At 70.4% G+C, this 115,343-nt stretch carries 98 protein-coding genes, 2 tRNA genes and 2 pseudogenes (2 of these 102 only partly in view); 53 read left to right on the top strand and 49 right to left on the bottom strand.

Going from position 1 to position 115,343, the window contains the following annotated elements:
* The 7 genes from J8403_RS22220 to J8403_RS22190 form a co-directional block, all read right to left on the bottom strand.
* Positions 1-108, bottom strand: the 5' portion of a protein-coding gene (locus tag J8403_RS22220) for an ABC transporter ATP-binding protein (RefSeq protein ID WP_211124697.1). The gene continues 819 nt to the left of window position 1, outside the view; 108 of the gene's 927 nt are visible here — the first part of the coding sequence; its start codon is at positions 106-108; its stop codon lies beyond the left edge, outside the window.
* On the bottom strand, positions 105-1,004 hold the full coding sequence (locus tag J8403_RS22215; protein WP_211124696.1) for an ABC transporter permease: 900 nt from the start codon (positions 1,002-1,004) through the stop codon (positions 105-107). Before J8403_RS22215 ends, J8403_RS22220 begins: the two co-directional genes overlap by 4 nt.
* Entirely contained in the window at positions 994-2,091 is a 1,098-nt protein-coding gene (locus tag J8403_RS22210; protein ID WP_246585936.1) for an ABC transporter ATP-binding protein, read from the bottom strand. Before J8403_RS22210 ends, J8403_RS22215 begins: the two co-directional genes overlap by 11 nt.
* Before the next feature lie 115 nt (positions 2,092-2,206).
* Positions 2,207-2,770, bottom strand: coding sequence for a hypothetical protein (locus J8403_RS22205; protein WP_059143688.1), 564 nt, complete (start codon positions 2,768-2,770; stop codon positions 2,207-2,209).
* 320 nt (positions 2,771-3,090) lie between these two features.
* Positions 3,091-3,675 (bottom strand): PspA-associated protein PspAB, encoded by a 585-nt coding sequence (pspAB, locus tag J8403_RS22200; RefSeq protein ID WP_211124694.1) that lies wholly within the window; start codon positions 3,673-3,675, stop codon positions 3,091-3,093.
* A gap of 2 nt (positions 3,676-3,677) precedes the next feature.
* Positions 3,678-4,586 (bottom strand): zinc metalloprotease HtpX, encoded by a 909-nt coding sequence (gene htpX / locus J8403_RS22195; protein WP_211124693.1) that lies wholly within the window; start codon positions 4,584-4,586, stop codon positions 3,678-3,680.
* Between the two features lie 160 nt (positions 4,587-4,746).
* Complete coding sequence (locus tag J8403_RS22190; RefSeq protein ID WP_211124692.1) at positions 4,747-5,655, bottom strand: LLM class flavin-dependent oxidoreductase; 909 nt, start codon at positions 5,653-5,655, stop codon at positions 4,747-4,749.
* 159 nt (positions 5,656-5,814) lie between these two features.
* Between J8403_RS22190 and J8403_RS22185 the strand changes: the two genes are divergently transcribed.
* Positions 5,815-6,708 carry an HAD family hydrolase gene (locus J8403_RS22185; RefSeq protein ID WP_425519821.1) on the top strand — a complete coding sequence of 298 codons (894 nt, stop codon included), beginning with the start codon at positions 5,815-5,817 and terminating at the stop codon, positions 6,706-6,708.
* 86 nt (positions 6,709-6,794) lie between these two features.
* Here the strand turns inward: J8403_RS22185 and J8403_RS22180 are convergent, their stop codons facing one another.
* From J8403_RS22180 to hisC, 6 genes are all read right to left on the bottom strand, one after another.
* Positions 6,795-7,634, bottom strand: coding sequence for a hypothetical protein (locus J8403_RS22180; protein WP_211124690.1), 840 nt, complete (start codon positions 7,632-7,634; stop codon positions 6,795-6,797).
* 749 nt (positions 7,635-8,383) lie between these two features.
* The gene (locus J8403_RS22175; protein ID WP_211124689.1) at positions 8,384-10,060 is read right to left on the bottom strand and encodes a sensor histidine kinase; all 1,677 of its coding nucleotides are present in this window, start codon (positions 10,058-10,060) and stop codon (positions 8,384-8,386) included.
* 1,192 nt (positions 10,061-11,252) lie between these two features.
* Complete coding sequence (cydD, locus tag J8403_RS22170) at positions 11,253-15,170, bottom strand: thiol reductant ABC exporter subunit CydD (protein ID WP_211124688.1); 3,918 nt, start codon at positions 15,168-15,170, stop codon at positions 11,253-11,255.
* A 21-nt stretch (positions 15,171-15,191) separates the two neighbouring features.
* Positions 15,192-16,193: a cytochrome d ubiquinol oxidase subunit II gene (gene cydB, locus J8403_RS22165; protein WP_211124687.1), complete on the bottom strand. Its 1,002-nt coding sequence runs from the start codon at positions 16,191-16,193 to the stop codon at positions 15,192-15,194.
* Between the two features lie 15 nt (positions 16,194-16,208).
* Positions 16,209-17,816: a cytochrome ubiquinol oxidase subunit I gene (locus J8403_RS22160; protein WP_211124686.1), complete on the bottom strand. Its 1,608-nt coding sequence runs from the start codon at positions 17,814-17,816 to the stop codon at positions 16,209-16,211.
* 311 nt (positions 17,817-18,127) lie between these two features.
* Positions 18,128-19,207, bottom strand: coding sequence for a histidinol-phosphate transaminase (gene hisC, locus J8403_RS22155; protein ID WP_211124685.1), 1,080 nt, complete (start codon positions 19,205-19,207; stop codon positions 18,128-18,130).
* Positions 19,208-19,612: 405 nt separating this feature from the next.
* Between hisC and J8403_RS22150 the strand changes: the two genes are divergently transcribed.
* The 4 genes from J8403_RS22150 to J8403_RS22135 all read left to right on the top strand — a co-directional run bounded on the left by J8403_RS22150 (position 19,613) and on the right by J8403_RS22135 (position 24,601).
* Positions 19,613-20,713, top strand: coding sequence for a LacI family DNA-binding transcriptional regulator (locus tag J8403_RS22150; RefSeq protein WP_093463141.1), 1,101 nt, complete (start codon positions 19,613-19,615; stop codon positions 20,711-20,713).
* 216 nt (positions 20,714-20,929) lie between these two features.
* Positions 20,930-22,252, top strand: coding sequence for a metallophosphoesterase (locus tag J8403_RS22145; RefSeq protein ID WP_246586367.1), 1,323 nt, complete (start codon positions 20,930-20,932; stop codon positions 22,250-22,252).
* A gap of 190 nt (positions 22,253-22,442) precedes the next feature.
* Positions 22,443-23,291, top strand: coding sequence for a hypothetical protein (locus J8403_RS22140; protein ID WP_211124683.1), 849 nt, complete (start codon positions 22,443-22,445; stop codon positions 23,289-23,291).
* A gap of 143 nt (positions 23,292-23,434) precedes the next feature.
* Positions 23,435-24,601 carry a serine hydrolase domain-containing protein gene (locus J8403_RS22135; protein WP_211128373.1) on the top strand — a complete coding sequence of 389 codons (1,167 nt, stop codon included), beginning with the start codon at positions 23,435-23,437 and terminating at the stop codon, positions 24,599-24,601.
* 156 nt (positions 24,602-24,757) lie between these two features.
* Here the strand turns inward: J8403_RS22135 and thiC are convergent, their stop codons facing one another.
* Positions 24,758-26,521: a phosphomethylpyrimidine synthase ThiC gene (gene thiC, locus J8403_RS22130; RefSeq protein WP_211124682.1), complete on the bottom strand. Its 1,764-nt coding sequence runs from the start codon at positions 26,519-26,521 to the stop codon at positions 24,758-24,760.
* 180 nt (positions 26,522-26,701) lie between these two features.
* Here thiC and J8403_RS22125 point away from each other — a divergent pair, with 180 nt between their 5' ends.
* Complete coding sequence (locus J8403_RS22125) at positions 26,702-28,129, top strand: YibE/F family protein (protein WP_211124681.1); 1,428 nt, start codon at positions 26,702-26,704, stop codon at positions 28,127-28,129.
* Between the two features lie 225 nt (positions 28,130-28,354).
* On the opposite strand, the gene J8403_RS22120 is transcribed toward J8403_RS22125, so the two are convergent.
* The 3 genes from J8403_RS22120 to J8403_RS22110 all read right to left on the bottom strand — a co-directional run bounded on the left by J8403_RS22120 (position 28,355) and on the right by J8403_RS22110 (position 29,954).
* Positions 28,355-28,792, bottom strand: a complete 438-nt coding sequence (locus J8403_RS22120; RefSeq protein ID WP_211124680.1) for an SsgA family sporulation/cell division regulator — start codon at positions 28,790-28,792, stop codon at positions 28,355-28,357.
* A gap of 414 nt (positions 28,793-29,206) precedes the next feature.
* Positions 29,207-29,401 carry a DUF5326 family protein gene (locus J8403_RS22115; protein ID WP_059143705.1) on the bottom strand — a complete coding sequence of 65 codons (195 nt, stop codon included), beginning with the start codon at positions 29,399-29,401 and terminating at the stop codon, positions 29,207-29,209.
* 235 nt (positions 29,402-29,636) lie between these two features.
* Positions 29,637-29,954, bottom strand: a complete 318-nt coding sequence (locus tag J8403_RS22110; RefSeq protein WP_211124679.1) for a cupin domain-containing protein — start codon at positions 29,952-29,954, stop codon at positions 29,637-29,639.
* Positions 29,955-30,020: 66 nt separating this feature from the next.
* Here J8403_RS22110 and J8403_RS22105 point away from each other — a divergent pair, with 66 nt between their 5' ends.
* From J8403_RS22105 to J8403_RS22085, 5 genes are all read left to right on the top strand, one after another.
* The gene (locus J8403_RS22105; RefSeq protein ID WP_211124678.1) at positions 30,021-30,401 is read left to right on the top strand and encodes a phage holin family protein; all 381 of its coding nucleotides are present in this window, start codon (positions 30,021-30,023) and stop codon (positions 30,399-30,401) included.
* Between the two features lie 24 nt (positions 30,402-30,425).
* Positions 30,426-31,067 (top strand): low molecular weight protein-tyrosine-phosphatase, encoded by a 642-nt coding sequence (locus J8403_RS22100; RefSeq protein WP_211124677.1) that lies wholly within the window; start codon positions 30,426-30,428, stop codon positions 31,065-31,067.
* Complete coding sequence (locus J8403_RS22095; RefSeq protein ID WP_211124676.1) at positions 31,064-32,203, top strand: cystathionine gamma-lyase; 1,140 nt, start codon at positions 31,064-31,066, stop codon at positions 32,201-32,203. The genes J8403_RS22100 and J8403_RS22095 overlap by 4 nt, the downstream gene beginning before the upstream one ends.
* 197 nt (positions 32,204-32,400) lie before the next feature.
* Complete coding sequence (locus J8403_RS22090) at positions 32,401-33,300, top strand: LysR family transcriptional regulator (RefSeq protein ID WP_211124675.1); 900 nt, start codon at positions 32,401-32,403, stop codon at positions 33,298-33,300.
* 42 nt (positions 33,301-33,342) lie between these two features.
* Positions 33,343-33,882: an NUDIX domain-containing protein gene (locus J8403_RS22085; protein ID WP_211124674.1), complete on the top strand. Its 540-nt coding sequence runs from the start codon at positions 33,343-33,345 to the stop codon at positions 33,880-33,882.
* A gap of 1,193 nt (positions 33,883-35,075) precedes the next feature.
* Here J8403_RS22085 and J8403_RS22080 read toward each other — a convergent pair.
* The 3 genes and pseudogenes from J8403_RS22080 to J8403_RS22070 all read right to left on the bottom strand — a co-directional run.
* Positions 35,076-35,709, bottom strand: a pseudogene (locus J8403_RS22080) (pyridoxamine 5'-phosphate oxidase family protein); the annotation flags it as partial.
* Between the two features lie 151 nt (positions 35,710-35,860).
* Entirely contained in the window at positions 35,861-37,417 is a 1,557-nt protein-coding gene (locus J8403_RS22075) for a globin domain-containing protein (protein ID WP_211124673.1), read from the bottom strand.
* 350 nt (positions 37,418-37,767) lie between these two features.
* Positions 37,768-38,400: an HAD family hydrolase gene (locus J8403_RS22070; RefSeq protein WP_211124672.1), complete on the bottom strand. Its 633-nt coding sequence runs from the start codon at positions 38,398-38,400 to the stop codon at positions 37,768-37,770.
* 157 nt (positions 38,401-38,557) lie between these two features.
* On the opposite strand from J8403_RS22070, the gene J8403_RS22065 reads away from it, so the two are divergent.
* The 3 genes from J8403_RS22065 (at position 38,558) to J8403_RS22055 (ending at position 40,155) form a co-directional block, all read left to right on the top strand.
* The gene (locus J8403_RS22065; protein WP_211124671.1) at positions 38,558-39,064 is read left to right on the top strand and encodes a DUF2269 domain-containing protein; all 507 of its coding nucleotides are present in this window, start codon (positions 38,558-38,560) and stop codon (positions 39,062-39,064) included.
* 67 nt (positions 39,065-39,131) lie between these two features.
* Positions 39,132-39,608: a MarR family winged helix-turn-helix transcriptional regulator gene (locus tag J8403_RS22060; protein WP_211124670.1), complete on the top strand. Its 477-nt coding sequence runs from the start codon at positions 39,132-39,134 to the stop codon at positions 39,606-39,608.
* Between the two features lie 91 nt (positions 39,609-39,699).
* Positions 39,700-40,155, top strand: a complete 456-nt coding sequence (locus J8403_RS22055) for a GNAT family N-acetyltransferase (RefSeq protein WP_211124669.1) — start codon at positions 39,700-39,702, stop codon at positions 40,153-40,155.
* Between the two features lie 97 nt (positions 40,156-40,252).
* On the opposite strand, the gene J8403_RS22050 is transcribed toward J8403_RS22055, so the two are convergent.
* Complete coding sequence (locus J8403_RS22050; RefSeq protein WP_211124668.1) at positions 40,253-41,536, bottom strand: SGNH/GDSL hydrolase family protein; 1,284 nt, start codon at positions 41,534-41,536, stop codon at positions 40,253-40,255.
* A 371-nt stretch (positions 41,537-41,907) separates the two neighbouring features.
* Positions 41,908-43,305 (bottom strand): serine hydrolase domain-containing protein, encoded by a 1,398-nt coding sequence (locus J8403_RS22045; RefSeq protein WP_211124667.1) that lies wholly within the window; start codon positions 43,303-43,305, stop codon positions 41,908-41,910.
* 130 nt (positions 43,306-43,435) lie between these two features.
* Here J8403_RS22045 and J8403_RS22040 point away from each other — a divergent pair, with 130 nt between their 5' ends.
* From J8403_RS22040 to def, 3 genes are all read left to right on the top strand, one after another.
* Entirely contained in the window at positions 43,436-43,867 is a 432-nt protein-coding gene (locus J8403_RS22040) for a MerR family transcriptional regulator (RefSeq protein ID WP_059143717.1), read from the top strand.
* Between the two features lie 65 nt (positions 43,868-43,932).
* Positions 43,933-44,271: a thioredoxin gene (gene trxA, locus J8403_RS22035; protein ID WP_272934423.1), complete on the top strand. Its 339-nt coding sequence runs from the start codon at positions 43,933-43,935 to the stop codon at positions 44,269-44,271.
* A 99-nt stretch (positions 44,272-44,370) separates the two neighbouring features.
* Positions 44,371-45,009 (top strand): peptide deformylase, encoded by a 639-nt coding sequence (def, locus tag J8403_RS22030; protein WP_211124666.1) that lies wholly within the window; start codon positions 44,371-44,373, stop codon positions 45,007-45,009.
* Positions 45,010-45,066: 57 nt separating this feature from the next.
* On the opposite strand, the pseudogene J8403_RS43720 reads toward def, so the two are convergent.
* Positions 45,067-45,225, bottom strand: a pseudogene (locus tag J8403_RS43720) (SAM-dependent methyltransferase); the annotation flags it as partial.
* 206 nt (positions 45,226-45,431) lie between these two features.
* Complete coding sequence (locus J8403_RS22025; RefSeq protein ID WP_211124665.1) at positions 45,432-46,112, bottom strand: TetR/AcrR family transcriptional regulator; 681 nt, start codon at positions 46,110-46,112, stop codon at positions 45,432-45,434.
* A gap of 72 nt (positions 46,113-46,184) precedes the next feature.
* Between J8403_RS22025 and J8403_RS22020 the strand changes: the two genes are divergently transcribed.
* Positions 46,185-47,294: an FAD-dependent oxidoreductase gene (locus tag J8403_RS22020; RefSeq protein WP_211124664.1), complete on the top strand. Its 1,110-nt coding sequence runs from the start codon at positions 46,185-46,187 to the stop codon at positions 47,292-47,294.
* Positions 47,295-47,365: 71 nt separating this feature from the next.
* Here the strand turns inward: J8403_RS22020 and dnaB are convergent, their stop codons facing one another.
* Positions 47,366-48,847: a replicative DNA helicase gene (dnaB, locus tag J8403_RS22015; protein ID WP_211124663.1), complete on the bottom strand. Its 1,482-nt coding sequence runs from the start codon at positions 48,845-48,847 to the stop codon at positions 47,366-47,368.
* Between the two features lie 460 nt (positions 48,848-49,307).
* Here dnaB and J8403_RS22010 point away from each other — a divergent pair, with 460 nt between their 5' ends.
* The gene (locus J8403_RS22010; protein WP_211124662.1) at positions 49,308-50,648 is read left to right on the top strand and encodes an MATE family efflux transporter; all 1,341 of its coding nucleotides are present in this window, start codon (positions 49,308-49,310) and stop codon (positions 50,646-50,648) included.
* A gap of 131 nt (positions 50,649-50,779) precedes the next feature.
* On the opposite strand, the gene rplI is transcribed toward J8403_RS22010, so the two are convergent.
* The 4 genes from rplI to rpsF all read right to left on the bottom strand — a co-directional run bounded on the left by rplI (position 50,780) and on the right by rpsF (position 52,549).
* Positions 50,780-51,226, bottom strand: coding sequence for a 50S ribosomal protein L9 (rplI, locus tag J8403_RS22005; RefSeq protein WP_059143726.1), 447 nt, complete (start codon positions 51,224-51,226; stop codon positions 50,780-50,782).
* Between the two features lie 18 nt (positions 51,227-51,244).
* Positions 51,245-51,481 (bottom strand): 30S ribosomal protein S18, encoded by a 237-nt coding sequence (gene rpsR / locus J8403_RS22000; RefSeq protein ID WP_003978893.1) that lies wholly within the window; start codon positions 51,479-51,481, stop codon positions 51,245-51,247.
* Positions 51,482-51,579: 98 nt separating this feature from the next.
* Entirely contained in the window at positions 51,580-52,176 is a 597-nt protein-coding gene (locus J8403_RS21995; RefSeq protein WP_059143727.1) for a single-stranded DNA-binding protein, read from the bottom strand.
* A gap of 82 nt (positions 52,177-52,258) precedes the next feature.
* Positions 52,259-52,549: a 30S ribosomal protein S6 gene (gene rpsF, locus J8403_RS21990; RefSeq protein ID WP_014061950.1), complete on the bottom strand. Its 291-nt coding sequence runs from the start codon at positions 52,547-52,549 to the stop codon at positions 52,259-52,261.
* Between the two features lie 229 nt (positions 52,550-52,778).
* Between rpsF and J8403_RS21985 the strand changes: the two genes are divergently transcribed.
* The 3 genes from J8403_RS21985 to J8403_RS21975 all read left to right on the top strand — a co-directional run bounded on the left by J8403_RS21985 (position 52,779) and on the right by J8403_RS21975 (position 55,431).
* Positions 52,779-53,096 (top strand): hypothetical protein, encoded by a 318-nt coding sequence (locus tag J8403_RS21985; protein ID WP_211124661.1) that lies wholly within the window; start codon positions 52,779-52,781, stop codon positions 53,094-53,096.
* Between the two features lie 118 nt (positions 53,097-53,214).
* Positions 53,215-54,333, top strand: coding sequence for a lipid II:glycine glycyltransferase FemX (locus tag J8403_RS21980; RefSeq protein WP_211124660.1), 1,119 nt, complete (start codon positions 53,215-53,217; stop codon positions 54,331-54,333).
* Between the two features lie 66 nt (positions 54,334-54,399).
* Positions 54,400-55,431, top strand: coding sequence for an alanine racemase (locus J8403_RS21975; RefSeq protein ID WP_211124659.1), 1,032 nt, complete (start codon positions 54,400-54,402; stop codon positions 55,429-55,431).
* Between the two features lie 34 nt (positions 55,432-55,465).
* On the opposite strand, the gene J8403_RS21970 is transcribed toward J8403_RS21975, so the two are convergent.
* Entirely contained in the window at positions 55,466-56,953 is a 1,488-nt protein-coding gene (locus tag J8403_RS21970; RefSeq protein ID WP_211124658.1) for a glycosyltransferase family 87 protein, read from the bottom strand.
* 216 nt (positions 56,954-57,169) lie between these two features.
* Positions 57,170-59,851 carry a transglycosylase domain-containing protein gene (locus J8403_RS21965; protein WP_211124657.1) on the bottom strand — a complete coding sequence of 894 codons (2,682 nt, stop codon included), beginning with the start codon at positions 59,849-59,851 and terminating at the stop codon, positions 57,170-57,172.
* Between the two features lie 357 nt (positions 59,852-60,208).
* Between J8403_RS21965 and J8403_RS21960 the strand changes: the two genes are divergently transcribed.
* The 3 genes from J8403_RS21960 (at position 60,209) to J8403_RS21950 (ending at position 63,502) form a co-directional block, all read left to right on the top strand.
* Positions 60,209-60,913 carry a PadR family transcriptional regulator gene (locus tag J8403_RS21960; protein WP_211124656.1) on the top strand — a complete coding sequence of 235 codons (705 nt, stop codon included), beginning with the start codon at positions 60,209-60,211 and terminating at the stop codon, positions 60,911-60,913.
* A 62-nt stretch (positions 60,914-60,975) separates the two neighbouring features.
* The gene (locus tag J8403_RS21955; RefSeq protein ID WP_211124655.1) at positions 60,976-62,058 is read left to right on the top strand and encodes an inositol-3-phosphate synthase; all 1,083 of its coding nucleotides are present in this window, start codon (positions 60,976-60,978) and stop codon (positions 62,056-62,058) included.
* 85 nt (positions 62,059-62,143) lie between these two features.
* Complete coding sequence (locus J8403_RS21950; protein WP_211124654.1) at positions 62,144-63,502, top strand: MFS transporter; 1,359 nt, start codon at positions 62,144-62,146, stop codon at positions 63,500-63,502.
* Here the strand turns inward: J8403_RS21950 and J8403_RS21945 are convergent.
* The gene (locus J8403_RS21945; RefSeq protein ID WP_211124653.1) at positions 63,487-64,977 is read right to left on the bottom strand and encodes a CCA tRNA nucleotidyltransferase; all 1,491 of its coding nucleotides are present in this window, start codon (positions 64,975-64,977) and stop codon (positions 63,487-63,489) included. The two genes, J8403_RS21950 and J8403_RS21945, sit on opposite strands and share 16 nt — an antisense overlap.
* A gap of 181 nt (positions 64,978-65,158) precedes the next feature.
* Between J8403_RS21945 and J8403_RS21940 the strand changes: the two genes are divergently transcribed.
* The 7 genes from J8403_RS21940 (at position 65,159) to trxA (J8403_RS21910) (ending at position 74,937) form a co-directional block, all read left to right on the top strand.
* Entirely contained in the window at positions 65,159-67,519 is a 2,361-nt protein-coding gene (locus J8403_RS21940; RefSeq protein WP_211124652.1) for a DUF6049 family protein, read from the top strand.
* Between the two features lie 48 nt (positions 67,520-67,567).
* Positions 67,568-69,943 carry a murein biosynthesis integral membrane protein MurJ gene (gene murJ / locus J8403_RS21935; RefSeq protein WP_211124651.1) on the top strand — a complete coding sequence of 792 codons (2,376 nt, stop codon included), beginning with the start codon at positions 67,568-67,570 and terminating at the stop codon, positions 69,941-69,943.
* Positions 69,944-70,053: 110 nt separating this feature from the next.
* Positions 70,054-71,769, top strand: a complete 1,716-nt coding sequence (locus tag J8403_RS21930) for a protein kinase family protein (protein WP_211124650.1) — start codon at positions 70,054-70,056, stop codon at positions 71,767-71,769.
* 36 nt (positions 71,770-71,805) lie between these two features.
* Positions 71,806-72,495, top strand: a complete 690-nt coding sequence (gene sigM, locus J8403_RS21925) for an RNA polymerase sigma factor SigM (RefSeq protein ID WP_211124649.1) — start codon at positions 71,806-71,808, stop codon at positions 72,493-72,495.
* Positions 72,492-73,460, top strand: a complete 969-nt coding sequence (locus tag J8403_RS21920; RefSeq protein WP_211124648.1) for an anti-sigma factor — start codon at positions 72,492-72,494, stop codon at positions 73,458-73,460. The genes sigM and J8403_RS21920 overlap by 4 nt, the downstream gene beginning before the upstream one ends.
* Before the next feature lie 154 nt (positions 73,461-73,614).
* A complete protein-coding gene (trxB, locus tag J8403_RS21915) occupies positions 73,615-74,565 on the top strand; it encodes a thioredoxin-disulfide reductase (protein WP_211124647.1) in 951 nt (316 codons plus the stop codon).
* A 42-nt stretch (positions 74,566-74,607) separates the two neighbouring features.
* Positions 74,608-74,937: a thioredoxin gene (gene trxA, locus J8403_RS21910; protein ID WP_014061966.1), complete on the top strand. Its 330-nt coding sequence runs from the start codon at positions 74,608-74,610 to the stop codon at positions 74,935-74,937.
* Between the two features lie 89 nt (positions 74,938-75,026).
* On the opposite strand, the gene J8403_RS21905 is transcribed toward trxA (J8403_RS21910), so the two are convergent.
* From J8403_RS21905 to rpmH, 9 genes are all read right to left on the bottom strand, one after another.
* Entirely contained in the window at positions 75,027-75,644 is a 618-nt protein-coding gene (locus J8403_RS21905; protein ID WP_037954609.1) for a GNAT family N-acetyltransferase, read from the bottom strand.
* 326 nt (positions 75,645-75,970) lie between these two features.
* Complete coding sequence (locus J8403_RS21900) at positions 75,971-77,113, bottom strand: ParB/RepB/Spo0J family partition protein (protein ID WP_211124646.1); 1,143 nt, start codon at positions 77,111-77,113, stop codon at positions 75,971-75,973.
* On the bottom strand, positions 77,110-78,195 hold the full coding sequence (locus tag J8403_RS21895) for a ParA family protein (RefSeq protein ID WP_078505641.1): 1,086 nt from the start codon (positions 78,193-78,195) through the stop codon (positions 77,110-77,112). The genes J8403_RS21900 and J8403_RS21895 overlap by 4 nt, the downstream gene beginning before the upstream one ends.
* Before the next feature lie 226 nt (positions 78,196-78,421).
* Complete coding sequence (rsmG, locus tag J8403_RS21890) at positions 78,422-79,135, bottom strand: 16S rRNA (guanine(527)-N(7))-methyltransferase RsmG (protein WP_078642436.1); 714 nt, start codon at positions 79,133-79,135, stop codon at positions 78,422-78,424.
* 111 nt (positions 79,136-79,246) lie between these two features.
* Entirely contained in the window at positions 79,247-79,756 is a 510-nt protein-coding gene (locus J8403_RS21885) for a Jag family protein (protein ID WP_059143744.1), read from the bottom strand.
* A gap of 15 nt (positions 79,757-79,771) precedes the next feature.
* Complete coding sequence (yidC, locus tag J8403_RS21880; RefSeq protein ID WP_211124645.1) at positions 79,772-80,920, bottom strand: membrane protein insertase YidC; 1,149 nt, start codon at positions 80,918-80,920, stop codon at positions 79,772-79,774.
* Positions 80,921-80,923: 3 nt separating this feature from the next.
* Entirely contained in the window at positions 80,924-81,241 is a 318-nt protein-coding gene (gene yidD, locus J8403_RS21875; protein WP_014061973.1) for a membrane protein insertion efficiency factor YidD, read from the bottom strand.
* Positions 81,238-81,621, bottom strand: coding sequence for a ribonuclease P protein component (gene rnpA / locus J8403_RS21870; protein ID WP_079059322.1), 384 nt, complete (start codon positions 81,619-81,621; stop codon positions 81,238-81,240). Before rnpA ends, yidD begins: the two co-directional genes overlap by 4 nt.
* A gap of 24 nt (positions 81,622-81,645) precedes the next feature.
* Positions 81,646-81,783, bottom strand: coding sequence for a 50S ribosomal protein L34 (gene rpmH / locus J8403_RS21865; RefSeq protein ID WP_009716483.1), 138 nt, complete (start codon positions 81,781-81,783; stop codon positions 81,646-81,648).
* A 437-nt stretch (positions 81,784-82,220) separates the two neighbouring features.
* On the opposite strand from rpmH, the gene dnaA reads away from it, so the two are divergent.
* From dnaA to J8403_RS21810, 11 genes are all read left to right on the top strand, one after another.
* Positions 82,221-84,071 carry a chromosomal replication initiator protein DnaA gene (gene dnaA / locus J8403_RS21860; protein ID WP_211124644.1) on the top strand — a complete coding sequence of 617 codons (1,851 nt, stop codon included), beginning with the start codon at positions 82,221-82,223 and terminating at the stop codon, positions 84,069-84,071.
* An 839-nt stretch (positions 84,072-84,910) separates the two neighbouring features.
* A complete protein-coding gene (gene dnaN, locus J8403_RS21855; RefSeq protein WP_059143747.1) occupies positions 84,911-86,041 on the top strand; it encodes a DNA polymerase III subunit beta in 1,131 nt (376 codons plus the stop codon).
* A 102-nt stretch (positions 86,042-86,143) separates the two neighbouring features.
* Positions 86,144-87,025: a phosphogluconate dehydrogenase (NAD(+)-dependent, decarboxylating) gene (gnd, locus tag J8403_RS21850; RefSeq protein WP_211124643.1), complete on the top strand. Its 882-nt coding sequence runs from the start codon at positions 86,144-86,146 to the stop codon at positions 87,023-87,025.
* A gap of 55 nt (positions 87,026-87,080) precedes the next feature.
* On the top strand, positions 87,081-88,223 hold the full coding sequence (gene recF, locus J8403_RS21845) for a DNA replication/repair protein RecF (protein ID WP_211124642.1): 1,143 nt from the start codon (positions 87,081-87,083) through the stop codon (positions 88,221-88,223).
* Positions 88,220-88,774 carry a DciA family protein gene (locus J8403_RS21840; protein WP_237515224.1) on the top strand — a complete coding sequence of 185 codons (555 nt, stop codon included), beginning with the start codon at positions 88,220-88,222 and terminating at the stop codon, positions 88,772-88,774. Before recF ends, J8403_RS21840 begins: the two co-directional genes overlap by 4 nt.
* A gap of 309 nt (positions 88,775-89,083) precedes the next feature.
* Complete coding sequence (gene gyrB / locus J8403_RS21835) at positions 89,084-91,114, top strand: DNA topoisomerase (ATP-hydrolyzing) subunit B (RefSeq protein WP_281427944.1); 2,031 nt, start codon at positions 89,084-89,086, stop codon at positions 91,112-91,114.
* Between the two features lie 42 nt (positions 91,115-91,156).
* Positions 91,157-93,781, top strand: coding sequence for a DNA gyrase subunit A (gyrA, locus tag J8403_RS21830; protein ID WP_211124641.1), 2,625 nt, complete (start codon positions 91,157-91,159; stop codon positions 93,779-93,781).
* A gap of 3 nt (positions 93,782-93,784) precedes the next feature.
* Positions 93,785-94,564 carry a DUF3566 domain-containing protein gene (locus tag J8403_RS21825; protein WP_211124640.1) on the top strand — a complete coding sequence of 260 codons (780 nt, stop codon included), beginning with the start codon at positions 93,785-93,787 and terminating at the stop codon, positions 94,562-94,564.
* Between the two features lie 61 nt (positions 94,565-94,625).
* Positions 94,626-94,699: transfer RNA gene (locus J8403_RS21820), tRNA-Ile, on the top strand.
* A gap of 192 nt (positions 94,700-94,891) precedes the next feature.
* Positions 94,892-95,026 (top strand): DLW-39 family protein, encoded by a 135-nt coding sequence (locus J8403_RS21815; RefSeq protein WP_003958712.1) that lies wholly within the window; start codon positions 94,892-94,894, stop codon positions 95,024-95,026.
* A gap of 211 nt (positions 95,027-95,237) precedes the next feature.
* Positions 95,238-96,593: a hypothetical protein gene (locus J8403_RS21810; RefSeq protein ID WP_211124639.1), complete on the top strand. Its 1,356-nt coding sequence runs from the start codon at positions 95,238-95,240 to the stop codon at positions 96,591-96,593.
* A gap of 184 nt (positions 96,594-96,777) precedes the next feature.
* On the opposite strand, the gene J8403_RS21805 is transcribed toward J8403_RS21810, so the two are convergent.
* Positions 96,778-98,493 carry a serine/threonine-protein kinase gene (locus J8403_RS21805; protein WP_211124638.1) on the bottom strand — a complete coding sequence of 572 codons (1,716 nt, stop codon included), beginning with the start codon at positions 98,491-98,493 and terminating at the stop codon, positions 96,778-96,780.
* A 45-nt stretch (positions 98,494-98,538) separates the two neighbouring features.
* Positions 98,539-99,087 carry a helix-turn-helix domain-containing protein gene (locus tag J8403_RS21800; protein ID WP_078642446.1) on the bottom strand — a complete coding sequence of 183 codons (549 nt, stop codon included), beginning with the start codon at positions 99,085-99,087 and terminating at the stop codon, positions 98,539-98,541.
* Between the two features lie 118 nt (positions 99,088-99,205).
* Between J8403_RS21800 and J8403_RS21795 the strand changes: the two genes are divergently transcribed.
* Both J8403_RS21795 and J8403_RS21790 read left to right on the top strand, forming a co-directional pair.
* A tRNA-Ala gene (locus J8403_RS21795) sits at positions 99,206-99,278 on the top strand.
* A gap of 187 nt (positions 99,279-99,465) precedes the next feature.
* A complete protein-coding gene (locus J8403_RS21790; RefSeq protein WP_211124637.1) occupies positions 99,466-100,617 on the top strand; it encodes a response regulator in 1,152 nt (383 codons plus the stop codon).
* Between the two features lie 132 nt (positions 100,618-100,749).
* On the opposite strand, the gene J8403_RS21785 is transcribed toward J8403_RS21790, so the two are convergent.
* Positions 100,750-101,472: a DUF5324 family protein gene (locus J8403_RS21785; protein WP_211124636.1), complete on the bottom strand. Its 723-nt coding sequence runs from the start codon at positions 101,470-101,472 to the stop codon at positions 100,750-100,752.
* A gap of 296 nt (positions 101,473-101,768) precedes the next feature.
* Here J8403_RS21785 and J8403_RS21780 point away from each other — a divergent pair, with 296 nt between their 5' ends.
* Positions 101,769-102,302 carry a peptidylprolyl isomerase gene (locus tag J8403_RS21780; protein ID WP_059143818.1) on the top strand — a complete coding sequence of 178 codons (534 nt, stop codon included), beginning with the start codon at positions 101,769-101,771 and terminating at the stop codon, positions 102,300-102,302.
* A gap of 111 nt (positions 102,303-102,413) precedes the next feature.
* Complete coding sequence (locus J8403_RS21775; protein WP_211124635.1) at positions 102,414-103,298, top strand: rhomboid family intramembrane serine protease; 885 nt, start codon at positions 102,414-102,416, stop codon at positions 103,296-103,298.
* A gap of 348 nt (positions 103,299-103,646) precedes the next feature.
* Here the strand turns inward: J8403_RS21775 and crgA are convergent, their stop codons facing one another.
* The gene (gene crgA / locus J8403_RS21770) at positions 103,647-103,904 is read right to left on the bottom strand and encodes a cell division protein CrgA (protein WP_030827826.1); all 258 of its coding nucleotides are present in this window, start codon (positions 103,902-103,904) and stop codon (positions 103,647-103,649) included.
* Positions 103,905-104,049: 145 nt separating this feature from the next.
* On the opposite strand from crgA, the gene J8403_RS21765 reads away from it, so the two are divergent.
* The 6 genes from J8403_RS21765 to J8403_RS21740 all read left to right on the top strand — a co-directional run bounded on the left by J8403_RS21765 (position 104,050) and on the right by J8403_RS21740 (position 108,741).
* Positions 104,050-104,820: a DUF881 domain-containing protein gene (locus J8403_RS21765; protein WP_211124634.1), complete on the top strand. Its 771-nt coding sequence runs from the start codon at positions 104,050-104,052 to the stop codon at positions 104,818-104,820.
* Between the two features lie 82 nt (positions 104,821-104,902).
* Positions 104,903-105,580, top strand: a complete 678-nt coding sequence (locus J8403_RS21760) for a class E sortase (protein ID WP_211124633.1) — start codon at positions 104,903-104,905, stop codon at positions 105,578-105,580.
* An 84-nt stretch (positions 105,581-105,664) separates the two neighbouring features.
* On the top strand, positions 105,665-105,841 hold the full coding sequence (locus tag J8403_RS21755) for a hypothetical protein (RefSeq protein ID WP_086710638.1): 177 nt from the start codon (positions 105,665-105,667) through the stop codon (positions 105,839-105,841).
* Complete coding sequence (locus tag J8403_RS21750) at positions 105,838-106,488, top strand: aminodeoxychorismate/anthranilate synthase component II (RefSeq protein WP_078642451.1); 651 nt, start codon at positions 105,838-105,840, stop codon at positions 106,486-106,488. The genes J8403_RS21755 and J8403_RS21750 overlap by 4 nt, the downstream gene beginning before the upstream one ends.
* A complete protein-coding gene (locus J8403_RS21745) occupies positions 106,485-107,960 on the top strand; it encodes a class E sortase (RefSeq protein ID WP_211124632.1) in 1,476 nt (491 codons plus the stop codon). Before J8403_RS21750 ends, J8403_RS21745 begins: the two co-directional genes overlap by 4 nt.
* A 40-nt stretch (positions 107,961-108,000) precedes the next feature.
* Positions 108,001-108,741, top strand: coding sequence for a class E sortase (locus tag J8403_RS21740; protein WP_211124631.1), 741 nt, complete (start codon positions 108,001-108,003; stop codon positions 108,739-108,741).
* Between the two features lie 171 nt (positions 108,742-108,912).
* Here J8403_RS21740 and pknB read toward each other — a convergent pair whose 3' ends face one another.
* The 4 genes from pknB to J8403_RS21720 form a co-directional block, all read right to left on the bottom strand.
* Entirely contained in the window at positions 108,913-110,925 is a 2,013-nt protein-coding gene (gene pknB, locus J8403_RS21735; protein ID WP_211124630.1) for a Stk1 family PASTA domain-containing Ser/Thr kinase, read from the bottom strand.
* Positions 110,926-111,092: 167 nt separating this feature from the next.
* Positions 111,093-112,565: a peptidoglycan D,D-transpeptidase FtsI family protein gene (locus J8403_RS21730; RefSeq protein WP_211124629.1), complete on the bottom strand. Its 1,473-nt coding sequence runs from the start codon at positions 112,563-112,565 to the stop codon at positions 111,093-111,095.
* Positions 112,562-113,974 (bottom strand): FtsW/RodA/SpoVE family cell cycle protein, encoded by a 1,413-nt coding sequence (locus J8403_RS21725; protein WP_211124628.1) that lies wholly within the window; start codon positions 113,972-113,974, stop codon positions 112,562-112,564. The genes J8403_RS21730 and J8403_RS21725 overlap by 4 nt, the downstream gene beginning before the upstream one ends.
* A 22-nt stretch (positions 113,975-113,996) precedes the next feature.
* Positions 113,997-115,343, bottom strand: the 3' portion of a protein-coding gene (locus tag J8403_RS21720) for a PP2C family protein-serine/threonine phosphatase (RefSeq protein WP_211124627.1). It continues 240 nt past the right edge of the window; the window shows 1,347 of its 1,587 coding nt (coding positions 241-1,587); the start codon falls outside the window, past its right edge; its stop codon occupies positions 113,997-113,999.

Raw genomic sequence — 115,343 nt, 5'->3', positions numbered from 1 at the left:
GGGGCCGAGGAGCCCGGTGACACCGGGGCCGATGTCCATGGTCACGTCGTTGACGGCCACGACGTTCCCGAACCAGCGGGAGACGTTGTCGATGGCGATCGTGGTCACAGGCCGACCTTTCGGTAGCGGCGCATCAGCAGCCCGTACGAGCCGGCGATCAGGCCGAGGAGAACGAGGACGTAGACGAGCCCGGTTCCGGTGCCGGGGCCGACCCCGCCGGGGAACGAGGAGGTGGCACCGAGGAACGCCGTCTGCACCCCGTCGATGATGGTGATCGGCGAGAACAGCCCGATCCAGCTCACCGGTCCGGTGTTGCCCTGGTCCCAGGCGATGGCCTGGACGGCGGACACCGCGCCGTAGGAGATGGTCAGCAGGGCGATGACGGCGGCGACGCCGAAGCCGCGGCGCGGGGTGAGCGCGGCGACGACCAGACTGATGCCGGCGAAGAGAAGCGAGAGCAGAGCCACGGAGATCAGTCCTTGTGCGAAGCCCTTCGTCTGATCGGCGAAGTCCAGCTTGGCGAGCAGTGCCCCGACGTAGAGGATCAGCAGGGGCGCGCCGGTGAGGATGAACAGCGACGAGGCCATGGCGGCGAACTTGGCCACCACATAGTCCATCGCTTCGATGGGCCGCGAGAAGTAGAGCGGGACCGTCTTGAAGCGGAGGTCCCGGGAGACGGCCTGCGGCGCCTGGGAGGCGGTGTACAGGCCGATCACGGCCTGCAGCATGATCGCGTAGCGGGTGTACTCGACGGGGAGCTCGTCCACCTTGGTGGCGATGGCCACCGCGACGATGATCGCGGCCGGCATGCACATCACGGCGAACAGCAGCATCGGCGCCACCTTGGATTTCGCCGAGCGGCCGAGGCCATAGGCGCCGCGCAGGCTCTGGGAGAAGAGCGAGCGGCGGGCGTAGGCGCGGCCGAGGCGCGGGCCGTCGTAGTGGCGGTAGCCGATGTTGTGAATGACGTCGGCACGCTGCTGGGTCACGGTCTCAGGCGGCATCGACGGCACCTCCGTTCCCGTGTGCGCTTGCGCCGGCCGGTCCTGCGGGCTTCGTCGTGCCGTCCGGGGCGCCCGATGCGTCCGGGGCGCCGGATCCGTCCGGGGCGTCCGCATCATCGTCGGACCGGAAGATCTCCGCGATGCGGTGGCGGCGCTGCTCCATGCGGACCAGGCCGAGGCCGAGGTCGGCGATGGCGTCGCGGACCGTGTCGTACGTCTCCTCGCTCGCGACGTCGACCAGCAGCACATGGTCGGAGCCGGGCGTCCCGTCCGCCTCCCGGCCGACGGGCTGGACGGTGAGCCCGGCCCGGTCGAGGGCGGTGCGCAGCGCCTTGGTGCCGTCGGGGTGGTCGGTGGTGTCCGTCACCTCGACGGCGAGCGAGGCCGTCGCCTGGGTGAAGTCACTGGTGGAGCTGGAGCGGAGCAGCTTGCCGCCGTCGATGACCACGACGTGGTCGCAGGTGCGCTCCAGCTCGCCGAGCAGATGCGAGGTGACCAGGACCGAGATGCCGAAGTCGGTGTGGACGCGGCGGATCAGGCCGAGCATCTCATCGCGGCCGACCGGGTCCAGGCCGTTGGTCGGCTCGTCCAGCAGGACCAGGCGGGGGTCGTGCACCAGCGCCTGGGCCAGCTTGACCCGCTGCTTCATGCCCGTGGAGTAGCCCCCCATGGGGCGATATCGCTCCTCGTACAGGCCGACGTGGCGCAGCGTGTCGGCCGTGCGCTCACGGGCGGCGGAGGGCGGCAGCCCGGACATGCGCGCCATGTGGACGACGAACTCGGTCGCCGAGACATCGGGCGGCAGACAGTCGTGCTCGGGCATATAGCCGACGCTTTCGCGGATGGCGCTGCCGTCCTTGGCCACATCGAGACCGAGCACGGAAGCGCGGCCCTCGCTGGCGGGGGACAACCCGAGCAGGATCTTGATCAGCGTGGACTTACCGGCGCCGTTCGCACCCACCAGGCCAGTTACTCCTGGTGCGATGTCGACGGAGAGCCGGTCGAGCGCGGTGACGCGGGGGAACCGCTTGCTCAGACTTTCGGTGGCGATCACAGTCACGTGTTCGACCGTAGTGGTGTGAGCCACAAGCGGCGTCACTCCAGACGGTGGGATTCCCCTCGTCCTCGGGTCTGACGCGCCCGTAGGGGAAGGACCCCGACGGGCGGGGGTTACCCCGGGTATCCACAGGCATTCCGTGGGCTTATGCCCGGTGTGCGGCCGGTGTGAGACGCGACCGTGCCCACCCTGGGTACCACGCGGTGAACAGGGCCGGAAGGACGAACCCGGCGAACTGGACCGCCAGCGCCGCCACCATGCCCAGACCGGCGGAGATCACCACGACCATGGCCGCGGCGGAGAGCGTGAAGGCGGTGGACCAGGCGCGGGTGATCACCACATTGATCCGCTTGAACACATAGGTGTCCCACACCTCGGGCGGTGCCTGGCGGCGGGCGACACCGGTGGTGAAGGGCCGTCCCACGGCGAGTGTCGTCCAGGCGGTGACGGCGAGCCAGCTCAGCGCCAGCGCCCCGATGTAGTCCTTGAGTCCACTGTCCGGCCGGGCGAAGGCCCAGATCGTCAGCGCGGTGAAGAAGGCCACCGTGCTGCACTCCAGGATGAGGGCGTCGGCCGCCATGCCCGCCTTACGGGCCCGCACCAGCATCGCGCCGCCCAGCACCAGCCCGGCCAGGGCGCCCCACTGCCAGCCCAATGTCGACACGACCGCGAGGGCGATCCATGGGATGAAGCCGCGCAAGTAGTTCATTCGACCCTCCCCCGGGCGTCAGGTCACCTTCCGGCATGCGATGTCGAAGGTAGAAGGTGCCCCGCGAGCCCATTCCTATGCCTGAGGGCCTGTCCGGTCCGTGGATTCGCCTTTGCGCGGAGGAAGGGGGGAGGGAGTTGGGCCGCCGCATCCGGAACGAGTGGGGCCGGTTCATCCGGGCGGAGAAGGACCGCTGGAGACCCGGTCGAGCCGGACCGCTGGAGACCCGGTTGAGCCGGGACCGCTGGAGACCCGGTCGAGCCAGACCGCTAGAGGCCCGGTTGAGCCAGACCGCTGGAGGCCCGGTTGAGCCGGGACCGCTAGAGACCCGGTGCGCCCCAGACCGGGAACCAGCGGCTCAGGTCCTCCTCGATCCGCAGATCGTCCCCGAGCAGCGCCCGTATCTGGAGCTCCAGCGCGTTGTCCCGCTTCTCAGCGGCGCCCGGCAGCGGCGCGAAGGGGTAGAAGGTGCCGCGCTTGTAGAGATAGACCAGCGCGAGCGAACGCCCCGCCGGGTCCTGGAAGCCGATCAGCGAGCACAGCAGCTGAGGGCCGAACCCGCCGTCCTGGAGCAGCGAATTGACCGCGTGCAGATCGTTCACCAAGGCGGGCACATCGTCCGGCGGCTGCCGCGCCAGCAGCCAGGTGTAGCCGTACGCGTCCTGGCTGAACTCCACGGGCACCCCTCCCCGGTCCGTGTCCGCGTCCAGCAGCTCCCGCACATCCCGCTGGAGCTGGGAGAAGGCGCCGCCCTCCACGCTCGCGAAACAGACCGAGCCCTGCCCGGTCGGGGTGAACCCCGCCCCCGCCTCCAGGCTGACCGCGGCCCCCGGGAGCCCGAAGAGCCGGTCGAGGTCAGGGCGCACCGGCTTGCTGCGGCCCAGGATGGCGTCCAAGAGCCTCATGCTCAGCCCCTTCCCGCCTGGCCGAGCTGGGCGGAGATGCGGGCGAGCTGGTCGAGCCGCCGCTCCAGCGGCGGATGCGAGGAGAAGAGCCGGCTGACGCTCTCCCCGGAGAGCGCGGGCGCGAAGAAGAAGGCGTTGAACGGCTCGACCTTGCGCAGATCCCGGGTCGGGATCCGGGCCATCTGACCCGTCACCTTGGTCAGCGCGGCGGCGAGCGCCGAGGGCCGCCCGGTCAGCAGCGCGCCAGCACGGTCGGCGGACAGCTCGCGATAGCGGGACAGCAGCCGGGTCAACAGAAAGCTGATCGCATAGACCACGGCGCTGATCAGGGGAATGAGCAGCACCGCGATGCCCACGTTGTTGTTGCGGCTGCCCCGGCTGAGACCGCCCCACAGCGCCGCGCGGGTCATGATGCCCGCCAGCACGCCGAGGAAGGACGCGATGGTCATGACCGCCACATCGCGGTGCGCCACATGCGAGAGCTCATGGGCGAGCACGCCCTCCAGCTCCTCCGGCTCCAGCCGCCGCAGCAGCCCCGTGGTGGCGCACACCAGCGCGTTGCGCTGATTGCGGCCGGTGGCGAAGGCGTTCGGCACATCGGTGTCGGCGATGGCCACCCGCGGCTTGGGCATGTCCGCCAGCGCGCACAGCCGGTCCACCGCACCGTGCAGCTCGGGGGCCTGCTGCGGGGTGACCTCCCGGGCGCCCATGCTGAACGCCGCGATCCGGTCGCTGAACCAGAACTGCGCCACGAACAGCCCTCCCGCGATGATCACGATCAGCAGCCAGGCGCCCTTGAACAGGGCGAGCAGCACACCGATGAAGACCACATAGAGCAGCCCGATGAAGAACATCGTCATGACCATGCGGGCGGTCAGCCCCCGGTCCGGGGGATAGCGGGTATGCGGCATGGGATGCCTCCCCAGCGACGCGACGCCAATGGCTCTATACCCGATTCTGCCGCTTATAGGGCGGTCTGCGCCCTGCCCTTTGTTCGGTTATCCGGTGGTCTGTGCCACGCCCATTATCCGGCGGCCTGTGCCACGCCCATTATCCGGCGGCCTGTGCCGCCTATCCGGCGACCTGTGCCGCGCCCTCCGTGGCGATCTTCTCGAAGGTCGCGAGGTCGGCCGCGAAGATCGAATCGAGGATCGGCCAGTGCAGCACGATCTCGTCGATGCCCAGCTCGGCATGGCATCCCGCGAAGTCCACGAAAGCGTCCACCGAGCTCAGCGGGCCTGCGGCCTCCGGGGTGAAACCGGTGAGCATGATCTTGTCGAGCTCGCCGGTGTCCCGTCCGGCCTCCGCGCACGCCCGGCCCAACCGCTCGATCTGACCGGCGATGGCGGCCAGCGAATCGGCCGGGGTGCCGGTCTCGGAGATCTTCGGATCGCCCGTGGTCACCCACGCCTGGCCGTAACGCGCCGCGAGCCGCAGCCCGCGCGGACCGGTGGCGGCCACCGCGAACGGCAGCCGCGGCCGCTGCACACAGCCGGGGATGTCGCGCACCTCGTGGGCGCTGTAGTGGGTGCCCTCGTGCGTCACCACATCGTGCGTCAGCAGCTGGTCGAGCAGCTCGACGAACTCGCCGAAGCGGTCCGCCCGCTCCCGGGGCGACCACGGCTCCTCGGCGCCCCGCAGCAGCGCCGTCGCGTCGAAGCCGGAGCCTCCCGCGCCGATGCCGAGCGTGATCCGCCCGCCGGACACGTCGTCCAGCGTGATCAGCTCCTTGGCCAGCGTCACCGGATGCCGGAAGTTCGGGGAGGTGACCAGGGTGCCCAGCCGCAGCCGGGAGGTCGCCGCCGCGGCCGCCGTCAGCGTGGGGACCGCCCCGAACCAGGGCCCGTCGCGAAAGCTGCGCCAGGACAGGTGGTCATAGGTGTACGCGGCGTGGAAACCCAGCTCCTCGGCGCGCTGCCATATCTCCCGGCCGCGCTCGGACCAGCGGTAGACGGGCAGGATCACGGTGCTCACTCGCATGGGGTGAGCCTAAGCGGTGGGTGTGACAACGCCACACCGATATCGGCGCCGTACCGAGATCAACGCCCTGCCGACATCGCACCGGCCGCACGCCCGTAACGGCGCCCATGGACCTGCACGAGCACAGCCCCGGCACCGCTGAGCGGCATATGCGGGAGGATGGTTGCCGTGACCCCTGCGACCGAGCGGCCGAACACCCCGGCCCCAGAGCCCTCCCACCCCGCCCCGGCCCGGCCCCGGCTGATCGCCACCGACCTCGACGGCACCCTGCTGCAGGACGACAAGACGGTCTCCGACCGCACCGTGGCGGCGCTCGCGGCGGCCGAGCGGGCGGGGATCGAGGTGTTCTTCGTCACCGGCCGCCCGGCCCGTTGGATGGACGTCGTCAGCGCCCATGTGCACGGCCACGGCCTGGCGATCTGCGCCAACGGCGCCGCCGTGGTCGATCTGCACCGGGACGGGCTGCCGATCGAGGTCCGCCCGCTCGCCGCCGACCAGGCCCTCGCCGTCGTCGAGGCGCTGCGCGAGGCGGCCCCCGGCACGTCCTTCGCGGTCGAGCGCAGCGGCGGGATCTTCTACGAACCGGAGTACCCGCCGTTCCACCTCGACCCGGGCGCGATCGTCGCACCCGCCGAGAAGCTGCTGCACGACGGATTCGCGCACGCCGACATGCCGGTGCTCAAGCTGCTCGCCCACCACCCCGAGCTGGCGCCCGACGCCTTCCTCGAGCTGGCCCGCTCGGTGGCCGGGACCTACGGCGACTTCACCCGCTCCAGCCCGTCCGCCCTGCTGGAGGTCAGCGGGCTCGGGGTCAGCAAGGCCAGCACGCTGGCCCGGTGCTGTGCCGAGCGCGGGATCTCCGCCGCGGAGGTCGTGGCGTTCGGCGACATGCCCAATGACCTGGAGATGCTGATGTGGGCGGGCACCTCCTACGCGATGGCCAACGCCCATCCGGAGGTGCTCGCCGCGACCACCCACCGCACGGGCGCCAACACCGAGGACGGCGTCGCCGCCGTCATCGAGCGGATCGTCGAGCGGACCCTGGCGGGCTGAAGCGCACGCGACCGCCCCCCGGCCGTGGGGCCGGGGGGCGGCGCTTCGCACAACCGCGTTTATCAGACGCGTTTACCAACCGCGTTTCACCAGAAGAAGACCAGGTAGCCGTTACCACCGGGGGTACCGGGGGCGCCCGCGCTGCCCGGGGTGTTGCCACCGGGGCCGCCGACGCCGCCGTCGCCGCCCGCGCTGGTGTTCGTCGGGGGCAGCTCGACGATGCCGTCGACCGCGTCGCCGCCCTCGCCGCCGTCGGCACCGGACGCCCCGTTCTCACCGGTGCGGTTCACCACGGAGAGGCTGTTGCAGGCGCCGGTGCCGCCGGTGCCGCCGGTACCCGGAATGCCCGGAGCGGCCGTACCGCCGGCACCGCCCGTGCCGCCCGTGCCGCCACCGGCGACGAGCTGGACGCCGCTGCTGGAGGTCAGCGTGGTCGCGGTGCCCGGCCCGCCGGCGCCGCCGTTCCCTCCCGGGTTGCCGCCCACGGTTCCACCGCTACCGGCACCACCGGCGCCGCCGGCGGTACCCAGGTCCACCGAGTAGGTGGCGAACGGCGTGACCGGGATGACACACCAGGTGAAGCCGCCGGCCCCGCCGCCACCACCGGTGCCGCCGGGGCCGGTCAGGGTGGCGCTGGCGCCGCCACCACCGCCGCCGCCACCGCCGCCCGCTCCCCACGCCTGGATGTGCACCGAGGTGACGCCCGCGGGAGGCGTGAAGGTGCCATCCGTGGTGAACTCCTGGACCCCGTGGATGATGGACGGCGGCCGGGGCGGCTTGGGACGGCCGCCACCCAGGGTGTCGTCCGCCTGAGCGGCGGGTGACATGGTCAGCACCTGGCCGGTGAGGCTCGCCGCAGCAAGGGTGGCGAAGAGGACCCGGCGGCGCGCCCGGGATCGCTTGGGAGTGGGACTCTGGCTGTTCACGTCATGACTTCCTTCCCCGCGGTCGGGCCAACATCTGCCGCGGAGGGCGGTGGGATACGAAGGTCCGAACGGCCCGCGAGCCTCATCCCACCGTCGGCCACCACGCACCGCACTCCGACGGCGCGCTAGTTGGCCCGCGTAGGTGAGGCGTTGGGCCGGGCGAGCGACAACCGGCCCCCCCCCACAGCGGCGTGTCGGGCCCACAGCGGCCCGCCGGGCACCACCCTCGCCGGGCGGTGACGCGTCGCCACCGGGCGGCAGACGTAGGCGTACGGCGGCGCCAGGCGCGCGACGGCGCCAGGCGTACGGCGGCAGACGCAGGCACGCAGCACGCCGTCGGGCGCTGGGCGGCGTCAGGCGTGCGGCAGACGCAGACGTACCGAGGCGTCAGGCGCACGGCAGGCGCAGGCGCACAGCCCACCGTCGGGCACACAGCGCCGTCACGCGTACGGCGGACGCAGACGCGCGCAGCGTCAGACGCACAGCAGAAGCAGGCACACAGCCCGCCGTCAGGTGCTGGGCGGCGTCACGCGTATGGCAGACGCAGACGTACCGAGGCCTCACGCGTACGGCAGACGCAGGCGCACAGCGGCGTCAGACGCACGGCAGGCGCAGGCACACAGCCCACCGTCGGGCACACAGCGCCGTCAGGCTATGACGACGCCAGACATACAGCCGCATCAGACGCACGGCGGCGTCAGACGCACAACCGCTGTCAGACGTACGGCGCCGTCAGACGTACGGCGCCGTCAGGCGCCCTCGCTCGGTAGCGGCGCCTCCCACACCACCGCCGTCCCGCGCCCGCCCTCCCCGAGTCCGGGCCCGACGCCGCTCGATCCGCCCAACGCCTCGGCCCGCCGCACCAGGTTCGTCAGGCCGCTGCGCCGCCCGCCCGCGGGCACGCCCACCCCGTCGTCCGCGACGGTCAGCCGCACCGACGGTCGCCCGTCCGCAAGCTGCCCAGTGGCGTCCACGACCACCTCGATCCGTTCCGCCCGCGCGTGCCGGAAGGCGTTGGACAGCGCCTCGCGCAGCGCCGCGACGAGATGGGCGCCGGTGGCCGTGCCGACCCGGGAGTCCACCGGTCCCACGAAGGTCAGGGACGGCTGGAAGCCCAGCGGCACGGCGGCGGCCCTGACCTCCCGCAGCACCCGGCCGCGCAACCCGGGCGGCGTCTCGGGCGGGGTCTGCTGCAGTGCGTAGATCGCCATCCGCACCTCCTGGATGGTGGCGCCCAGTTCCTCGACGGCCCGCTCGATCCGCTCCCGCACCTCCGGCGCGTCCGACTGGCGCTCCGCGCTCTCCAGCAGCATCCCGGTCGCGAAGAGCCGCTGGACGACGAGGTCGTGGAGATCGCGGGCGATCCGATCGCGCTCCTCGAGGACCGCGAGCCGCTCCCGGTCGCGCTGCGCCTCGGCGAGCACCAGCGCGACCGCCGCCTGCGCCGCGAACTGGGCGGCCAGCGTGCGCTCGGTGGCGGTGAACGGGCGGGCGCCGTGCTCGCGCGCGGTGGCCAGCACGCCGACCACCCGTTCCCCGCTGCTCAGCGGGACCATCAGGCTCGGCCCGTAACGCCCGGGGACGCCGGTGCCGAGCAGCGGGTCGGCGGCCGGGTCCTCGATGACGACCGGCTGCCCGGCCAGCAGCCTCGGCACGGCTGGGGAGCGGGCCGGCAGTACGGTGCCGAGCAGCCCGGACCGCTCATCGGCGGCCACCGCCGCGACCTTCAGCCCGCCATCGCCCTCCTCCGGCAGCAGCACGATCCCCACCACCGCGTCCGCGAGTTCCCTGACCTTCTCGGCGACCACGGCGGGCCCTTCCCCGGCGCCGCCGGACAGCAGCGTCTGGGTGACGGCCACCGATCCCTCGATCCAGCGCTCGCGCTGGCGGGTGGCCCCCTGGACGCGGGTGTGGCCGATGGCGATCCCCGCCTCCGTCGCCAGCACCTCGACCAGATGCCGGTCGGACTCGGTGAACGGACCGTCGTCCCGCTTCCCGGCGAGGTAGAGGGTGCCGAAGACCTCCTCCCCGACCCGCAGCGGAACGCTGAGGTACGAGCCCGGCGGCCGGTCATCCGACGGCGACTCGGCGCGCCGTGCGTCGGCCAGCAGCTCTGCGCACCGCTCCCGGTCGGTCTCGGTGTCGGTCTCGCCGTAAGTGACCACATCGGCCAAGCCCTGCCCTTCGGCGGCGTCGCCGGCGGCGTGGTGCACCCCGATCGCGGCGCGGCGGGCGCCCACCAGCTCGGCCGCGGTGCGCACGATCCGGTCGAGGACGGTGTGGGCGTCCGGCCCGTCGCCGAGCGAACGCATCGCCTCCAGCAGCCGCGGGAGCCGCGCCGTGAGCTCGGTGGACAGCCCACGCAGACCCCGGGTCGCCTCCGCGGCCACGTCCAGGGGATCGGGGGAGGGCGCAGCGGCCGCCATGCCGTCGAGCCTAATGAATGGCCCAGATGAACGCCCCCGCTCTGCTCGCGCCGGCCCCTGCCCGGTGGATCTTCGTCGCCCGCACATCGGTCGACTGGCGCCTGCGACATCGGCCGGCCGGCACCGCGAGGCCCGAGGCCCGCTGAGGCTGGCGCCGCGGCCCACGGACAGCTGGTGCCGTGTCCTGCGGCATCTGCTGCCGCGGCCACAGCCTGCGCAGCCTGGCTCGGTAGCCCGCGACAGCTGGCGGTGGCCTGCGACAGCTCGTGCCGTAGCCCGCGGGCTGAGGCCGAAGCCCGCGCAGTCTGCTGGCGGACCCCGAGCCCGTCGGTCGCCGCGGCCCGCGACAGCTCGTGCCGTGGTCCGCACCGCCTGCTGCCGTGGCCCGCTGCGGCCGTTGCCACAACCCGCGCCGTCTGGCGCCGTAGCCCGCGACAGCTAACGGGTGGCCTGCGACAGCTCATGCCCTGGTCCGCACCGCCTGCTGCCGTGGCCTGCGGCATCTACTGCCGTGGACCGCTCCGGCCATTACCGTGGCCCGCCATTACCGTGGCCCGCGCCATCTGGTGTCGGACTCCGCGACTGGTGGCGCCGTAGCCCACGGCAGCCGTGCCGCTGCGAGCCGGCACCGAGGCCCGCGCCGTCCGGTGCCCGGGCCCCGGCGCCCATCTGACGCCGTAGCCCCGCGACAGCAGGCGCCGTAGCCCACGGCAGCCCGCCGCGGGCTGGGGCCGAGGCCCGCGCCGCCTGCTGCCGGGCCCGCGCCTGGCTGGCGCCGCAGCACGCGACAGCTGACGCCGTGGCCCACTGCAGCCGTTGCCGCAGCCGCGCCGCCTGCTGCCGGACCCCGCACCGACCTCGCGGTAGCCCGCGGCCGCTCGTGCCGCAGCCCCCTGTGACCGTTGCCGAGACCCGCGCCGCCTGCTGCCGGACCCCGCGCCCGTCTGGCGCCATAGTCCACGGCAGGTGGCGCCCTGGCCCGCCGCGGGCTGGGGCCGAGGCCCACGCCGTCTGCTGCCATGGCGCCTCCCAGCGGTGCCGGGGAGGCGACTCCCGGCCATAGCCAGGGCCGTCGGACCAGGAGTCCCGGGGCCGCGACGATCCGCCAGGCAGAGCCGCCTAGCCAGCGCCCCAGTGCCCGGCGCCCAGGTGCTTGGCGCCCCAGGTGCCCGGCGCCCCAGTGCCCGACGACCTAGCGCCCAGCGCCCCCGTGCCCGGCACCCACCAGCCCCACCAGCGCTCCGCTCTCCAGGGCTCCGCCCTCCGCGGCCTCGCGGTCCAGCATCCGGCGGAACGGTCCGTCGGCCGAGGCCAGTTCTCCGTACGTGCCGCGCTGGACGGCCCGGCCCCCGTCGAGCACGATCACCTCGTCCACCGCGTCCAGGCCCGCCAGCCGGTGTGTGATCAGGACCGTGGTGCGCCCCTGGGTCGCCGACAGCAGGTCGGCCGTCAGGGCGTCGGCCGTGGGCAGGTCCAGGTGCTCGGCCGGTTCGTCCAGCACCAGCACGGGGAAGTCCGCCAGCAGCGCGCGGGCAAGCGCCAGCCGCTGCCGCTGACCGCCCGAGAGCCGTGCGCCCTGCTCGCCGACGAGCGTGTCCAGGCCGTTCGGCAGTCCGTCCACCCAGGCCAGCAGCCGGGCCGCGGCCAGCGCCGCGCGCAGCTCGTCATCGCTCGCGCCGGGGCGGGCCAGCCGCAGGTTCTCGCGCAGCGAACTGTCGAAGACATGGGCGTCCTGGGCGCAGAGACCGACGAGCCGCCGCACCGCGTCCCCGTCCAGGTCGGCGGCGTCCCGGCCCGCCAGGGTGTAGGTGCCGTCCTCGGTGTCCAGGAAGCGGAGCAGCACCTGGGCGAGCGTGCTCTTGCCCGCCCCCGACGGGCCGACGACCGCGACCCGGCGGCCCGGCCGCAGCTCCAGGCCGAACCCGTCCAGCGCGGCGGCACCCTGCCCGGGGTGGCGGGCGGTGATCCCGCGCAGCACCAGCGGATACGGCGCACCGGGCGCCTCCTCGCGCCGCGCCTGGTCCGGCTCGCGCACCGGAAGCGGCTCGTCCAGCACCTCGTACACCCGCTCCGCGGCCCGCCGCACCCGCTGCCGGTGCTGCACCGCGAGCGGCAGCCCCGCGACGGCCTCGAAGGCGGCGAGCGGGGTCAGCACCACGACCGCCAGCCACACCCCGTGGATCCGGCCGTCCGCCACGGCCGGCACTCCCACCCACGCCGCGGCCGCCACGGTCAGCCCGCAGACCAGTGCGGACAGCCCGGCACCGGTGCCTGCGGCGGCCGCCGCCCGCCGGGCGATCCCGGTGAGCGCCCCATCGGCCCGGCGTACCGCGTCCAGCCGACGCGGCAGCGCGCCCGCGACGGTCAACTCGGCGGCCCCGGCCAGCAGATCGACGACCTGCGCCGACAGGGCACCGCGCGCCGGGGCCAGCCGGCGCTCCGCCCGCCGCGCGAGCGCCCCGGACACGACGGGCACCGCGACCCCCGCCACCAGCAGCCCCGCCGCCAGCACGGCCCCGGCCTCGGGCAGCACCCAGGTGAGGAAGCCCACCGAGGCCACGCCGACGGTCAGGGCGGTACCGACGGGCAGCAGCCAGCGCAGGAAGTAGTCCTGGACGGCGTCCACATCGGCCACCAGCCGGGAGAGCAGATCGCCGCGGCGCGTCCGGCCGAGTCCGGCGGGCGCCAGCCGCTCCAGCCGCCGGTAGACGGCGACCCTCAGCTCGGCCAGCACCCGCAGCACGGCGTCATGCGAGACCAGACGCTCGGCGTAGCGGAAGACGGCCCGGCCGATCCCGAACGCCCGCGTCGCGGTGACGGCCACCATCAGATAGAGGACGGGCGGCTGCTGCGCGGCCCGGGAGATCAGCCAACCGGAGACGGCCATCAGCCCGACCGCGCTCAGCAGGGCGAGGCTCCCGAGCAGCAGCGCCAGCCCGAACCGGCCGCGGCCTCCGCGCGCGGCGCCCCGCACCCGCGCCAGCGCGCCTCGGCGCGGACGTGCGGCCGAGCGACGCGACGCAGCCGAGTTCCGCGACGCGACCGGTCCGCCCGGCGCGGTCACGGGCCGGAGAGAGACGGTCGGCCCCGGGCGCACGCCACCCCCCAACGCCGACTCGCGCAGAGCGTCCGGCGGGAGGACCGGTCCGCCAGAAGCCTCGGGCCGGAGAGCAGGTCCACCGGAAGCGTCCGGCAGGAGCACCGGCCCGCCGGAAGCCTCGGACAGGAGAGCAGGTCCACCGGAAGCGTCCGGCAGGAGCACCGGCCCACCAGCAACATCGGGCAGGAGGACCGGTCCGCCAGAAGCATCCGGCCCCGGCAGCCGCAGCACGCGGTCAGCCAGCGGAAGCAGCGCCGGGCGGTGGACCACCAGCAGCACCGTGCGGCCCTCGGCCAGCCGCCGCACCGCCTCGACGACCGATGCCTCCGTCTCGCCGTCCAGATTCGCCGTCGGCTCGTCCAGCAGCAGCACCGGCCGGTCGGCCATGAAGGCGCGCGCCAGGGCGATCCGCTGCCGCTGGCCCGCGGAGAGCCCGGCGCCCATCTCTCCGAGCCGGGACTCGATCCCGTCCGGAAGCGCGGAGACGAAGCGCAGTGCGTCCGCGTCCCGCAGGGCGGCCCGTACCGCCGCGTCATCGGCGTCCGGCCGGGCCAGCCGGACGTTCTCCGCGATGGTCCCGGCGAAGAGATACGGGCGCTGGGGCACCCAGGCGATCTGCCGCCGCCAGCTCTCCGGGTCCAGCCCGGCCAGGTCGCGGCCCCCGATCAGCACCCGGCCCTCGTCCGGTGCCGCGAAGCCCAGCACGGCGTTCAGCAGCGTCGACTTCCCGGCACCGCTGGGGCCCACGACGGCGACCGTCTCCCCCGGACGGATCTCGAACGAGGTCCGGGTGAGGGACGGTTCGCCGCGCCCGGGGTGGCGAACCACCAGCCCGTCCAGCGTGAGCGCGGCGCTCCGGGCGTCAGGGGCCACCCGGGCCTCGGGGGCCGCCCAGGCCTCGGGGGCCACCCGGGCCTCGGGGGCCGCCCAGGCGTCGGGGGCCGCCCAGGCGTCGGGGGTCACCCGGGCCTCGGGGGCCACCGAGGCATCGAGTGCCGCCCGGACATCGGGCGCCACCCGGACATCGGTTGCCGGCGAACCGCCGACGTTCGAGGGCTCGCGCTCCAGCACCGCGAACACCTCGTCCGCCGCCGCCAGCCCCTCCGCCGCCGCGTGGTACTGCGCGCCCACCTGCCGCAGCGGCAGGTACGCCTCAGGGGCGAGCACCAGCACCACGAGCCCGGTGAAGAGGTCCATCTCGCCGTGCACCAGCCGCATCCCGATGTCGACCGCGACCAGGGCGACCGACACGGTGGAGAGCAGTTCCAGGGCCAGGGAGGACAGGAAGGCCAGCCGCAGCGTCTTGAGCGTGGCCCGCCGGTAGTCGGCCGTGATCGCGCGGATCGAGGCCGCCTGGGCCTTCGCCCGGCCGAAGACCTTGAGGGTCGGCAGTCCGGCGACGACATCGAGGAAGTGCCCGGACAGCCGGGACAGCAGCCGCCACTGGCGGTCCATCCGGGACTGGGTGGCCCAGCCGATGAGCATCATGAACAGCGGGATCAGCGGCAGCGTGGCGACGATGATCAGCGCGGAGATCCAGTCCGCGGTGACGATCCGGGCGAGCACCGCCACCGGCACCACCACGGCCAGCCCCAATTGGGGCAGATAGCGCGCGAAGTAGTCGTCCAGCGCGTCGATGCCCCGGGTGGCGAGGGTGGTGAGTTCACCGGTCCGCTGGGAGTCCAGCCAGCTCGGCCCGAGCCGCACGGCCCGTTCCACCAGTCGCAGCCGCAGCTCCGACTTGACCGCCGCGCCGGCCCGATGGGCGGCCAGCTCGGTCAGCCAGGAGACGACCGCCCGGCCGACGGCGACCAGCGCCAGCAGCCCCAGTGGAAGCGTCAGCGCCCCCACGTCCTCGCCCCGCTGGAAGGCACCCACCACGATCTCGGCGATCAGCATCGCCTGCGCGATGACCAGACCCGCTCCGGCCAGGCCCAGCGCCACGGAGGCGACCAGGAAGAACCGGGTGGCCCGTGCGTACCGCAGCAGCCGGGGATCGATTGGTTTCACGTGAAACACACCACCCGAGCGTCAGTGGGCGGCGGGGATGTGCCGGGTACCGATGCGCTTACGGAAGACCCAGTACGTCCACGCCTGGTAGGCCATGATCAGCGGCATCATGATCACCCCGACCCACGTCATGATCTTGAGCGTATAGGGGCTGGAGGCCGCGTTCGCCGCCGTCAGGCTCCACTTCGGGTCCAGCGAGGAGGGCATGACGTCGGGGAACAGGGCCAGGAAGAGCATCGCGACGGCCGCCGCGACGGCCACACCGGACAGCCCGAACGCCCACCCCTCGCGCCCCCGCCGGTTCATGACCAGGGCCACGGCGAGCGCCAGGACGGCGATGACGACCGCCACCAGACTGCGGGCGTTCCCGCTGTCGCTCTGCGTCCAGACCAGGAACGGCACCGCGACCACGACGGTCGCCAGCCCGAGCCCGGTCGCATACCGCCGTGCCCTCGTCCGGATGTCCCCGGACGTCTTGAGCGCGGCGAAGACGGCGCCGTGGAAGGTGAACAGCACCAGCGTGACCACCCCGCCCAGCAGCGCGTACGGCGTGATCAGGTCCGGCAGACCGCCCGCGTAGTTCCCGTCCCGGCCGATCGGCACCCCGTGCACCAGGTTGGCGAAGATCGCGCCCCACAGGAACGCGGGCAGCAGCGAGCACCAGAAGATCGCATGCTCCCAGTTGCGCTGCCAGCGGTCCTCGGGGCGCTTGTGCCGGTACTCGAAGGCGACACCGCGCACGATCAGGCAGACCAGGATGGCCAGCAGCGGCAGATAGAAGCCGCTGAAGAGCGTCGCGTACCAGTCGGGGAAGGCGGCGAAGGTCCCACCGGCCGCCGTGATCAGCCAGACCTCATTGCCGTCCCACACCGGCCCGATCGTGTTGATCAGGACCCGGCGCTCGGTGCGGTCGCGGGCGAGCAGCTTGGTCAGCACGCCGATGCCGAAGTCGAAGCCCTCCAGGAAGAAGTAGCCCGTCCACAGGAAGGCGATCAGCAGAAACCAGAAGTCGTGAAGGTTCATGATTCTCTCCGGCCGTCAGTACGCGAAGGTCAGCGGCTTGTCGGCGTCCTCGTCCTCGGCGGCGGACCCGCCGTCCGGACCGCCCGGGCCACCCGGACCGCCCGAGGGCAGCCGCAGCTTCGGGTCCTTGGCGGGCGGCTTCTCGGCGGTGTCCGGTCCGGCCTTGGCGTACTTGGTCAGCAGCCGCACCTCGATCACCGCGAGCACCCCGTACAGCAGCGTGAAGACGCCGAGGGAGATCAGCACCTCGGTCCGGCTGACCCCGGGGGAGACCGCGTCGGCGGTCTTCATCAGCCCGTAGACCACCCAGGGCTGCCGGCCCATCTCGGTGAAGATCCAGCCGAAGGAGTTGGCGATCAGCGGGAAGCCCATGGTGAGGATGCCGATCCGCCAGGACCAGGTGGACAGCAGCGGGCTCATTTCGCGCTTCTTGGTGAGCATGAGCCGGGGCACCTCGTCCTCGCCGGTGCGGAAGGCGGGCGCCAGCCACCGCTTGCGCCGGGTCGTCCACAGCCCGATCAGCCCGGCGACGAACGAGGTCATGCCGAAGCCGATCATCAGCCGGAAGCCCCAGAAGGTCATGAAAATGCTGGGGATGTAGTCATCGGGCTGCCCGCCGTAGGCGTCGGCCTCCCGCTGGGCGATGTCATTGATCCCGGGGACGGCGTCGGTGAAGTTGCTGTGCGCCAGGAAGGAGAGCGCGGCGGGGACCTCCAGCTCGACGCTGTTGTGGCCCTTGCTGACATCGCCGACGGCGAAGACCGAGAAGGGCGCGGGCGCCTGGGTGTCCCACAGCGCCTCGGCCGCCGCCATCTTCATCGGCTGCTGCTCGAACATCACCTTGCCGAGCTGGTCACCGCTGAGCGCCGTGCCGATCCCCGCGATGACCGCGACGACCAGGCCCACCCGCAGCGAGGCCCGCATCGCCCCGATCTGCTTCTTCCGCTGCTCACCCAGCTCCTCGCCACGCTCCCGGCGGCGCTTGGCCCGCAGCAGATGGAAGGAGGAGATGCCGATGATGAAGGCGGCGCCGGTGAGGAAGGCCGCGGTCAGGGTGTGGAAGACCACGACGAGGGTGGTGTTCTGGGTCAGCACCGCCCAGATGTCGGTGAGCTGGGCCTTTCCGGTGGCCTTGTCGATGGTGTAGCCGGTCGGGTGCTGCATCCAGGAGTTGGCGGCCAGGATGAAGTACGACGAGAGGATCGTGCCGATCGAGACGATCCAGATGCAGGCGCAGTGGATCTTCTTGGGCAGCTTGTCCCAGCCGAAGATCCACAGACCTATGAAGGTGGACTCGAAGAAGAAGGCCAGCAGGGCCTCCATCGCGAGCGGGGCACCGAAGACATCACCGACGAAGCGGGAGTAGTCCGACCAGTTCATGCCGAACTGGAACTCCTGCACGATGCCGGTGACCACACCCATCGCGATATTGATCAGGAAGAGCTTGCCCCAGAACTTGGTGGCGTGGAAGTACTTCTCCTTGCCCGTGCGGACCCAGGCGGTCTCCAGACCCGCCGTGATCGCGGCGAGGGAGATCGTCAGTGGCACGAAGAGGAAGTGGTAGACGGTGGTGATGCCGAACTGCCATCGGGCGAGCGTCTCCGGCGCCAGAGCCAGATTCACCTGAATCTCTCCTTACGGTCGTGCCTGCCCGCGAACGAGCTTGTGAACGTATTCACATTCACAAGCAATGATACGCACATGGCTTCGCCCCCTCCCACAGGGGGTGGGAGGGGGCGAATGGGGCACGTCTGGGTATGCTGCGCACCTTACGGAGGGGCCGATGGGCCCCTTGCGCGCCCACGGGGGGCTCGGGCGGGGTCACGCCCAGGGCCCGGGCGGGGCTCACAGCCCCTTACGGGGCCCAGGCGCTCCGAGGCTCAGGCTTCAGGCTCCGAGGCTCAGGCTCAGCCGCTCCAAGACTCAGGCAAGGCTCAGAGCTCCTTGCGGAACTCCTCCGCCGTCCGCAGGAAGATCTCGTTCGCCTCGCGCTCGCCGATCGTCACCCGCACCCCCTCGCCCGGGAACGGACGGATCACCACGCCCGCCGCCTCGCACGCCGCCGCGAAGTCGAGCGTGCGCTCCCCCAGCCGCAGCCAGACGAAGTTCGCCTGGCAGTCCGGGACCGTCCACCCCTGGGCGGTCAGCGCCTCCCACACCCGGCCCCGCTCGGTGACCAGCGCGTCCACCCGCTCGCGCAGCGCGTCCTCGCTGCGCAGCGAGGCCACCGCCGCGTCCTGGGCGAGCTGGCTGACACCGAACGGCACCGCGGTCTTGCGCAGCGCCGCCGCCACCGGCTCATGGGCGATCGCGAAGCCGACCCGCAGCCCGGCCAGGCCGTAGGCCTTGGAGAAGGTGCGCAGCACACAGACGTTCGGCCGGTCGCGGTAGAGGTCGACGCCGTTGGGGACCCGCTCGTCCTGGATGAACTCGTTGTACGCCTCGTCCAGCACCACCAGCACATCGGACGGCACCCGGTCCAGGAACCGCTCCAGCTCGGCCCGGCGCACGACGGTGCTGGTCGGATTGTTGGGGTTACAGACGAAAATCAGCCGGGTGCGGTCGGTGATCGCATCGGCCATCGCGTCCAGATCGTGGACCTCGTCATCGGTCAGCGGAACCTGCACCGAGGTCGCGCCCGCGATCTGAGTGATGATCGGATAGGCCTCGAAGGACCGCCAGGCGTAGATCACCTCATCGCCCGGCCCCGCCGTGGACTGGACCAGCTGCTGGGCCATGCCGACCGAACCGGTTCCGGTCGCCAGATGCTCCAGCGGCACATCGAAGCGCTCCGCGAGCTCGGCGATCAGCGCGGTGCAGGCGAGGTCCGGGTAGCGGTTCAGGGACGCGGCGGCGTCCGCCACGGTCTCCAGCACCCCGGCCAGCGGCGGATAGGGGTTCTCGTTCGAGGACAGCTTGAAGCCCAGGGAACCCCCCGTGGCGGCCGGCTTGCCGGGCTTGTACGTCGGAATGCCGTCCAGCGCGGCACGCAGCTTGGGGCTCTTCTCGGTCACCGACAGTCCTCCTCGACCCATCCTGTCCCGGACCGTGCACAGCGTTCGCACACGGCAATACTGCACACCTTATGAGGATTCCCCCGTCTCGCGTACCCGCCGGGCGCCGCCGCGTACCCGCCCCCGGCGCCCGCGTACCGACCGGGGGGAGCGCCCCGCTTTTCCGCGCGCGCCGGTGGCGAGCGCCGTGGCGCGCATCACCCGTGCAGGTGAGTTGAGACCTCTTCGAGACATGTATCAATCAGCAGGCGTGGATATGCCAGGGGCGACCAGAGGCCCGGTGGATCCCCCAACTGGCTTCACTTCCAAGGGAATTGGCGGAGGCGTTCATGCAGAAACGTGCCTTCCGAATACCGATGGCGGAATCGCGCAACCCTCCCACCCGAGCCCTACTATCGGCTGGCCATGACAGCAGCAGGGAAGCACCAGGTGAGCCGGTCGGCCGGCCGCCGGTTAGGGCGGGCGGGCATCCGGGACGTGGCCGCCGCCGCCGGGGTCTCGATCACGACCGTCTCCGACGCGCTCAACGGCAAGGGCCGGCTCCCGGAGGCCACCCGCCGCCATGTCCGCGAGGTCGCCGAGCGGCTGGGCTACCGCCCGTCCGCAGCGGCCCGCACCCTCCGTACCGGCAAGTCCGGCCTCATCGGCCTGACCGTGACCACGTACGGGGATGAACCTTTCACCTTCACCGAGTTCGCCTACTTCGCCGAGATGGCGCGAGCCGCCACCTCCGCCGCGCTGGCCCGCGGCTACGCCCTCGTCATCCTCCCCGCCACCTCCCGCCACGACGTGTGGTCCAACGTCGCCCTCGACGGCACCGTGGTGATCGACCCCTCCGACCACGATCCGGTCGTCACCGAGCTCTTACGCCAGGGCATCCCCGTCGTCAGCGACGGCCGCCCGGCCGGCGCGCTCCCCGTCACCGCCTGGGTCGACAACGACCACGAGGCGGCGGTGCTCGGACTGCTCGACCATCTCGCCGAGGCCGGCGCCCGCCGGATCGGACTGCTCACCGGGACGTCCACCGACACCTACACCCGCTTGTCCACCACGGCGTATCTGCGGTGGTGCGAACGCGTGGGACAGGATCCGGTCTATGAGGCGTACCCGGCCCACGACCCTTGTGCCGGTGCCGTCGCCGCCGACCGGCTGCTCGCCCGCCCCGACCGCCCCGACGCGGTCTACGGCCTCTTCGACCCCAACGGCACCGATCTGCTCGCCGCCGCCCGCCGCTACGGACTGCGCGTCCCGGACGATCTGCTGCTGGTGTGCTGCAGCGAATCGACCGTCTACCGCACCACCGAGCCGCCCATCACGACCCTCTCACTCAAACCCCGCCGGATCGGCACGGCGGTCGTACAGTTGCTCATCGACGCCATCGAGGGCCTTGATACCGACCACCCAGTCGAGCAGGTCATACCCACCGAATTGATCGTGCGGACGTCGTCACAGCGCCGTCCGCCGCGTACGACCGTCAGCGCCCCGCGCAGTCGTGCCGGAGGCTGACCTGAGGGCGACTCAAGGATGACCCGAGGAGGACCTGAGGCCAATGGGCTTCCCCTACCGGGCCAATCCGGGATAAAAGTCCGACCAAGCAGGAGCGAGCACCGATTGACGGCACCCTGGTGCGTCACAAGCCCTCACGGTCATTCCTATGATGGGCGGACGACACCGCGGACCGCCGTCGACCAGGCAAGGTCCACAAGGTGGGACGGCGGCGTGATGGTGGAGGGGTCGATGACTCAGGGGGCCGGTCTGGAAGCCACGGCAGGGACCACGGCTGCGATCCCACCCGTGCCCGCGTACGGGGCGCCCACCACGCCCGTGTCCCCGCAGGGGGCGCCCACCTCGCCCATGCCGGCGTACGGGTCGTTCACCCCGCCCAGCATGGTCGCGCCCGGAGCCGTACCGCCCGGGCCCGCGCCCGCGGCGCCGGGCCCCGCCGCGCCCGTACCACCGCCCGCGCCCGCTCCCGGGGCTCCCGCGCCGGGGGCTCCCGCGCCCGGAGCGCCGGCTCCAGGGGTGCCCGCGCCGGGGGCTCCTGAGGCGCCCGCGCCCGCCGCGCCGCCGCCCGCCGAGTACACCCCGACCGAGCGGCTCCCGGTCATGGGCCCGGGGCACACCATCCCGGACATGCCGCTCGTCCCGGCGCAGGACCGCCCCACCGTCGCGCTCACCCCGGTGCCCGAGCCCGAACACGGCCCGCTCGCCGAGGACGAGGGGCCCGGCCCGCTGTACGTCGTGGGCGATGTCCACGGCTACCACGACGAGCTGCGCGAGGCGCTCGCCGCCGAGGGCCTGATCGACCCCAAGGGCAACTGGGCCGCGGGCAACGCCCGGTTGTGGTTCCTCGGTGACTTCACCGACCGCGGCCCGGACGGCATCGGCGTCATCGACCTGGTCATGCAGCTCTCCGCCGAGGCCGCGGCCGCGGGCGGCTACTGCAAGGCGCTGATGGGCAATCACGAGCTGCTGCTGATCGGCGCCAAGCGGTTCGGCGACACGCCCGTCAACTCCGGTGCCGGAACCGCCTCCTTCCAGGCCGCCTGGCTGCTCAACGGCGGCCAGCGCAGCGACATGGAGCGGCTGGAGGACCACCACCTCCAGTGGATGTCCCGGCTGGACGCGATGGCGGAGGAGGACGGGCATCTGCTGGTCCACTCCGACACCACCGCCTATCTGGATTACGGCGACTCGATCGAGGCCGTCAACGACACCGTCACCGAGACGCTCCAGCGCAGCGACGCCGACGAGTGCTGGGACCTGTTCCGCAAATTCACCAAGCGGTTCGCCTTCCGCGACGAGGACTCCGGACCCCTGGCGGCCCGCGAATTGCTCGACACCTACGGCGGGGAGCGCATCGTCCACGGCCACAGCCCCATTCCGTATCTGCTCGGCGAGGTCGGCTCCGAGGACGGCGAGGACGGCGGCACCCCCGCCGTCGAGGGTCCGCATGTCTACGCGGACCATCTGGCCGTGGCCATGGACGGCGGCGTCACCATGGCCGGAAAACTGCTGGTCGTCCAACTTCCCCTGGCCGACTGAGGGTTCAGCGGACGCTGCCCGGGGCAGATAGAGAGCTTCACCGGCGAGGGAGCAATTAGCGAAACTTGCTGTCACCCCGCGCCGGATCGGCTCTACCATCGGCTTATCCGTCGCAGGCTCTCCTCCGTTTCCGCCCGACTGCCCGGCGTAAGCCGGCGTCACGGCCCTACGGAGCATCGGGGGATGCACCATGAAAAGCGCTCCGCACCTGCTGACCGAGGACCGCCCGGAGTTCGAGCGCGTTCTCGACGAGGCACTGCGCACCGCCGACCGTCGCCCGGACCTCACCGGTGTCGGGCAGCGGCTGACTGCCGAGCAGTTGCGCACGATGGCGCTCGGCGCCTCGGCCGCGATAGCGGCATGCGCGGCCGCCGAATATCAGGACTACCGCGAAACTCGCGCCAAACTGCGCGAGCCCGCACCGCTCTTCCCGCTCACCGGAGACGTAGGCGAGCGCGAGCACCCGGACGGCACGGTGGGGCTCGCCGGTGCGATGCAGGACGCCGCGGGGGCCGGGCTCGTCGCCATGCTCGCGGTGCTGGCGCCGGTGCTCGCCGGAACCGCCGCGATCATCTTCCTCATCGTCGGTTACGTCCTCAACGTCCTGGACCCGGCCCCCTCCATCGCCCAGCCGATGGTCACCGCGGGCTGGTTCTTCGCCGCGCTGACCGCCGCGGGCATCCTCATCGCCGCCGTCGGACTGCTCCTGACCGCACTGCGCAACGGCTCCAGCGCGATCCGGGGCGAGGCGCGCAGCGAGCAGCTGGAGGAGGTGGACCGCGCCCGGGAGGTCTGGCGTCAGGCCCTGCTGGAGCGCGGCATCCTGCCGTTCCTCCGCGAGGCCCTGGCCAACCCCTCGGCCCCGTCCCCCTCCGCCTACGTCCCGACCAACCCCGAAGCGGTCAGCCGCACCCCGCACCTCGGCTACAGCCGCCCCGGCTTCAGCACCGACGGCGAGGGCCCCAAGGCCCGCCCCCGCTACAGCAGCCCGGACTTCACCAGCCCCGACTACGGCGGCCCGGAGCACCAGCCGGACTAGCCCGCGTCGGGGGCCACCCGGGGGCGCGTTCCGGGGTGCGGTCCGGGTGGGCGTGGGGGTGCCCGTGGGGTCATCCCGGATGGCGGGGCGCGGCCGCCTCGCCAGCATGGCTGACCATGACGTCCTTGACTCGACGAACCTTCATGGGTGGTTGCGCAGCCGGAACGCTGCTGGCCGTGGCCGGGAGCACCGGCGCCCGGGCGGCGACAGGAACCACCGGATCGACCACGAGATCGACCACCGCGCCGACCGCCACCGCATCAGCCTTCGCGTCCGACGAAGCCGCCCTCCAGGCCGCCATCAGCGATCTCTCCCATCCGCCCGCCACCTCCGCGCAACTGCGCGTCGACCGCCGAGGCGACCACTGGTACGGCACGGCCGGGGCGGCGGACCTCGGGAGCGGGCGGGCCGTACGCCCGGACGACCGCTTCCGTGCGGGCAGCGTCACCAAGGCGTTCGTGGCCACCGTGGTCCTTCAGCTGTGGGCCGAGCGCCGGGTGGAGCTCGGCGCCCCCATCGGCCGGTACCTCCCGGACCTGCTGCCCTCGGCCTTCTCCCGCCGCATCACCGTGGCCCAGCTGCTCAACCACACCAGCGGACTGCCCGACCATCGAGGGCTGCCGGACGACAGCACTCCGGAGGGCGTCGTACGGCATCGATGGGACCGGTGGACACCGCGGGAGTGGGTCGAGACGGTGACCCATGACCCGCTCAAGTTCGATCCGGGGACCACACAGGAGTACCGGGGCATCAACTACGTCCTGCTCGCCCTGATCATCGAAAAACTGACCGGCCGCCCCTACGGCCAGGCGATCGAGTCCCGCGTCCTCCGCCCGCTGGGCCTGACCCGCACCCTCCTGCCCGGCCAGGATCCCCACCCCCACGGTCCCCATGTGCACGGCTACCTACGGATGACCGACGGCTCGCTGCGCGATATCACCGTGTACAACCAGTCCGGCGCCTGGGGCGAGGGCGAGCTGGTCTCGACCCTCGACGACCTGTCCCGCTTTCAGCGAGCCCTGTTCTCCGGCGCCTTGCTGCCACCCCACGCGCTGGACAAGCTCTTCACCCTGCCCCCGGATTCCGTACGGATGCTGGACGGCACCCCGGCCCGCTACAGCCTCGGCCTGCAGAAGGCCACGGTCAACGGCGTGACCCTCTGGGGAAAGACCGGCGAGACCTACGGCTACCGCACCCGCATGTTCGCCACCCGCGACCAGTCACTCCGCTTCCTCCTCTCCTACTCCCCGACGCCACTGACCACCCAGGAGGAAATGACCAACCGGGTCGTCGCCATCCTCACCGCGTGAACCACCCAACGGCCCGCGCTCCGGCCGGCCCAAAGGCTCGGAGCACGGGCCAACGCTCGAAGGGATGTTTCACGTGAAACGGGCCAACGGGGAGAAGAGGAAAGCACCCGCCTCAGCCGTACACCGGCGACGTACGGCCTATGTCCGCAGTCCGCCTCAGTCCGCGATCGGCAGATAGACGCGGTTGCCCGCCTCGGCGAACTCCTTGGACTTCTGGGCCATACCGGCCTCCGCCTCCGCCGCGTCCATCGCGCCGCCGTGTTCGCGGCGGATGTCCTGGGAGATCTTCATCGAGCAGAACCTGGGCCCGCACATCGAGCAGAAGTGTGCCGTCTTGGCCGGTTCCGCCGGGAGGGTCTCGTCGTGGAAGGAGCGGGCCGTGTCCGGGTCGAGGGCCAGGTTGAACTGGTCCTCCCAGCGGAATTCGAAGCGCGCGTCGGAGAGCGCGTCGTCCCATGCCTGGGCGTCCGGGTGGCCCTTGGCCAGGTCGGCCGCGTGGGCGGCGATCTTGTACGTGATCACGCCGGTCTTGACGTCATCGCGGTCCGGCAGGCCCAGGTGCTCCTTGGGCGTGACGTAGCAGAGCATCGCCGTGCCCCACCAGGCGATCATCGCGGCGCCGATGCCCGAGGTGATGTGGTCGTAGGCGGGGGCGATATCGGTGGTGAGGGGGCCCAGGGTGTAGAAGGGGGCCTCCTCGCAGATCTCCTGCTGGAGGTCGACATTTTCCTTGATCTTGTGCATCGGGACATGGCCCGGGCCCTCGATCATCGTCTGGACGCCGTGCTCCTTGGCGATCCGGTTGAGCTCGCCGAGCGTGCGCAACTCCGCGAACTGCGCCTCGTCGTTGGCGTCGGCGATCGACCCGGGGCGCAGTCCGTCGCCCAGTGAGTAGGTGACGTCGTACGCCGCGAGGATCTCGCACAGCTCCTCGAAGTGGGTATAGAGGAAGGACTCCTGGTGGTGGGCGAGACACCACGCCGCCATGATGGAGCCGCCGCGGGAGACGATGCCGGTCTTGCGACGGGCGGTCAGGGGGACGTACGGCAGTCGGACGCCGGCGTGGACGGTCATGTAGTCGACGCCCTGCTCGGCCTGTTCGATGACCGTGTCCTTGTAGATCTCCCAGGTCAGCTCCTCGGCCCTGCCGTCGACCTTCTCCAGCGCCTGATAGAGCGGCACGGTGCCGATGGGGACCGGGGAGTTGCGCAGCACCCATTCGCGGGTGGTGTGGATGTTGCGGCCGGTCGAGAGGTCCATGACCGTGTCGGCGCCCCAGCGGGTCGCCCAGGTCATCTTCTCGACCTCCTCCTCGATGGAGGAGGTGACGGCGGAGTTGCCGATATTGGCGTTGACCTTCACCAGGAACCGCTTGCCGATGATCATCGGCTCGATCTCCGGGTGGTTGACATTGGCCGGGAGAACGGCGCGGCCGGCCGCGATCTCCTCCCGGACCACCTCGGGGGAGACGTTCTCGCGGATCGCGACGTACTCCATCTCCGCCGTGATCTCGCCCCGCCGCGCATAGGCGAGTTGGGTCACCGGGCCGCCCGCGCGGCCGCGCCGCGGCTGGCGCGGGCGGCCGGGGAAGACCGCGTCGAGGTTGCGCAGCCCCCCGCGGGGCGAGGTGTGCTTGATCCCGTCGTCCTCGGGGCGGACGGGACGGCCCGCGTACTCCTCCGTGTCGCCGCGGGCGACGATCCAGTTCTGCCGCAGCGGCGCCAGGCCACGGCGGACATCGGTCTCGATGGTGGGGTCGGTGTACGGGCCGGAGGTGTCGTACAGCGTCACATCCTGGCCGTTGGTGAGGTGCACTCGGCGGACCGGGACGCGAAGGTCCGGGCGCGAGCCCGCGACATATCCCTTATGCCAGCCGAATTCGGCGTTCTCGGCGCGCGATGATGCATCCTGCTGAGTCATGAGACCCACTCCCTACGCCGGCATTACCCGGTAACAGGTTCAGCGGTCGGCGCAGCTGTAGCGTCAGCGCCCTCTCAGCCCGGTGCTCCGAGCTCCCGCGATTGCAAAGGTTCGTGCCCACGCTAACGGTTTATCCACAGTGCTGAACAGGGGGCCCACTCCTCTTGCGATGATGCGACCGTGACCGCCATCCAGCAGGACCACCCGCCAGAGCAGCCCCGCCCCTCCGATCAGGCGCACGACCACGGCCACGGCCATTCCCACGGCCACTCGCACGGTCATGGCCCCGCCGCTCCCGTTTCCGCCCGCCTTCGCAAGATCATCGCGCTGGTGCTCATCCCCTTCGCCGTCGCCGTCGTCGCCGGTCTGATCGCGCTCTGGCCGGGCGGCACGCCCGACCACAAGGCGAGCGGCCGCAGCGGTCTCGGCTTCGACCAGCAGACCGTCGCCGGACGGGTGGTGAAGGTCGAGGAGGTGAACTGCGCGGACGTCAACGCCCAGCCGCAGGCACCGACCGAGCCCGGCCAGGACAGCGCCGCCCAGAGCGGCGCCCCTGGGCAGGGCGGGAAGAAGAGCGTCTGCGAGAAGGCCACCATCGAGGTCACCTCGGGCAAGGACAAAGGCCGCACCTTCCCCGAAATCGTCCAGCCCAACGCCTCGCGTCAATTCAGCGCCGGGCAGGAGCTGAAGCTGGCGTACGCCCCCAAGGCGCCCAAGGAACTTCAGTACTCCGTGTCCGACGTCGACCGGTCGATGCCGATGGCGCTGCTGGCGGGACTGTTCGCGCTGGCCGTCGTGGTGGTGGGGCGGCTGCGCGGGGTGTTCGCGCTGGTGGCGCTGGCGATCAGCTTCGGGGTGCTGACGCTGTTCATCCTCCCGGCGATACTCCAGGGTTCCAATCCGCTGGTGGTCGCGGTCGTCGGGGGCAGTGCGATCATGCTTCTCGCGCTCTATATGTGCCATGGGCTGACGGCCCGTACCTCGGTCGCCGTACTCGGCACCCTGGTGTCACTGCTGCTGATCGGGGTGCTGGGCTCGCTGTTCATCGCCTGGGCGAGCCTGACCGGCAATACGGACGACCAGACCGGGCTGGTGCACGGCCTCTATCCGAACATCGAGATACGCGGGCTGCTGCTGGCGGGCGTGATCATCGGCTCGCTGGGCGTGCTGGACGATGTGACGGTCACCCAGACCTCGGCGGTGTGGGAGCTGAGGGCCGCGGACCCGACCGCGTCCCGGCGCAGGCTCTACGGAGCGGCGATGCGGATCGGGCGGGACCACATCGCCTCCGTGGTGAACACGCTGGTGCTGGCGTACGCGGGCGCGTCGCTTCCGCTGCTGTTGCTGTTCTCCATCGCGGACACCGGTGTGGGCACGGTCGCCACGAGCGAGATCGTCGCGGAGGAAATCGTACGGACGCTGGTGGGCAGCATCGGGCTCGTCGCGTCGGTGCCGGTGACCACGGCGCTGGCCGTGCTCGTGGTCTCCGCGGACCGCACCCCGGCGGCGGACGGCGGCACGGGGCGGGGGGCCGACGCGGGCGGCGCCCAGGGGGCCAGGACCGGCCGGGGCGGACGCGGGCGGCGGCGCCGGGCCAAGACGCGCTGAGCGGCCGGGCGACGGCACGTTGAGCCGCCGGGCGGAGGCACGTGGGGCCGCCGGGCGGGGACACGACGAGACGCTGGGCGAAGGCACGACGAGACGCTCAGCCACCGCGCATGCCGCCCGGGTGACCCGACCGGTTCGGTTCGGCCGCGGCACACCGGCCCTCGGCCCGCCGCCGCGTATCCGGGCCGCCGCCGCGTATCCGGCCTTCAGCCCGCGTACCGGCGCTCAGCCCGCGTACCGGTCCTCGGCCAGGATGCGGTCGAGTTCGGCGTCGAGATCGCCGACCGGATCGCAGGCCGCCGGCTCCTGGCCGAAAGGCACCACCCGGTCCGTCCGATCGAGGAAGGCCACCAGAGGGGCGGCCCCGGCCCGGAACAGGGCCCGTTCACAGCCGACCTGGAGTCTGATGAAGACGTCCGAAAGCCCCTCGGGGGAGGCGGGAGCGATGCGCACATCGCCCTCACCGGTGGGTCTGCTCAGCCCGTCCAGCAGCAGCTCCCGCGCGAAGGCCCAGCTCACCGGCGCGTCGCCGGGCAGATGGAAGGTGATCTCGACGGCATAGGGGTCGCTGCTGTCGTAGGACAGCTCGACCGGGATCCGGAAGGAGAGATCCTGCGAGACCAGGAAGGTCATCGTCACTTCCGCCTGAACTGTGTCACGCATGTCACGCATCGTTCGCCGCCCCGGGTTGTTTGCGCATGGCCGACTCTGGAGCGTAGCGACTCGATTGCTGTGCGGAGTCGGTTTGCCTCGTGTGAGGGAACGAAAATGGCCAGTGTTGCCATGAGGAGACCCGCGGGGCCGGACGACGTGGGCCCGGTGGGCGGGAGATCGGGGCCGGCGCACCGGCCGTATCGAAGATCGCTGTCGTCAACAGGCACCCCCGGGGTGTTGTTGCGAGGCAGACGCCGAGAGGAAGAACGCCGAGGTCTCGCACTCTAACGGCAGGGGCGGCGCCGGGCCGCGCTCCCGCCCCGGCGGTATCCCTCGCGCGGCGTATCCGCGCGCGGTGGGGGTCCGCAGGGCCTGCGGGGATGCGTCAGGCCCTGGGGGACGCGGCGAGCGCCGCGCGGCGGGTCAGGCGGTGAACTTCCGTACGACGTAGATCAGCCCGGCGATCAGCGCCACCAGCAGCAGCGCCTTGAAGACAAAGCTCACCAGGAACCCGATCACGCTCATGATCAGACCGCCGAACACGGCGAGGATGAGGACCGGTATCGCGATCCAGGTCACCCACCATGGCAAGCCCCGGAATATCCCCTTCGTGGTCACGTAACTCCCTGCTTTCTCTCCGAGCCGTGGGTCCGGACGCCGACGGCCGGTCTTCCCTGCCGTCGATGCTAGGACGGGACGGAAGCGCGCGGGCGTCCCGCGGCCCCCGTCCTCCCCTGACCGAACCCCTACGGGACCGTCCGGCCGCCCATCGGCTCCGCGGTGGACAAGCCCGCGGGCGGCATCAGTCCTCCGGCGGCATCAGCCTTCGGGCGCCATCAGCCCTGCGGCGCCATCAGCCCTCGGGCGGCGAGAACACCACCAGCACCCTCAGGTCCTCGGTGATGTGATGGAACTTGTGCGCCGTGCCCGCCGGTACGTACACCACGCTGCCCCGCGCCACCTGCGTCGTCTCCATTCCCACCGTGACCGACGCCCGGCCGCTCACCACCACGTAGACCTCGTCCTGGTTGTGCGGCGACTGCGGATCGGGCTGGCCCGCGTCCAGCGCGTACAGCCCCACGGACATGTTCCGCTCCCGCAGGAACTGCAGATACGCGCCGTTGTTCGCGGCCCGCTCCGCCTCCAGCTCATCCAGCCGGAACGCCTTCATTCGCCTCTCCACCCCTGCCTACGGGGCCCCTGCCTGCCGCGGGGCCTGTCTGCGACGATCTCAACCATGAAGAATTTTCTCGTCAAGACGATCGCGAACGCCGGTGCCCTCGGCGTCGCCATCTGGCTACTCAACGACATCACGCTCACCGGTGACAACACCGGCCGCCAAGCGCTCACCCTCATTCTCGTCGCGCTGGTCTTCGGTGTGGTGAACGTGGTGGTCAAGCCGATCGTCAAGCTCCTGGCTTTTCCGTTGTTCATCCTGACCCTCGGGCTGATCACGCTGGTGATCAACGCCCTGATGCTGCTGTTGACCTCCTGGCTGGCCGGAAAGCTGGATCTGAGCTTCCACGTCGACGGCTTCGGCACCGCGGTGCTCGGTGGCCTGATCGTCTCCATAGTCGCGTGGGCCCTGCACGTCGTGCTGCCCGATGACAAGGACTGATCCCGGCCGGGGATGATGGGAGGCATGAGAGACCCGTCGCCCTACCGTGTCTGCTTTGTCTGCACCGGCAACATATGCCGCTCGCCGATGGCCGAATCCGTCTTCCGCGCCCATGCCGCGGAGGCCGGGCTGGACGGCCGGGTCGAGGTGGACAGCGCGGGCACCGGGCCCTGGCACGAGGGCGACGGGGCCGACCGCCGCGCCATCGACGTGCTCACCGCACATGGCTATGAGCAGGATCACATCGCACGGCAGTTCCAGGCCGGCTGGTTCGATCACCTCGATCTGGTGATCGCCCTCGACAGCGGCCATCTCCATGAGCTGCGCGCACTCGCGCCGACCCCGCACGACGCCGCGAAGGTGCGGCTGCTGCGCAGCTACGACCCGGACGCGGACCAGAACGCGCTGGGCGGCCTCGATGTGCCCGACCCCTACTTCGGCGGGACGGACGACTTCGAGGAGTGCCTGGACATGATCGAGGCCGCCAGCGGCGGGCTGCTGGACGCGGTCACGGGGGCCATCGACGCGACGGAGAGCGCCGCCGGGGTCTCCTCGGCGACGGAGAGCGCCGCCGAGGAGACCCCGGAGCAGGCCGTCCAGAGCGCCGAAAGCACGAAGAGCGCGTCGGCCGCCGATGGCCCGGACGCGGGGAAGGAGTCCGCATGACCGGCGACGGCACCCGCGCCGTACGGGCCGGACTGCCCGAGGCCGAGGCGTACGAACCGACGCTGCCCGGCCCGGTCTTCGCCGCCCACTACCACCTCCCCGGCGACGCCGCCGGCCCCTACACCTACGGCCGGGACGCCAACCCCACCTGGTCCCTGCTGGAGCGGGCGATCGGCGAGCTGGAGTCACCGGGCAACGACGCCGAGACGGTCGTCTTCTCCTCCGGGATGGGCGCGATCTCGGCCGTACTGCTGTCCCAGCTGCGTCAGGGCGACGCGGCCGTGCTGCCGACGGACGGCTATCAGCTGCTCCCGGCGCTGATCGAGCGGCTGCAGGGCTACGGGGTCACCGTGCACACCGCCCCGACCGACGGGGACGCCCAGCTGGACGCCCTGGACGACCGGACGAAGCTGCTCTGGCTGGAAACCCCGTCCAATCCCGGACTGGACGTCTGTGACATCCGCCGGCTCGCCGAGGCCGCGCACGCCCGCGGCACGCTGGTCGCCGTCGACAACACGCTCGCCACCCCGCTCGGCCAGCGGCCGCTGGAGCTCGGCGCGGACTTCGCCGTGGCGAGCGGCACCAAGGCGCTCACCGGCCACGGCGATGTCCTGCTCGGCTATGTGACCTGCCGCGATCCGCGGCTCGCCGCGGAGGTGCGGGCCTGGCGCAAGACGGTGGGCGCGATCCCCGGCCCCATGGAGGCCTGGCTCGCCCACCGCTCCCTGGCCACCCTCCAGCTGCGCGTCGACCGCCAGGCGGCGACCGCCCTGGCCCTCGCCGAGGCGCTGCGCGAGCGCCCCGAGATCACCGGGCTGCGCCACCCCGGCCTGCCGACCGATCCCGCCCACCGGGTCGCGGCCGGGCAGATGCGCGGCGGGCGCTTCGGCTGCGTGGTCTCCTTCACCCTGCCGGACAAGGAGTGCGCTGAGCGCTTCCTGGACGCGCTGCGGCTGGTGGACGACGCCACCAGTTTCGGCGGGGTGCGCTCCACGGCGGAGCGGCGCGGACGGTGGGGCGGCGACGCGGTGCCCGAGGGGTTCATCCGGTTCTCGGTGGGCGCGGAGGACCCGGACGATCTGATCGCCGATGTGCTGCGGGCGCTCGACGCGGCCTCCGCCGCGGCGGGTGGCTGAAAGCGGGCGGGTACGCCAGTGCGGGCGTCTCAAGCCTCCCCCCTCGTGGCTTGAGACGCCCCGGTTCTTCTCGTGGAGAACCGCTCGAACAAGGCTAGTTGACTCAGCGTCAGTGTCCAATCACAGTAGCGACATGGACCTATCGGCATATTTATAGTTGGCGTGCGTTCGGGGCGCGACGAGGCGAGGGGAACCGCATGGATCTGGCCCTCTTACGCACCTTTGTCGCGGTTCACCGCGCCGGGTCCTTCACGCGCGCCGCCGGGCTGCTCGGCCTCTCCCAGCCCGCCGTCACCGGCCAGATACGCACCCTGGAGCGGCAGCTGGGCCGCCCCTTGTTCCTCCGTACGGCGCGCGGCGTCGTGCCCACGACCGTCGGGGACGAACTCGCCCACAAGGCCGCGCCGCATCTCGACGCCCTCGTGGAGATCACCGAGGCCGGTCTCGACGACGACCGCTCGGCGCTGCGCACCCTGCATCTCGCGGGCCCCCCGGAGTTCACCGCGCTGCGCGTCCTGCCCGCGCTGACCACCCTCGTCACCCAGGGCCTGGCGGTGCGCTGCGCCTTCGGCAGCACCGAGGAGCTGTTCGAGGGGCTGGGCGCCGGCCATCACGACCTGGTCATCACCACTGCCCGGCCGCGGGGCCGGCTGCTGGCCGCCACCCCGCTGTGCGACGAGGAGCATGTGCTGGTCGCGGCCCCGCGCTGGGCGGCCCGGCTCGGTGGTCCCGCGGTGCTCCAGGTCAAGGGGGTGCGCGCGCTGGAGGCGCTGCCCGTCGTCGAGGTGCACGAGAGCCTGCCGCTGGTCACCCGCTACTGGTCGGCCGTCTTCGACACCCGGCCGGTCACCGCCGGCACGATCATCGCGCCCGATCTGCGCGCGGTGCTCGCCTGCGTCGCCGAGGGCGCCGGGCTCGGCGTCCTGCCGCGCTATCTGTGCATGGACGCGCTGGACGCCGGGGAGGTCGTGGCGCTGCTCAACCCGCCGGTGCCGCCCCTGCGCACCTATTTCCTGGTGGTGCGGACGGGGGCGCTCGCGCTGCCGCATATCGCGCGGGCGCACGAATGGCTGTTGCGCGCGGCTGTCGACTGGTGAGTAAGTGGTTTCGCGGGGCGAAGGGTGCGGCAGATGTCCTGCATGACCGAACGACCTGTGGTCAAACGCACCGCTCGCGCCATTCTCCTCGAGGGCGAGGCCGCCCCCCGGATGATCCTGATCAAGCGCACCAAGCCCGGACAGGCGCCGTACTGGATCACACCGGGTGGCGGGATGGAGCCCGAGGACGCGACCGTCGTCGAGGCCCTGCACCGCGAGGTGGACGAGGAGTTGGGAGCGAAGGTGACCGATGTGGTGCCCGCGTTCGTGGACACCGTCCCCCATCCCGATGAGGGCGCGGACGGCGCCCAGGGCGCCCAGGGCGCTGGCGGGGGTGGTGGCGCCGGTGGCGCCGGCGGGGTGAAGGTGCAGCACTTCTTCGTCTGCAGACTCGCCTCGATGGACCTCACCCGGCGGCACGGCCCGGAGGTGGATGAGCCGTGCGGGGATTACGACGTGGTGAGCGTCCCGTTCACCCGTGAGGGGATCGCCTCGGTCGAGGTGGTGCCGCCCTCGCTGCGGGCCTATCTCGACGCAAACATCGAGGGTGTGCTGGCCCTGCTCGCGGACGACCTCGGCTAGGAGCCTGCCGGGCGGACGCGGTTCTTCGCGGGGCAGGACCTAGCGGAACCAGCCGCCGAACGGCTGCTGAGTCTTCCGGGCCGCCCGCTGACGTGCCTCGGCCAGCACCCGTTCGGCCTCCTCACGCCAGGTCTCCGGGCCCGCGTCGGGGCGTACCTCCGGCCGTATGGCCGGGCTGAGATCGGCGCGCGCCACGGAGGGCCGCGGCGCTTCCCCTGCCGAGTCGGCCGGTTCGGCCTGCGCTGCTGGTGGGGTCTGGGTGGCCGGGTCGGCCGGCACGATCTGGCCAGGAAAGTCCACCGGCTGGCCGGCCAGGTCCACCGGCCGCACGACTGGTGGGACGGCCGGGGCGGGCGAGGCCGAGACAGCTTGGGCGGCCTCGCCGGGAAGGTCGATCGGGGCCGGTGGGGTGGGCAGGACGGCCGGTACGGCTGGGGCGGGGCCCGGGGCGGCCGGTACGGAGCCCGGGGCGCCCCGTACGGCTGGGGCCGGACCCGGGGCGGCCGGAGCTGCCTGAGCCTGAGGGCCCGAATCCGCCGGAGCCGCCTGGGCCTGAAGGCCCGCGACCGCCGGGGCCGACGGGGTCTGAGGGTCCGGGACCGCTGGGACCGACAGGGTCTCAGGGTCCGAGACCGCCGGGGCGGCCGGGATCTGAGGGCCAGGGGCCGCCGAGACTTCCGGGGCGGCGGTGGGGGCCTGAAGGTCCGGGACAGCCGGGGCGGTTGAGAACTGAGGGCCCGAGACGGCCGGGGTGGCCAGGGCCTGAGGACCCGGGGCCACCGGGGCTGCTGCGGTGAGCGGGGCCCGAGAGCCCGAGACGGCCGGGGTGGCCAGAGCCTGAGGACCCGGGGCCACCGGGGCTGCTGCGGTGAACGGGGCCCGAGAGCCCGAGACGGTCGGCGTGACCAGGGGCCGAGCACCCGGGACCACCGGGGCGTAGGGGACAGGCGGGGCCTGAAGGCCCGGGATGGCGGGGGCCGCCGGGGTGACCGGGGTCTGAGGGCCCGCGACGGCCGCCATGGCCGGAGCCTGCGTACCCGGGACCACCGGGGCGTACGGGACAGGCGGGGCCAGAAGCACCCGGACCGCAGGGGCCGCCGGGGCCGGCCAGCCGGGCGGGTCCGCCGGTTCCGGGGTCGGTGGGGTCGCCGGGGTAGTGGGGGGCGGGGCGGCGGGCGGGGTCCGGCGGCCGTCGCGCGCCTCGGCGGCCGCGCCGAAGAAGTCGCCGCCCTTCCGCTTGACGTCGTCCGTCCCCCAGTCCCGTTCCCGGTCGTGCTCGAGGGCCTGGTCACCGGAGGGTCCGCGGTGCCGGTTGTCGCCGCCGCCGGTGCGCCGCTGCGCCGGGACCTTCTGGAGGTGCGGGATGTGCTTGGCGCAGTGGATGTACGCCTCCTCGATGGTCACCTCGACCCAGACCACCGCGCGCCGCCCCGGCACCGGGTCCACCGGCAGGCCGGGGTGGGCCTCGCGCATCTCGGCGTCCTCCACCACCCGGGCCCGGCCGTTCACATGCAGCCCGATCCGGTCCCGGAAGAAGTCGACCATGAGAATGCCGACGTGGGGGTTCTCCTGGATATTGCCGAGGCTGGCCAGGACGCCGTTCCCCCGGTATTCGGGATAGGCCAGGGTGCGCGCGTCGAGTACCCGCAGAAAGCCGGGCGGACCGGCACGGAAGGTGTTGTCACACTCCCCGTGCCTGTCGGAGGTGGCCAGGAAGAACATCTCCTGGCGGTCGATGAACTCCCGCATCCGGGCGTTGAGGTGGTCCAGCACCTGGTCGTCGTAGAAGCGGTCGGCGCGGTCGACCGTGTCCAGTCGCCGCTGCAGAAGGTGTTCGCCGTCGCTCCCCGGACGCCAAGCGCGGTCGTCGAGGTGCTCCGCACTGTCCACGGTTCTCGTCCCCGTCCTACTGATTCGCCATCCGGAATCGCCGGAATGCCTGCCTCATGTCGGTATTTCGCCGTCTGCCGTCCGCGCCCTATTCCGCGGCCGCGGCGAGCTCCTCGATGGAGTCGTGCCGGATCCGGTGGGACGGAATACCGATGCCCACCAGGGCGTCGACACCGCTGCGGATCATCCCGGGCGGCCCGGAGAGATACGCGTCGAACGCGTTCCACGGGCCGTACTGCCGCACGGCGTCCGGCAGCCGGCCGCTGAGGCCGTTGGTCGGGCCGTCGGAGACGACGGGGCGGACCGCGAGCCACGGATGCTTCTGCGCCAGCCGCAGCATGGTGTCGATGTCGTACAGGTCGTGATCATTGCGGGCGCCGTAGAAGACCTCGACCGGACGGTGGCGGCCGTAGTCGGCGACGTCCTCGACCAGTGCCTTGATCGGCGCGATACCGGTGCCGCCGCCCAGGCAGAGCAGCCCGTTGTCGCTGGAGTGGTCGACCGTCATGGACCCGGCGGGGGGCCCGAGGCGGATCACATCGCCGGGGCGGGCCCGGTGCACCAGCGCGGAGGACACCCAGCCGGCCGGAATGGCCTTCACATGGAAGGAGAGCAGCCCGTCGGAGCGCGGCGCCGAGGCGAACGAATAGTGCCGCCACACCCGCGGCCACCAGGGCGTCTCCACTGAGGTGTACTGGCCCGCCAGAAAGGGGTACGGCTGGTCCGGGCGGACGGTGATCACGGCGATGTCGTGGGTGCGCGGCTCATGCCCGACCACCTCGGCCTGCCACCACGCGGGGGCGCGCAGTTCGTCCTCGGCCGCCGCGTCGATCATGATCTGGGAGATCGCGGTGTAGGCACGCACCCAGGCGGCCTCGGCCTCGTCGGTCCAGGTGGTGACCGCGTAGCGGGTGAGCGCGCCGATCAGGCATTCGCCGACGGCGGGGTAGTGCTCGGGCTGGGTGCCGTACTTACGGTGGCCGCGGCCGAGCCGGGTGAGGAACTCGGTGAGGATGTCGGGGTCGTCGATGAGCCGGGCGGCGGTCAGTATCGCCTTGAACAGCCGGTCGCGCTGGGCGTCCATGGCGGCGGGGAAGAGCGGCCGCAGCTCGGGGTGCTGGACGAAGAGCAGCGCGTAGAAGTACGAGGTGACCTTGTCGCTGATGGGCTCGACTTCGGCCATCGTGCGGCGCAGGAGGATCGCGTCGGGCGAGGCGGTCTCGGGGGCGGCGAACGGCGAGTCCGGGCCGGGCCGCACGTCCTGCGGGGCCGGGGCCTCATCGGGACGCTGATGCTCCTCGCGCCTGGGGGGCATGGGGCCGGGGGCCGCGGGGCCGGGGGCCCGGCGCTCGTCCACCCGACGGTCGTCCACCCGGCGTTCGTCCACCCGGCGTTCGCCGGGCCGCGGGCCGGACGGCCCCGGACCGGGCGCGGGGGGCGGCTCCACGGGCGTACGGCGGTCGGCTCCGGTGCCGACCGGCCGTATCGGATTCACCGGACGGCTGGGCGCACGCTCGTCGCTCTGCCGGTCCGGGGCCCCCTGCTCCTCGGCCGGTCGCCTGCTCGGGGTGAACCAGCCCCAGTCGCCACTGTTTCCGCCGGAGCCGTCGCTGCCGGCCGACGATGTGGTGGTCGGAGCGTCCATGGTTGCCTCGCCTCGAACATCTTTCTGTCGGTCTTCGCACTTCCGCTGCCGGAATGTGCCCGCAATTCCCCGTCCTGGTCCCCTGTTTCAAGCGAGAATGGTCGTGCCGACCCTCTCCGTGACTCTCTTCGGGCAGCATGCCACGCTCGTTCCCCACCCCGGGCACATAGCCCGAAGTCCGGGGAACGGGGGCCGCGTTCCCGTTATGCTGGTTGGCCTGGGATGCCCGTTCTGACCCCGTTACAGCACGCCGCACGGAACCGGACCCGACCCTACCGGCCCCGGATGAATTCACAAGCCCCAAGTGCACCGCATTCGTTACACCTGCCAACTCGCGTAATTACCGATAGTTACGTGCGGTTACCCATCAATTCGTAAGCCTCTCGGAGATCGCGACCGGCATAGGCGTGGGATGCGATTTCGCTCACATGGTGGTCGGCGTTCACGGCGACCGAGACCGGCACCACCGAGAACAGCTCCGCGTCCGAGAGGGAATCCCCATAGGCCACGCAGTGGTCCCTGGTCAACCCGAACTTCGCACAGAGTTCATCGGCGATCCGGACCTTCGCGGCCGGGGTCAGGATCCCCGCCGGATCCACCGGCTCCCGGAACGGCACGGCGGGCCAGGTGGATCCGTAGGTGGCATCCGCGCCCCACTCCAGCAGCCGCGACACGAAGAAGCCCGGCGAGAGCGAAATCACCGCACAGCGCTCGCCCCGCGCCCGGATGTCCGCCCACACCTCACGGATCCCCACCAGCCACGGCGCCCCCTCGAACGCCGCCGCCACATGGGCCTCCGTCAGCTCCTCCCACAGCGCGCAGGCCCGCTCGGCGAACTGGGCCGTCGTCAGCTCCCCGCCCGCGAACGCCCGCTCCAGCGCGGCGATCTCCCGCTCCAGACCGAGCTGGTGGGAGATCTCGATCGCGGCGGCGGAGCCGTGGATGAGCGTGCCGTCCAGATCGAACAGATGCAGTCTGGTCATACCAGCCGAGCGTAGAGGCAACCCTCCGGGCCCGGCCGCCCCGGTCCTGCTCTGCTGCCCGGCGCCGCCGTCGCGGCCCGCGCCCGCCGCCGGGAGTAGGCGTGGATACTCCCGCCGTCAGACGCCGCGGGGGCCGCCGCGCCGCCACGGTGGGGGCATGCAGCAGCTCACCCGCCCCGTCCGCCGGGGCCTCCTCGTCGTGCATGTCGTCGTCTCCGTCGGATGGCTCGGGCTGTCCCTCGGGATGCTGGCCCTGGGGATCACCGGGGCCGTGGCCGATTCGGCCGAAGAGGCCGGGGCGATGTACCGGTCCATGAATGTGCTGGGCGACTGGCTGCTGATTCCGATCAGCCTGCTGGCGCTGGCCAGCGGGATCGTGCTGTCGCTGGGGACGCCCTGGGGGCTGGCCCGCCACCGGTGGGTGTACGTGAAGTTCTGGCTGACGCTGGTCACCACCGGCGCCACGGCGTTCGCCCTGCGCGCCAGTATCGACGACGCGATGGCCGATGTGGTGGCGGGCCGGGCGGTCGGGGCGACCACGGATCTGATCGTGGCACCGTCGGTCAGCCTGGGCGTCTACACCTTCCTCACCGCGATCTCGGTGACCAAGCCCTGGGGGCTGACCGCCCGGGGGCGACGGCTGCGGGCGACAAAGCGCCGATAGTTGCATACGCGGTCTTTTTCATCGCTGGACTATCCTGGAACCCGCTCACCCACCAAGGAGGGGTTCCATGCCGGAGAAGGCGCCCAGCGCCGTCGCCCCGCCCGCAGGGCAGGCCCTCGCCCAGGGCTGGTGCGCCCTGTCCTCCCTGCACGGCCGGATAGAGACGCATATCGAGCGTGCGCTGCAGGCCGGGCACGATCTGAGCGTCCGCGAATTCTCCGTGCTCAACGTCCTCAGCGGACAGCACGACGGCGACGGCGGACATCTGCAGATGAAGCAGCTCGCCGACTCCGTCGTGCTCAGCCAGAGCGCCACGACCCGGCTGGTCACCCGGCTGGAGGACCGTGGGCTGCTCTCCCGCTACATCTGCCCCGGCGACCGTCGCGGCATCTACACCAACGTCAGCGACGACGGGCTCAAGCTCCTGGAGGAGGCGCGGCCGACGCACGACGCGGCGCTGCGCGAGGCCCTGGCCGACGCCGCCCGCCGACCGGAGCTGGCACCGCTGGTCGCCGCCGTCGAGAGGCTGACGGCGACGTACTGATGGCCGTGTGCTGATCGCCACCGGCCGTGAGCCGCTTGCCCCTGGTCCGCCGCCCGTCCGGGGCTCGCGGGCCCCGGCGTAGGCTCACCGCATGAGCGACTTCGAGATACGGCGCGCGACCGCCGATGACATCCCGGCGATCGTGGCCATGCTCGCGGACGACCCGCTCGGCGCCCACCGGGAGTCCCTGGACGACCCGGCCCCGTACCGCGCCGCCTTCGAGCGGCTGGACCGGGATCCCCAGCAGCGGCTGGTCGTCGCGGTCCGGGACGGCCGCACCGTCGGCACGCTCCAGCTGACCGTGATCCCCGGGCTGTCGCGGCGCGGCGCCACCCGTTCGATCATCGAGGGGGTTCGGATCCACTCCGAGGAGCGCGGCGGCGGGCTCGGCACCCAGCTGATCGAATGGGCCGTCGAGGAGTCGCGCCGCGAGGGGTGCGCCCTGGTGCAGCTCACCTCGGACGCGACCCGGATCGACGCCCACCGCTTCTACGAGCGGCTCGGCTTCGAGGCCAGCCACGTCGGCTTCAAGCTGCCGCTGGCCTGAGCCGTTCCTCTCGGCCTGTCCTGCCTGGGCCGACATGACCTGACCTCACCGCCGGGGCCGCCGGGGCCGCCGGGGTCGCCGGGACCACCGGGCGGTCTCACAGCGTCGCGAGGTCGATGGCTTCGGCCATCCGCCGGTAGCCCGCGTCGTTCGGATGCTTGAAGTCGCCCGAGTCGTACGCGGGGTCCAGCCGCAGCGGATCGGACGGCGAGGCCATGACCTTCGCGAAGTCGACGACCGCGTCGAAGGCGCCCGAGGTGCGGATCCACTCGTTGATCGCGGCGCGCTTCGCCTCCGAGCGCGGGGTGTGGTACTCAGCGCCCTTGAACGGGAGGATCGTTCCGCCGATGACCTTGAGTCCGCGGGCCCGGGCCAGGGCGATCAGCTCTCGATAGCCCGCGATCACCTGCTCCGCCGACACCTGCGGATTGGGCTTGTAGGTGGGCAGGTCCACCTCGCTGAAGCCGATGTCATTGAGCCCCTCGAGCAGGATCACCGACCGTACGCCCGGCTTGTCCAGGACATCGCGCCGGAAGCGGGCGCCCGCCCGGTCCCCGTACCAGGCCGAATCGTGCAGCAGCAGATTGCCGCCGATCCCGGAGTTGAGGACGGGTCGCGGGGTGCCCGCGGCCGCGAGGCGCTCGGCCAGCAGATCCGGCCAGCGGTGGTCGGCGTCGTCGGTCGAGCCGAAGCCGTCGGTGATCGAGTCGCCGAAGGCCACCACCGTGCCCGGGCGGCGGGGGCCGCCGGTGACCTCGACATCGGAGAGGTAGTACCAGGAGTGGGTGGTCTCAGTGAAGGCCGTCCCGGTGCGGTCGGCGCGGTGGTCGCCGTCCGCGCGGTAGCTGCGTGCGTACGCCTGGGCGTGGAAGGTGGCGGCGCCGGTGGGGCGGTCGAAGTACAGCGTGACCGTGACCGGCTGACGCGGCGCCACGCGCAGCGGGGCCGCGTCGCTCACGGTCTCACCGCCCGCCGGGATCTCCACCGGCCGCCGGTGCCCGAAGGTCAGCGCGCGCAGGCTCGCGCCATGGACGGAGGCGCCGTGCGCCGTACGGGCGATGGTCGCGCCCGCGATCCGCAGCGGCGTGGTGCCATAGCGGTTCGACAGCCGGATCCGGGCGGCCGTGCCGCCAGCGGTGACCCGGACGACCTGACGCAGGGTCTGGGCGGTGCGCTCGGCGAAGCCGCTCCCGGCCCAGTTCTTCTCGAAGCCCGCGCTGGGGCGCTGGACGGGGGCGGCCCATCCGGCCGACCAGCCGGTCCCCGGCCGGTCGCGGCCGGCCGCTGGGCCTCCGGGCCGGGCGGTGGCTGTCCCGGAGGCGGCCATGACGGTGGCGAGGGCGAGCAGGGAGGCGCTGAGGCGAAGCGTGGACGAGCGCATGGCGGGGCTCCTGAGGGAGGCGAGGGAGGGGCGGACCAGGCCGCTCCGGTACGGGGCACGGGGCGCCTGAGCGCCGCCGTACCGACGTACGGGAGTGCGAGAGCACCTGAGTACCGGCGTACCGAAGCACGGGAGTACCGACGTACCGAGTGCCGGTGTGCCGGTGCGCCCGGCGTACCGGAGTGCCTGAGACCAACCTGCCGTCCACCGCACCGCCGACCCAGCCCCCGGCCGTGCGTACCACTGGCGGGGTCAGGCTACGAGCGCCGAAGCCCGCGAACCGCCGGAGCCCGCGAACCGCCGAAACCCGGTACCGCCCGAACACCGGAAACCCGCGACCGCCGGATCACCTCACCCCGCCCCCACCCCCCTCAGAGCGCCCGCCAGCCCTCCGGGTCCACCCCGCCCGGCACCACGCCGTCCGGGGCGTAGGGCTCCCGGGTGAACACGAAGGTGCCCAGGTCCAGATGGGCCGGGGCGCCGCCCTCCCCCTCGACCACCCGCAGCGTCTCCCCCGCGTAATAGCCGTCGAGCCCCGTCCAGGTGCCGTCCGGCTCGGCCCTGAAGCGGGAGGCCCGGCCTCCCTGGGTGGCCGGGGAGAGCTCCAACCCGCGGTCCGCGCGCAGCCGCAGATGGTAGGCGCGCGGGCCCCAGTACCAGGGGCCGGTCAGCGCCAGCAGCGCCGGATCGGCCTCGGTCAGCGGCCGCCAGGGCTCGGGGATACGGGGCTCGTGCTCGGCCACGATCCCTATGAGGTCGGCGGCGATGGCGCCGATCGCGGGCCCCGCGGTGGTGTTGGCCAGCGCGATTCCGGCCAGCCGGTCCTCGGCGCTCACCCACAGCGAGGCCAGGAAGCCGGGCATGGAGCCGGTGTGGCCATGGAGGAACCGACCGCCGTGCCGGACGAGCTGGGTCCCCAGGCCATAGCCGCCGTCCCAGTCCCTCTCCTCGGGGGCGACGGCGGGCACCCGCATCTCGGCGAGCGACTCCGCGCCGAGCACCCGCGCGTCCCCGTCCAGCAGGAAGGCGGCGAAGCGGGCCAGATCCCCGGCGGTCGACCAGAGCTGCCCGGCCGGGCCCATCCGCCCGGTGTCCTCGGCCGGTTCCGGCAGCAGCACATCCGCCCAGGGGTGCACGGCCCAGCCCTCGGCGTGCGGGGCGCGCGGATCGAGCGACGTGCGCCCCATACCCAGCGGCTCCAGCACCTCATCGGCCAGCACCTCGCCCCAGGGCGCCCCGCGCAGCCGCTCGACCAGCGCGCCGAGCAGCGCGAAACCGGGGTTGGAGTAGTGGTGACGACGGCCCGCGGGGTGGACCAGCGGACGCTCGCCGAAGATATCGGCCGTCTCGGGCCGCAGCGCCCCGGGCGTGCGCTCCCACCACGGGCCGCGGGCCTCGGCGGCGAGACCCGAGGTGTGGGCGAGGAGCTGGGCCACGGTCGCGCCCTCGGCCTGCGGCACGTCCAGATGCTTGGCCAGCGGATCGCCGAGGTCCAGCAGCCCCTCGTCACGCAGCCGCAGCACCAGCACCGCCACGAAGGTCTTGGTCAAGGAGCCGATGCGGTACTGGGTGTCGGCGTCCGGTGCGGATCCCTCCGGTCCGTCCACGCGGCCGCGCGAGCCCGTCCACACCAGCCGCCCCTCCCGCACCACGGCCCCCACCAGGGACGGGGCACGGCCCTCGACCTGGCCGAGGGCGACGCGCCGCAGCAGGGCACGGCGGGTGGCGGGCAGCGGCTCCGTGAACTCATCCGCGTCGCGTGTGGTCATGTCGGCACTGTACGGCGGGGGTACGACAGCGGGCAGTCATCGGCCGGCCGATCGTCAGGCGGCCGGGGCACCGCCCGGGACCGCGTCGCGGTCTGGCCTTGACGTCAGGGTCAAGGTCTACCGTCGGCACATGCGGATCGGAGAGCTGGCCGAACGGGCGGGTACCACCACCCGCACCCTGCGCTATTACGAGTCGCTCGGGCTGCTGCCCGCGCGCCGCACCGGCAATGGGTACCGGTCGTACGACGAGGACGATCTGCGACTGCTCCAGCAGATCCGCGTACTGCAGGACTTCGGCTTCGAGCTGGAGGAGACGCGTCCGTTCGTCGAATGCCTGCGATCCGGCCATCCGGCCGGTGACTCCTGCCCCGCCTCCCTGGAGGTCTACCGGCGCAAGCTGGCCGAGCTGGACGAGTGCATCGGCCGGCTGAGCGCCATCCGGGAGCGGGTCGGGACCCAGCTCGCGCAGGCGGAGCTGGCCCGCGCGGAGCTGGAGGCCGCGGCGACGGCGCCCGAAGGGGCCCCGGAGCCGCGCTGCGAGCTGACGCCGCCCGGGCCGTGAGCCCCGCCGTCCCACCGTCCCGCCGTCACCACGACGGCTCCGAACAACTCCGAAGGAGAGATGAGATGTCGCTGACACACACCGGGGGAGTGACCACGGTCACGGACGCCACCTTCGGCGAGGAGGTGCTGACGGCCGAGCTGCCGGTGCTGGTGAAGTTCACCGCCTCGTGGTGCCCGCCGTGCCGGATGATCGCGCCGGTACTGGCGGAGATCGCGCAGGAGGAGAGCCACCGGCTGAAGATCGTGCAGCTGGACGTGGACGAGAACCCGTCCACCACCAACGCGTACGGGGTGCTGTCGATGCCGACGCTGATGCTGTTCCGGGCGGGCGAGCCGGTGCGGTCGCTGGTCGGGGCCCGCAGCAAGCGGCGGCTGCTGGAGGAGCTCGCCGAGGCGATCTGACGGAGCCGGAGCCGCGGCCGAACCGCCCCTGCTACGTTGGCCGGACATGACCATCAGCGGGGGCGGCCATCAGTGGGGACGGAAAAGGTGAGGTCAGCGGTGCGCGTCCTGGTGCAGGGGAAACCCGTCGGCTCCTATCCGGCGCTGCCCCCCGAGGCCGAGCGCGGTTCACCGCGCCGCATCACCGAGGTCGGTGAGGAGATTCTGCGCCGCTCCTGCCGGGAGGTGACCGAGTTCGGCACGCCCGAGCTGAGCGCCCTCATCGACGACATGTTCCTCACCATGTACATCGCCGACGGCGCCGGGCTGGCCGCCAATCAGGTCGACGTCGATCTGCGGCTGTTCGTCTACGACTGCCCGGACGACAACGGTGTCCGGCATATCGGCCACATCATCAACCCCGTCCTGGACCAGCCCGGTCCGGCCGAGCGGCTGCTCATCGAGGGCGCCGAGGGCTGTCTGTCCGTACCGGGCGCGCGGATGGACGTACCGCGCACCGACCGCACCGTGGTCCGCGGCGTCGACAAGGACGGCAATCCGCTGGTGATCGAGGGCACCGGCTACTTCGCCCGCTGTCTGCAGCACGAGGCCGACCATCTCTCGGGGCATCTCTACATCGACCGGCTCTCCAAGCGCGACCGCAAGGACGCGCTGCGGCAGATGACGGACCTCCATGAGCAGGTCCTGGCCCGGCGTGTGGAGAAGGCGGCGGCCCTGGGCCACCAGCTGCAGCCCTGACACCCGGCCCGCCCCCGGGCGGGTGACGGCCGGCATCGGTCTTACGTCACCGCCGCGTTACCGCGGGCGTCGCGCTCGCAGGACGGTGTCCTGGGTGTGATGGGTGCCGGCGGGGGCGGGGGCGGTACGTGGCCGGGTTTCGTTGATCAGGACGGTCCAGTCGTCGTCGAGGAGCCCGGCGATCTCGTCGGGCTGGTAGTAGTCGCCCGGGTCGAAGCCCAGAGCTAGTCGCGGCTGCGATACACGTCATCCCAGAACTGTGCGTCCATGGTCAGGCCTTACGTGGAGGGGGCGGGTCGGCCACCAACCTGCCCCCGCCCGTGGCGAATCGACAAAGCTTTTTGCCGAAACCGCAGAGAGCGGGCAGTTGTCGGGCCCGACTCCTGGCCTTCACCCCCGCCGACTCCCTCAATGTCCGCGCGTCACCTCGAGATACGGGCTTCGATGCCGTCGAGCATGCAGTCGAGGCCGATCCGGAAGGTGTGGTCGACGTCCAGGTGGGCGGCATCGCGCACCACCGTGGCCAGCGCGGGGAATCGGCCAGTGGCGAAGGTTCGCTCCAGATAGGGCCCGAGTGAGGCCTGCCAGCGCTTCTCGTCCATCCCGGTGGCCCGCTCGGCACGCCGCTCGGCGATCTCCCGACGCACGGCGCCGATCACATACGCGTTGACCGCGGCGACCACCGGCATGATGTCGTCCACGTCGACGTCGTCCAGTGCGGCCATCACGGCCTCCCCGCAGGCCAGCGCGTGCGGCCCGAGCTGGGGTCGGCCGCCCAGGAGGTCGGCGAGCCATTCGTGCTCGTGAGCGGCCTGCCGAGTGGCCTCGGCCAGAGACCGGAGCACTTCCCGCCAGCCGTCTCCGACCGGCCGGATCTCGGCGTGGGCGGCGTCGACCATCAGGTCGAGCAACTCCTCCTTGCCGGCGATGTAGCCGTACAGCCGCATCGGACGGACGTCCAGCGCGGTGGCGACCTTCCGTAGCGACACCGCGTCCAGGCCGTCCGCGTCGGCCAGCTGGATCGCCGCTCGCACGATCCGCTCCCGGCTCAACGGGGCGGGCACGGGTCGATTCGGCGGCTCCGGCCTCTCCCACACCAACATGCCGCTCACCATACATCGCATCGGGGAATACACTGTATCGTCGGAGCACGGTGTATCGAAGGAGAGGCAACCATGACCATCGCCATTGTCGGAGCCGGCTTGGGCGGCTTGGCCCTCGCCAGGGTGCTGCATGTGAACGGCATAGACGCCGTCGTCTATGAGCGTGAAGCGTCACGCGATGCGCGCGGTCAGGGCGGCATGCTCGACATCCACTCCGGCCAGCGGGCGCTGCGCGAGGCCGGTCTGATCGACCAGTTCCACGCGATTGCCCGTGGTGAAGGCCAGGACATGCGTCTTCTCCAACCGGATGGCACCCTGCTGCTCCAGGAGGACACGCCCGACGACGCCCCGCTCGAACGACCCGAGGTCGACCGCGCCGATCTGCGCAACCTGCTGCTCGATTCCCTCCCCCACGACATGGTGCGCTGGGGGCACGCGTTCACCTCCGCCGACAGCGGCCTGCTGCGCTTCGCCGACGGCCGCAGTGCGACGTATGAGCTGCTGGTCGGCGCCGACGGCGCGCAGTCCCGGGTCCGCCCGCTGCTCACCGACGCCCGCCCGGCGCATATCGGCCAGAACATCGTCGAGGTCGGCATTCCCGATATCGACCGCACGCACCCCGACCTCGCGGCGATGGTCGGGCGCGGCAACTACTGGGTGTTCGGCGACGGACTGTCCCTGGCGGCGCAGCGCAACGGCGACGGCCGCGTTCGCATCGGCCTCAGCTTCTACAACACCGGCGAGGACTGGTTCGCCACCAGCGGGATCCCGTTCGACGACCCGGCCGCCGCCCGGGCGCGGCTGATCGAGCTGCTCGCCGGCTGGGACCCACGGTTCACCGCGCTGATCGCGGCCTGCGACGACACGGTCGTGCCGCGGGCGATCACCACGCTCCCGATCGGCCTGACCTGGCCGTCGACGCCGGACGTCACACTGCTCGGCGATGCCGCGCACCTGATGCCGCCGGTGGGAGAGGGCGCCAACATGGCGCTGCTCGACGGCGCCCTGCTCGGTCTCGCGCTGGCCGCGCACCCGGACGACTTTCCCGCCGCGGTCAAGGAGTACGAACGCGAGATGTTCGAACGCACCGGCGCCGCCGCCCGGATGTCCGCGGACATGCAGGAACTGCTGATGTCGCCGGACGCCGCCCAGAAACTGCTCGCCTTCTTCCAACCCGGCTGAAGGTCACCCCGTACGACCAGGAGACCGGTCGTCCAGCCGGCGCGATCGTGACGCCCCGGCATCGCCGCGTATCAGGTCTGCGCCATGTCCACGAAGCGTGAGTAGTGGCCCTGGAAGGCGACCGTGATGGTGGCCGTCGGGCCGTTACGGTGCTTGGCCACGATCAGATCCGCCTCCCCCGCGCGCGGGGACTCCTTCTCATAGGCGTCCTCACGGTGGAGCAGGATGACCATGTCCGCGTCCTGCTCGATGGATCCACTCTCTCGGAGGTCGGAGACCATCGGCTTCTTGTCCGTGCGCTGCTCGGGGCCTCGGTTGAGCTGGGAGAGCGCGATGACCGGCACTTCCAGCTCCTTGGCCAGCAGCTTCAGGTTTCGCGACATGTCCGAGACCTCTTGCTGACGGCTCTCGGGGCGCCGGGCGCCGCCGGACTGCATCAGCTGGAGATAGTCGATGACCACCAGTTGCAGATCGCTGCGCTGCTTGAGCCGGCGGCACTTGGCGCGGATCTCCATCATCGACAGGTTCGGGGAGTCGTCGATGAAGAGCGGGGCCTGGGAGACATCCGGCATCCGCCGGGCCAGCCGCGTCCAGTCCTCGTCGGTCATGCTGCCGGAGCGCATATGGTGCAGCGCCACCCGGGCCTCGGCGGAGAGCAGACGCATCGCGATCTCGTTGCGGCCCATCTCCAGCGAGAAGATCACGCTCGGCATGTTGTGCTTGATCGAGCAGGCCCGGGCGAAGTCCAGGGCCAGGGTGGACTTACCCATGGCGGGGCGGGCGGCGATGACGACCATCTGGCCCGGGTGCAGACCGTTCGTCAGGGAGTCCAGATCGGTGAAGCCGGTGGGCACCCCGGACATCTGCCCGCTGCGTGAGCCGATCGCCTCGATCTCGTCGAGCGCGCCCTCCATGATGTCGCCGAGCGGCAGATAGTCCTCGCTGGTGCGCTGCTCGGTGACGGCGTAGATCTCCGCCTGGGCGTTGTTGACGATCTCGTCGACGTCCCCGTCCGCCGCGTATCCCATCTGGGTGATGCGGGTGCCCGCCTCGACGAGGCGGCGCAGCACGGCGCGCTCGTGGACGATCTCCGCGTAGTACTCGGCGTTGGCGGCGGTGGGGACCGACTGGACGAGGGTGTGGAGATACGAGGCGCCGCCGACCCGAGCGATCTCACCGCGCTTGGTCAGCTCCGCGGCGACCGTGATCGGGTCGGCCGGCTCGCCCTTGGCGTAGAGATCCAGGATGGCCTGGTAGACGGTCTCATGGGCGGGCCGGTAGAAGTCATTGCCCTTGAGGACCTCCACCACGTCGGCGATGGCGTCCTTGGAGAGCAGCATGCCGCCGAGCACGGACTGCTCGGCGTCGAGGTCCTGGGGCGGTACGCGCTCGAAGCCGGAGCCCTCCCAGGCGGAGCCGCCCCCTCCGTCGCGGTCCTGCTGGCCGTCGCGGCCCCGGCCGCCGCTCTCACCGCGGCGGAAGCGGGGGGACGGGAACCGGTCGGACGGGCCGGAGTCCGCCCAGGGGTCGTCCATGGGCTCGGGAACGCTCACCCCGTCACCTCCTCCCGTCCGCGAAGCGAACCTCGCCGTGCCCGTCCTTCTTACGGCACGGCTATGACACAACTGAGCGGCCGGCTTTCCGGACACGGCGCATCGGAGGCTGGGGTTTCCGGAGCCGAATCGGGTGGCGGGCGCCGGACCACGTTAGGCCCGTCGGGACCGCCAGCCAACTTGGTTATCCACAGGGCATGTGGATGATGGGATCCATCCTGTGGGTAAGTCGCGCGAACCTGTGCACGGGTCGGGGGACAGTGCTGTGGACAAACACACAATCACCCCGAGAGCCCAACTCTGACCTGCGGTTTCTCTATCCAGGGGCTGTGCAGAAGAAAAACTTCCGCCCCCGGCGCAAGATCACGACAAAGGGCGCAGAGAAGATCGTCCCGCACTCCGCCTTGTAAGGACCGGCGATCGCTTGTGTCTCTTACCTGTGGACGATTACATTGCCCTCATGACACAGGCCCCCACGAGCGCGCGGAGCACCCTGCGCCACCACGACCGCGAGATCGTCGCACTCGCGCTTCCCGCCTTCGGCGCGCTCGTGGCTGAGCCCCTCTTCGTCATGGTCGACAGCGCCGTCGTCGGCCATCTGGGCACCACCCAGCTGGCCGGTCTGGGCGTCGCCGCGGCCCTGCTCGCCACCGCCGTCAACATCTTCGTCTTCCTCGCCTACGCCACCACCGGGGCGGTTGCCCGCCGCGTCGGCGCGGGCGACCTCGCCGGGGCGATCCGGCAGGGCATGGACGGCATCTGGCTGGCCCTGCTGCTCGGCGCCGCCGTCATCGCCGTGGCCCTTCCCACCGCCCCGGCCATCGTCGACCTCTTCGGGGCCTCGGACACCGCGGCGCCCTACGCCATCACCTATCTGCGGATCAGCACCCTCGGCATCCCCGCGATGCTGGTGGTGCTCGCCGCCACCGGTGTCCTGCGTGGCCTCCAGGACACCCGGACCCCGCTGTATGTCGCCATCGGCGGCTTCGGGGCCAACGCCGCGCTCAACGTCACCCTGGTCTACGCCGCCGGGCTGGGCATCGCCGGCTCGGCCTGGGGCACGGTGATCGCCCAGAACGCCATGGCCGCCGTCTATCTCGCCGTGGTCATCCGGGGCGCTCGGCGCCACGGCACCTCGCTGAGGCCCGACGCCGCGGGGATCAGGGCCTGTGCCCACGCCGGGGCACCGCTGCTGATCCGGACGCTCTCGCTGCGCGCCGTGATGCTGATCGCGACGGCCGTGGCGGCCCGCCTCGGCGACACCGACATCGCCGCCCATCAGATCGTGCTCACCCTGTGGAGTCTGCTGGCGTTCGCCCTGGACGCCATCGCCATCGCGGGCCAGGCGATCATCGGACGCTATCTGGGGGCGGGCGACGAGGAGGGCGCCCGGGCCGCCTGTCGCCGCATGGTGCACTGGGGCATCGCCTCGGGCGTGGCGCTGGGTCTGCTGGTGGTCGCCTCCCGACCGCTGTTCATCCCGCTGTTCACCACCGATCCCGCGGTACGGGACGCCCTGCTGCCCGCCCTGCTGGTGACGGCCCTCATCCAGCCGGTCTCGGGGGTGGTCTTCGTCCTCGACGGCGTGCTGATGGGCGCGGGCGACGGGCCGTATCTGGCCTGGGCGATGATCGTCACCCTCGTCGCCTTCGCCCCGGTGGCGCTGCTGGTCCCCGCGTTCGGCGGCGGGCTGACCGCTCTGTGGTGCACGATGGCGCTGATGATGTCGGTCCGGTTGGCCACCCTGTGGCTGCGCACCCGCTCCGGCCGCTGGATCGTCACCGGTGCGGTACGAGGCTGAGCCCCGCCGCACCGCACCACGCGCGTCCCCGGACAGCACCGGAGCCACCGGTCCCCCGGCACGGCGGAGGGCCGCACCCCTGGGGGGTGCGGCCCTCCGGTGCACGGTGCCCAAGGCGACCGTCACGGTCGTCAGGCGGCGACGACCTCGACGCCCACCTTGGCGGCAACCTCGGCGTGCAGACGGACCGAGACCTGGTGCGCGCCCAGGGTCTTGATCGGCGACTGCACCTCGATGCGGCGCTTGTCCACCTCCGGACCACCCGCGTCCTTGATCGCCGAAGCGATGTCGGCCGGGGTGACGGAGCCGAACAGCCGGCCGGCGTCGCCGGCACGGGTCTTCAGCCGCACCTTGACGCCCTCGAGCCGGGCCTTGACCTCATTGGCCTGCTCGATCGTGGCGATCTCGCGGATGCGACGACCGCGGCGGATCTGCTCGACGTCCTTCTCGCCGCCCTTGGTCCAGCGAATCGCCAGACCACGCGGAACGAGGTAGTTACGGGCGTAACCGTCCTTGACGTCCACGACGTCACCGGCGGTACCGAGGCCGGAGACCTCGTGGGTGAGGATGATCTTCATGACTGGGTCACCCTTCCCTTATCGCGCGGTGGAGGTGTAGGGCAGCAGCGCCATCTCACGGCTGTTCTTCACAGCCGTGGCGACGTCACGCTGGTGCTGAGTGCAGTTGCCGGTGACCCGGCGGGCACGGATCTTGCCGCGGTCGGAAATGAACTTCCGCAGCAGGTTCGTGTCCTTGTAGTCGACGTAGGAGATCTTCTCCTTGCAGAACACGCAAACCTTCTTCTTAGGCTTGCGAGCAGGCGGCTTCGCCATTGTCTCTCTCCAGTGTGATCAAGAAGTATGTGCTGGTCGCCCTGACCAGACCGAGCGCCGTGGTTTCACGTGGTTTCACGTGAAACAGCGCCCCGGGCCTAGAAGGGCGGCTCGTCCGAGTAGCCGCCGCCGGAGTTGCCGGAGCCGCCGCCCCAGCCACCACCGCCGCCGCCCTGGCCGCCGGCCGGTGCGCCGGTCGCCCACGGGTCGTCGGCCGGAGCGCCGCCGCCCTGCTGGCCGCCGCCGGAGTTGCCGGGGCCGCCGCCCCAACCGCCTCCGCCGCCCTGGCCACCGCCACCGCCACCGCCGTAACCACCCTGACCACCGCGACCGGTGGTCTTGGTGACCTTGGCTGTGGCGTTGCGCAGACTGGCGCCGACCTCGTCGACATCCAGCTCATAGACCGTGCGCTTGATCCCCTCACGGTCCTCGTAGGACCGCTGCTTCAGACGACCCTGCACGATGACGCGCATGCCGCGCTGAAGGGACTCGGCCACGTTCTCCGCGGCCTGCCGCCACACCGAGCACGTGAGGAAGAGGCTCTCGCCGTCCTTCCACTCGTTGGTCTGCCGGTCGAAGGTACGGGGAGTGGACGCGACGCGGAACTTCGCGACCGCCGCACCGGACGGGGTGAAACGCAGCTCGGGGTCGTCGACGAGATTGCCGACGACCGTGATGACGGTCTCGCCTGCCATTGGGGGAACCTCTCGGCGGGTACTGCTGGGCTGCTTGCTACTCGTTGCGATACGGCCCCGATGACCGCTGAACGCTTACGCGTCAGTGGGTCTCGGGACGGAGGACCTTGGTCCGGAGGACCGACTCGTTCAGGTTCAGCTGGCGGTCGAGCTCCTTGACGACCGCGGGCTCTGCCTGCAGGTCGATGACCGAGTAGATGCCCTCGGGCTTCTTCTTGATCTCGTACGAGAGACGACGACGGCCCCAGGTGTCGACCTTCTCGACCTTGCCTTCGCCCTCACGGACGACGGAAAGGAAGTTCTCGATCAGCGGGGAGACAGCGCGCTCCTCGAGATCGGGGTCGAGGATGACCATCACCTCGTAGTGACGCATGTGGAACCCACCTCCTTTGGACTCAGCGGCCACGGTCGTTCCGTGGCAGGAGGGTCGTGATGCGTATCCGCTTCGGCATCTGTGCAGACACCACCGCGGACGGTACACAGTACCCGGCTACGGCCTCCCGCTTGAAATCCGGGCGTCTTAGCCCGCAATCTGTACACATCGGGTGTGAGCGGCATTACAGTTCGCCGCTTTGCTTTATGTGCCTACCTGGAGGTGCCCCATGGCACAGGCAGCACGACCCCATCACGGCTTGCTCTCCTTCCTGGACACCGACGGCAAGCCGCATCCCGTTCAGAACGCCTTCGCCGTGACCACGCTGGTGATCGGGGCGATCGCCTTTGTCACGGCTCAGTTCTCCCAGCTCCACCTGGTCAGCTCATGGACCGGGCTGGTAGGGATGATCACTGGCGCCTGGGGCCAGCTGATCTCCGCGACCACCGGCGAGCGGTTCGTGCTGATCATCGGACTCGGTGCCGCGGGGGTCGGCTTCTACCTCGGCATGGCACACGGAGGACTCTTCGGCGGCGTGCTGGGCTGAGCCCGGCCGAAGCCTGGTTGCCCCCAGGCCCGAACGGGGCGCGTCCCGGTCGCAGTAGGCTTCGGCGCGAGAGCCGGAGCCCCGACCCTGGGGACAAACCTGCCGAGGAGCGCCCCGCATGAGCCTGACCCTGAGGACGATCAGCCGAGAGCAGCATCTGGCGTATATCCAGAGCCTGCCCGCGGCCAGCCACATGCAGGTCCCGGCATGGGCTGACGTCAAGTCGGAGTGGCGCTCGGAGAACCTCGGCTGGTTCGACGCCACGGGCCAGCTCGTCGGCGCCGGCCTCGTCCTCTACCGGCAGCTGCCCAAGATCAAGCGCTACCTCGCCTATCTCCCCGAGGGCCCGGTCATCAACTGGTACGCGCCCAACCTCGAGGACTGGCTGCGCCCGATGCTCGCGCATCTGAAGCAGCAGGGTGCGTTCTCCGTGAAGATGGGCCCGCCGGTCATCATCCGCCGCTGGGACGCCAACGCGATCAAGTCGGGCATCCAGAACCCCGACGTCAAGCGGCTGCGCGATGTCGAGGCCACCTTCATCGAGCCGCGCGCCTTCGAGGTCGCCGAGCGGCTGCGGCGCATGGGCTGGCAGCAGGGCGAGGACGGCGGGGCCGGCTTCGGTGACGTCCAGCCGCGATACGTCTTCCAGGTGCCGCTGGAGAACCGCTCCCTGGAGGATGTCCACAAGAGCTTCAACCAGCTGTGGCGCCGCAACATCAAGAAGGCCGAGAAGGCCGGTGTCGAGGTCGTCCAGGGCGGCTACGAGCATCTGCCCGAGTGGCAGCGGCTCTACGAGATCACCGCGGAGCGCGACCACTTCCGGCCGCGCCCGCTCAGCTACTTCCAGCGCATGTGGACGGCCCTCAACACCGAGGACCCCAACCGGATGCGGCTGTACTTCGCGATGCACGAGAACGAGGTCGTGGCCGCCGCCACGATGCTGATCGTCGGAGGCCATGTCTGGTACTCCTACGGCGCCTCCGCCAACCACAAGCGCGAGGTCCGGCCCTCGAACGCGATGCAGTGGCGGATGCTCCGCGACGCCTACGCGCTGGGCGCGACCGTCTACGACCTGCGCGGCATCAGCGACTCCCTCGATGAGACAGATCATCTCTTCGGTCTGATCCAGTTCAAGGTGGGCACCGGTGGGCAGGCTGCCGAGTACCTCGGCGAGTGGGACTTCCCCCTCAACAAGCTCCTGCACAAGGCGCTCGACATCTACATGTCGCGCCGCTGACCACGATTCGCTGTTTCCCATACTTCCAATACACCGCGGCAACGAGAAAGGTTCCGGGACCGGTCAATGGCGCTCACCCTCTACGTCGACACCGCGCGCTGGCGGGCGCACCAGCAGACGGTGATCCAGCAGTTCCCAGGGATAGTCCCGGTCTGCAAAGGCAACGGCTACGGCTTCGGCCATGAGCGCCTGGCCGAGGAGGCGGCCCGCATGGGCAGCGACGTCCTCGCGGTCGGGACCACCTACGAGGCCGCCCGGATGAAGGACTTCTTCAGCGGTGACCTGCTCGTGCTCACCCCCTTCCGCCGAGGTGAGGAGCCGGTGCCGCTGCCGGACCGGGTGATCCGCTCGGTCTCCTCGGTCGACGGCGTCTACGGCCTGGTGAACGCGCGTGTGGTCATCGAGGTCATGAGCAGCATGAAGCGGCACGGCATCACCGAGCAGGACCTGCCCAAGCTGCACGCCGCGATAGAGAACGTCCGGCTGGAGGGGTTCGCCATCCACCTCCCGCTCGACCGCACCGACGGCCTGGACGCGGTCGAGGAGGTCATCGCCTGGATGGACCGGCTGCGGGCGGCACGCCTGCCGCTGCACACCATGTTCGTCAGCCACCTCAAGGCCGAGGAACTGGCCCGGCTGCAGCAGCAGTTCCCGCAGACCCGCTTCCGGGCGCGCATCGGCACCCGGCTGTGGCTGGGCGACCACGATTCGACGGAGTACCGGGGCTCGGTGCTCGACGTCACCCGGGTCGCGAAGGGCGACCGCTTCGGCTACCGCCAGCAGAAGTCCGCCTCCGACGGCCACCTGGTCGTCGTCGCGGGCGGCACCTCCCACGGTGTCGGGCTGGAGGCGCCCAAGGCGCTGCACGGGGTGATGCCCCGGGCCAAGGGGGTCGCCCGCGCCGGTCTGGCGACCGTCAACCGCAATCTCTCGCCGTTCGTATGGGCGGGCAAGCAGCGGTGGTTCGCCGAGCCGCCGCATATGCAGGTGTCCATCCTGTTCGTGCCCAGTGATGTCCAGGCACCCCAGGTGGGGGACGAGCTGGTGGCGCATCTGCGGCACACCACGACCCAGTTCGACCGGCTCTTCGACCGCTGAGGCCGCGCCGCCGGGAGAGGCTCCGCTCGGGGGCTCACTCCCGGTGGACGCCCCAGTCCACCAGCGCCGCGCCCTCGTACCGGGAAGCGCGCCGCGCCCGTCCCAGCACGAACGCGTCCGGGGCCCGGTCCAGCACGCCGCCTCCGGGGTCGTCCGCCCCGTCCCTGCGCACCGGGTCCCGCTCCGGCACCAGCGCGTCCCGGATGATCAGGGCGCACAGATAGAGCGTCCCCAGCAGATGCACGGCGATCGCCAGCTGATAGCCCTCCGCCGGCAGCCCCCGGTGCTGGTCGCCGCTGCCCGTGTACGCGAGGTACATCCAGATCCCGAGGAAGTACAGGACCTCGCACGCCTGCCAGACCAGGAAGTCCCGCCAGCGCGGCCGTGCCAGCGCCGCCAGCGGGATCAGCCAGAGCACGTACTGCGGTGAGTAGACCTTGTTGGTGAGCACGAACGCCGCGACGATCAGGAAGGACAGCTGGGCCAGCCGCGGCCGGCGCGGGGCGCACAGGGCGAGCGCCGCCACCCCGACGCAGGCCAGGACCATCAGCAGGGTCCCGTAGGTGTTGACGTCCTCCAGGGGGTTCCCGGTGCGCTGCGAGATGATCAGCCACAGGGAGCCGAAGTCGACGGGGCGCTCCTGGCTGAAGGTGTAGAACGTCTTCCAGCCCTCGCGGAGGTGCAGGCCACCGCCCTGCGTGGTGATCATCACGGGGAGGTTCACCACCAGCCAGGCGGCCGCGGCTCCGCCCGTCGCCGTCCAGAAGGCCCGCAGCCGCCCCGCCCGCAGGCAGAGCACCAGCACCGCGCCGAGCAGCAGCCCGGGGTAGAGCTTCGCGGCCGTCGCGAGGCCCAGCAGCACACCGGCGGCCAGCGGGCGGCTGCGCGACCACATCAGCAGGGCGGCGGCCGTAAGGGCGACGGCGAGCAGGTCCCAGTTGATGGTGGCCGTGAGCGCGAAGGCGGGGGCCAGGGCGACCAGCAGCGCGTCCCAGGGGCGGCGGCGGTGCGTACGGGCCACACAGACCGCGATGACCGCGGTGCAGACCATCAGCATGCCCGCGTTGACCATCCAGTAGATCTGCTCACGGTCCTGGATGGAGCCGCTGTGCGGGGTCAGCCAGGAGGCGACCTCCATGAAGAGGCCGGTGAGGACGGGGTACTCCAGGTACTGCATCCCGCCCGAGACGCTGTCCGGTATGCGGTCGAAGTACGGGACGAGGTCGATGGCGAAGCCGCGGCCGTTGTAGAGGTGCGGTATGTCGGAGTAGCAGGCGTGGGTGTACTGGGCGGTGGCGCCGTAGAACCAGCCGCCGTCGTAGCACGGCAGCTTCTGCACCATGCCCAGGGCGAACATGCCGAGGGCGGCGATCGCCACGATCCGCACCGGGGTCCACCAGCTCGTGCCGAGCAGAGCCCGGCGCCCGGCAGGCCCACCGATCAGCTCGCTGCCGGCCGCGGCCAGCGGGTCCTCGGCGGTCGGCCTGACGGGCTCGGCCTCTGGGTCCTCGCGCACGCTCATGGCCCCCATCCTGCCGTACGAGCCTGACGGCAGGAGTCAGGACCGCCTCAGCGGCCGCTGAGCGCGCCGCGGACGCCTCGGCAGGTTCGGGGACGGGAAGCGGGCTGCGAGAGGCGCAAAGGGCCGTCCAGGGCCCGGAACGGCGCCGGCCGCGCCGGAGCGGGGTTCGCTCCGGCGCGGCCGGCGAGTGGTGAACGGGTCGTACGGGGCTACGGGCTAGTCCTCCCGCCGGCCCCCGGTCGGCCCGCCGAAGATGCCTCCGGGACCGCCCGGCGGATCCGAGGTCGGCGAGGTGGTCGGACCGCCCGGCCCGCCGTTCTGGCCTCCGTTCTGGCCGCCGTTCTGGTTCCCGCCGTTGTCGTTGCAGTTGAGGTCGAGCGGGTCACAGGTGTCCGTCGGGCTCGGGCTGTCGGACGGCGACTCCGAGGGCGACTCCGACGGAGATTCCGAAGGCGTCTGCGACGGGGACTCGGAAGGCTTCTCCGTCGTCTTGGTCGGGCTCGGGCTCGCGTCCTCGCCGAAGACCTTCTCGCCGATCGGGGTGGCCGCGGGGAAGTCCTTGACCGGCTTGCCCTGCAGGGCACCACGCATGTAGTCGGCCCAGATCTCCGCCGGGAACGACGCGCCGTGGATCGTCTTCTGGCCGCCCACACCGCGCATGGACAGGAACTTCTGGCTCTTGGCCTGGTCGTTCACCCGCCACATGCCGATCGCGGTGGACAGCTGCGGGGTGTAGCCGGAGAACCAGGCCGACTTGTTCTCGTCGGTGGTTCCGGTCTTGCCCGCCACCGGCCTACCGATCTTCGCCGAGGTGCCGGTGCCGTGCTCGACCACGTTCTCCAGGACGTCGGTGACGTTGTTCGCCACGTTCGAGTCGAACGCCCGCTTGAGCTGGGCGTCCTGCTTGTGGTCGTAGACCGGGCCGTTCTTGTCCTCGACCCGCTCCACCGAGTACGGGTCGGCCTGCTCACCGCTGGCCGCGAAGGTGGCGTACGCCCCGGCGAGCCGGATGGCGCTGGGTGCGGAGGTGCCGAGCGAGAACGTCGGGGTGATCGAGGCCAGTTGCTCCTTGCTGAGGCCCGCGGCCAGGGCCGAATCCCGCACCTTGTCGGTGCCGACGTCCATGCCCAGCTGGATGAACGGGGTGTTCACCGAGTACTGCATCGCGGTGCGCAGGCTGATCGGGCCCTTGTCCTCGTCACCGTCGTTCCGCTGGTGCCACTCCTTGCCGTCCTTGTCGTGCCAGACGGTTCCGTCGTAGTCCCGCAGGGTCACCTTGTTGTCGCCGTTGTAGACACTGCTCGGCGAGACCAGGGTGCGCTCGGAATCGGGTTGTTCCCGGGTGCCCTTCGGATCGCGGACGCCATTGGTCATCGCGGCGGCCATCACGAAGGGCTTGAAGGTCGAGCCCACCTGGACACCGGTGTAGTCGGCGTTGTTGCGGTAGTGCTCCAGCGCGTTCTTGCCGCCGTAGATGGCCAGGATCTTGCCCGTCTTGGGCTCCACCGAGGCGCCGCCGAACTGGACGAACTTGTCCTCTTCGCGCTGTTTCGGCTTGATGTTCTCCTTGGTGACCTTCTCGACCGCCCGGGTCAGCTCACTGATCTTCTTCCGGTCGAAGGTGGTGTGGATCTGATAGCCGCCCTTGTCCAGCTTCGACTTGCTGATGCCGGTGTTGGCGATGATGTAGTTGTCGGCGAGGTCGGTGAGGTAGCCGATCTGACCCTGCTTGTTCGTGGCCACCTTCGGGTCCTGCGGCATCGGGAAACCCTTGCCGATCCACTCCTGGGCCTCGGTCCTGCTCAGCCTGTGCACGGCGACCTCACGCCGCAGGATCCACTCCCAGCGCTGCTTGGCCCGCTTGGTGTTGGCCTCCTTGGTGGCCGCGGCGCCGTAGCCGCCGTTCGGGTCGTAGAGGTTGGGGCCGTTCAGCGTAGAGGCCAGGAACGCGCTCTGGCTGGGCGTCAGGGCCGAGCAGTCACGGTCGTAGTAGGCGCGGGCCGCCGCCTGGCAGCCATAGGCACCACGTCCGTAGTAGGCGGTGTTCAGGTAGCTCCCGAGGATGTAGTCCTTGTCCTTGGTCGCGCCCACCTTTATGGAGATGAACAGCTCCTTGACCTTGCGCGTGAGCGTCTGCGACTGGTCGAGGTAGGTGTTCTTCACGAACTGCTGGGTGATGGTCGACCCACTCTGGGTCGCGCCGCCCCGCGCCATGTTGACGACCGCGCGCGCGATACCCATCGGGTCGACGCCGGAGTCCTGGTAGAAGCTGGCGTTCTCCGCGGAGATCACCGCGTTCTGCATGGACTTGGGGATCTTGCTGAGCGGGACGATCTGACGGTTGAGGTCACCACCGCCGGAGACCACCATCTGCTTGCCGTCCGCCCAGTAGTAGACGTTCTTCTGGGTCTGGGACGCGGCCTGGGCGGTCGGCACCTGCACCAGCCACAGCCCTATGCCTACGGCGCCGAGCAGCACCGCGAAGAAGAAGAGGAAGGTTCCCGTCACCAGCTTCCAGGACGGAACCCAGCGCCGGAAACCCGACCTTCCCCCGCGCGGATAGTCAATAAAGCGCTTCTTGCCGGGGTGCCCATCGCCCCCCGAGCCATGTCCGCGGCCGCCGCCGGCTCCTCGCCGGCCGCCACCGCGACCGCCGTGGCCCGCGCCGTCCGCGCCCGGATCGGCTCCTCGTCTACGGCCGCCGCCGCGTTGTGCGGCGCGGCGGGCCGCCGCGCGGCCGCCGTAAGGACGCTCTTCCCCCTGGGGGGCGGCGTCCGACCCGGCTGCGGCGTTGTGCGTCGGTGCTGCGCGGCGGCCGGACGACTGCTGTCCGGCTCGCCGGGCCGCTGCTCGTCCGCCGCCTTGGGGCTGCGGCGGCTTGCGACGGTGCTCGCTCATGGAACGACTTCTCCTCGGGCAGGCGCTATCGCCTGAAAGCGGCAGATGGCTTCCGGTCCCCCCAATGTGCGATCCGGTCGCACCAGGCAACCGGACGCACTGCATCCGGGACGAGGACGCTTCGGAGCGTCACTTGGTTCCCATAGGTCTGCATGGCGAACAGAGTACGCACGGTCAAAACCCGCCCAGCCGCCACCTTCGCTCCATAACCGTCAGATTGAATGCCACGAATTGATGATGTGACGGCGTTCACCGTGGGCCCTCTTGTCCCGCCGCGGGCACGGTTCTATCGTCTTGATGTATCGAGTCGATACATCAGCTCGACATAGCTGGCTCGGAGGAGAGGGGAGGCGGGGAATGAGCAGACGCTCCGGCGTCCTGGAGTTCGCCGTCCTCGGCCTGCTGCGCGAGTCCCCGATGCACGGATACGAGCTGCGGAAGCGGCTCAACACGTCACTCGGGGTGTTCCGGGCGTTCAGCTACGGCAGCCTCTATCCCTGCCTCAAGACGCTGGTCACCAACGGCTGGTTGATCGAGGAATCCGGCAGCACCTCCCAGGACGCCCTCGCGGCGCCCCTCTCCGGCCGCCGGGCCAAGATCGTCTACCGGCTCACGGCGGCGGGGAAGGAGCGGTTCGAGGAACTGCTCACCCACACCGGGCCGGACGCCTGGGAGGACGAGCACTTCGGCGTCCGTTTCGCCTTCTTCGGCCAGACGTCACGAGACGTTCGGATGCGGGTGCTCGAAGGGCGGCGCAGCCGCCTGGAGGAGCGCCTGGACAAGATGCGCGCCGCCCTGGCCCGCACCCGCGAGCGGCTGGACGACTACACCCTCGAGCTGCAGCGGCACGGGATGGAGTCGGTGGAGCGCGAGGTCCGCTGGCTGAACGAGCTGATCGAGAGCGAGCGGGCCGGGCGCGACCAGCGCGACGGCACCGCCGGGCAGGACCGGGCGATCGAGCGGGATGCGGACCGGCCGCCACACCAGGAGCAGGACCAGTCAGGAGATGCGGACGGCCCGCCCCGGCACCGGGGTGGATCCCGGCCGGATCCGTCCGAATGACACCGCCAAGTGGGGCCCGGCAGCCGCGGGGCCTCATCCAGTACACACAGGGAGCAACCGGAATGGGTTCGGTTCGTGTAGCCATCGTCGGCGTGGGCAACTGCGCCGCCTCGCTGGTACAGGGCGTCGAGTACTACAAGGACGCCGACCCGGACACCCGCGTGCCGGGTCTGATGCACGTGCAGTTCGGCGACTACCACGTGAACGACGTGGAGTTCGTGGCCGCCTTCGACGTGGACGCGAAGAAGGTCGGCCTGGACCTCGCGGACGCCATCGGCGCCAGCGAGAACAACACCATCAAGATCTGCGACGTGCCGACGGCCGGTGTCACGGTCCAGCGCGGCCACACGCTCGACGGACTCGGCAAGTACTACCGCCAGACCATCGACGAGTCCGACGAGGCCCCGGTCGACGTCGTCCAGGTCCTCAAGGACAAGCAGGTCGACGTTCTGGTCTGCTACCTCCCGGTGGGCTCCGAGGACGCCGCCAAGTACTACGCCCAGTGCGCCATCGACGCCAAGGTCGCCTTCGTCAACGCCCTTCCGGTCTTCATCGCCGGCACCAAGGAGTGGGCGGACAAGTTCACCGAGGCCGGGGTGCCGATCGTCGGTGACGACATCAAGTCGCAGGTCGGCGCGACCATCACGCACCGCGTGATGGCCAAGCTGTTCGAGGACCGGGGCGTCATCCTGGACCGCACCATGCAGCTGAACGTCGGCGGCAACATGGACTTCAAGAACATGCTCGAGCGCGAGCGCCTGGAGTCCAAGAAGATCTCCAAGACCCAGGCTGTCACCTCGCAGATCCCCGACCGCGATCTGGGCGCCGACAACGTCCACATCGGCCCCTCGGACTTCGTGGCCTGGCTGGACGACCGCAAGTGGGCGTATGTCCGCCTGGAGGGCCGCGCGTTCGGCGATGTCCCGCTGAACCTGGAGTACAAGCTCGAGGTGTGGGACTCCCCGAACTCCGCGGGTGTCATCATCGACGCGCTGCGCGCCGCCAAGATCGCCAAGGACCGCGGCATCGGCGGCCCGATCCTCTCCGCCTCCTCGTACTTCATGAAGTCGCCGCCGGTGCAGTACTTCGACAACGAGGCGCAGGAGAACGTGGAGAAGTTCATCAGGGGCGAGGTCGAGCGCTGACGCGCCATGCGCTGATTCCCGCCGCGTGATCACGGGCCTTCGGGTAATACACCCGGAGGCCCGTGTGGTGTGTGAGGCTGGCGTCATGCCTGTTGTGCGTGATCTCCGCGTACTGCTGCAACTGCGTGACTTCCGGCGCCTTCTGGCCATCCGCCTGCTGTCCCAGGCGGCCGACGGCGTCTACCAGGTCGCACTCGCCACCTATGTGGTCTTCTCCCCGGAGAAGGAGACCTCCGCCACGGCCATCGCCTCCGCCATGGCCGTTCTGCTGCTCCCCTACTCCCTGCTCGGCCCCTTCGCCGGGGTGCTGCTGGACCGCTGGCGCCGGCGGCAGGTGCTGCTCTACGGCAATCTGCTGCGCTCGGGACTGGCCACCGGAACCGCCGTACTGGTCCTCGGTCAGGTGCCGGAGTGGCTCTTCTACGTCTCGGCCCTGTCGGTGACGGCCGTCAACCGCTTTGTGCTGGCCGGTCTTTCGGCGGCCCTGCCCCGCGTCGTCGACAGCCAGGAACGTCTGGTCATGGCCAACTCGCTCTCGCCCACCGCCGGAACGCTCGCCGCCACGGCCGGGGGCAGCCTCGCCTTCATCCTCCGGCTGTCGGGCCCGGGAGGCACCTCGTCGGACGCGCTGGTCGTCCTGGTGGGCGCCGCGCTCTATCTCATCGCCGGGCTCACCGCCCTGTCGATGGCACCGGGCCTGCTGGGGCCGGATCCCGCGGCCCTTCAGCCCCGCCTCCCCGCGGCCCTGATGAGCACCGCGCGGGGCCTGGTCGCGGGGGTACGCCATCTGCTGGAGCGCAGGGACCCCACCGTGGCACTGGCCGCGATGACGCTGATGCGCTTCTGCTACGGCGCGCTCACGGTGACGGTGCTGATGCTCTGCCGCTACGCATGGGCCGATACCGAGTCCGGGGGGCTCGCGCTTCTGGGGCTGGCGGTCGGCGTCTCGGGCGCGGGCTTCTTCGCGGCGGCGGTGATCACGCCATGGGCGGTGGCCCGGCTCAGGAGGCCTGCGTCCTCGCGCCCGGACGGCCGGCTCTCCTGGGTGATGGTGTGCGCGGGAAGCGCGGCCCTTCTGGAGCCGGGGCTCGGGCTGCCCTTCGAGCCTGCCCCCATGCTGATCGCCGCGTTCGTCCTCGGGCTCGTCACCCAGGGCGCGAAGATCGCCACCGACACCGTGGTGCAGTCCGCCATCGCCGATGACTTCCGCGGCCGGATCTTCTCCCTCTATGACGTGCTGTTCAACGTCGCCTTCGTGGGAGCCGCGGCGGTCGCCGCGGTGATACTGCCACCGGACGGCAGATCGGCCCCGCTGCTGATCTGTGTGGCGCTGCTCTACGCGGCCACCGCGCTGCTGGTCAGGTTTCACGTGAAACATGACCGGGACCACGCCCAGCGGGTCGATGTTTCACGTGAAACCGGGGGGACTCAGCCCTCCGACTGAGCGCCCCACCACTCCTGGAGCGTGGCGATCGCGCTGTCCCGCTCCATCGGGCCGTGCTCCAGCCGCATCTCCAGCAGATGCTTGTACGCCTTGCCGACCTGCGGACCCGGCGGGATACCGAGGATCTTCATGATCTCGTTGCCGTCCAGATCCGGGCGGATCGAGTCCAGCTCCTCCTGCTCCTGCAGCCGGGCGATGCGCTCCTCGAGGCCGTCGTACGCACGCGAGAGCGCCGTCGCCTTCCTCTTGTTACGGGTGGTGCAGTCCGAGCGGGTCAGCTTGTGCAGCCGGTCCAGCAGCGGCCCGGCGTCACGGACATAGCGACGGACGGCGGAGTCGGTCCATTCCCCCGTGCCATAGCCGTGGAAGCGCAGATGCAGCTCGACAAGGCGCGAGACGTCCTTGATCAGCTCATTGGAGTACTTGAGCTTCGTCATCCGGAATTTGGTCATCTTGGCTCCCACCACCTCGTGGTGGTGGAAGGAGACCCGGCCGTCCTTCTCGAAGCGGCGCGTCTTGGGCTTACCGATGTCATGCAGCAGCGCGGCCAGCCGCAGCACCAGGTCGGGTCCCTCGGTCTCCAGGTCGATGGCCTGGTCCAGCACCGTCAGCGAATGCTCGTACACATCCTTGTGGCGGTGGTGCTCATCACGCTCCAGGCGCAGCGCCGGGAGCTCCGGCAGGACGCGGTCGGCGAGCCCGGTCTCCACCAGCAGCCGCAGCCCCTTGCGGGGGTGGTCGGCCAGGATGAGCTTGTTGAGCTCATCACGTACCCGCTCGGCCGAGACGATGTCGATGCGGTCGGCCATCGATGTCATCGCGGCGACCACCTCGGGGGCCACCTCGAAGTCCAGCTGCGCGGCGAAGCGCGCGGCCCGCATCATCCGCAGCGGATCGTCGGAGAAGGACTCCTCGGGCGTCCCGGGGGTGCGCAGCACCCGGGCGGCGAGATCCTCCAGACCGTGGTGCGGGTCGATGAACTCCTTCTGCGGGAGCGCCACCGCCATCGCGTTGACCGTGAAATCCCGACGGACCAGGTCCTCCTCGATGGAGTCGCCGTACGACACCTCGGGCTTCCGGGATGTCCGGTCATAGGCTTCTGACCGATAAGTCGTGATTTCAATCTGGAAGCTCTGATCCGACCCGCTTCCGGTGGCCATGTCCTTACGGCAGCCGACGGTGCCGAAGGCGATGCCGACATCCCACACCGCGTCCGCCCACGGCCGTACGATCTTCAGTACCTCGTCCGGCCGTGCGTCCGTCGTGAAGTCCAGATCGTTACCGAGCCGGCCGAGCAGCGCGTCCCGTACCGAGCCGCCGACCAGAGCCAGGCGGAAACCGGCCTGCTGGAAGCGACGGGCAAGATCGTCGGCGACGGGAGAGACCCGCAGAAGCTCGCCCACGGCGCGGCGCTGCACCTGGCTGAGCTCATTGGTCGGCTGCGGGGGTCGGCTGTCATTGTTGGCGTTCGGCACAACAGAACAGGGTACGTGGCCGTGCGCCCCGCGGACTCCACACCCGATGCGGACCACCACTGCGTAACGATCTTGTGGAGCCATCCACAGCACTTCGCCACAGCGGGCATCGTTACCATTTCGTGGACGCACATTGCGACGACCACTGACGACCTACTGACGACAAGGGACGGGCGAGCGCGTGGCCGATGCGGCAGACCTCCGGGGGACAACTTCCGCTCGCGCCCGACGATGGTTGCGGCGCACAGCGGCCGTGCTCGCCGCGGCGCCGATGCTCGCGGGCCTGGCGCAGATTCCGGCGGCACCCGCCGCCCATGCGGAGAGCAAGGCCACCGGCTCACGGTCGGTGGACGTCTCCATCACCTCGCTGACCCCCACCGCGCCGAAGAAGAGCGACACGCTCACCGTCAGCGGCACCGTCACCAACGACACCAAGAGCACGGTCTCGGGAGCCGAGGTGGGCCTCCGCGTCGGTCCGACCATGAACGGCCGCAGCGCGATCGACACCGCCGCCCACCGCACCGGCTATACGGAGGGCCTCGACGGCACCGAGGTGGACGACAAATACGCCAAGAAGATCGGCAAGCTGTCGGCCGGCGCCAGCCGTGACTTCTCCCTCTCCATACCGGTGGATCAGTTGCACCTGGGGGAGAACGGCGTCTATCAGCTCGGCGTCTCGCTCACCGGTGGCACCTCCAGTCAGCCCTGGCCGCAGGTGCTGGGCATCGAGCGGACCTTCCTGCCCTGGCAGTCCGGCACGGCCACGAAGAAGTCCCAGCTCACCTATCTGTGGCCGCTGATCTCCGCCACCCATGTGACCGCGCGCACGGACAACGACGAGGACCGCACCCCGATCTTCCGGGACGACCGCCTCGCCGAGGAGCTGGCCCCCGGCGGCCGACTGCAGCAGATGGTCGCCCTGGGGAAGAACCTCCCCATCACCTGGGTGATCGACCCCGACCTGCTCGCCACGGTCGACGCGATGACCAAGAAGTACGAGGTCCAGAACCCCTCGGGCAACGGCACCACGGCGGGCCGCGGCCAGACCGTCGCCAAGCAGTGGCTCGACGCCCTGCAGAAGGCCGTGGACGGCAAGCAGGTGGTCGCGCTGCCGTTCGCCGACCCCGACCTCGCCTCGCTCGCCCACCGCGGTAAGAACGTCACCGGCACCCTCAGCCACCTCCAGGGCGCCACCGAGCTCGCCTCGACGACCGTGGAGACCATCCTCGGGGTGCGGCCGCGCACCGACTTCGCCTGGCCCGTGGACGGGGCGGTCGACTCCTCGATCGTGGACGTCGCCACCTCCGCGGGCGCGCACAACGTCATCGCCCGCAGCGACAGCCTGCGCGAGACCGGCGGGCTCTCCTACACCCCCACCGCGGCCCGCCAGATCGGCGGCGGCAATACGGCGGTGGTCGCCGACGCACGGCTGTCGACGGCCTTCACCGGCGACATGTCCAAGGCGGAGAACTCCACCCTCGCCATCCAGACGTTCCTGGCCCAGAGCCAGATGTTCAACCTGCAGGCGCCGGACAAGCAGCGCAGCGTCGTGGTCGCCCCCCAGCGGACGCCCACCACCAGCCAGGCGCAGGCCATGGCGGCGGCCCTGGAGGGCCTCTCGGGGCAGTGGACGCAGCCGCTGAGCCTGGGACAGGCCGCGAAGGCCAAGCCCGACCCGAGCGCCACCCAGCGGGTGCCGAGCTCCCGCTCGTACCCCCGGTCGCTGCGCGCGCGGGAACTGCCCACCGAGGCGTTCGACAGGATCCAGGAGACCCAGAGGACCCTGGACAATTTCGAGCCGATTCTCACCGCCAAGTACCGGGTGGTCACTCCCTTCGGGAACGCGATCAGGCGCGAGATGTCGACCTCATGGCGCAGCGAGGCGCAGAACGCGGCCGGCTTCCGGCACGACGTGCAGACCTACCTGTCCGGGCTCACCAAGAAGGTGCGCCTGGTCCCCAAGACGGACATGACCCTCTCCGGGCGGAGCGCCACCGTCCCGGTGACCCTGCAGAACAACCTGGTGCAGGGCGTCGAGCTGCGGCTCGTCCTCCGCTCCCAGCAGGGCAACCGGCTGGCGATCAGCGACCCGCAGCTGGTCAATGTGGAGGGCGGCCACAGCCAGTCCGTGAAGTTCGGGACCACGGCCAACGCGAACGGCCCGGTGTGGGTCTCGGCCCAGCTCTACACCCCGGACGGACAGCCTTACGGCCGCGAGATGATGTTCGAGGTGAATGTCACCGAAATCACGTCGACCGTGATTCTCGTGATCGCCGGCGGTGTGCTGCTGCTGGTCCTCGCCGGTGTCCGGATCTACGTCCAGCGCAAGCGCGCGGCCGCCAGGAACGGTGAGGACGGCGGAGACGGGGAAGACGCCGAGACGGCGCACGGGCAGGATGATGAGGACGACAGCGAGGCCCCGGAGACCGACCGGCGCGACCCCGCTCACGCCCTCGTGCCCGAGCAGCCGAGTGACCCGGCGGCGGACACCGGATCGCAAAGCGCTGGCCCGTCCGGCTCGGGTGAGAAAGTGGAGCGTTGAGCAAAGCCTGGGCCGGTCGGCCGCAGCGGACGATGAGGTGGGGTAGCGATGAACGCGCCGTATGACGGTGATGGCCGAGTGCCACCGCCGCCGCAGCCTTCGCCTCACGGCTCCCATGACCCTTACGGACAGGAACCGCACCAGCGCGATCCGTATCTGGGCGACGCCCACCAGGCACCGCAGGCCGACCCGCGCCAGTCGTACGGCCAGCAGTACTACGCACCGGACCCGTATCTGGACGATACGTACGCGACGGGCAGCTTCACGCCCTACCCGTATCCGACGCAGGATCGCTACGCCCACGACCCGCTGACGGATCCGCTGTACGACCGGCACGCCCCCCAAACACCGCAGCAGGGGGGCTACCAGCAGCAGTACCAGCCGCCCCCCCCGCCGCAGGGCCCCGACCCGCGCGCATGGCGCTCCGAGGCCGCCCCCGGCCGGCAGGGTGCGGCACAGCAGCCGTACACCGGCGGTCAGCCGGGCCCCGGCTATCCGGGGACCGGCGACGGCTACAGCGCGGCGCAGCAGCCGCAGCGGGACGCCTTCGCGCATCTCTACCGCGATCAGCAGCCCTATGACCCCCGGGCCGCCCAGGGCCAGGGCTACCCGCAGGGTCCGGAGAGCTACCCGCAGGGACAGGCACCCGCGCAGGGGCAGGCACCGGTCCCCGGACCGTCGAGATCCGAGTCCGCCCATGCCGCGGCCGCCGCTCCCACGGTGGCCGCTCCCGTCGTGACCGCCCCCGCGGCCGAGCCCGAGCCCGAGCCGAAGAAGCCCTCAGGGGGCCGGGCGTCGGGTCTGCTGCAGTCGAGCGCGCTGATGGCCGCGGGCACCCTGGTCTCCCGCCTGACCGGATTCGTCCGGCAGATGGTGATCGTCGCGGGCCTCGGCGCCGCCAGCCTCGGCCAGGCTTACCAGGTCGCCTATCAGCTGCCCGCGATGATCTACTTCCTCACCGTCGGCGGCGGCCTGAACTCCGTCTTCGTCCCGCAGCTCGTGCGCGCGATGAAGGAGGACGACGACGGCGGAGTCGCCTACGCCAACCGTCTGCTCACGTTGACGATGGTCGCGCTCGGCAGCCTCGTCGCGGTTTCGCTGTTCGCGGCTCCGGCACTGATCCGGATGCTCTCCGCGGACATCGCCAGCGATCCCCCCTCCAACGAGGTTGCGGTCACCTTCGCCCGCTACTGCCTGCCCACCATCTTCTTCATGGGCGTGCACGTCGTGGTCGGTCAGATCCTCAACGCCCGGGGCAAGTTCGGCGCGATGATGTGGACCCCGGTCCTCAACAACATCGTCGTCATCGCCACTTTCGGCCTCTTCATCTGGGTGTTCGGCACCTCCAGCAACTCCAACATGGGTGTCACGACCATCACGCCGGAGGGCATCCGGCTGCTGGGCATCGGCACACTCCTCGGCCTCACCGTCCAGGCCCTGGCGATGTTCCCCTATCTCCGGGCAGCCGGTTTCCGCTTCCGGCCACGCTTCGACTGGCGCGGCCACGGGCTCGGCAAGGCCGCCAAACTGGCCAAGTGGACCGTGCTGTTCGTGCTCGCCAACCAGGCCGGCAACATCGTGGTGACCCAGCTCGCCACCGCCGCCGGTACGGAGGCCGACAACGGGGGCCACCCAGGAGCGAGCTACGTCGGCTACACGAGTGCTCAGCTCATCTGGAACATGCCGCAGGCCATCATCACCGTGTCGGTGATGGCAGCTCTCCTCCCCAGGCTCTCCCGGGCGGCCCACGACGGCGACCCCGGAGCGGTCCGCGACGACATCTCGCAGGGCCTGCGCACCTCCGCCGTCGCCATCGTCCCCCTCGCCTTCGGCTTCATCGCGCTCGGTATCCCCCTATGCACCCTGCTTTTCGGGACCTCGGGCACCGAGACGGCCCAAGCCATGGGCTACATCCTGATGGCGTTCGGCCTGGGGCTCATCCCCTTCTCCGTGCAGTACGTCGTCCTCCGCGGCTTCTACGCCTACGAGGACACCCGCACCCCCTTCTACAACACGGTGATCGTCGCCGCCGTCAATGCCGCCGGTTCCGCGCTCGCCTATGTCGTGCTCCCCGCCCGCTGGGCCGTCGCCGGTATGGCGGCCGCCTACGGCCTGGCCTACGCCACCGGCGTGGGAGTGGCCTGGAAGCGGCTGCGCAAGCGGCTGGGAGGCGATCTGGACGGCCCCCGCGTCGTCCGCACCTACACCCGCCTCGCGGGCGCCAGCATCCCCGCAGCCATCCTGGGCGGCGGCTCGGCGTACACCATCATGCAGACCCTCGGAATGGGCGTCGCCGGCTCTGTAGCGGGTTTGCTGGGCGGCGGTCTCGTTCTTATCGCGGTCTTCTACATTGCTGCCAAACGGATGCGCGTTGAGGAGCTGACGGCCATGGTCGGTATGGTGCGCGGACGACTCGGACGCTGATCATTGAGCACAACCATCGTCCGCCACCGTGTGTCGTGCATAGCGGCGGACTGTGGGCACAATTGTCTTGGCTCGGAGTAGGCGCAACGGATGGGGAGGCAGGAACGACGGTGGCGGAACGGAGCACGGCTGCCGTCGACGTGGCCGACAGCGGTGGAGAGGAGCCGCTGACCGCCGAGGCGGGCAAGGCCACGGCCGACGGGGCGGGGACGAAAGAGAAGGTCGGTAAGGGGACGGAGGACGCGGTCACCGAAGAGGTGGGCGCCGCGGCCGAAGCGAGCCCCCTAGAGCTGCACAGCGGTCATAAGTTGGCCAGACGCTACCGTCTGGAGGAGTGCGTCACCCGTCTGGACGGATTCAGCAGTTGGCGTGCCGTGGACGAAAAGCTGCGGCGTGCCGTCGGTGTGCATGTTCTGCCCGCCGACCATCCGCGCGCCAGGCCGGTGCTCGCCGCCGCCCGTTCGGCGGCCCTGCTGGGCGACCCCCGCTTCGTCCAGGTCCTCGACGCCGTCGAGGAGAACGATCTCGTCTATGTCGTCCATGAGTGGCTTCCCGACGCCACCGAACTCACCGCCGTGCTGGCCGCCGGGCCGCTCGAGCCGCACGACGCGTACCAATTGGTCAGCCAGGTCTCCCAGGCCATGGCCGCCGCCCACCGCGAGGGCCTGGCCCATCTGCGGCTGAACCCCGGCTCCGTGCTGCGCACCGAGTCCGGCCAGTACCGCATCCGGGGGCTCGCCGTGATGGCCGCCCTGCGCGGTATCAGCGTCGACCACCCCCAGCGCACCGACACCGAGGCGATCGGCGCGCTGCTGTACGCGGGGCTCACCCAGCGCTGGCCGTACGACACCGACGCCTACGGCCTCTCCGGGCTGCCCAAGGGCGTGGGCCTGATCGCCCCCGACCAGGTCCGCGCGGGAGTCCATCGCGGTCTGTCCGAGCTCGCGATGCGCGCACTGGTCAACGACGGGGCCACCGCCTCCCGTCAGGACCAGCCCTGCACCACCCCCGAGGAGTTGGCCAAGGCCGTCGCGGCCATGCCGCGCATCCGGCCGCCCGAGCCCGCCTACACCCCTTCGTCGGCGTATTCGCGCACGACGTACCAACAGGGCGTGTACGGCCAACCTCCGAACCGTGGCGGCGCCGCGCACACGGCCCGCCCGGCCGCTCCCGTGCCGCCTCCGCCGCCGCTGCAGAGCCGCACGGGCAAGGCCCTCAAGTGGACCGTCTCCGCCCTTCTGATCGCTGCCCTCGGCCTCGGCAGCTGGCAGCTCGCGGACACCCTCCTCAAGGAGGAGAACAAGAGCGACCCGGGCAAGTCCACCAGCGAGAAGGACGACGGCAAGGGCGAGCAGCTCGTGGGCAAGCCGCTCGACATCGAGAGCGCCACGGAGTTCTCCCCGTTGGACACGCCCTTCGCCCCGGACAAGGTCGATGGAGCCGTGGACGGCGACGCGGACACCGCCTGGGTGACCAAGGAGTTCTGGAACTACCCGAACTTCGGTAACCTGCCCCAACGCAAGCAGGGCAGCGGCATCGTCGTCGACCTCGGCAGCGCCAAAAGCGTCACGAGTATCGACATCGACTTCTACCGTGCCGGCCAGAAGGTGGAAGTTCTCGCCGCGGACCCCTCCGCCTCCGACCCCACCTCACTCGGCGCCTTCTCCCAGCACCTCACCGACCTGAAGAGCGCCGGGAAGAAGCTGACCACCGTTCTCGACAAGCCAGTACGGACGCGTTTCGTCCTGGTTCACATCACCGAGCTTCCGGCCAGCACCGCTGATCGCTACCGTGGCGGCATCTCGGAGATCAAGGTCAAGGGCTGACCCTCTACGGTCGGCCGAGAGGGGAGGGGCTCAACGTTGGACGACGCCACCATCGGCGGAGCGAGCGACGGCGAGCTCCTTGCCCGGCACGTCGACGGCGACCCGGACGCCTTCAGCGAAATAGTGCGGCGCCACCGCGACAGACTCTGGGCGGTGGCGCTGCGCACTCTCGGCGACCGCGAGGAAGCGGCCGACGCGGTCCAGGACGCGCTCGTCTCCGCCTACCGCGCCGCGCATACCTTCCGGGGCCAGTCCGCCGTGACGACCTGGCTGCACCGGATCACGGTCAACGCCTGTCTGGACCGGGCCCGCAAGGCCGCCTCCCGTCGCACCTCCCCCGTGGACGACACCGAGCGGCTCGAGCAACTTCTGGAACCCCATGAATCAGCCGCCGCTCCCGCCGAGCGCGGTGATCTCCACCGCGAACTGCTCCGGGCGCTGCGCACCCTCCCTCCTGAGCAGCGCGCGGCTCTGGTGCTGGTCGATATGCAGGGCTATCCCGTCGCGGAGGCGGCGAAGGTCCTGGATGTTCCGACCGGCACAGTGAAGAGCCGCTGCGCCCGGGGCCGCGCACGACTGCTGCCGCTGCTCTCACATCTCCACCCCAGCGGGAGGGGTAGCTCACCCTCGAGCGTGGGAAGGAACCGGACGCAGGGGACGTCCGTCCCACCGACGGCAGGACCGAACGACACAGATGCCGTGAAGGGCGGAGGTGGGCGAGCGTGACATCCTCGACGGACACGGACGAGCACCCTGAAGTCGCGGAGATCTCCGCACTCACCGAGGGTCTGCTCTCTCCGTCGCGCGCCGTCGATGTGCGCACTCACCTCGCGAGCTGCGTGCTGTGCGCGGACGTATCGACGTCCCTGGAAGAGATCCGCTCCCTGCTCGGGACCCTGCCGGGGCCGGTGCGGATGCCCGCCGATATCGCGGGCCGTATCGACGCGGCACTGGCCGCCGAAGCGCTTCTCGACGCGACCGCTCCCGAGGCGGCGGCCGATGTTTCACGTGAAACCCCCGACCCGGATCGGGCACCCACGCCGGTTTCACGTGAAACCGCCGACGGCGTCCCCGCCTCCGACACCGTGAAGCCCCTGTCCAAGTCCTCCACCGCGGCGGACCGGCCCGCCGGGCGCCCGCGTGGGGCCACCGGACCGGGACGAGGGTCCACCGGACCCGGCGCCCGCCCGGGCCGCTCCCGCCGCTGGCCCAAGGTCGTCCTCGGCGGCGCATGCGCCGCGGCGGTGATCGGCATCGGTTCCTTCTTCATCCAGGGCGGCTCCTCGGGTGATCACGGCGACCCCGGCACCCAGGCCCATGCCAGCCAGAGCTCCGGGAAGTCCACTCTCTCCTCGGCCACGCTCAAGGACCGCGTGCACGAGCTGCTCGCCGACCGGAAGTCCACCGCGTCGAACGGGGTCACCGGGCAGGGCAACTCACCCGATGTGCCGCTGCGCGCCGACGACGACCCGAACGTGCCGTCCTGTGTACAGAGCGGCACCGGCCGCAAGGAGCCGGCTCTCGCGGCGCAGCAGGACACCTACGACGGCCGGACCGCCTATATCGTCGTGCTCCCGCACCCCTCCGACAGCTCACTCGTCGACACCTTTGTGATCGACGCGTCCTGCGTCTCGGCGTCTTCGCCGTCTCCCGGGGAGCTGCTGGTGACCCGGACCTATCCGCGCCACTGAGGCACACCACGTACCCCAGGGGCCTGTCTGACAGCGCTCGGGAATGCCTGACCCGTAGGATCCGTTGGGTGGGGTGGCAGCGGAATTCCGGGGGAACCCGGAGCCGCCCGCCCAGTCAGCAGTCCGGCAGTCGGCAGAGACAAGGAAGACATCCGTGAGCGACGTCCGCAACGTGATCATCATCGGTTCCGGGCCCGCGGGCTATACGGCCGCGCTCTACACCGCCCGCGCTTCCTTGAAGCCGCTGGTCTTCGAAGGCTCCGTGACCGCGGGTGGCGCCCTGATGAACACCACCGAGGTGGAGAACTTCCCCGGCTTCCGGGACGGGATCATGGGCCCCGACCTGATGGACAACATGCGGGCTCAGGCCGAGCGCTTCGGCGCCGAGCTCATCCCGGACGATGTGGTCGCGGTCGACCTCACCGAGCAGATCAAGACCGTCACCGACTCCGCCGGTACGGTCCACCGCGCCAAGACCGTCATCGTGACCACCGGCTCCCAGCACCGCAAGCTGGGGCTGGCCCGCGAGGACGAGCTCTCCGGCCGCGGTGTCTCCTGGTGTGCCACGTGTGACGGGTTCTTCTTCAAGGACCAGGACATCGCCGTCATCGGCGGTGGTGACACGGCCATGGAGGAGGCGACCTTCCTGTCGCGGTTCGCCAAGTCGGTCACCGTGGTCCACCGCCGGGACACCCTGCGCGCCAGCAAGGCGATGCAGGAGCGGGCGTTCAGCGACCCGAAGATCTCGTTCGTCTGGGACAGCGCGGTCGAGGAGATCCACGGCGACGGCAAGCTCTCCGGTCTCACCCTCCGCGATGTCAAGAAGGACGAGACCTCGGAGCTGCCGGTCACCGGACTGTTCATCGCGATCGGCCACGACCCGCGTACCGAGCTGTTCAAGGGCCAGCTGGCCCTGGACGACGAGGGCTACCTCAAGGTGGATGCGCCCACCACCCGGACGAACCTGCCCGGTGTCTTCGCCGCGGGCGATGTCGTGGACCACACCTACCGCCAGGCGATCACCGCGGCCGGCACCGGTTGCTCGGCGGCGCTGGACGCCGAGCGGTACCTCGCCTCGCTGGGCCAGGGCGACGCCACCGTCTGACTTCGCTTCCCACCCCTGCATCAACTCACTAAGGAGATTGCCATGGCCGGTGCCACGGTCACCGTGACGGACGCCGACTTCGAGGAGAAGGTCCTCAAGAGCGACAAGCCGGTACTCGTCGACTTCTGGGCCGCGTGGTGCGGTCCGTGCCGCCAGATCGCCCCCTCGCTGGAGGCCATCGCGGCTGAGCACCCCGACAAGATCGTCATCGCCAAGCTCAACATTGACGAGAACCCGGCGACGGCCGCCAAGTACGGCGTGATGTCCATCCCGACGCTCAACGTCTACCAGGGCGGCGAGGTCGCCAAGACCATCGTCGGCGCCAAGCCGAAGGCCGCCATCGAGCGCGACCTGGCCGACTTCATCGGCTGAACGCATCACGCGTCGCGCTGATGCACGAAGGGGCTGCCCATGAGGGCAGCCCCTTCGCGTTTCACGCATCGTGTTTCACGTGGAACTCGCTACAGCGGCCGAAGCGCGGGCTCCTTCTGGACGGCGCCGAGCAGCCGGTCCAGCGCCAGCTCGACATCCTCCTTCCAGGAGATCGTCGTCCGCAGCTCCAGCCTCAGCCGGGGATAGCGCGGATGCGGCCGGACGGTCTTGAAGCCCACGGCCAGCAGATGATCGGCGGGCAGCACACACGCCGGTTCCTTCCAGGTGGCGTCCCCGAACGCCTCCACCGCCTTGAAGCCCCGGCGGATCAGATCCTTGGCGACGGTCTGCACCATCACCCGGCCCAGCCCCTGCCCCTGGTATCCGGGCATCAGCCACGCCGTCATCAGCTGGACGGCATCCGCCGCGACCGGACTGGTCGGGAAGGCCGTGGAGCGCGGCACATACGCCGGAGGCGCGTACAGCACAAAGCCCACCGGCACCTCATCGACATAGACCACCCGGCCGCAGGATCCCCACTCCAGCAGCACGGCCGAGATCCATGCCTCCTTCTCCAGCTCCGGTCGGCCTGCCCTTACGGCTGCCTCGCCGCTGACCGGATCGAGCTCCCAGAAGACACAGGCGCGACAGCGCTTGGGGATGTCCGGGAGGTTGTCCAACGTGAGCGGTACGAGCCGACGCCCCATGAAGCCAGTCCTTCACTTCCGTGGCCAGCCGCGCCACGGGCGGCTGACAGCGCACTACGCTCCCTGAGCAGACTGCCGACGAAGCCGCCGACAGCTCCCAGGCCCAATCCTGTGGCCACCAGCCCGGTGCGGCTCACCGATCGCATGGCCCTGCCCTCCACATGCGGCGCCTCCACCTGGATCCGCCCTGCCTGATCGCATCGTATCCGTGCCGAGATTGCACCGATACCGCCCTTGGGCAAACAGCGGGTCGCGTTCCGACCATGTCGGACCGCGACCCGCCCCCGCACTGCCCTTCCGTGCGGCTCGGCCGCACGGACAGCGCCTCACTCGTCCTCGTCCTCCGCTCCGCCCTCCGAGGAGAGCGGCTGCTCCAGCACCGGCCCCTCACCGGGAGCCAGCGAGCCGAGGATCCGCTCGAGATCCTCTATTGAGGCGAACTCGACGACGATCTTTCCCTTCTTCTGACCGAGGTCGACCTTCACCCGCGTCTCGAACCGGTCGGAGAGACGTGACGCCAGATCCGTGAGCGCGGGGGACACCCTCGCACCCGCCCGCGGGCTCTTGGTCTTCGTCGTACCGCCCGATCGCGATCCCATCAGGGTGACGATCTCCTCCACCGCACGCACCGAGAGCCCCTCGGCGACGATGCGATGGGCCAGCCGGTCCTGCTCCTCCGCGTCGTCCACGGAGAGCAGCGCCCGCGCATGGCCCGCGGAGAGAACCCCCGCCGCCACCCTGCGCTGAACGGACGGGGAGAGCCTCAGCAGCCGCAGCGTATTGGAGACCTGCGGACGTGAGCGCCCGATGCGGTCGGCCAGTTCGTCATGCGTGCAGTTGAAGTCCTTCAGCAACTGGTCGTACGCCGCCGCCTCTTCCAGCGGGTTCAGCTGGGCCCGGTGCAGGTTCTCCAGCAGCGCGTCGAGCAGAAGCTTCTCGTCGTCGGTGGCCCGGACGATCGCGGGGATCTTCTCCAGCCCGGCCTCACGACAGGCCCGCCAGCGGCGCTCGCCCATGATGAGCTCATAGCGCTCCGGCGCCAACTGCCGGACGACAACGGGCTGGAGGAGACCGACCTCCTGGATCGAGGTGACCAGTTCGGCGAGCGCGTCCTCGTCGAAGACCTCACGGGGCTGCCGCGGGTTGGGGGTGATGAAGTCCAGCGGCAGCTCGGCGAAGTGTGCCCCGGCCACCTCCTCCGGCATCACCGCCGGTGCGGCCTCGGGCTCCGCCTCCGGCGGTACGGTCTCGGGCTCCTGTGGAACGGTGTGCGTCGACAATGCGGCCACCTTGGCCGCCGGCACTCCGCGCTCCTGGGTGAGCACCGGGACCGCGGTCGGTGAGGTGGTGGCCCCGGTCGTCGTGACCGTTCCCGCCCCCGCCGAGGGTGCGGCGTTGTCCGCCCCCTTCGGCGCGGGAGGAATCAGGGCACCGAGCCCACGGCCCAGTCCTCTGCGTCGCTCACTCACTGAATCCCCTCCTGCATACTGTGCTGGTCGTGCTGGCTGAGCTCGGGCAAGGCATGGACGTGCTGGGCCTCGTAGTGCACGCCGACGCCTCTGAGGGCGATCTCACGGGCCGCCTCGAGATAGGAGAGCGCCCCACTCGACCCCGGATCGTAGGTGAGGACGGTCTGCCCATAGCTGGGGGCCTCGGAGATGCGCACCGATCGGGGAATGCTCGTCCGAAGCACCTCACCGCCGAAGTGGCTGCGCACCTCGTCGGCCACCTGGGAGGCCAATCGGGTGCGGCCGTCGTACATGGTGAGAAGGATCGTCGAGACATGGAGCTTGGGGTTGAGATGACCCCGCACCAGATCCACGTTCCGCAGCAGCTGGCCCAATCCCTCCAGCGCGTAGTACTCGCACTGGATCGGGATCAGCACTTCCGCGCCGGCCACCAGCGCATTGACCGTCAGCAGCCCCAGCGAGGGCGGGCAGTCGATCAGGATGTAGTCCAGCGGCTGCTCATAGGCCTGGATGGCCCGCTCCAGCCGGCTTTCCCTGGCCACCAGAGAGACCAACTCGATCTCGGCACCGGCAAGATCAATCGTGGCCGGGGCACAGAAGAGCCCCTCCACATCCGGGACCGGCTGCACCACATCGGACAGCGGCTTGCTGTCGACCAGCACGTCATAGATCGATGGGACCTCGGCGTGGTGGTCGATCCCCAGCGCCGTCGAAGCATTGCCCTGTGGGTCGAGGTCGATCACCAGCACCCGACCACCGTGCAGGGCGAGCGAGGCGGCCAGGTTGACCGTGGTCGTGGTCTTTCCGACCCCGCCCTTCTGGTTGGCGACCACCATCACCCGGGTCTGCTCCGGCCTGGGCAGCCCCTCACCAGCACGGCCCAGAGCTTCTACCGCCAGTTGAGCAGCACGGCCAATAGGGGTGTCGTCCATCGGGGGTGGCGTTTCACGTGAAACATCCTCCCCCGGCGATTCGGTACGGGGGCCGGGGACCGGATCGGTCATCGGCCCCGCGATGTTGGCGTCGGACCGCAAGGATTCACTCTCCTCGACATCAGGCTCGCAATAAGCAGAGCCTGCCATGCTTTTGGGGTCGTGAACCAGCGAGGCCCGTTCTCCTGTGGATGAATCCACGTTCATACGGGGTCGGCGGTCGCGGGGCGAGGCCGCCGCACGACCGCGACTGATGATTCCATGCAGCAGGGAGCGACGTTTCACGTGAAACACGATGCACGGGAGGCCCTGCGGATTGGTCGCGACACTCCGGTATGCGTAGTTTTGCCAGCTTGTATGGAGCAATGCCCTCGGCTCAGGGTCGACGGCGCGGCGTCCGGCGAGCGGCCTTGGCCCGCTTCGCGGCGAAACGCACACCCCCGGGGCTCTCCCCGACCTCGACCCGCACCACCGTCGAGGGCGGGTCCACCACTCCCTCACCGACATGCAGCACCGAGGTCTCCACCACGCCCAGCTTGCCCAGTGCGGCCCGGGCCTGCTTCAGCTCCTCCTCGGCGGTGTCGCCCTTCAGGAGCAGCATCTCGCCGTACGGGCGCAGCAGCGGAACCCCCCAGCCGGCCAGCCGGTCCAGCGGGGCCACCGCTCGAGCCGTCACCACATGCATCGGGGTCAGCTTCCCGAGGACCTCCTCGGCACGGCCGCGCACCACCGTCACATGCTCCAGCCCCAGCAGCTCGACCACTTCCCGCAGAAAGTTCGTCCGCCGCAGCAAGGGCTCCAGAAGCGTGATCTGGAGATCCGGCCGGGTCAGGGCCAGCGGAATACCGGGAAGCCCGGCCCCCGACCCCACATCGCAGACGGTGACCTCCTCGGGCACCACTTCGGAGAGCACCGCGCAGTTCAGCAGATGCCGCTCCCACAGCCGCGGCACCTCACGCGGACCGATCAGCCCACGCGTCACTCCCACATCGGCCAGCAGCTCGCCGTAGCGCACGGCCTCCGGGAAGCGGTCACCGAATACGTCCCTTGCCTCGGGGGGCGCCGGGGGGAGCTCCGCTGCTTCCGTCACGGGGACCGTCCTTCCGTACCGAACACTGTGCTGAACGATGATGTAAGGCTGACAAGATTCGGCCCCGTCTGCGTGCAGACGGGGCCGGGTGGATCACGAGGCGGAACCGCTTCAGACCGGAAGCACGACCACGCAGCGCTGGGGCTCCTCGCCCTCGGACTCGCTGCGCAGCCCGGCGGCGGCCACAGCGTCGTGCACCACCTTCCGCTCGAAGGGCGTCATCGCCTTGAGCTTCACCGGCTGAGCGGTGCCCTTCGCCTCCTCCGCGGCCTTGGTGCCCAGCTCGGTCAGCTCGGCACGCTTACGGGCCCGGTATCCGGCGATGTCGAGCATCAGCCGGCTGCGGTCGCCGGTCTCCCGGTGCACCGCGAGGCGGGTCAGCTCCTGAAGGGCCTCCAGCACCTCGCCATCGCGGCCGACCAGCTTCTGCAGATCGCGGCTGGTCGAGTCGCTGATGATCGACACCGCTGCTCGGTCGGCCTCGACGTCCATGTCGATGTCGCCGTCGAGGTCCGCGATGTCCAGCAGCCCCTCGAGGTAGTCGGCCGCGATCTCCCCTTCCTGCTCAAGGCGGGACAGGGTGTCGACACCCTCGGCGGCCGGGGTGGTGCCTTCCGTCACGGATGGACTCCTTCGTTACTTCTTGGACGGGTGCTTGGGGCGCTGCTGGCCCTTGCGCTGGCCGGACTTCGCGCCACGGGAGGAGCCGGAAGCCGAGCCGCCGGCCGGCTTGCCGCCCTGCGCGCCCTTCTTCTGCGCCGCGCCCTGCTTCTCGTCGGGCTTCTTGGCCTCGGCGGACTTCTCCGTGGACGACGCCGCGGAATCCGTCTGCGCGCCGGCCCTGCTGTGCCCGGTCGTGGAGCGCTGCGCCTTGGTCTGGCGCTTGGGCTGCTGGCGGTTGGCACGCGCCGTCTCGGCCGCCTGCTTCGCGACGACGTCGGCCGGCTCCTCCTTCAGCTTGCCCTGGGCCCGCAGCCGCTCCTGGCGGGCCTTGAAGGCGAGGCTGCCCGGGGTCGGGTTACGGCGGATGACGAACATCTGCTGACCCATGGTCCAGACGTTGGTGGTCAGCCAGTAGACGAGGACACCGACGGGGAAGTTGATGCCGAAGACGGCGAACATGATCGGGAAGACGTACATCAGCATCTTCTGCTGCTGCATGAACGGCGTCTTCACCGTGAGGTCGACGTTCTTGGTCATCAGCTGGCGCTGGGTGAAGAACTGCGACGCCGACATCAGGACGATCATGGTGATCGTCACGATGCGCACATCGGTCAGCGAGGCGCCGAGGGATTCGACCTTCGAGGCCGAGTCCATGAACTTCACCGACAGCGGAGCGCCGAAGATGTGGGCGTTACGGGCGCTGTCCAGCAGGGCCTGGTCGGTGATGACACCGACCGTCCTGTTGTTCGCGATGTGGTTGAGGACCTGGTACAGCGAGATGAAGAACGGCGACTGGGCGAGGATCGGCAAGCAGCTGGAGAGCGGGTTGGTACCCGTCTCCTTGTACAGCTTCATCATCTCTTCGGACTGACGCTGCTTGTCGCTCTTGTAGCGCTCCTGGATCGCCTTCATCTTGGGCTGGAGCGCCTGCATGTTCCGCGTCGACTTGATCTGCTTCACAAAGAGCGGGATCAGGCAGATACGGATCAGCACCACCAGCGAAACGATGGACAGACCCCACGCCCAGCCACTGTCCGGATCAAAAATGAGGCTGTAGAACGAGTGGAACTGGACGATGATCCAGGAAACTACGTCATAAAGAGGACCGAGGATCGTGTCCACGAATCAGGCTCCTTGGGCGTTGGGCTGGGTCTCGGGCTGTGCGGCAGGCTCCACAGTCGGATGCCCGCCGAGGCGGTTCCGCAGCCGCTGGTGCCACACCGGACGCTTCCGGGGCGGAACGTGGTCGACGCCACCGAGCGACCATGGGTTGCAGCGCAAGATGCGCCAGGCCGTCAGCGCCGTTCCTTTTACCGCGCCGTGCCGGTCGATGGCCGTGTAGCCATAGTGCGAGCACGACGGGTAGTACTTGCAGACCGGCCCCAGCATCGGGCTGATGGTCCACTGGTACAGCTTGATCAACCACAGCAGCGGGTACTTCATCGCGGCACCCCTCCCAGTAGCCGCTGCACTGCCGTGTCGAGATCGCGGGCCAGCTGGTCGTGACCCGCCTCACCCGCACCGGGCAGCGCCCGTACGACCACAAGGCTACCTGCGCCGAAACGATCGATGCGGTCCCGCATCAGATGACGCAGTCGCCGCTTCACCAGATTGCGGACGACGGCGCCGCCGACCGCCTTGCTTACGACGAAACCCGCACGCGCCGGAGGAGCACTCTCCCCAGATGCGTGCGGGTCCGTATCACCGCTGGTGAGGCCGGTACGAAGATGCACGACAAGGAGCGGGCGACCGGCCCTGCGTCCTCGGCGTACCGCGGCCGCGAAGTCCTCGCGCCGCCTCAGCCGATGCTCGGTAGGCAGCACGTCATGGACCTTGGATCAGGCTGCTCAGGCCGACAGGCGTCCGCGACCCTTGCTACGGCGGGACGCGAGGATCGCGCGGCCGGCACGGGTGCGCATCCGCAGCCGGAAGCCGTGGGTCTTCGCGCGGCGACGGTTGTTCGGCTGGAAAGTGCGCTTGCTCACTCGGGGGCTCCAGAAATGAATCGGATGGTGGCGGTCTATCGCCTGGCTGTCACCGTGCGCCCACGAGTAGCTCGCAATACGCCCGAGTGCACCGCTTCACGACCACAGGTCATCTCGCCCGTGATCCTTGCCCATCGGAGGCAGGCGGCAGCAGCCATCGACAACTCGACCTGGTTACGGTACGCGCGGTTACGCCATCCGGTCAAACCGGTGGCCGACACCAAGACAGCGCGGTTGCCCTCCCAGCCTAGGGGCAAGGGAACGCCCGGCGACATCGCATGGCACATTTGTACACACCCTGTGGACAACGACTTGAACCGCGTACCCCGGCCTGACTACCGTGGCTGGGCTCCGATTCCTTCACGCCCGTCCCGAGAACCACGCATTCGTGGGACCTGTCGGCGTCCCCCACCCAGCGAGCTGAGAGAGCGTGCCCTGTGGCTGACGTACCCGCCGATCTTGCCGCAGTGTGGCCACGCGTGCTCGAGCGGCTGCTGGGAGAGGGCTCGGGACAGGGCGGACAAGGCGTCGAGGCCAAGGACGAGCACTGGATCAAGCGGTGCCAGCCCCTCGCGCTGGTCGCCGACACCGCGCTGCTCGCCGTCCCCAATGAATTCGCCAAGGGCGTGCTGGAGGGCCGGCTGGCCCCCGTCGTCAGCGAAACGCTGAGCCGGGAGTGCGGCCGCCCGATCCGCATCGCGATCACCGTCGACGAGTCCGCCGGCGAACCGGTCGTGCCCCCGCAGGTCCAGCGCGATCAGCGCGAGTCCTACGAGAGCCGCGAGCAGCGCGAGCCCTACGAAAGCTACGACGGCCGGGACGGCCGGGACGGCTATGGCCGTCAGGCGCCGGACGATCTGCCGTCGGCCCGCCCCGCGTACCCCGGCTATCAGCAGCCGCGCCCCGAACCGGGCGCCTGGCCGCGGCCCCGTGACGACTACGGCTGGCAGCAGCCCCGGCTCGGCGGCTTCCCCGAGAGCGATCCCTACGCCTCCCAGCACACCTCGTCCGGCTATGACCAGCAGCCGTACGACCAGCAGCGGCGCGGTGACTACCGCGGTCCCGGCGCCGAGCGTCCCGGGCCGGGCGGTCCCGGCGGCGGCCCCGGCCCCGAGCGCCCGCCGTACGAGCAGCGCCACGATCTGCCCGACCCGCTCGAGCGCGCCCGCGGCGGACCGCCCGTCCTGCCCTCGCAGACCGGCGCCCCCGGCCCGCTCGCCGCTCAGCCCGCGCCCGCGTCCGGCCCCGGTGAGCCGACCGCGCGGCTGAACCCCAAGTACCTCTTCGACACCTTCGTCATCGGCGCGTCCAACCGCTTCGCGCACGCCGCGGCGGTCGCCGTGGCCGAGGCGCCGGCCAAGGCGTACAACCCGCTGTTCATCTACGGGGAGTCCGGGCTCGGCAAGACCCACCTGCTGCACGCCATCGGTCACTACGCGCGCAGCCTGTATCCCGGCACCCGGGTGCGCTACGTGAGCTCGGAGGAGTTCACCAACGAGTTCATCAACTCCATCCGCGACGGCAAGGCGGACGCGTTCCGCAAGCGCTACCGCGACATGGACATCCTGCTGGTCGACGACATCCAGTTCCTGGCGAGCAAGGAGTCGACGCAGGAGGAGTTCTTCCACACCTTCAATACGCTCCACAACGCCAACAAGCAGATCGTGCTCTCCTCCGACCGGCCGCCCAAGCAGCTGGTCACCCTGGAGGACCGGCTCCGCAACCGCTTCGAGTGGGGCCTGATCACCGATGTGCAGCCGCCGGAGCTGGAGACGCGTATCGCGATCCTCCGTAAGAAGGCGGTGCAGGAGCAGCTGAACGCACCACCGGAGGTGCTGGAGTTCATCGCCTCGCGGATCTCCCGCAACATCCGGGAGCTGGAGGGCGCGCTCATCCGCGTCACCGCCTTCGCGAGCCTGAACCGGCAGCCGGTGGACCTCGGACTCACCGAGATCGTGCTGAAGGATCTGATCCCCGGCGGCGAGGACGCGGCCCCGGAGATCACCGCCACCGCGATCATGGCCGCGACCGCCGACTACTTCGGGCATACGGTCGACGATCTGTGCGGCGCCTCCCGCAGCAGGGTGCTGGTCACCGCGCGGCAGATCGCGATGTATCTCTGCCGGGAGCTGACCGATCTGTCGCTGCCCAAGATCGGCGCGCAGTTCGGCGGGCGCGACCATACGACGGTCATGCACGCCGACCGCAAGATCAGGGCGCTGATGGCCGAGCGGCGCTCCATCTACAACCAGGTGACCGAGCTGACCAACCGCATCAAGAACGGCTGAGAGGGGCCCAACAGGGCCTCGTAGGGCCACCGCGAACCGCTGAAGGGCGCTCCGGGAGGGACAACTCCCGGGGCGCCCTTCGTCGTTCACCCCTACGAGCTGTTCGATTCCCTGCCCGGCCGGCCCGGTTCTCCACAGATACGCGGCCCATCCACCGTCCACACCCTGGGGACGTGGGAGTTGTCCCGATCGCGTCCACAGGGTGCCCGGTGGGGATGGCATCCACCGAGGTCAGGTGGTTGTGGAATTGTGGCTATCGGGAGTCCACAGACTGTGGACGATCGAGATACCCACAGGCCGCGTGTCAGCTTGTCCACCGGCAACCCACAGCCGAAGGCCCGTTGCCCACAGCTTCTCCACACCGCTGTCCACTGTTCGGCAACGAAATGGCCACGGTCACCGGCGCGAGTGAAAGGCGTCACACCAAGGAGGCGGGTTGGGCTGTGGGGAAGGTGGGTAAAACTGGGGACAGCGCTGGGGAGAACCGGGCGATGTCTGTGCATCGCATGTGCAGAACTCTTCGGCATCCACAGACAACCCTGGTTGTCCACCGCCGTCGCCCACAGGCCCGGTGGACAAAAAACCGCCGCTGACCAGGGAAAAGTCAGTTTTCCACGGTTTCCACAGGCCCTACTACTACGACCACAGAGTTATAGCGAGGAAATCGCTTCGAAGTGGGGCCTGTGCACAACCTCGGGCCGAGCCGCCCGACACCCCGCGCACCGACTTGACCCCGAGCCGCACCGACTGTCGGCGGCGTGCGTCAGACTGGTCTCCGGCTACTCAGCCGACGACGAAGGCCAGCAGGGCGAGCCAGCAACAGCAGGAGGCGGCTTACGGTGAAGATCCGGGTGGAGCGCGATGTACTCGCGGAGGCGGTGGCCTGGACGGCCCGCAGCCTCCCGGCCCGACCGCCGGTGCCCGTCCTCGCGGGCATCCTCATGAAGGCGGAGGAAGGCGCGCTCAGCCTCTCCGGCTTCGACTACGAGGTCTCGGCACGCGTCTCCGTGGAGGCCGACATCGAGGACGACGGCACGGTCCTCGTCTCCGGCCGGCTCCTCGCCGACATCTGCCGCGCCCTCCCCAACCGTCCTGTGGAGATCTCCAGCGACGGGGTGCGGGTCACCGTGGTCTGCGGCTCCTCGCGATTCACACTCCACACCCTGCCTGTGGAGGAGTACCCGGCGCTGCCGCAGATGCCGACCGCGACCGGCACCGTCCCGGGTGAGGTCTTCGCCGCGGCCGCCGCCCAGGTCGCCATCGCCGCCGGCCGTGACGACACCCTGCCGGTGCTCACCGGTGTGCGGATCGAGATCGAGGGCGACACCGTCACGCTGGCCTCCACCGACCGCTACCGCTTCGCGGTCCGCGAGTTCCTGTGGAAGCCCGAGACCCCCGACATCTCCGCCGTCGCGCTGGTGCCCGCCAAGACGCTCCTCGACACCGCCAAGTCGCTGACCAGCGGTGACACCGTCGCGCTCGCGCTCTCCGGCTCGGGTGCGGGCGAGGGCCTGATCGGCTTCGAGGGCGCCGGGCGCCGTACGACCACCCGGCTGCTCGAGGGCGACCTGCCGAAGTACCGCACGCTCTTCCCCACCGAGTTCAACTCGGTCGCGGTGATCGAGACGCCTCCGTTCGTCGAGGCCGTCAAGCGTGTGGCCCTGGTCGCCGAGCGGAACACCCCGGTGCGGCTCACCTTCGAGCAGGGCGTGCTGATCCTGGAGGCCGGGTCCAGCGACGATGCACAGGCTGTGGAGAGGGTGGACGCCCAGCTCGACGGCGACGACATCTCGATCGCCTTCAACCCGACGTTCCTGCTGGACGGCCTCAGCGCGATCGACTCACCGGTCGCCCAGCTGTCCTTCACCACCTCGACCAAGCCCGCGTTGCTCAGTGGCAAGCCCGCCATGGACGCCGAGGCGGACGAGGCGTACAAGTACCTGATCATGCCGGTGCGACTCAGCGGCTGAGAGCGCGAATGAGCAGGTGTAGCCCACATCTGTGCGGTTACCCGCGGGCGTAGGCTCGGACTCACCGCGAAACGCAACGGACTACGGCATGAAGGATCACTGATGGAGCTCGGTCTCATCGGCCTCGGCAAGATGGGCGGCAATATGCGCGAGCGCATTCGCCGCGCAGGCCACACCGTCATCGGCTACGACCACAACCCGGACGTCGCCGATGTCCACAGCATCGATGAGCTCGTCAACAAGCTGAAGGCCCCCCGCGTGGTGTGGGTCATGGTCCCGGCGGGCGTCCCCACCCAGATCACCATCGACGAGCTGGCCGAGCTGCTGTCGCCCGGCGACATCGTGGTGGACGGCGGGAACTCCCGCTGGACGGATGACGAGAAGCACGCCGAGCAGCTCAACGCCAAGGGAATCGGCTTCGTCGACTGCGGTGTCTCCGGCGGTGTCTGGGGCCTGGAGAACGGCTATGCGCTGATGTACGGCGGCGCCGCCGAGCATGTGGCCAAGGTCCAGCCGATCTTCGACGCGCTCAAGCCCGAGGGCGAGTGCGGCGCCGTTCACGCCGGCAAGGTCGGCGCGGGCCACTTCGCCAAGATGGTCCACAACGGCATCGAGTACGCGATGATGCAGGCGTACGCCGAGGGCTGGGAGCTGCTGGAGAAGGTGGACTCGGTCACCGACGTCCGCGAGGTCTTCCGCTCCTGGCAGGAGGGCACGGTCATCCGCTCCTGGCTGCTGGACCTGGCCGTGCGCGCCCTGGACGAGGACGAGCACCTGTCCAAGCTGCGGGGCTACGCGGAGGACTCCGGCGAGGGCCGCTGGACCGTGGAGGCGGCGATCGACAACGCCGTGCCGCTGCCCGCGATCACCGCATCGCTCTTCGCCCGGTTCGCCTCCCGTCAGGAGGACTCGCCGCAGATCAAGATGATCGCCGCGCTGCGCAATCAGTTCGGCGGCCACGCGGTCGAGAGCAGCGACAAGTAACCACCCCACGGGGTGGCGCAAGCAGTTCAGCCGGGGGAGGTCGGCGCAGCCCACTATGCACGTCACGCATCTCTCGCTCGCCGACTTCCGCTCGTACACCCGGGCCGAGGTGGCCCTCGACTCGGGCGTCACGGCCTTCGTCGGGCCCAACGGCCAGGGCAAGACCAATCTCGTCGAGGCCGTCGGCTATCTCGCCACCCTCGGCAGCCACCGGGTCTCCTCCGACGCCCCGCTGGTGCGCATGGGCGCGGAGCGGGCCGTGGTCCGGGCCGCGGTCGTCCAGGGTGACCGGCAGCAGCTGATCGAGCTGGAGCTCAACCCGGGCAAGGCCAATCGCGCCCGTATCAATCGGTCCTCGCAGGTCAGACCGCGTGATGTGCTGGGGATCCTGCGTTCGGTGCTGTTCGCGCCCGAGGATCTGGCCCTGGTCAAGGGCGATCCGGGCGAGCGTCGGCGCTTCCTCGACGAGCTGATCACCGCGCGGGCGCCCCGGATGGCGGGGGTCCGCTCCGACTACGACCGGGTGCTCAAGCAGCGCAACACCCTGCTGAAGACCGCTGCCCTGGCCCGGCGGCACGGTTCGCGCAGCGGCGGCGGCGACGCGGCTCTGTCCACGCTCGACGTCTGGGACCAGCATCTGGCCCGAGCCGGTGCCGAGTTGCTGGCCCAGCGGCTCGATCTGATCGCCGTGCTCCAGCCGCTCGCCGACAAGGCGTACGAGCAGCTCGCGCCGGGCGGCGGCCCCGTGCTGCTGGAGTACCGCGGCTCGGCCGGTGAGGGGCTGACCGACGCGGGCAGCCGCGAGGAGCTGTACGAGCTGCTGATGGCCGCCCTCACCGAGGCCCGTAAGCAGGAGATCGAGCGCGGGGTCACGCTGGTGGGCCCGCACCGCGACGACCTGATCCTCAAGCTGGGCCGGCTCCCGGCGAAGGGCTACGCCAGCCATGGCGAGTCCTGGTCGTACGCCCTCGCCCTGCGGCTGGCCTCCTACGATCTGCTGCGCACCGAGTCGGGCGAGCCGGTGCTGGTGCTCGACGACGTCTTCGCGGAGCTGGACGAGCGGCGCCGGGAGCGGCTGGCCGAGCTGGTCGCCCCCGGGGAGCAGGTGCTGGTGACCGCGGCGGTGGAAGACGACGTTCCGCAGGTGCTGTCCGGCATGCGCTATGCGGTGTCCGAGGGCGAGGTGCGGCGCGTATGACCGACGGAATGACCGGCGGAATGGACCAGCCCGCGGGGCCTTCGCCGGTGCCCGAGCCCTCGGGCGTCGATCTCGCGCGGGTGGCGCTGCGCGCCGCCAAGGAGCAGGCGCGTGCCCGGGGAGCCGCGGCCCAGCAGAAGAAGCAGGCGCGCAGAGGGGGCTTGCGCTCCGGCGCGCGCGCCGATGGCCGCGATCCGCTTCCACTCGGTGCGGCGATCAACCGGCTGATCACCGAGCGCGGCTGGGAGGCCCCGGCCGCGGTCGGCGGGGTGATGGGCCGCTGGCCCCAGATGGTGGGGCCCGAGGTGGCGCAGCACTGCGAGCCCCAGCGGTACGACGAGGACGCCCGGGTGCTCACGGTGCGCTGTGACTCCACGGCGTGGGCGACCCAGCTGCGGCTGCTCGCCCCGCAGCTCGTGGCCCGGCTGAACGCGGATCTGGGTCATGGCACCGTCAAGATGATCAAGGTCCTGGGCCCCGGTGGCCCGGCCCGCCGCTACGGCCCGCTGCGCTCCCCGGGCTCCACCGGCCCGGGCGATACCTACGGCTGACCGGGGCTTGTGCGCTCCCGTGTTAACCGGGGGTAACAGGGTGACTGCTGAGACCCCGGTCACGGTTGCCGGTGGTTGACAGCTCGAAGCGCTGAGTGGCGGTGTGAGCCTCTTGGAGCCCGTCCCCGCATATGGGGAGTCGCTGGCAGCCGGTTCAGGGCGGCACATGCGGACTCAGGCGGCAGCAAGCCCCCATTCTTGTCGGCGCTACCGGTAGACTGGGCCCGTACACCGTCGCCGCCGGCGCACCGAGCGCTTGCGGACACATGTTGAACGACGCAGCCGCTCCCGCCTGCCCGGAGATGGCTTGTGCTGTGCCAGAAAGGGCGCTTCGTGGCCGATTCCGGCAACCCCATCGAAAACATCCCGTCCACGCCCGACGACGAGGCCCTGGCCTCGCCGTCGTACGACGCCAGTGCGATTACCGTCCTGGAGGGGCTGGAGGCGGTCCGCAAGCGACCCGGTATGTACATCGGTTCCACCGGTGAGCGCGGCCTCCACCATCTCGTCCAGGAGGTCGTCGACAACTCCGTCGACGAGGCCATGGCGGGTCACGCGGACAGCATCGAGGTCACGATCCTCGCCGACGGCGGCGTCCGCGTCGTGGACAACGGCCGCGGGATCCCGGTGGGCATCGTCCCCTCGGAGGGGAAGCCGGCCGTGGAGGTCGTGCTGACCGTGCTGCACGCGGGCGGCAAGTTCGGCGGCGGCGGCTACGCCGTCTCCGGCGGTCTGCACGGCGTCGGCGTCTCCGTCGTCAACGCCCTGTCGTCGAAGGTGTCGGTCGAGGTCAAGACGGACGGCTACCGCTGGACCCAGGACTACAAGACGGGAGCGCCGACCGCGCCCCTGGCCCGGAACGAGGCCACGGAGGAGACCGGCACCACGGTCACCTTCTGGGCGGACCCGGACGTCTTCGAGACCACCGAGTACTCCTTCGAGACGCTGGCCCGGCGCTTCCAGGAGATGGCGTTCCTCAACAAGGGCCTGTCGATCTCGCTCACGGACGAGCGCGAGGCCCATGTGGACGAGGAGGGCAAGCCGCTCTCCGTGAAGTACCACTACGAGGGCGGCATCGTCGACTTCGTCACGTACCTCAACTCCCGCAAGGGCGAGCTGGTCCACCCCACGGTGATCGGGTTCGAGGCCGAGGACAAGGAGCGGATGCTCTCCCTCGAGATCGCGATGCAGTGGAACACCCAGTACACCGAGGGTGTCTACAGCTTCGCGAACACCATCCACACCCATGAGGGCGGCACCCACGAGGAGGGCTTCCGCGCCGCGCTGACGTACCTGATCAACAAGTACGCGCGCGACAAGAAGCTGCTCCGGGAGCGCGACGACAACCTCACCGGTGAGGACATCCGCGAGGGCCTGACCGCGATCATCTCGGTCAAGCTGGGCGAGCCGCAGTTCGAGGGCCAGACCAAGACCAAGCTGGGCAACACGGAGGCCAAGACCTTCGTCCAGAAGATCGTCAACGAGCATCTCGCCGACTGGCTGGACCGCAACCCCAATGAGGCGGCGGACATCGTCCGCAAGGGGATCCAGGCGGCGACGGCCCGGGTCGCGGCCCGTAAGGCGCGGGATCTGACCCGCCGTAAGGGGCTGCTGGAGACCGCGTCGCTGCCGGGCAAGCTGAGCGACTGCCAGTCCAATGACCCGTCGAAGTGCGAGATCTTCATCGTCGAGGGTGACTCCGCCGGCGGCTCGGCCAAGTCCGGCCGTAACCCGCAGTATCAGGCGATCCTCCCGATCCGCGGCAAGATCCTCAACGTGGAGAAGGCCCGGGTCGACAAGATCCTGCAGAACAACGAGGTCCAGGCGCTGATCTCCGCCTTCGGCACCGGGGTGCACGAGGACTTCGACATCGCCAAGCTCCGCTATCACAAGATCATTCTGATGGCGGACGCCGATGTCGACGGCCAGCACATCAACACCCTGCTGCTGACCTTCCTCTTCCGCTTCATGCGCCCGCTGGTCGAGGCGGGGCATGTCTTCCTCTCCCGTCCGCCCCTCTACAAGATCAAGTGGGGCCGGGACGACTTCGAGTACGCGTACTCGGACCGGGAGCGGGACGCGCTGATCCAGGTCGGCCGTGAACAGGGCAAGCGCATCAGGGACGACTCGGTCCAGCGCTTCAAGGGTCTGGGCGAGATGAACGCCGAGGAGCTGCGGGTCACCACGATGGACCCCGACCACCGCGTCCTGGGCCAGGTCACCCTGGACGACGCGGCGCAGGCCGACGACCTGTTCTCGGTCCTGATGGGTGAGGACGTCGAGGCACGGCGCTCGTTCATCCAGCGCAACGCCAAGGATGTCCGCTTCCTCGACATCTGAGTCGGCCCCCAGCCGCAGACGACAGAAGGACTTTGACCAGCAATGGCCGACGAGAACACCCCGAACACGCCCGACGACCTGACCCCCGACGAGCTCGCCGAAGGCGCCGCGCTCCGCGTCGAGCCGGTCGGCCTCGAGACGGAGATGCAGCGCTCGTACCTCGATTACGCGATGAGCGTGATCGTCAGCCGTGCGCTGCCGGACGTCCGGGACGGCCTCAAGCCGGTGCACCGCCGGGTGCTGTACGCGATGTACGACGGCGGGTACCGCCCCGAGAAGGGCTTCTACAAGTGCGCCCGCGTCGTCGGCGACGTCATGGGCACCTACCACCCGCACGGCGACTCGTCGATCTACGACGCCCTGGTGCGGCTCGCTCAGCCGTGGTCCATGCGGATGCCGCTGGTCGACTCCAACGGCAACTTCGGCTCCCCGGGCAACGACCCCGCGGCGGCCATGCGGTACACCGAGTGCAAGATGGACCCGCTGGCCATGGAGATGCTCCGGGACATCGACGAGGAGACCGTCGATTTCCAGGACAACTACGACGGCCGTAACCAGGAGCCGACGGTCCTCCCGGCGCGCATCCCGAACCTGCTGGTCAACGGCTCGGCGGGGATCGCGGTCGGCATGGCCACCAATATCCCGCCGCACAATCTGCGCGAGGTCGCCGAGGGAGCCCAGTGGTTCCTGGCCAACCCGCAGGCCACCCAGGAGGAGTTGCTCGAGGCCCTGATCGACCGGATCAAGGGCCCGGACTTCCCGACCGGCGCGCTGGTCGTCGGCCGTAAGGGCATCGAGGAGGCGTACCGCACCGGGCGCGGCTCGATCACGATGCGCGCGGTGGTGGAGGTCGAGGAGATCCAGGGCCGGCAGTGCCTGGTGGTCACCGAGCTGCCGTACCAGGTGAACCCGGACAACCTCGCGCAGAAGATCGCCGACCTGGTGAAGGACGGCAAGGTCGGAGGCATCGCCGACGTCCGCGACGAGACCTCCTCGCGCACCGGTCAGCGCCTGGTCATCGTGCTCAAGCGGGACGCGGTCGCCAAGGTCGTCCTCAACAACCTCTACAAGCACACGGATCTGCAGACCAACTTCGGCGCCAACATGCTGGCGCTGGTCGACGGTGTGCCGCGCACGCTCTCGCTGGACGCGTTCATCCGCAACTGGGTGACCCACCAGATCGAGGTCATCGTCCGCCGGACCCGCTTCCGGCTGCGCAAGGCCGAGGAGCGGGCGCACATCCTGCGCGGTCTGCTCAAGGCCCTGGACGCGATCGACGAGGTCATCGCGCTGATCCGGCGCAGCGACACGGTGGACACCGCGCGCGGCGGCCTGATGGGCCTGCTGGAGATCGACGAGATCCAGGCGAACGCGATCCTGGAGATGCAGCTGCGGCGGCTGGCCGCCCTGGAGCGTCAGAAGATCATCCAGGAGCACGACGAGCTGCAGGCCAAGATCGACGAGTACAACGCGATCCTGGCCTCGCCCGAGCGGCAGCGGCAGATCATCAGCGAGGAGCTGACCGCGATCGTCGAGAAGTTCGGCGACGACCGGCGCACCAAGCTGGTGCCCTTCGACGGTGACATGTCCATCGAGGACCTGATCGCCGAGGAGGACATCGTCGTCACCATCACGCGTGGCGGCTATGTGAAGCGCACCAAGACCGAGGACTACCGCTCCCAGAAGCGCGGCGGCAAGGGCGTGCGCGGGACGAAGCTGAAGCAGGACGACATCGTCTCCCACTTCTTCGTCTCGACCACCCACCACTGGCTGCTGTTCTTCACCAACAAGGGCCGGGTCTACCGGGCGAAGGCGTACGAGCTGCCGGACGCCGGCCGGGAGGCGCGCGGCCAGCATGTCGCGAATCTGCTGGCGTTCCAGCCCGATGAGAAGATCGCGCGGATCCTGGCCATCCGGGACTACGAGGCGGTGCCGTATCTGGTGCTCGCCACCAAGTCCGGCCTGGTGAAGAAGACCCCGCTGAAGGACTACGACTCGCCCCGCTCGGGCGGCGTGATCGCGATCAACCTCCGGGAGATGGCGGACGGCCGCGAGGACGAGCTGATCGGTGCCGAGTTGGTGTCCTCCGCGGACGATCTGCTGCTGATCAGCAGGAAGGCCCAGTCGATCCGGTTCACGGCGACGGACGAGTCGCTGCGGCCGATGGGGCGCGCGACCTCCGGTGTGAAGGGCATGAGCTTCCGCGAGGACGACGAACTCCTCTCGATGAATGTCGTCCGGCCCGGTACGTTCGTGTTCACCGCCACCGACGGTGGGTACGCGAAGCGGACCAACGTCGACGAGTACCGCGTCCAGGGGCGCGGCGGCCTCGGGATCAAGGCAGCGAAGATCGTCGAGGACCGGGGTTCCCTGGTCGGGGCGCTGGTGGTCGAGGAGACCGATGAGATCCTCGCCATCACGCTCAGCGGTGGCGTGATCCGTACCCGGGTCAATGAGGTCAGGGAGACGGGCCGTGACACCATGGGCGTCCAACTGATCAACCTGGGCAAGCGCGATGCCGTCGTCGGCATCGCCCGGAACGCCGAGGCCGGTCGTGAGGCTGAAGAGGTCGAGGAAGATTCCGCGACCGGGAGCGCGCCAGCCGAGGAGGCCGCGTCCGAGGCGGTCGAGGGCACACCGCCCCCGGCCGACGAGACCGAGGAGTAAGTCGTGAGTGGAGCCACGGGTGCCGCGGGCGGCGGTGCGGACGCCGGAGGGCGTCCGGGATCGGGAGCCCAGACTTCGGCGGGCGGTACCACCGCTGGGGAAGGCGCCCGTGGCCCGGCCGGGGACTCCGCCCCCGCGTCGGTGACGGAGACCCGGAAGCTGCGGCCGCAGCGCGATCCGCATCCGAAGCCCCAGTACTCCAGCCCGCTCCCCAACGAGCGTCCCGCCCCCGCCCAGCCCGCGCAGCCGTACCACCCGCCGCAGGCCTACGCCCCGCCGCCCGGCGGCGGGGCCGGACAGGGCGGCGCCGCGGTGCCCGGACAGCCGGGCCAGGCCGCCCATTCGGGGCACCAGCAGGCCGCCACGGCCGTCCGCCGCCCCCGTACGTCCGCGGGGGCCCGTCCGGCGCCGCGGACCCGTAAGGCGCGGCTGAGGGTCGCCAGGGTCGATCCGTGGTCGGTCATGAAGGTCAGCTTCCTGCTCGCGATCGCGCTGGGGGTCTGCACCGTGATCGCGGTGGCGGTGCTGTGGATGGTCATGGACGCCATGGGCGTCTTCAGCGCGGTCGGCGGCACCATCAGCGACGCGACGGAGTCGCAGGAGGGCAGCGGGTTCGACCTGGAGTCCTTCCTGTCGCTTCCGCGTGTCCTCGGGTTCACCGGGATCATCGCCGTGATCAACGTGGTGTTGGCCACCGCGCTGGCCACGCTCGGGGCGTTCATCTACAACCTGTCGGCGGGCTTCGTGGGTGGCGTCGAGCTGACCTTGGCGGAGGACGAGTAGCGGCCCGCCGTTACCGATTTTGGGACGGGGCAGGTCGTGCGCTAATCTTTCGGTGCAGCGCGGGGCTATAGCTCAGACGGTTAGAGCGCTTCCCTGATAAGGAAGAGGCCACAGGTTCAAGTCCTGTTAGCCCCACCGTCGCGATCAGCCTGGATGAAGATCTTCTTCATCCAGGCTGATGTCGTATGGGGGGCCGGGAGTTGATCCCCGGCCCCTGCCCGGTTTCTCACCGGCCAATGCCGGTCATAGGTCACCGATCGGTATCGGTCGGTGTGTATCATCGGGCGCCAGAGGTCCCCTACGTCAAGAAAGAGACGAGGTAGCGCAGTGAAGAAGCTGCTCCTGGTCGCACTGGCCGCCATCGGCGGGCTCCTCGTGTACCGCCAGATCCAGGCGGATCGCGCCGAGCAGGATCTGTGGACGGAGGCGACCGACTCCGTGCCCGCAGGTTCGGGTGTGTGAGCTCCTAGCTCCTAAGACAGTCCCAGTTCGGGGCCCCGACCGCTGGAGCGGTCGGGGCCCCGTCGGCTTTACTGGCGCCGTGCGGGGAAGGGGCAGGGGCGCCGGGGGATGGGAAGACGGGGGGCCTTCGTGTTTCACTCTCGCAAACGAATGGCTTGCACAGGCAAAGTTGAACGGGCCGACCGGCCGGTACGACGAGGAGTGACGCGCGATGAAGGACCGCCGCAAGGTCAGGGCCGGTCTCGCCGCGGTGGCGGCACTGTGCGCGGTGGCCGCGGCGCCGGGGACGTCCCTCGCCGACGCCGCCGACGGGGCCCGGGCGTACGAGACCCGCGGCACCCGGATATCCGGCGCCGACGCCGACTCGGACGCCCCGTCCCTGACGGCCGGCCGCACCTATGTCGACAGCGTCGGACCGGGCGAGAAGCGGTACTACGGCGTGACGCTCGACACGAAGTCAGCCGCCTATGTCTCAGCGGTCGCCGCGCCCCGGCCGGGTGCGGACGTGACCTCGTACCGCGATGGTGTGAAGGTGACGCTGGAGAGCCCTGAAGGGGGCATCTGCGGCACCGCCGCCCCGAAGATCGAAACCAATGGCGTCGCCTATCCCCTCGCCGACTACGCCTCCCGCCAGATGGACTCCGGCCCGGCCTCCTGCCATGAAGCGGGGCGCTATGTGGTGACGGTGGAGCGCCAGGACGGGTCACCGGACCCGGAGCGCTGGCCTGTGGAGCTCCGGCTGATGGTGGAGCCACCGGTGAAGGGCGGGGCCACGGGAGCGGCTCCGGAGGGGAGTTGGAGCACGCCGTCCCCCGAGCCGCCGGACGGCACTCCCTGGCCGCGGCGCGGCGGACGCGGCTTCACCGACGCGCCGACCCTGGGGAGCGGCGTCTGGAAGGACGAGATCACGCCGGGGGAGACGCATTTCTACCGGGTGCCCGTCGACTGGGGGCAGCGCCTCACCGCCGCCGCCGAACTGTCCGCCGACGACAAGGACCAGAGCACCCGTCCGCTCGACCGCGCCCTGGCGCTGCACGCGTACAACCCGGCGCGCGGGCTCGCCAAGCGCGGCATCCCCGCCGCGCAGGACGGCGATGCGCCCCGCACCCAGGTGGCCACCGCACCGGTGGCCTACGGAAACCGGTATGCCAACACCGGCTCCACGGTCCGCGCGATGAGCTTCAGCGGTGGGTACTTCCTTGCGGTCACCCTCAACCCGCCGCAGGTGGCACCGCATCTGAACGGCCCGGTGCCGGTCGTCCTGCGGGTACGGGTCGCGGGCGCCGCGCGCGGCGGGCCCAGCTACGACAGGGACCCGGTCGAGGCGGGGTTCGGCCTCACGGCGGCCGACCGGAAGGCGGCCAAGCGCCATCCGGACGCAGCGGACGACGATCGGATGGCGAGTCCTGGCTCCGGCGCCGCCGACTCGGAGAAGACCGCGTTGCGGGTGGTGGGGTACGCGGGGATCGGCACGGGGACGGCTCTGGTGCTCGGGCTCGGCGTGTGGACGCTCGCCGCCCGGCGCCGGGCCTCCGCGCAGCGGTACGGGCCGCCGCCGGGCTGGTAGTTGGGGCCCTGCTTTCGCTGGGGGTGCGCCAGGGGAGGCGCAGTCAGGGGGCCGCCGTCAGAGGCCGCCGTCAGGGGCTGGCGTCGGCGGGGGCTTCGTCAGGGGCGGTGACGTCGGCGGGGGCGCCCGTCAGGGCCTTCAGGGGTGGTGACGTCGGCGGGGCGCCGTCGGCGTATGGGCGACGTCAGCCCGCGGCCACCAGCGCCCACGCGCCGACGGCGAAGCACACCGCCGCGACGATCAGGATCGAGAGCGCCGCTTTCCGGGACGGCCCGGGACGCGGCCGCGTCGCCGCGGGAACCTGCGGCCGCCCGGCGGTGTATGGACGAGTAGAAGGGAAATCACGCGGGGGCGGCGTCGGTGTCGGGGTCGGAGTCGGTGTGGGTGTCGGCGTTGGCGTCGGTGTCGGCGAGGGAGCCGCGGCCGGAGCGGAAGCGGGGGTGGGCGTATGCGGGTGCGCGTGGTGCACCGACTGTACGGGGTGTGGGGGCTGCTGTGCGTGGTGCGGATGCTGCGCGGGTGGCTGAGCCGGTGGGAGCGGGGCCGCCGTCGAGGGGGTCGGCGGGGTCAGTGGGTGGGGCATCGACTGCGGCATCGACGGCCGCTGGACCGGCGGGGGCGGAGTCGCGGGCCGGGCGGTCGGCGGCGGGGGCGTCGGTGTCGGTGGGCCCGCGGGCTGGGGCGGTGGGGTCCGGCTCAGGGGCGTCTGGGCATGTGGGGGTTGGCCGTGCGGGGATTCAGCGTGCGGGACGCCGGAGGACGGAGCCCCCGGAGACCCGGTGTGCGAGGCCTGGCCGGGCGGGGGCTCGGTGTGCGGTGTCCCTGGCTGGTCGGTCCGGGGGAGCGGCGGCGGGAGGGTGAAGCTGCCGGTGTCGGACATGGACGGCTGTGGGGCGGCCGGCTGGGGAGGGGACGCCTCGGCGGCGGAGCCCGCGTCGGCGGCGGTCTGAGACGGAGAGGGCGCCGCGCCGTTCGCGCCGCTGTCTCTGGGTGGGTCCGTCTTCGCGTGGCGGCGGCGCGGCCGGGTCGGCCCATTGGCGTCGAACCCGGCGGGCAGCGGCCCGAGGTGGTCGAAGACCTCGATGGCGTCGTCGTCCAGGTCGGCCTCGGGCAGCAGGTCGACGGCCGTCGCCAGGGCCTTCCGCGCTCCTGTGGCGGTGCGGAAGCGGTCCTCGGGGTCCGGCTGCAGCAGACCCGCGATCACCTGCCACAGCGGCTCCGGCACCCCCGTGGGCGCGTTCGGCACTCCCTGCTCGAAGAGCTTGACGAGCGCCTCCGCGTCGGGCTTGTGCCCGTTGAGCAGATAGAGCGTCACCAGCCCCACGGCGAAGAGGTCCGCCGGGAAGTCCGGGTCGTCGCCCATCATCTGCTCGGGCGCGAAGTAACCCGGAGTGCCCATCACGTAGTTGGCCTCGGTGAGGCGCGGCTCGCCCTTGGTCAGCGCGATGCCGAAGTCGGACAGCCGCACATGCGGCCGCCCGGTCCCGGTGGATTCCAGCAGGATGTTCGCGGGCTTGATGTCCCGGTGCACCACGCCCTCGGCGTGTACCGCGGCCAGTCCGGAAAGCAGCTGGTCGAGCAGGGTGCACACATAACGGGGCGGCAGCGGGCCGTAGTCCCCGATGAGATGGGCGAACGAGCCGCCGCCCACCAGATCCATGGTGAACAGCACCTTGTCGTCGTCGGCCGCCCAGCTGGCCGGCGCCAGCACATGGGGGTGGTCGATCCGCAGGGCCTGTTCCCGGACGAAGCGCAGCAGCGTATGGGCGTCACGTTGCTGGAGCACCTTCGCTGCCACGTACCGTCGGCGGCGGTGGTCCCAGACGCGCCATACGGCGCCCACGCCCCCACGCCCGATCGGGTCCACCAGCTCGTACCGGCCCGCGAAGATCTCACCCATCGCGCCGTGCCCGCCCCGTCATCGACTCGTCAGCAGTTCAGCCCGTCAGCTCTGGTGCGCCTCGTAGTGGGCGACCGCATCGGCGGTCCGCCCGGCGCCGTACACACGGAGAAACTCTGCCAGCTCGGGGTGGGTCGGGGCGAGGGAGTCGGCGGCATCGATGATGTCCCCGGCGGCCGCCACGGACCGCAGCAGCGACTGGATCTCGCGCACCACTCGCCGAACGGTCGGGGCGCCGGTGCTCGTCGCCGTGGACTGGGTGGAGTTGAGGACCGAGCCGCCCGCGGACTTCTTGATCTCCTCCATGCGCTCGGCGGCCTCGGCGGCACTGACCCTGCCGTCCGCCGCCTGGCTGGACAGCTCCTGCAGGGCCTGCACCCGCTGGACGACGGCGGGGTTGCCGATCTTGGCGCGCTGGCCGCTCATGAGCTGCGAGAGCATGGGCGCGGACAGCCCGAGGACGGCGGCGAGACGGGCCTGGTTCAGACCGAGATCATCGATGAGACGGCGAAAGAGCGCCCCCAGCGGTTCCCCGTACCAGCTGCGCTGAAGCTCCCGTGCGCGCGCGGTGGCATCCTGCTGTGTTGCGTCCATCTCGCTCTCCCCTTCGCTTCGCTGCCGCGAATCTTGCGTGGCATCCTACGGAGAGCGCTACGCACGAGCGATACCCGGTCGGGAATGGTGGCCGGTAGCAGGTATCCTGATCGGCGACGGGGCCTTAGCTCAGTTGGTAGAGCGCCGTCTTTGCATGGCGGATGTCAGGAGTTCGACTCTCCTAGGCTCCACCTTCGTCACCAGCCAGGACATCGTGATCGGTGTCCTGGCTGGTTTGTTTCGCCCCTGATATCGGTGTTGCCACTCCTGTCATTGCCCGGCGCAACACCCGCGGGATGCTCCAGGGTGTTTCTCACAACTCGGGCAGATCGCCCGGGAGTCGTCTGATCGGCGCGAGCCGCCGTACAGGGGGACACGATGGGTGAGCTGCATCCGCTGGGCGAGAACCTGCCCGGGGAGTGCCGGGCCTTCGCTGTGGAGCTGAGGAAGCTGTTCCTGGGGCTGGGGATCTCGGTGCGCAGATATGCCGTGCGCAGACACCGGGATCCGAGCACCATCTCGCGGTTTCTGAGCGGCACCCGCATCCCGCCGTGGGAGTTCGTCTTCGATCTGTTCACCGATCTCGCGGCGCGGCGGGGCGTCGCTCCCACCCCCGCCGCCATCGAGCTGGTGCGGGAGCTGCACCGGGCCGCGGTCCGCACCAGCCGCTCCCCCGGCCATGCCATGGAGATCCTGCAGATCCAGCTGGCCGATGCCGACCGGGACGCGCGGGTGTCCATGGCCCACCAGGACGTGCTGGGCGAGGCGCTGCTGGACCGCAAGCACCGCATCGCCGATCTCGAGGTGCGGCTGAACCAGGCCGAGGCGGCCTGGGCCACGGAGCGCGCCCGGGCGGACGCGCTGGAGCGGGAGCTCCCGGACCGGAAGGAGCTGATCAAGGAGCGGGATCTGCTCCGCCAGGAGGTGGGGCGGCTCACCGAGGAGCTGGAAGACGTGCGGCTGCGGGGCCGGCTGGCGGAGGAGCGCTGCCTGGTCCTGGAGCGGCAGCTGGCCATGGTGGAGTCCCAGCCCCCGGCCGCGGTGCCACAGCCGGAGGACGAGCCGGCGGTTCCGGAGGGACCCGCGGTGCCCAGGCGGGGCACCGGGCCGCGGCCCAAGATCCTCGTAGTGGACGACCAGCAGAACAATCTGCTGGCCATGGAGGCCGTGCTGGCCACGCTCGACCAGGAGCTGGTGACCGCGACCTCCGGGCAGGAGGCACTCAAGGCGCTGCTCGACCATGACGACTTCGCGGTGATCCTGCTGGATGTGCAGATGCCCGAGATGGACGGCTATGAGACGGCGGCCCACATCAAGCGGCGTTCCCGTAACCGCGACATCCCGATCATCTTCCTCACCGCGATGGGCGCCGACCCGGAGAACGCCTCGCGGGGCTATGCGGCCGGTGCGGTGGATTACATGGCCAAGCCGTTCGACCCCTGGGCGCTGCGGGCCAAGGTCTCGGTCTTCACCGAGATCTTCCTGGAGCGCCGGCAGCGCCGTTCCCAGGGGGAGGACCCGGCGGACTGAGCCGGGGCCGGAGACAGGGCCGAGACGGGGCCGAGATGAGGCGAGGGGCGGGAGATCATCAGATCTCCCGCCCCTCGCGGAGGGCAGCCCCGGACGCCGTATGCGGCGCCGTTCAGCGCTCGTCGTCGCTGGTCAGCGCTCGTCGTCCCGGCGGGCCTCGGCCTCGGCCTGCTTGGCCTGGACCTCGGGGTCAAGGGCGCTCTGGTCGCTGCCGTCCACCGCCGAAAGCCGCTCCCGGTCGCCCACCTCGGTCGCCGCCGGGGGCTCGACCAGCCAGTCGGGGTTGGCCTGCTTGTCCCACCACTTCCACGCGGCGAAGACGCCCGCGCCGACCAGTCCGATGAAGGCCGCACGCTTGGCGACCCGGGCGGTCCGGGCCCGGCGGCGGTGCTTCCTGGCCAGCTTCTCGATCTCCGCGGCCGTCACATGGGTGCGCAGCGCCGCGATGGCCGCGGCGGTACGGACGGCGGCCTCCTCGCGCGCCGGCCCGGCGGCGGCGCGCACCCCGGCCATCGCCTGCTCCATCCGCGGACCGGTGTAGTCGGCGGCGTGACGGGCGGCCTTACGGGTGCGCTTGGCGGCCCGGGTGGCGGCCTGGTCCACCTTCGGCGGCAGGGTGCCACGGGCCTGGTTGAGCATGGGCTCGATATGGGCGTGGTACTGGGCACCGGCCGTGCACCGGGCCTGGTGCGCCGCGGTCGACACCTTCGGCGCCAGCCGTACGCGGGCCTCGTGCGCGTAGCGCGATGCGGTGTCCTTGGCCGTGCCGGCGTAGGGTGCCACCGCCTCCGCGGCGTGCAGAACGCTGCCCTTGGCTGTGCCGGTCGCGGCTCGCACGCTGTCAATGCGGGTCACGGGATCCTCCTCCTCGGTGGCGTGGTCAAGCTCCCGGGCTCAGAGTCGCGCGCTTGCGTCGCGCGCTCTATTTGCCCAGTTTCGTGTTTCCATCCCAAGAAAGATCATGCCTGTTTGTGGAGATCATGCCCGTTCGCAGCACAGGCAGCATGCGTGACCGGGCATCTGGGTCATACGGAGGATTCTCGTTGAAACCACGCGGATCGGCGCGCCCGGCGCCGCCTCCGCGGCTACTCGTCGACCTTGCGTCCGTGCGAGGATCAGGAGACGGAAGTGAAAACGATGGAAGGTTGATCGTGGCCGAGCAGCTTTACGCCACCCTGAAGACGAACAATGGCGACATCGTGGTCCGGCTGCTGCCGAACCACGCCCCCAAGACGGTCAAGAACTTTGTCGAACTGGCCGAAGGCACTCGCGAGTGGACCCACCCGGCCACTGGCAAGAAGGCCAAGGAGAAGCTCTACGACGGCACCGTTTTCCACCGGGTGATCAGCGGCTTCATGATCCAGGGCGGGGACCCGCTGGGCAACGGGACCGGTGGCCCGGGCTACGAGTTCGGTGACGAGTTCCACCCGGACCTGGCCTTCAACAAGCCGTACCTGCTCGCGATGGCCAACGCCGGCCCGGGCACCAACGGCTCGCAGTTCTTCGTCACGGTCTCCCCGACCGCATGGCTGACCGGTAAGCACACCATCTTCGGCGAGGTCGCCGACGAGGCCAGCAAGAAGGTCGTCGACGCGATCGCGGGCACCGCGACCAACCCGCGCACCGACCGTCCGCTGCAGGACGTCGTCATCGAGTCGGTCGTCGTGGAGACCCGCGAGGGCTGAGCCCGTACGGGGAACTTTCATGCCCCGCTTGTCCGTGTGAACAAGTGTCCGTGTGAACAAGCGGGGCGGGGGAACGCCCGATCAGAAGTGGACAAGGGGCGAGGGGACATCATGGAGGACCAGGCGGTCTGCTGCTATCGGCACCCCCAGCGGGAGACCGGCATCAGCTGCGCCCGCTGTGAGCGCCCGATCTGCCCCGAGTGCATGATCAGCGCCTCTGTGGGGTTCCACTGCCCCGAGTGCGTGAGCGGACGGGTGCCCGCCGGGGCCGGGGCCTCGGCCGCCGGTCCCCCGCCGCGTGCCGCCCAGCCGCGCACCATGGCCGGCGGCGCGATCACTTCGGATCCCCGGCTGATCACCAAGATCCTGGTCGCCATCAACATCGCGGTGTGGCTCGCGGCGCTGTCCGCGGGCGACCGGCTGGTGAACGATCTCGACCTGGTCGGACGGGCCTATGACCCCGGCGCGGCGCAGATCGTCGGAGTCGCCGAGGGCCAGTGGTGGCGGCTGGTCACCTCGATCTTCCTTCACCAGCAGCTGATCCACATCGCCTTCAACATGCTCTCGCTGTGGTGGATCGGCGGACCGCTGGAGGCCGCGCTCGGCCGCGTCCGCTTCATCGTGCTCTACATGCTGTCGGGGCTGGGCGGCAGCGCGCTGTCGTATCTCCTCGCCGCGCAGAACCAGCCCTCGCTGGGCGCCTCCGGAGCGATCTTCGGCCTGCTCGGCGCCACCGCCGTGCTGATGCGCCGGCTGAACTACGACATGCGGCCGGTCATCGCGCTGCTGGCGCTGAATCTGCTCTTCACGTTCACCTGGTCCGGAATCGCCTGGCAGGCCCATGTCGGCGGCCTGGTCGCGGGCACGGTGGTGGCGTACGGGATGGTGCACGCGCCCCGTGAGAAGCGGGCACTGGTGCAGCGCGGGACCTGCGCCCTGGTGCTGCTCGCGATCGTCGCCATGGTGTGGATCCGGACGATCCAGCTCACCGGCTGAGCGGGGCGGCCGGCCGGCGCTCGGCGGGCCGCCACGGACGTCCTCCCGTCAGGGCCGTCCGCAGGGCCGTGGACGGCTCCCGTCGATCTCCGGCACATGGGGCCGAGCCGGGCTCGGTCAGTTGTCCACAGCAAGTGGTGGATCATGCGCAACCTGTGGAGAACCTGCGTACGACCCCCGACTGACCTGCGTTTTCGCAGGAAAGCGGGGGTGTGAACGATCGAACAGACGCCCGTCGCCGGTCACACCGGCGTCAACACGGCAGAGGTTATCCACAGATCTTCTGAGTTTTCCCCGGCTGTGGATAACTCTGTGGACAACCTGGGGACCGGCGTGGGGACAGCCGGGTCACTTCCACTGGGTGGAGACGACGAAGCCCGCGGCGATGAAGCCGAAGCCGACCACGATGTTCCAGTTGCCCAGCGACTCGACCGGCATATCACCCGTGGTCACGTAGAAGATGACGATCCACGCGAGGCCGATCAGGAACATGGCCAGCATCAGCGGTGCCACCCACCGGCGGCCGCTGTTCAAGTTGATGCTGGCTGCCTGCTTCGCCGGCGGCGGCGTGAAGTCGTCCTTCTTGCGGATCCGTGACTTCGGCACGAGGAACTCTCCTGTCGATGCGCTGCGTGACCGCGCGGGGATGTGTACGGACGGCGCCGGGGCGGGACAGCGACGGGGACCACGTCCCTCCCCCACACGTCCGTTAGCGTAGTCCTTCCGCGGCGTCGTAAGGAGTAAGGGTACGTTGAGCAATTCCGCTGACTCCCCCACCCCGGCGTCCCGCCGCCCCCGGTTCCGGCCCGTGCGACTGCTGACCGGCGCGGTCTTCGCGCTGGCCGGAGTGATCTTCTGGACCAGTTTCAACACAGCACAGGGCACCAATATCCGCAGCGATGAATCGATGCTGCGGCTCTCCGACCTCATCCAGGAACGCAGCCGTAAGAACGGCACCCTGGGCGACAGCACCGGCAAAATACGCTCCGAGGTCGACGCCCTCGCCCGCCGGGACAACGGCAGCACCCAGGCCGAGCGCCGCAAGCTGGCCGAGCTGGAGAAGACCGCCGGCACCAGGAAGCTCTCCGGAGCCGGCCTCACGGTCACCCTCACCGACGCCCCGCCGAACGCCACCCCGCAGATCCCCGGCGTCCCGGACCCCCAGCCCAACGATCTCGTCATCCACCAGCAGGACCTGCAGGCCGTGGTCAACGCGCTCTGGCAGGGCGGCGCCAAGGGGATCAAGGTCATGGATCAGCGGCTGATCTCCACCAGCGCGGTGCGCTGCGTCGGCAACACCCTGATCCTGCAGGGCCAGGTCTACTCACCGCCCTACAAGGTCACCGCTGTGGGTGACCGGGGCAAGCTGAGCGCCGCCCTCACCGCCTCGCCCGCGATCCAGAACTACCGCAGCTATGTCGACGCGTACGGCCTCGGCTGGAAAGTCGACCAGCACGACACGGTGACTCTTCCCGGCTACTCCGGCACAGTGGATCTGCACCAGGCACAGCCCATCGGATAGCACCGGCGGACACCGGTACGCGGCACGGCCCAGGGATACGGGCCGGCGGCACGGGGGTCAGCGGGGCGGACAGTGGGGGCCGATGAGAACGCGGCTGATCGTCAGGACGCTCAGTGAGATCTGCGTCACCGTCGGAGCCCTGATCATCCTTTTGGTGGTCTACGTCCTGTACTGGACCTCGGTACGGGCCGACCGCGCCATGGACGGCGAGATCGACCACCTCCAGGACCGATGGGCCACCGGCACGGTCACCGCCGGCGCCGAGCCCTCGTCCGAACCCCGCCGCTACGCGTCCGGCGACTCCTTCGCGATCATGTACATCCCGCGCTTCGGCGCCGGCTGGGCCAAGCCCGTCCTCGAGGGCACCGCCACCGGCACCCTGAAGAAGGGGCTCGGCCACTACTCCCGCACCGCCCGCCTCGGGGCCCTCGGCAATTTCGCCGTCGCCGGACATCGCCGCACGTACGGAGACCCCTTCAAGGACTTCCCCGCGCTGCGCCCCGGTGACGCGGTGGTGCTGACCGACGGCACCACCTGGTTCACCTACCGCGTCGACCGGAGGCCCTACCGCACCCTGCCGACCGACACCGGGGTGATCGATCCGGTGCCGCGCGCGTCCGGTTTCCGGCGCCCCGGGCGCTATCTCACGCTGACCACCTGTGAGCCGGAGTGGGGCCACAGCCACCGCCTGATCACCTGGGCGCACCTCGACGCGACCCAATCGGTTGCCCAAGGCAAGCCCAAGGCTTTGTACAGCTGACCCTCCGGCCCCACCCCGCGCCCCTTACTCTGGTGCTGCACTCCGGTGCTGCAATCGACTTCGTCATCGGTGAGTAGGGATGGCATGTACGGCTGGATCTGGCGGCATCTGCCGGGTAACGCATGGATGCGGGCGCTGATTTCGCTCGTGCTGGTGCTGGCGATCGTCTTCGTGCTCTTCCAGTACGTCTTCCCCTGGGCGGAGCCCCTGCTGCCGTTCAATGACGTGACGGTCGACGAGGGAATGGCGGGTCCGCGATGAGCGCGCGCATCCTGGTCGTCGACAACTACGACAGCTTCGTCTTCAACCTCGTCCAGTACCTCTACCAGCTCGGCGCCGAGTGCGAGGTGGTGCGCAACGACGAGGTCTCGCTCGCCCACGCCCAGGACGGCTTCGACGGCGTCCTGCTGTCCCCCGGGCCGGGCACGCCGGAGGAGGCGGGGGTCTGCGTCGACATGGTGCGGCACTGCGCGAGCACCGGCGTACCGGTGTTCGGCGTCTGCCTGGGGATGCAGTCCATGGCCGTCGCCTACGGCGGCGTCGTCGGGCGGGCCCCGGAGCTGCTGCACGGCAAGACCTCGCTGGTGACCCATGAGGGCGCCGGCGTCTTCAGCGGACTGCCCACGCCCTTCACCGCCACCCGCTACCACTCGCTGGCCGTGGAGCGGGGGACGGTGCCCCCGGAGTTGGAGATCACGGCCTGGACCGAGACCGGCATCGCCATGGGGCTGCGCCACCGTGAACTGCGGGTCGAGGGCGTCCAGTTCCATCCCGAGTCGGTCCTCACCGAATGGGGCCATCTGATGCTCGCCAACTGGCTGGTGGAGTGCGGGGACACGGATGCCGTGGGGCGGTCCGCGGGGCTCGCCCCGGTGGTCGGGGCGGTCGGCGGTAAGGCCGGCGAGTGACCGGACCGCGCCCTGAGCGCGAGGGCGCCGGCCACGGTGCCCGGGAGGCCGCCCCGTACCCGCCGTACGGGTCTCATCAGCAGCATGCCGCCCACGACGCCCACGGCGGGGGCCCGGACGCGTTCGCGGCGGCCGGGGAGGGCCATCGGGACCCTCTGGCCGACCCGCTGCCGGACTCCGCCCCGGCCGGGCCCACGGGGCGGACCACGGGCACCGCGTCGCTCTCCGTGCCGCCGCCCACCGGCCGCCGACGGCGCGCCCGCACGACCCCCTTCGGGCCGGAAGAGGCCGCTGAAGCCGCCGGGCCGCCCACGGGGCGCCGACGCGCCCGCGCGGCCTCCTCGGGGTCCCCGGGGCCCTCAGGGCCCTCAGGGTCCGCATACGCCCCTCAGACGCCCGTACGCGCCCCGGGGACGCCCCGACGCCCCTCCGAGACGTCCGGACGCGTCCCGGAGGCCGCGGAGACGGCAGTCCTGCCCCCGATGCGGCCCCGGGGCGACGACGAGACGGTCGCCCTGCGCGCCGTGGAGGCGGGGCCCGCCGACCAGACCATGGCGCTGCGCAAGGTCGAGCCGGACCGGGACAGCGTCGCCGAGCCCCCGCCCGGTGGCCGGGCCGCCCGCCGTAAGGCCGCCCAGGAGGCCGGGAAGCGCGCCGGACGGCATGGCTCCCGCGCCCGGCGGGGCGCGGCCGAGGCGGGCGCCACAGGGCCCACGGAGGGCGCGGGGAGCGCCGGGGACGCCCCGCCCCGCACCCGTATGGAGGCCAAGCGCGCCGCGCGGGCCCGTAAGGACAGCCCCGGGGTGGTGGCGAGCCGGGTGATCGGCGAGCTGTTCATCACCCTCGGCGTGGTGATGCTGCTCTTCGTCACCTATCAGCTCTGGTGGACGAACATCCGTGCCCATCAGCAGGCCGACGGTGCCGCCAACAACCTGCAGAAGAAGTGGGACGCGAACGGCGGCGACGACCGGAACCCGGGCACCTTCTCCCCCGGGCAGGGGTTCGCGATCATCTACATCCCCAAGCTGGATGTGAAGGCGCCGATCGCGGAGGGCATCGACAAGCACAAGGTCCTCGACCGCGGCATGGTCGGCCACTACGGCAAGAGCCCGCTGAAGACCGCCATGCCGTGGGACAAGAAGGGCAACTTCGCGCTCGCCGGGCATCGCAACACCCATGGCGAGCCGTTCCGTTACATCAACCGCCTCAAGCCCGGCGACGAGATCGTCGTCGAGACGCAGAGCCGGTACTACACCTACGCGATGAGCAGCATCCTGCCGCAGACGTCGCCGTCCAACACGGGCGTCATCAAGCCGGTGCCGCCCGGCTCCGGCTTCACCGAGCCGGGCCGGTACATCACGCTGACCACCTGCACCCCCGAATTCACCAGCACCTACCGGATGATCCTCTGGGGCAAGATGGTCGAGGAGCGGCCGCGTAGCAAGGGAAAGCCGGACGCGCTGGTCGAATGAGCGGGAACAGCCGGGAAACCAGAAAAAGGGGTACGACGCGGTGGCACGGACCGACCACGACGAGCGGCAGGACCGGCACCCCGGCCCGCCCGCAACGCCCAGCCGTCGTCCCGGCCGTGGGTGGGTAGCCTCGGCCATAGCGGTCTTCGGCGAGCTGCTGATCACCGCGGGGCTGATTCTCGCCCTGTTCGTCGTCTACTCGCTGTGGTGGACCAACGTCCTGGCCGACCGCGAGGCGAAGAAGCAGGGCGACCGGGTGCGCAAGCACTGGTCGCAGCAGGGGCCGGGCGGGCTGGACACCAAGAGCGGTATCGGCTTCCTGCACGTACCGTCCATGCACAACGGCGAGGTGCTGGTCAAGAAGGGCACCAGCACCGAGACCCTCAACGACGGTGTGGCCGGCTACTACACCCAGCCGGTCAAGTCCGCGATGCCGTGGGACAAGAAGGGCAACTTCAGCCTGGCCGCGCACCGGGACGGGCACGGCGCGAAGTTCCACAACATCGACAAGGTCCACGACGGCGACGCGGTGGTCTTCGAGACCCGCGACACCTGGTACGTCTACAAGGTCTACGCGACGCTGCCGGAGACCTCGAAGTACAACGTGGACGTGCTGAACGCGGTCCCGAAGGAGTCGGGCCGGAAGCGGCCGGGCCGCTACATCACGCTCTCGACCTGCACCCCCGTCTACACCTCCCGCCACCGCTACATCGTGTGGGGCGAATTGGAGCGCACCGAGAAGGTCGACGCGGACCGCACGCCCCCCAAGGAACTGCGCTGACCCCCAAGGAACTGCGTTTGACCCCCTCGGGACGGGCTCCTGCCCCCTCGGGACGGCCTCCTGCCCCCTCGGGACGGCCTCCTGCCCCCTCGGAAGGCCCCTGAGCACGAAGAAGCCCCCGGCACCCTTCTCAGGATGCCGGGGGCTTCCCCGTGTCACTGCTGTGTGCGCCTAGAAGCCGTTCTGGCCGCCGAAGATGCCTCCGCCGTCCCCGCCTCCGTTGCCGTTCCCTCCGTTGCCCTGCCCGGCGACCGTGATGAGGTTCACCGACTGGCCCTTGGGCACCTGGGTGCCCGCACCGGGCTGGCTGGCCACCACGGTGGCCTCGTCGTCCTGCGGACCGGCGATGTTGCCCACGTTCAGGCCCAGGTCCTGGAGCGCCTTCTTGGCGTCCTTGAGCTTCTGGCCACCCAGGTTGGGCACCGGCACGTTCTCCGCGGCGGCCTTGGCGACGGTCAGCGTGACCGTCGAACCGGGCAGGACCTCCTGGCCGCCCTTGGGCGTCTGGTCGGTGACCGTGCCGGCCTCGACGTCGCCGTTGTCGACCTCCTGCGTCTGGACCTTGAGGCCCTTCTGCTGGAGGGCGGCCGTGGCGTCCGCGACCTTCTGCGTGGTCACGTCGGGGACGGTGACCTTCTGCTGCGCCTCGGCGACGGTCAGGGTGATCGTGGCGCCCTTCGCGACCTTCTTGCCGCCCTTCGGGTCCTGGTCGATCACCTTGCCGGCGGTCTGGTCCGACTGCTGGGTCTTCTGCTCGACCTTGAAGCCCTTGGCCTCGAGCTGGTCCTTGGCCGACTGGAACTGCACGTTCAGTACGTCGGGCACCTCGACCCTCGCGGCGGGCTTGGGGCCCTTGGACATGGTCAGCTCGACCACGCCGTACCGCTTGATCTCGCCGCCGCTCTCGGGGTTCTGCTCGCAGACGGTGTCCTTGTCCGCGTTCTCGCAGAACTTGGAGCCGACGTTCTTGATCTTGAAGTCGCCGTTCTCCCCTTGGCTCTTGGCGTCGGCGATCGTCTTGCCGACCAGATTGGGGACCGGGACCATCTCGTCGTTCTTACCGCCGCCGAACAGCGACTTCCCGATGAAGATCGCGCCGACCAGGACCAGTATCCCCGCGACGATCAGCAGGATCGTCGAGAGGTTGCTCTTCTTGCCGGAGCCCCCGCGCCCCCGGCCGCGGTCCGGCCGCTCGTCGTAGCCGAAGCCGCCGTCGTCCTCGCGCATCGGCGGAAGCATCGAGGTCTGCGCCCCGGCACCGGAGTTCTGCGGCCGCAGCATCGCGGTGGGCTGGTCGTCGGAGCCGTAGCCGACCGCGCCCAGCGCGGCGGTGGCGGCCACCGGCTGCCCCTCCAGGGCCGCCTCGATGTCGGCACGCATCTCGTCGGCCGACTGGTAGCGGTAGTCGGGGTCCTTGACCAGTGCCCGCAGGACGATGGCGTCCATCTCCGGGGTGATCTCGGGGTCGTAGGTGCTCGGCGGCTGCGGGTCCTCCCGCACATGCTGATACGCGACGGCCACCGGGGAGTCGCCCACGAACGGCGGCCTCACGGTCAGCAGCTCGTAGAGCAGACAGCCGGTGGAGTACAGGTCGCTGCGCGCGTCGACGGTCTCGCCCTTGGCCTGCTCGGGGGAGAGGTACTGGGCGGTGCCGATGACGGCGGCCGTCTGCGTCATGGTCATACCGGCGTCGCCCATGGCGCGGGCGATGCCGAAGTCCATCACCTTGACCTGGCCGTCCCGCGTGAGCATCACGTTGGCCGGCTTGATGTCCCGGTGGACGATGTTGTTGCGGTGCGAGTACTCGAGTGCCTGGAGGATGCCGGTGGTCATCTCCAGCGAGCGCTCGGGGAGCAGCTTTCTGCCCGAGTGGAGAAGCTCTCGCAGCGTGGAACCGTCGACGTACTCCATCACGATGTAGGGGATCGAGACACCGTCGACGTAGTCCTCGCCGGTGTCGTAGACCGCGACGATCGCGGGATGGTTGAGCGAGGCGGCCGACTGGGCCTCTCGGCGGAACCGGGCCTGGAAGGACGGGTCACGGGCGAGGTCCGCCCGGAGCGTCTTCACAGCGACAGTACGGCCGAGGCGGGTGTCGTGCGCGAGGTAGACCTCCGCCATGCCACCGCGGCCGAGCACTGAGCCCAGCTCATACCGGCCGCCGAGGCGACGCGGCTCTTCCATAGCTACTCCAGCCCTCTTCCGTGGTTCCCGGCCGCACCTGTGGGGGCCGGCGAAGTGCTGCTCGCGCATACCGTACCCGGCACGTCTTACGGGACCCGGCCTCAGTCGCTATCTGATACCGGACCGGTACGGCGACGTGCGGGATTGGTATCCGGACGTGACGGGGGTCACTTGTCGCTCGCGGTTTCCAGTACGGCCTGCATCACGCTCTTGGCGATCGGCGCGGCCAGCTTGCCACCGGCGATGTCGCCGCGGAGGGTGTCGGACCCCTCGATGACCACCGCGACCGCGACCGGCGAGCCGTCATCCCCCTTGGCGTAGGAGATGAACCACGCATAGGGGTTCTTGCTGTTGGCGACGCCGTGCTGCGCGGTACCGGTCTTGCCGCCGACCGTGACGCCCGGGATCTGGGCGCTGGTGCCGGTGCCCTCCTTGACCACGGTCTCCATCATGCTCTGGAGCTTCTGGGCGTTCTCCGAGCTGAGCGGCTGGCTCATCTCCTCCGGGTCGGTCTGCTCGATGGTGTTGAGGTTGGGCGCGCGCAGCGAGTCGATCATGTACGGCTTCATCAGCTTGCCGTCGTTGGCGACCGCGGCGGCGACCATCGCCATCTGCAGCGGGGTGGCCCGGTTGTCGAACTGGCCGATGGCCGACATCGCGTTGCCCGGCTGGTCCATCTTCTCGGGGTAGATGCTGGCGTCGGCGCGGACCGGTGTGAAGACCTCCTCGTTGAAGCCGAACTTCTCGGCCTCCTCGAGCATCTTGTCCTTGCCCAGGTCGTCACCGAGCTTGCCGAAGACCGTGTTGCAGGAGAAGCGGAGCGCCTGCCGCAGCGAGGCGTTCTTGCAGGGGATGTCCCCCTCGTTGGGCAGCGGCTGGGTGGACAGCGGGAGCTTCCAGGGGTCCGGCGAATCGGTCGGCCCGTCGATGTCGGTGTACTTGCCGTTCTCCAGCGCGGCCGCCGCGGTGACGACCTTGAAGGTCGAGCCGGGCGGGTAGGTCTGCCGCAGCGCCCGGTTGAGCATCGGGTCGTCCTTGTCGACGTCCGGCTTGAGCGCGTTGTACGCCTCCTCGTCCTTCTTCGAGGCGCCCGCGAACTTCGAGGGGTCGTAGCTCGGGGTGGAGGCGAGGGCGAGGATCTTGCCGGTGCGCGGGTCGAGCGCGGCGACGGCGCCCTTCTTGTCACCGAGGCCCTCGAACGCGGCCTTCTGGGCCTTGCCGTTCAGGGTGGTGATGACGTCGCCGCCCTTCTGCTTCTTACCGGTGATCATGTCGATCGTCCGGTTGAAGAAGAGGCGGTCGTCGTTGCCCGTGAGGATTTGGTCCTCGAGCTTCTCGATCTGGTTGGCGTCGTAGGCCTGCGAGGCGAACCCGGTGACCGGTGCCCACATGGGACCGTTCTTGTAGGTGCGCTTGTACTTGAAGTCGGTGCCGTTGGTCTCGACGGATCCGGTGATCGGCTGGCCGTCGACGATGATGTTGCCGCGCGGCTGGCCGTAACGCGCGATCAGCACCCTGCGGTTCTTGTCGTGGTTCTTGAGCTCGTCGGCCTGCACGTACTGGATCCAGTTGTCCCGCAGCAGCAGGGCGAAGACGAGAAGTCCGCAGAAGATCGCGATTCGGCGCAGCGGCTTGTTCACGGTCGGACCACCTGGGTCATCTCGGCGTCTGTGGTGGGAGCGGGCGTCGGCGCCGGACGGCGCGCGGTGTCGCTGACCTTGATCAGAATGGCGACGAGTGCCCAGTTGGCGATGACGGATGAGCCGCCCTGCGCGATGAACGGCATGGTCATACCGGTCAGCGGGATGAGGCCCATCACACCGCCCGCGACGACGAAGACCTGGATGGCGAAGGCCGCGGAGAGGCCGATGGCCAGCAGCTTGCCGAACGGGTCACGGGCGGCCAGCGCGGTGCGCACACCGCGCTCCACGATCAGGCCGTAGAGCAGCAGGATCGCCATGGTGCCCGCGAGCCCGAGCTCCTCGCCGACCGTGGCCAGGATGAAGTCGGAGTTGGCGGCGAAGCCGATGAGGTCGGAGTTGCCCTGGCCGAGGCCGGTGCCGAAGACGCCGCCGGAGCCGAAGGCCATCATCGCCTGGGCGATCTGGTCGCTGCCGCCGGTCTTGAACGCCGCGAAGGGGTCGAGCCAGGCGTCCACCCGCTGCTGGACGTGCGGTTCGAAGGTGGCGACGCCGACCGCGCCGACCGCGGACATCAGCAGACCGAAGACGATCCAGCTGGTGCGCTCGGTGGCGACGTACAGCATCACGACGAAGAGGCCGAAGAACAGCAGCGAGGTGCCCAGGTCGGTCTCGAAGACGAGGATGAGGATGCTCATCCCCCAGACCACCAGGATCGGGCCGAGGTCACGGCCGCGGGGCAGGTACAGCCCCATGAAGCGGCGGCTGGCCAGCGCGAGCGCGTCGCGCTTGACCATCAGGTAGCCGGAGAAGAACACGGCGATGATGATCTTGGCGAACTCGCCGGGCTGGATGGAGAAGCTGCCGATGCTGATCCAGATGCGCGCGCCGAAACGGGGCGGGAAGAACACCGGCAGGATCAGCAGGATCAGCGCCACCACCATGGAGATGTAGGTGTAGCGCTGGAGGAGGCGGTGATCCTTGAGCAGGATCAGGACGCCGACGAAGAGGGCGACGCCCAGCGCCGAGTAGATCAGCTGGTTGGGGGCCGAGGCAGCGAAGACCTGACCGGCGTTCTCCGCCCGCTGGGCCAGCCGCTTGGACTGGTCCAGACGCCAGATGAGCACCAGCCCCAGCCCATTGAGGAGCGTGGCGATCGGCAGCATCAGCGGATCCGCGTAGGGCGCGAACTTCCGGACCACCAGATGGCCGACGGCGGCCAGCAGACCGAGCCCGATGCCGTAGCTGAGCATGCCGGAGGGCATCTCGTCGCTGAGCGCCAGACCCGCGTTGGCGTACGCGAAGACCGGAATGATCACCGCGAAGACGAGCATGGCCAGCTCGGTGTTCCGCCTGCTCGGCGGCCCGGCCGTACTGATCGTCGTCGTGTTGGTCGTACTACTGCTCATGGGTGGACGGCCCCTTACGGCTTCACTGCTGGGTGCTGCTGCACTGCGGGACCAACTTCTTCTCCTCCTCCGAGAGGGTGGGGCCGGGCTTCGGAGTGGGAGACGTCGTCGGCGTGGGCTTGGTGGTGGCCTTCGCGGCGCGCGCCCCCAGCTGGTTCTCGGTCTTGTCGTCCCCGGACTGGGCGCCGCTGCTGGACGGGCTGGCGCTGTTGGAGGGGCTGCCCCCGGAGCCGCCGTTCTTGTCCTTGTCGCCGCCGGTGAGGTCCTTCTGGCTGTCCTCGGCCTTCTCCTGGGCCTCGGCCTTCTTACAGGCGCCGGCGAGGGTGGCGAGGTCCTTGGTCTTGTCCTGGGCCTGGCCGAGCCCGCTGACCGTGATGGTGTCCTCCACACGGCCGCGCTGGTCGGCCGGGAGGTACTTGAGTTCGATCTCGCGGTGGTCCTCATGGACCTTGTTGAGCTTGATCCAGGCGAGGTCCTGGCTGATGCCCTGGTAGATCGCGACATGGTCGCCGTTGGAGCCCACGTAGTACTGCGTCTGGGTCCAGCGATAGCCGCCGTAGAGCCCGCCGCCGATCACGGCCAGGCCCAGCACGATGAAGAGCGACCGCTTGGCCCAGGCCTTGGCGCCGCCCTTCTTGGTGAAGTCGCCATCCGCGTAGTCGCCGTAACTGCCCTGCGGCAGACCGCCCATGGCCGGGTCGCCGCTGCCGGGAGGGCCGAAGCCGCCGTGCGGGTCGCCCTGCTGCGGTACGGACCGGCCGAGCTCGGCCGCGCGGCCCGCGGGGGTGTGCGCGGCGCCGCCGTCCCCGAGGGGGACCTGGTTCTCGGCGACCGCGCCCACGATCACGGGGGTGTCGTTGAGCTGGGCGGCCAGGGTGTCGCCGCCGTCGACGTCGAGGACGTCGGCGACGATGCAGGTGATGTTGTCGGGGCCGCCGCCGCGCAGGGCGAGCTGGATCAGCTCCTGCACGGTCTCATGGGGGCCCTGGTAGCTGCCGAGGGTGTCCTCGAGGGTCTGGTGGCTCACGACGCCGGACAGGCCGTCGGAGCAGATCAGATAGCGGTCCCCGGCCCGGACCTCGCGGATGGACAGATCGGGCTCGACATGGTCGCCGCTGCCCAGCGCGCGCATCAGCAGGGAGCGCTGCGGGTGGGTGCCCGCCTCCTCCTCGGTGATCCGGCCCTCGTCGACCAGCCGCTGCACCCAGGTGTGGTCCTGGGTGATCTGGGTGAGCACACCGTCGCGCAGCAGATACGCGCGCGAGTCGCCGACGTGCACCAGGCCGAGCCGCTGACCGGTCCACAGCAGGGCGGTGAGCGTGGTGCCCATGCCCTCCAGCTGGGGGTCCTCCTCGACCATGACGCGCAG

The sequence above is a fragment of the Streptomyces yatensis genome (assembly GCF_018069625.1).
Lineage (GTDB): Bacteria > Actinomycetota > Actinomycetes > Streptomycetales > Streptomycetaceae > Streptomyces > Streptomyces yatensis.
Note: the sequence above shows the minus strand (reverse complement) of the source record. Positions and strands in the feature narration are given on the sequence as shown.

Coding starts and splice junctions, on each gene's coding strand:
- J8403_RS22215 (WP_211124696.1), bottom strand. CDS start 1,004: ATGCCGCCTGAGACCGTGACCCAGCAGCGTGCCGACGTCATTCACAAC.
- J8403_RS22205 (WP_059143688.1), bottom strand. CDS start 2,770: ATGAACTACTTGCGCGGCTTCATCCCATGGATCGCCCTCGCGGTCGTG.
- pspAB (WP_211124694.1), bottom strand. CDS start 3,675: ATGAGGCTCTTGGACGCCATCCTGGGCCGCAGCAAGCCGGTGCGCCCT.
- htpX (WP_211124693.1), bottom strand. CDS start 4,586: ATGCCGCATACCCGCTATCCCCCGGACCGGGGGCTGACCGCCCGCATG.
- J8403_RS22190 (WP_211124692.1), bottom strand. CDS start 5,655: ATGCGAGTGAGCACCGTGATCCTGCCCGTCTACCGCTGGTCCGAGCGC.
- J8403_RS22185 (WP_425519821.1), top strand. CDS start 5,815: ATGGTTGCCGTGACCCCTGCGACCGAGCGGCCGAACACCCCGGCCCCA.
- J8403_RS22175 (WP_211124689.1), bottom strand. CDS start 10,060: ATGGCGGCCGCTGCGCCCTCCCCCGATCCCCTGGACGTGGCCGCGGAG.
- cydB (WP_211124687.1), bottom strand. CDS start 16,193: ATGAACCTTCACGACTTCTGGTTTCTGCTGATCGCCTTCCTGTGGACG.
- J8403_RS22150 (WP_093463141.1), top strand. CDS start 19,613: ATGACAGCAGCAGGGAAGCACCAGGTGAGCCGGTCGGCCGGCCGCCGG.
- J8403_RS22145 (WP_246586367.1), top strand. CDS start 20,930: ATGGTGGAGGGGTCGATGACTCAGGGGGCCGGTCTGGAAGCCACGGCA.
- J8403_RS22140 (WP_211124683.1), top strand. CDS start 22,443: ATGAAAAGCGCTCCGCACCTGCTGACCGAGGACCGCCCGGAGTTCGAG.
- J8403_RS22135 (WP_211128373.1), top strand. CDS start 23,435: ATGGGTGGTTGCGCAGCCGGAACGCTGCTGGCCGTGGCCGGGAGCACC.
- thiC (WP_211124682.1), bottom strand. CDS start 26,521: ATGACTCAGCAGGATGCATCATCGCGCGCCGAGAACGCCGAATTCGGC.
- J8403_RS22120 (WP_211124680.1), bottom strand. CDS start 28,792: ATGCGTGACACAGTTCAGGCGGAAGTGACGATGACCTTCCTGGTCTCG.
- J8403_RS22110 (WP_211124679.1), bottom strand. CDS start 29,954: ATGAAGGCGTTCCGGCTGGATGAGCTGGAGGCGGAGCGGGCCGCGAAC.
- J8403_RS22105 (WP_211124678.1), top strand. CDS start 30,021: ATGAAGAATTTTCTCGTCAAGACGATCGCGAACGCCGGTGCCCTCGGC.
- J8403_RS22100 (WP_211124677.1), top strand. CDS start 30,426: ATGAGAGACCCGTCGCCCTACCGTGTCTGCTTTGTCTGCACCGGCAAC.
- J8403_RS22095 (WP_211124676.1), top strand. CDS start 31,064: ATGACCGGCGACGGCACCCGCGCCGTACGGGCCGGACTGCCCGAGGCC.
- J8403_RS22090 (WP_211124675.1), top strand. CDS start 32,401: ATGGATCTGGCCCTCTTACGCACCTTTGTCGCGGTTCACCGCGCCGGG.
- J8403_RS22085 (WP_211124674.1), top strand. CDS start 33,343: ATGACCGAACGACCTGTGGTCAAACGCACCGCTCGCGCCATTCTCCTC.
- J8403_RS22075 (WP_211124673.1), bottom strand. CDS start 37,417: ATGGACGCTCCGACCACCACATCGTCGGCCGGCAGCGACGGCTCCGGC.
- J8403_RS22070 (WP_211124672.1), bottom strand. CDS start 38,400: ATGACCAGACTGCATCTGTTCGATCTGGACGGCACGCTCATCCACGGC.
- J8403_RS22065 (WP_211124671.1), top strand. CDS start 38,558: ATGCAGCAGCTCACCCGCCCCGTCCGCCGGGGCCTCCTCGTCGTGCAT.
- J8403_RS22060 (WP_211124670.1), top strand. CDS start 39,132: ATGCCGGAGAAGGCGCCCAGCGCCGTCGCCCCGCCCGCAGGGCAGGCC.
- J8403_RS22055 (WP_211124669.1), top strand. CDS start 39,700: ATGAGCGACTTCGAGATACGGCGCGCGACCGCCGATGACATCCCGGCG.
- J8403_RS22050 (WP_211124668.1), bottom strand. CDS start 41,536: ATGCGCTCGTCCACGCTTCGCCTCAGCGCCTCCCTGCTCGCCCTCGCC.
- J8403_RS22045 (WP_211124667.1), bottom strand. CDS start 43,305: ATGACCACACGCGACGCGGATGAGTTCACGGAGCCGCTGCCCGCCACC.
- J8403_RS22040 (WP_059143717.1), top strand. CDS start 43,436: ATGCGGATCGGAGAGCTGGCCGAACGGGCGGGTACCACCACCCGCACC.
- trxA (WP_272934423.1), top strand. CDS start 43,933: ATGTCGCTGACACACACCGGGGGAGTGACCACGGTCACGGACGCCACC.
- J8403_RS22025 (WP_211124665.1), bottom strand. CDS start 46,112: ATGTTGGTGTGGGAGAGGCCGGAGCCGCCGAATCGACCCGTGCCCGCC.
- J8403_RS22020 (WP_211124664.1), top strand. CDS start 46,185: ATGACCATCGCCATTGTCGGAGCCGGCTTGGGCGGCTTGGCCCTCGCC.
- J8403_RS22010 (WP_211124662.1), top strand. CDS start 49,308: ATGACACAGGCCCCCACGAGCGCGCGGAGCACCCTGCGCCACCACGAC.
- rplI (WP_059143726.1), bottom strand. CDS start 51,226: ATGAAGATCATCCTCACCCACGAGGTCTCCGGCCTCGGTACCGCCGGT.
- rpsR (WP_003978893.1), bottom strand. CDS start 51,481: ATGGCGAAGCCGCCTGCTCGCAAGCCTAAGAAGAAGGTTTGCGTGTTC.
- J8403_RS21995 (WP_059143727.1), bottom strand. CDS start 52,176: ATGGCAGGCGAGACCGTCATCACGGTCGTCGGCAATCTCGTCGACGAC.
- rpsF (WP_014061950.1), bottom strand. CDS start 52,549: ATGCGTCACTACGAGGTGATGGTCATCCTCGACCCCGATCTCGAGGAG.
- J8403_RS21985 (WP_211124661.1), top strand. CDS start 52,779: ATGGCACAGGCAGCACGACCCCATCACGGCTTGCTCTCCTTCCTGGAC.
- J8403_RS21980 (WP_211124660.1), top strand. CDS start 53,215: ATGAGCCTGACCCTGAGGACGATCAGCCGAGAGCAGCATCTGGCGTAT.
- J8403_RS21975 (WP_211124659.1), top strand. CDS start 54,400: ATGGCGCTCACCCTCTACGTCGACACCGCGCGCTGGCGGGCGCACCAG.
- J8403_RS21970 (WP_211124658.1), bottom strand. CDS start 56,953: ATGAGCGTGCGCGAGGACCCAGAGGCCGAGCCCGTCAGGCCGACCGCC.
- J8403_RS21965 (WP_211124657.1), bottom strand. CDS start 59,851: ATGAGCGAGCACCGTCGCAAGCCGCCGCAGCCCCAAGGCGGCGGACGA.
- J8403_RS21960 (WP_211124656.1), top strand. CDS start 60,209: ATGAGCAGACGCTCCGGCGTCCTGGAGTTCGCCGTCCTCGGCCTGCTG.
- J8403_RS21955 (WP_211124655.1), top strand. CDS start 60,976: ATGGGTTCGGTTCGTGTAGCCATCGTCGGCGTGGGCAACTGCGCCGCC.
- J8403_RS21950 (WP_211124654.1), top strand. CDS start 62,144: ATGCCTGTTGTGCGTGATCTCCGCGTACTGCTGCAACTGCGTGACTTC.
- murJ (WP_211124651.1), top strand. CDS start 67,568: ATGAACGCGCCGTATGACGGTGATGGCCGAGTGCCACCGCCGCCGCAG.
- trxA (WP_014061966.1), top strand. CDS start 74,608: ATGGCCGGTGCCACGGTCACCGTGACGGACGCCGACTTCGAGGAGAAG.
- J8403_RS21905 (WP_037954609.1), bottom strand. CDS start 75,644: ATGGGGCGTCGGCTCGTACCGCTCACGTTGGACAACCTCCCGGACATC.
- J8403_RS21895 (WP_078505641.1), bottom strand. CDS start 78,195: ATGGCAGGCTCTGCTTATTGCGAGCCTGATGTCGAGGAGAGTGAATCC.
- yidD (WP_014061973.1), bottom strand. CDS start 81,241: ATGAAGTACCCGCTGCTGTGGTTGATCAAGCTGTACCAGTGGACCATC.
- gnd (WP_211124643.1), top strand. CDS start 86,144: ATGGAGCTCGGTCTCATCGGCCTCGGCAAGATGGGCGGCAATATGCGC.
- recF (WP_211124642.1), top strand. CDS start 87,081: ATGCACGTCACGCATCTCTCGCTCGCCGACTTCCGCTCGTACACCCGG.
- J8403_RS21840 (WP_237515224.1), top strand. CDS start 88,220: ATGACCGACGGAATGACCGGCGGAATGGACCAGCCCGCGGGGCCTTCG.
- gyrA (WP_211124641.1), top strand. CDS start 91,157: ATGGCCGACGAGAACACCCCGAACACGCCCGACGACCTGACCCCCGAC.
- J8403_RS21810 (WP_211124639.1), top strand. CDS start 95,238: ATGAAGGACCGCCGCAAGGTCAGGGCCGGTCTCGCCGCGGTGGCGGCA.
- J8403_RS21805 (WP_211124638.1), bottom strand. CDS start 98,493: ATGGGTGAGATCTTCGCGGGCCGGTACGAGCTGGTGGACCCGATCGGG.
- J8403_RS21800 (WP_078642446.1), bottom strand. CDS start 99,087: ATGGACGCAACACAGCAGGATGCCACCGCGCGCGCACGGGAGCTTCAG.
- J8403_RS21790 (WP_211124637.1), top strand. CDS start 99,466: ATGGGTGAGCTGCATCCGCTGGGCGAGAACCTGCCCGGGGAGTGCCGG.
- J8403_RS21775 (WP_211124635.1), top strand. CDS start 102,414: ATGGAGGACCAGGCGGTCTGCTGCTATCGGCACCCCCAGCGGGAGACC.
- J8403_RS21760 (WP_211124633.1), top strand. CDS start 104,903: ATGAGAACGCGGCTGATCGTCAGGACGCTCAGTGAGATCTGCGTCACC.
- J8403_RS21755 (WP_086710638.1), top strand. CDS start 105,665: ATGTACGGCTGGATCTGGCGGCATCTGCCGGGTAACGCATGGATGCGG.
- J8403_RS21750 (WP_078642451.1), top strand. CDS start 105,838: ATGAGCGCGCGCATCCTGGTCGTCGACAACTACGACAGCTTCGTCTTC.
- pknB (WP_211124630.1), bottom strand. CDS start 110,925: ATGGAAGAGCCGCGTCGCCTCGGCGGCCGGTATGAGCTGGGCTCAGTG.
- J8403_RS21725 (WP_211124628.1), bottom strand. CDS start 113,974: ATGAGCAGTAGTACGACCAACACGACGACGATCAGTACGGCCGGGCCG.